A 114583-nucleotide genomic window follows, 5' to 3' on the forward strand; every position below is an offset into this window, starting at 1 on the left:
GTCGGCACGGGCGGTGACGCTGGCCCGGCGGGCGGCCTCCTTGGTGTCGTAGCTGCCGACGTGCCGGAGCTTGCCCAACGCGTCCTTGACCTGCACCTCGTACTTCACGACCTGGCGGCCGTCCGGGTAGGTGCGGGTCGCCTTGCGCACGCCGGATATCTCGGTGCCGGTCTTCGTCACGGTTCCCCGTGCCATGTCATCCCTCCTTCCTGGCTGAGCGCGATCGGCCGCCCGAACGCGATTGGCTGGCTTCGAGCGCGGCTGCGGTGGCCAGGTCGATGGCGTAGCTGTTCAGCAGGCGTCGGACGGTGCTGTGCCGCCACGGACCACCGCCCACGGTCGGCACAGCGCGCTTAGACAGCTCGGCCGCTGCCCGGCGGTGGCTTAGCCCCTCTACGCCCACCAGATCGGCCACCAGGGCCACCACGTCGGCCGGGTACTGCCGGGGCCGCCCCAGCCGTACGCCGTTGGCCTTGGCTGCGGCCAGGGCCTCGCGGGTGCGTTGGGCGATGATCTCCCGTTCCCACTCCGCGATCTGGGCCATCAGGCCGGCGACGAGCTTGCCGTTGGGCGTGCTGGTGTCCACGCCTAGGTCGAGCAGCACCACCGACCAGCCCTGCTTCTTGGCGGTCGCCAGAGTGTCCGCGAAGTCCACGACGCTGCGGCTCAGCCGGTCGAGCTTGGCCACCGCTAGCCCGGCGTGGGTGTGGGCGGCGAGCAGGGCCAGGGCCTCCCGCAGTGCGGGCCGGTCGAGGGAGGCCGCGGAGTACCCGTCGTCCACCATCCAGGTCAGCGACCAGCCGTGCCGGTCGCCGTGGTCCTGTATGCGGTTGCGCTGTGCGTCGAGGCCAAGGCCGCTGTCCGCCTGGCGGTCGGTGCTCACCCGCAGGTAGCCGATCATGGGGATCATCGGCCCTCCTCCACCCGGCGGTACACGGGCGGGTCCTCCATGTACAGCGGGGCCACCTCCCACAGCGGCTCATTCAGGTCGGCCTTGGCCACCTCGATCCGCACCAGTCCGGCGGGGCCGTGGTCGGCGTCGTACTGCGGGCGGATGAGCACCACCCGCACGCCCTCGGCCGTCTGATAGCGCTTGTGCAGTTCAAGCGCCTCGCCGTCCACCGTCACAGTGCTGCCCACCGGGTAGTCGGCCAGGTCGTTAGTGCTCACCGTCGGCATCAGGCGTCCCCGTCCTCGTCCGACTCGGCGCCGAACACGATCTCGGCCACGTCCTCCGCGTACAGGTCGTCGTGCAGGCCGTCCGTGATCTCGTCCATGAGGGCCAGGGTGTTCAGCGCCCGGCGCACGGTGGCCTTGCTGGTCTCGCAGGCCTCGGCCACCTGCCGCACGGTCGCGCCCTGGTCGACGCACAGCCGGTACCACTCGGCCGTCTCCAGGGCCTCGCCGGCGAGCCACGACAGCCGCCGCATCGTGCCGGTGCCGCGCAGGCGGAACAGACGCACGGTGCCAGCGGCGCAGGCAGCGGCGAGCGGGCTCGGCTGCTCCTCGTACCAGGCGTCGATGGCCTCGGCCATCTCATCGGCCGTGGGCAGCGGCAGCGCTCGGCCTTCCTCCTCCGGGGCCGTCACGTTTAGGTCGACGTGCCCGAACGCCTCAGCGGGCGCAGGGGCCTCGGTGGGCTGCTGCTCGGCCGCCAGGGCTACCGGGGCCGGTTCGGGCGTCTGGGTCGGGATGGGGTCGGTTGCCTCGGTAACCGGGGCGGTGGTGGTGTCGGTGCTGGTGGTCATGGTGGGCTCCTTGGCCTCCGTGGCGCTTGGTCAGCGCCGTGCATGACCAGTCAATAGACGATCCTCGATGTAAACCAGGAGAACGCGAGGAAATCTCAGCGGTTCTCCGGGCAATCTCCGCAAGCGCCGACCACGGGGAGCACTAGGTGGCAGGACGAACAGACCTGGCGGGTCGGCCTCCGGCTGCGCTCACGCTTCGGCTTGCGGGCTGGGATCGCCTTCGGCTTGGCCGGGGCGGGGGCGGTGGGCTTCGGCTTGGCCGCTTGGCACTGCGTGACGTAGCGGTAGTCGGAGCAGGTGTGGCACCACACCCGCTCTCCGCCGCGTGGTGGCACCTCGGCGCGGAAGAGGTGGCCGCACATGAGCGGCGTAGCCCTGAGCCCCATGCATCTCCTCCTGACTACGCTGCGTGTGCGCCTGGCCGAACGCGATACGTCCGTCTCGTGGGCGCGGGGTGGTGGGGCGGGCCAGGGATCCACTCGTAACCCGCCCCCTTCCGCAGCGTATGGAGGCCAGCCCTACTCGTAATCGTCATCCTCGTCGGGCTGCGCATAGCGGTTGAGCTCGTGCGGTGCGGCGTTGCCGTCCTCGTCGACGATTACCGTATGGAACACGTCCTTCCACTTCGGCGTCTCAACCTCGATCTTGGAGCTAGGCCCGAGGCCAGCGCGGTCGAGGATGGCCGTGGCAGCCCGCACGCGGTCACTGTCCTTCGGGGCGTCCTTGACCACCTCTGAGAGCGCGGTGATGGCGGGGTCGGCCAACTCCAGCAGTCGGAGCGCGGCTGCCTTCCTCGCCTGCGGCGCACTGCCCCCGTGCATCCGGCACACCTCCTGACCCATCATCGGCGGGTTGGCGCACTGGTCGCCGGTCGTCCTGGCGTTCGCCTTGCACCGCTTGCTAGGGGTGTCGCCGTGCACGGGGTCGTCCACAGTGGCCGGTGGATTCTGGGGCACGGCAGCCAGGCGGGGCGTACGCCGTTTCCTCTGCTCTGTCATCGGTCTTCCCTTCCTTGCATCGCTGCTCGCCTATTTCCCCTGCTAGAGGCCCGAAAGTGTCAGTTCCCCGGTAGGTACTACCTGGCAACTGTCACTTTCGGCCTTCTACCTGCGGAAACTACGGTTCGTGTGTGGGCCATTACTGCGCCCTACCGGAGAACTGACACATTCGGCCTTCTACCAGGGGATTCAGAAGTTGATCTCCACCCTCCCTCCGGCCCTGGCAACGCTCCCGCTCTGCCGGCGATGGCCGAACACCTGCTCCAGCCGCTTGACCAGCCGGTCGGCGTCGGCGGTGGCCTGCGTCTTGGTGGTGTCCACACCGGCCTCCTGGACCATCTCCTCCAGTTCGCGCACGCTGCGGCCGTGGCCCCGGAACAGCAGTGAGCGCTCCTCGTCCTTCTTCTTGCGGGGCTCTTCCGACAGCCGCCAAGCCTTGGACCACTGGTGGCGCACCGGCTCCAACTGCAAGAGCCGTCCGGGCAGCGCGACCATGAAGTCCGCCCACACATGCCGGGTCGTCTCCCATCCCCACCCGCTCAGCTCCTCGGCGGCAACGAGGTACGTGCGCTTCCCGGTCAGCGCCACGTTGAGATACGCCACCTTCCGGCGCTGCGCCGCCGTCCGCACCGCCCGCGAGTACCGCTCGGGCACCAGCAGGTCGAACAGCGGGGCCTCGGGCATGGTCATGGACATGAGGTGGTCCGACATCTTCTCCACCTTCTGCGTAGCGCATTTCTCGCACCTCCAAGTCAGGCAAGGGGCCAACAGGAACTCGTGCCGCAGGTCCGCCCACAGGTGGAAGACGGGTTGGGGGCACCGGGGCGGGCGAGGGGAGGCCATCGCCGGTCACGCCAGGATCGTCAGGTGCTTGGCCGCGCGGGTGATCCCGGTGTAGAGCCAGCGGTAGTACTCCTGCGTCGGTGGCTTCGGCTTGGTGCTCCACTCCCGGTCGCGGTAGTCGTCGATCAAGACCACTTCGTCGGCCTGGCTGCCCTGCGCCTTGTGCACCGTGATGCAGTACGCGTAGTCCCACAGGTCCACGCCCTTGACGTCGTCCAGCGGCCCCGTCCGGCCGAACTGCGCGGACGAGATCTTGCCGGTGTACGTGGTGCCAGCCTCCGGCAGCCAGATGGTGGCGAGGTATCGCTTGCTGTCCATCCGGCGGATCTCCCGGATGATGCCGACCATGCCGTTGAAGACCTCGGCCTTGTGGTTGTTCTTCAGGCAGATCACCTTGTCGCCGGGCTCCGGTTCCGGCCCACACCCGAGCGCCTTGCGTGCCTGCTGGTTCATCGCCACACGCACGACGTTCTTGAAGCAGAGCACCATCAGGTCGGGCTTGCTGGCCCAGTCAATCCGGTGATTGCGCCGAAGCGCCTTGACCACGTCGTCACCGTGCTGGCCGAGGCGGATCGGCTTGCCCCGCCGCGCCATGCTGGCCACCGTGAGGATGGCCGACCCCTCGCGCTGTCGCCAGGACGTCTCCATGAAAACGTCCGGCTTGGCCATCAGGTCGAGTTCTCCCTTGACCGGCGGCAACTGGCCGTGGTCGCCAACGAAGAGCACGCGGTAGCTCGTCTTAGTAGCGATCCGCTCGAACATCTCGTCGTCCACCATGGACGCCTCGTCCACCACGAGGAGCTTCCACGGCGGCAAGCCGTGCTTGTCCTCCCACCCGAGCGGGGCGCAACCGCAGCGGCCGACACCGTGGCACGGGGTCGCCTCCCTGAGGACGCTGGGGCACGACGAGCAGTGCGGGCGAACCGGCTTCACGAGCAAGGAGTGCAGCGTGCTGACAGCACCGCCTACGCCTGCCCCGAGCAACCTGCCAGCCAGGTTCCACGCAGCCTTGCCGGTGGGAGCCGCGTAGCCGACCTCCATGACGGTAAGTCCCAGGCGCTCCGCCACGCTGGCCACCCGCTCCGTCTTGCCGGTGCCAGCCGACCCGGACAGCTTGAAGAACCGGCCCGGCCCGCGCCACCACTGCTCGATCTGGTGCATGGCGAGCTCCTGCTCCACCTTGCCCTTGTGCACGCCCGGCCCGACGTTCCATCCGGCATGCCGCAGCTCTGCGACCACCTTGGCGCGCGGGTCCGGGAAGGCTTCATCGGGGCGCACGGCCAGGGCGAGGGCGTCATCGGGGCTGTGCCCGGCGGCGAAGTAGTCGTCTAGCCCAACCTTGCTGCCGTCGCTGCCTTCGGGCAGGAAGACCCATCGAACATCGGCGCCGCGGCTGATCAAGAAATCGGTCAGCTCTTCCAGTGCACGGCGCACCTTCGGGTTGGTCATCACGTCGCTGTCGAAGGCCACGAACACGGCGCGGCCGTCGAGCGGTACATGCTGCCAGTCGGGGAGCGGGTCTCCGTCCTTCTGCCAGCACCACACCCCGGTCAGCGCGATGCAGGCAAGCCCCAGGGTGGCGGCCGAGTCCGCCTTCTTGACGCCCTCGGTGATCCACAGGGGCCAGGCCGGATCCTTGATCCGGCGCAGCACCCGTGGCGCGAAGTCGATGCGCAGTCGCGAGCCCAACGGCGTCTCGTACTTGATGAGCCTGCCGTCCCGACCCTTGCGCGGGCTGTCGGGCTTCACCTGCCACAGCACCGGCTGCCCCTGCGGCCCGTACAGCGGCACCAGCAGGCCAGCACGGGCCTGAAACCGCCGGAAGCCACGCCCACGCAGGGCAGCGGCATCTACGGTGGCGTAGCCCCGAGCGGCAATCGCGCCCGGACCGATCCGACTGGCCCGAAGCTCCGCCCTGTGTTTTGGACCCAGGAGGGGCGCTGCCGCCGGGCTACTATTGGCCCTAGTCATCTTCACTTCTTTCTGTCAGGGTCGGTCCGCCACAGACCGGCCCTGACGATTTACTTGTCGCGGGTAGGTGAGCCCTCTCGCTTAGCCCGAGCCCGACGCCGGGCGTCCGCCAATGCCACGCCCACCGCCTTTCGCTGCTCCGGGGTCGCCTTGTCCCAGCGCTTACGCACGAGGTAGCGTCCGACGTCGCTCGGGTTGAATTGCTGGTCCATCGCTTCTCCTCAATGGCTGAAGCTCGTTGCTTTATGTACGGTACAGCGCCCGCAGCGCTCTTCCATTGTCGATTCTTCTGACCTTCGTGGCCCGAGTCCATTTCCCCAGGTGGGAGGCCGAATGTGCTAGTTCCCCGGTAGCAGTTACCTAGGAACTGACACATTCGGCTGTCTAGCAGGGCATTCGCTCCACCGCGAGCCCTATACGCGGGCTTCGCATTCTGATGGCCATTCGGGTTCACCACCCGGTTACGCTGCACCTGCACGGCAACCGCCCTCCTTAAGTGCTCTCCTGCCGTCGGGTCAGGGCGCGGTTTGCTCACAAGGCATTCCGCGCCCTGACGACGATTCAGCCGCAGGTGGTGCACCTATCGAGCGGCACCAGGACCAGGCCGCTACGCGGGTTGTTCAGGACGTCGCAGAGGAACTGGTCCACCACGTCCCAGCGCGGGTCGTTGTGGCGAGGCAGTTCGTCGAACGTGCGCCAGGCGACCCTCAGGCGCAGGCAGTGGAAGGTCATCACGAGGCCGTGGCCACGGCTGCGCTGGTCGTTGATCCAGCGCTGGATGACGCGGCCTTGCCGGCAGGTGCGGTCGGCCTTGACGTTCACCGCCACGCCCCATTCGTGCTGCTCAATGCGGAGCCGTTCTGGAAGCCACTTGGACGGGGGAGGAGCCGTGCTCAGGGCTACAATGGACATTGGTACTCCTTTGGGTGGAAGCCGTGCCGAATAGGCGGGGAGAGTCGGGTGAGCCAATCCCGGCCCTCTCCGCCTTTCTGATGATCAGAAGCTTTCGAAGACCGCCTTGCGCGGCAGCTTCCTGAACGCCTGGTGCGTGGTGTCCATGTACCGATGCGGATGCGCGAGCTTCAGCTCGCTGAGTCGGGTGGCGGCGGCCAGTTCCGCGCGCCGCTGCCGCAGCCGCGCGGCCTGCTGCTGGATGGCGTCGAGCTTGCTCAGCGCCTGCGCGGTGGTGAGGTTGCGCGCCTTGATCTCCCCGGCCAGGCTGTCCAGCTCCCGGAGCATGGCGTGGGTGCCCTCGCGCAGCGTGTCGGCGGTGGCGCAGTGCTCCTCCGACTCGCGGGTCACGGCCTCGGTGACCTGCTGCTTCTCCCAGGCGTTGTACTTGTCGCGCTCCTGCTCCAGCCACTTGACCGTCGCGGGCGGGTGCATGTACTGCATCTGCCGGTCGAACTCCCGATCCGCGTGGCTGCGGTAGCTCTCAGCCTCCGCCTCCACCCGGTCAACCGGCACGCCGAGGAAGACCTTGGCGCTCTGGTCCAGGTCGACTGCGGGGTTGATGTCCCTCGTACCGTTCGCTTCCGCCGGAGCGGTTCCCTTGGTGAACATGCCTTGTCCTCTCAGATCGCTCGGCGGCCGTAGCGCGACAGCAGCTTGGCCTCGTCGGTGTCGGGCCTGGCCCGCAGTGCGCCGAGCTCCCGCTCCCGCTGGTGCAGTGCGATCAGCTCGTCCTCAACCTTCTTGGCCCGCTCTTCCAGCGCGGCCAGGTTGCTGTCGATGGCGTCGATGTTCGGCTTCTTCATTCGCGTGATCCCTCCGTTGTATGCGTCGGCATTCCTGCCGACCGCGTCCCTGCCCCACGGGTCCCGGCCCTGCTCGACGGACCGGCGGATCTGCTCGGACCAGACCGGGTCATAGCCATGTATGGCCATCAGCCCTCCCGCTGCGCGGCGTCGCGGGCCGCGAACTCCTCGAAGGCGAGCTTGGTGGCCTGGTCGAAGTGCTCGATGGACTTCTGGATGGCCCCGCGCGCCACGTCCTGCGGCTTGACGCCGAAGAACTCGGCCATCCGCGTCAGGAACTCGTGCGAGTCGTCGTCCAGCGACAGGCTGATCTGATGCGGAAACTGCTTCCGTGGCCCTGGTCGCGCCATTGCCTGCCTCCCTTCTAATCGCGTATTTGGTTGCTTGCCAACTGCGTACGTGAATAGCTTGCAGAAGTTGGCGGGCTCTGGCGCATCTTTCTTTCCAGGCCGGAATTGGGCGTGCGTCATCGTCGCCCCACGGCCAATTAGCGACCGTGGGGACGGCGATATAGGGAATGGGCTACACGGCGGTTCTACGGCGCAGAACGGCCAGCACCAAGGCCAGGGGCAGCGCGCCTATCTAGCCCGGTGGCCGAGCCCTCAGGCTGCCTGCTGGGGCCGACGTGCGCGCCCCGGGGTGTCGGCCATGTACGCCTCAAGGTCGGCCTCGGCGACGCGCAGTTGCCCGCGCACGAACCCGGCGGGCAGCTCTCCGTCACGGATGAGCCGGCGGACTGTCGATTCGGATACGCCGAGCCGTTCGGCCACTGACCGGCCGTCCGGGTTCTTCTTCCTGGGGCCGAGCCGCAGCATGTTCCTCACGGGACCTCTCCTTCCGGCAGGGAGAAGCCCAGAGACGACGAAAGCACCGACCAAAGACTCCTCCCGCCACGCATGGTGACGACAGTTGTCCCGTCGGTGCCCTCCGCACTCAGTCCCGGTGCGGCTCTACCGAGTGGGCTCTGACCAGCCGGGCGGCACCTTCGCGGAAGATCCGGGCCGACATGCGGCCGGTGGACACTTGTGGCGGGTGCCTCATGTTGCAGAGCCTCGGGGTGTTGCTGTGCGGGCTGCTACCCGCGCCACCGAGGTTACCGCTGACCACGGGTGCGCGGCAACACGGCTCGACACTTTGGACCCACCCGGTCTCAGGTACAACCGGGGTACAACCCGTGTCATTGATGGTCATGAACGCCAGGCTTGGCCAACGGCGTCATTCGAGCAGGTCAGATGGCAGACGTGAGCACGGCTGACTACGCTTGACGCCCGTGCCAGAGGGACACACCATCCACCGCCTCGCGACCCGGCACGCCGAGCTGTTCGCCGGCGACAAGGTGCAGGCCACCAGCCCGCAGGGCCGCTTCGCCGAGGGCGCGGCCCGGCTCAGCGGCACCGTGCTGGAGGGCACCGAGGCGTACGGCAAGCACCTGCTGCACCACCACGCCGGGGAGCTGACCCTGCACGTGCACCTCGGGCTGTACGGCAAGGTCACCGACGGGCCCGGCGAGCCGCCGCCCCCGGTCGGCCAGATCCGGCTGCGCCTGTCCAGCGACGCGCACTGGCTGGACCTGCGTGGCCCCACCGCCTGCGAGGTGCTCACCCCGCCCGAGGTGGCCGCGCTGCGCGCCCGGCTCGGCCCCGACCCGCTGCGCGCCGACGCCGACCCCGAACGGACGTACGCCCGGATCCGGCGCAGCGCGACGCCGCTGGCCGCCCTGCTGCTCGACCAGTCGGTGGTGGCCGGCACCGGCCTGATCTTCGTCACCGAGGCGCTGTTCCGGGCCGGGCTGCCGCCGCTGCTGCCCGGCCGGGAGCTCACCCCGGCCGGTTGGGCGGAACTCTGGGCCGACCTGGTCGAGCTGATGACCCTGGCGGTACGGCGCGGCCGGATCGACACGGTCCGGGACGCGCACCTGCCGGCGGCGATGGGACGCCCGGCCCGGGTGGACCGGCACGGCGGCGAGGTGTACGTCTACCGCCGCCCCGGCGTACCCTGCCACGTCTGCGGCACGGGGGTCAGCCGGGGCGAGCTGGCCGGCCGCAACCTCTACTGGTGCGCCACCTGCCAGGCCGGGTGACCGGGGCGGCCCGACCACGGCGACCGGCCGCCGGTCGGGTCCCCGGCGGACCGCTCACTCCTCGCCGAGCAGCCAGCGGACCACCTCGACCTGGTTCGGGAAGACCTGCCCCGCGCCGATGCTCCACGCGGTGCAGTGCACGATCGTCCAGCCCCGGACCCGCTCCCGGTCGAGGCCCAGCTCGGCGCTGAGCCGGTCCAGCCGGTACCGCACGGCCTGCGGGGAATGCCCCAGCTCCACCCCGCGTACCAGCGGCACCGGGGCGAACTCCCGCTCGCCGACCAGCGGCTTCGGGTCGATCGCCAGCCAGGGCTCCCGGGCCGCCCGCAGGATGTTGCCGGCGTGCAGGTCCTGGTTGACCAGCACCGGCTCGCCCTGGCTGCCCACCAGGTCGGCGAGCAGGCCGGCGGCGACGTCCAGCAGCCGCCGCTCGTACGGCCGGCCGGCCTGCTCCCAAGCGGCCGGCACCCGTTCCGCCCAGCCCGCCGCCTCCTCGGCCAGCGGGGTGAACGGTGGGCCGGCCGGTACGCCGAGCCGGGGCAGCAACTCGACCGCCGCCGCCAGCGCCGCGTCGGGGGACAGCTCGTACAGCGGGGTGCCGGGCAGGCACCGCTCCACCAGCAGCGCCCGGCGGTCCGGGTCGTGCGCGAGCAGCCGGATCGCGCCCCGGCCGGCCCAGTGCGCCAGGGCCGCCGCCTCCTGCACGCTGTCGTCGTCCGGGTACTGGAGCTTCAACACCGCCGGCGTGCCGTCCGGCAGTTCCGCCGGCACCGCCAGCGACGCGAAGGCCCCGCCGTACGGCCGGCCCACCCGCAGCTCCCACCGCTGGACGCACTCCGCCAGCAGGCCCGGCAGCGCCGTGCGCCACGCCCGGCCGGCCGGGATCCGTTCGGTCCACCGCAGGCTCTCCGGGATCTCCACCCGACCATCCTGGCGTGCCGACGGTGGTGCCCGTTGACCGGTCCTCAGCGCAGCCGGCGGATGTCGCCGTACGCCCGGTAGAAGCCGCCGCGGCCGGCCTCCCGGACCTCGGTGACCAGGTAACGCGCCCCGGGTTCCCGGATGCCCTTCGGGAACTGCACCGACCAGTCCCGGTCGTACCCGTCGGAGAGCACCCGGACCCGCAGCCGGCCGCCCTCGTCGACGCACTGCACGACCACGCCGCCCCGGGCGTCGGTGGTCACCTCCACCGAGGCCCAGGCGGCCGGCTCGGGCAGCCGGGCCGGCGCCTTGACGTCCACCACCTCCGGCACGCTGCCCGCCTCGGCCGCCCGGATCGCCGGCTCGCTGGCGTCGATGCAGGCCAGGTGGCCGCTGGTGGTGACCACGTAGAGCCGATCCTCGTGGTACTGCATCGAGTACGCCGAGCCGCAGCCGGTGCCGAGCTTCCACAACCGGTGGCCGGCCTCGTCGAAGCAGTAGATCGAGGAGGCGCTGTCGCCGGCGAAGACGTACCGGCCGCCCTCGGCCGTGGCGCAGGAGAAGACCGCGGCGTCGCAGCGGTACGTCCGCTCGGCCCGCCCGTCCTTGCGCAGCCGCACCACCTCGCGGGTGCCGGTGCCGGCGAACACGGCGCCGCGCTCCTGCCAGCCGAAGAGCACCGACCCGGTACGGGTGTGCCACAGCTCCCGGCCGGTCCGCCAGTCGTAGCCGGTGACCCCCTGCGAGTGGCCGTGGTACAGCGCGTCGGCGTCGCAGCGCACCATCCACGCCGACCGGCCTCGCCCCGCCCGCCGCCAGAGGAACTCGTCCTCGTGGTCGATCGCGGCGATGCCGCCGTCGCGGTCGGAGACGCCCAGCACGCCGTCGTGGATGTCCAGCCAGTAGATGTCGATGTCCGGCGCGATCGCGTACGCCGCCCGGGGCACCTTGCCGGAGAGGTCGTAGACGTTGCCGTCGTCGCAGCCGGCGTAGATCCAGGCATCGTCGGCGACGATGCACTTGACCCCGTCGGGGAGCCGCACCTGGTTGAGCACCCGGGCGTCGTGGTCGAGCGTGGTGATCACCCCGTGCTCGTTGCCGACCAGGCAGCTCCGCCCGTCGACGAAGATGCCGAACGCGGGCGCGCCCGAGGCGTACCGCCAGAGGACGGGGGCGGTGCGGGCGGTGGAGCGGGTGCTGACGATCTGCCGGCGGGAGACCGTCCGCTTCTGGCGTACGCCAGGCACCGCCGGGGCGTACCCCTTGCGGACCTTTTCCCCGATCTTCTTCGCGGCGGCGGCCCGGGCACGGGCGTTGTCCGGGAAGCTGGTGGTCTTGACCTGGCCCTGGTCGCCGATCCGCCCGTAGCGCACGGTCATCGCGGTGTCCGCCACCACCACCTCGTAGAACTTGTGCGCCCCACCGTCCACTTCGGACAGTTCGAGGTAGGTCGTCTCCTGCGACATGGGCATGCCTCCGAGGGGAAGTGCCGGAACCCGGCGATGCGACAGCGCCCACACGCTAACCGCGCCCCCCGACAGAATCGGGGCGGATGTCAAGCTGGGCCCCCGCCTGTACAGAAGGCGTTGAGAAGGGGCCCTTCCTACCCGGCGAGGGCGTCGACGGCCTTGCGGGCGGCGATCAGCACCGGATCCCACACCGGCGCGTACGGCGGGGCGTAGCCGAGGTCGAGCGCGGTCATCTCATCCACGGTCATGCCGTTCCACAGCGCCACCGCGAGGGCGTCGATCCGCTTGGCCGCCTCCGACCGGCCGACGATCTGCGCGCCGAGCAGCCGGCCGCTGGGCCGCTCCGCGATGAGCTTGACGTGCATGGTCCGCGCGCCCGGGAAGTAGCCCGCCCGGCTGGTCGACTCGGCCACCACCGAGACGAACTCGAACCCGGCCGCGGCGGCGTCCCGCTCCCGCAGCCCGGTCCGCCCCACCTCCAGCTCACAGACCTTGGTCACGGCGGTGCCGATGACGCCGGGGAAGGTGGCGTACCCGCCGCCGATGTTGATCCCCGCGACCCGGCCCTGCTTGTTGGCGTGCGTGCCCAGCGGGACGTGCACGGGCAGGCCGCTGACCCGGTGCAGGCTTTCCACGCAGTCCCCGGCCGCCCAGACGCCGGGCACCCCGGGCACCCGCATCCGCCGGTCCACCCGGATCGCGCCGCTGGGGCCGAGGGGAAGCCCGGCCGACTCGGCGAGCCCGACGTTGGGGCGTACGCCGAGACCGAGGACCACCACGTCGGCCGGCACCGGCCCCTCCGCGGTCTGCACCGCGGCGATCCGCCCGTCCCGCTCGGCGAGGCCGGTGACCGGGAGGCCGGTCCGGATCTGGATGCCGACGCCCCGCATCGCCTCGGCGACCAGCTCTCCCATCTCCGGGTCCACCGTGGACACCGGCTGGTCGGCCTGCTCCAGCAGGGTGACCGACAGGCCGCGCTGAATCAGCGACTCGGCCATCTCGACCCCGATGTAACCGCCGCCGACCACCACCGCCCGGCGGGGGCGGGGCTCGCCGTCCAGCCAGGCCCGCAAGGCTGCCCCGTCGTCGAGGGTCTGCACCCCGAAGACACCGGCGATCGTGCCGCGCGCCCAGTCCGGCTTGATCGGGACCGCGCCGGCGGCGTACATCAGGGTGTCGAACCCCTCGCGGACCTCGCGGCCACCGTCGAGATCCCGGGCGACGACCTCGCGGCGGTCCAGGTCGATGCCGGTGACCTCGTGCCGCAGCCGGACCTCGATGTCGAACGACTCGCGGAACGTCGTCGGGTCCCGGGCGACCAGCTGGTCCCGCTCCGGCACCACCCCGCTGATCCAGTACGGGATGCCGCAGGCCGAGTACGAGGTGAAGTGCCCCCGCTCGAAGGCCACGATCTCCAGGTCGGCGCGGGCGCGGCGGCGCCGGGCCTGGGACGCCGCCGCCATTCCGGCCGCGTCCCCGCCGATCACGATCAGCCGTTCCGCCACGCCGCCCATCCTGTCACGCGGCCGATCATCGCGGGGGCGCTTGGATCCTGCGTCAGAGCCCCGGGCCGCGGGTCTGCCGGGCGACGTCGGCGACCACGTCGACGATCCGGCCGGTCCGCTCGAAGACCGCCCGCTGCCGGGCCGCCCCGCTGCCGTGCCGGCGCAACCCGCCGAGCAGGTCGGTCACCGTGGCCAGGTCGCCGTGCCGCTCCAGCTCGGGCCGGAGCCGGTCGACCAGCCGGTCCAGCAACTCCCAGGTCGGCCGCAACTCGCCGTCGGTGACGTCCACGCCGTCGCCCTCCAGGCCGTCGTGGGCGGCCCGCCAGTGCGCGGCGACCAGCAGGTGGTGGTCGGTGTTGATCGGCGGCCGGCCCGCCTCGAGGTCCGTCATCGCGGTCGCCACCAGGGCGCGCACCAGGGCCGCCACCAGCACGGTGTCGTCCAGCGAGGGGCAGACGTCGCCGATCCGGATCTCCACGGTGGGGTACTTCGCGGACAGCCGGGCGTACCAGTAGAGCATCCCCTCGTCGAGCATCACCCCGGTGGCGATGAGCTGCCGGATCAGCCGTTCATAGTGCTCGTGGGAGGTCAGGAACGGGGTCGGCGCGACCGAGGGCCAGCGTTCCCACTCCACCGACCGCCAGCTGGCGTAGCCGGTGTCCGCGCCCTTGGCGAACGGCGAGTTGGCGGTCACCGCCGCCAGGATCGGCAGCCACGGGCGGACGTGGTTGAGCACCCGCACCCCGGTCTCCGGGTCGGGCACGCCGACGTGCACGTGCATGCCGTTGTTGCCCGGTCCGGGCACCAGCAGCCGGAACCGCTCGATCATCCGGTCGAAGCGAGGCTTGTCGACCACCGGCGGCACCGGGCCGTCCACCGGGCCGGTGCCGACCGCCAGCAGCCGTACGCCGGCCCGCTCGGCCGCGTCGGCGAGCGCGCCGCGCAGCACCCCCAGCGAGTGCCGGATCGAGGACAGCTCCAGGCCGGGCGGGCTGCCGATCTCGATCTGGCTGGTCTGGAACTCCCGCTCCACCTGCCCGCGCAGCTCGGCCGGCACCTGCTCCATCACCAGGTCGACGGCGGGCACGGCCGTCCCGGTGTGCGGGTCGACGAGCAGGAACTCCTCCTCCACGCCCACGGTGAGCAGGTCGCTCCGGACCGGCGTCGCCACCTGATCCCGCTCCGCCACCCCGCCCGCCATGGCCACCACCGTCCGTTCTGCCGGTCGCGGCGCACCGCCGCGGTGTCGACGGCACCATTACCCAGGGTGTCGATCGGGGGAAACGTTCCGGTTCGGAACCGGCTGCCCGGATGCTTACGATGGGCCGGTCGATCCGGTGCGGCGCGGCCCGTCACCGGGGAACCGGCAGCCCGAGGGAGGTCCGGGTGACCGCTGACGACTCCTCGCGCAGGGTGACCGCCGGGCGGGACTGGCGGCGGCAGGTGCCCCGGGCCTTCGCCACCCTGCTCTGGCTCCTCGCCACGGTCTGCGCCCTGGCCGCGTTGAGCAGCGCGTTCCGCGCGGATGTCCAGCCGGTCCGGATGTTCATCGACACCCTGCTGCTGCCCGCGCCGGCCAACCTGGCGTACGCGGTCTTCCTCGGCACGCTCGCCGCGGCGGTGCTGCGCCGCAAGCGCCTGGCGTACCGGGTGCTGGTCGGCTACTTCTCGCTCAGCCTGGTGGGCGGGCTGCTGGCCGGTGCGCTGCTGGCCGTCGTCGGGGCGGACCGGCTCACCGACGACACCGGGCGGCGGATCTTCAACCTGATCGAGACGGTCGGCGTGTGGGTCGGCGTCGGGTTCGCCGCGCTGGCCCTGGCCCTGCTGCTGGCCGCCCGGCGGGAGTTCTACGCCCGGGTGCGCCGCGGCAGCGCCTGGCGTGCGCTCGGCGTCTTCCTCGGGCTGGCGGTCGTGGCGGTCGGCCTCGGCTACCTGCTGCTCCTGTTCGAGCCGGGCAGCCTACGCACCTGGCCGGGCCGGCTCGGGTACGCCGTCGAGAAGGTGTTCGGCGGCGCGGTCACCCTGGACGTCACCCGGCTGGGGCAGGCGCCGGGCTGGGTGAACCTGCTGCTCGGCGCGTTCGGCGCGGTCGCCTTCGTGGCCGGGTTGTTCACCCTGCTGCGGTCCCAGCGGGCCGCGGCGGTGCTGCATCCGGACGAGGAGGAGCGGATCCGCGCCCTGCTCGCCCGGCACGGCGGGCGCGACTCGCTGGGCTACTTCGCCACCCGGCGGGACAAGGCGGCGATCTTCTCGCCCAGCGGCAAGGCGGCCGTCACCTACCGGGTGGTCAACGGGGTCAGCCTGGCCAGCGGCGACCCGATCGGGGACCCGGAGGCGTGGGGGCCGGTCATCGCGGCGTGGCTGGAGCAGGCCCGCGAGTATGCCTGGACCCCGGCGGTGATGGGCACCAGCGAGGCCGGGGCCCGGGCCTACCACCGGTACGGGCTCAAGGTGCTGCACCTGGGCGACGAGGCGATCCTGGTGACCCGCGAGTTCGACCTGGACGGGCGGGACATGCGCCCGGTGCGGCAGGCGGTGCACCGGGTCGAGCGGGCCGGTTACACGGCCCGGGTCCGCCGGCACGCCGAGATTCCGCCGGGGGAGCTGGCCGAGGCGGCCCGGCTCGCCACCGGATGGCGGGACACCGAGAACGAGCGGGGTTTCTCGATGGCGCTGGGCCGCCTCGGCGACCCCGCCGACGGCGACTGCGTACTGGTCGAGGCGGCCGGCCGGGACGGGCGGGTCCGGGCGCTGCTGTCGCTGAGCCCGTGGGGCACGGACGGGCTGTCGCTGGACCTGATGCGCCGGGACCGGGCCGCCGAGAACGGGATCGTGGAGTTCATGGTGGCGGCGCTGCTCGCCGCCGCCCCCCGGCTCGGCGTCGAGCGGGTGTCGTTGAACTTCGCGGCGTTCCGCGCGGTCTTCGAGCAGGGCGCCCGGATCGGCGCCGGCCCGGTCATCCGGCTCTGGCGGGGGCTGCTGCTGTTCTTCTCCCGCTGGTGGCAGCTGGAGTCGCTGTACCTGTCCAACGCCAAGTACCAGCCGCACTGGGTTCCCCGCTACCTGTGCTTCGGCGAGCGCCGGGAGCTGGCTCGGGTGGGCCTGGCCGCGGTGGCCGCGGAGGGCTTCCTCGCCCTGCCCGGCGGCCGCCCCACCCCGCTGCGCGGGGTGCCACCGGCCGGCGGCGGCGTGCACTACGTCCCGCCGTCGGCCGCGACCGTCCACCCGGTCGCGCCGGAGTCGGCCCCGGAGCACCGCCCGGAACAGGTGCGGGTGCGGGCGGCGAAGCTGGACCGGCTGCGCGCCGAGGGCGTCGACCCGTACCCGGTGGGTTACCCGCGTACCGCGTCGTGCGCCTCGGTGCGGGAGCGGCACGCGGGCCTGGCGCCGGACACCGGCACCGGCGAGACCGTCGCGGTGGCCGGCCGGGTGCTGCTGGTCCGCGACCACGGCGGGATCTGCTTCGGCACGATCCGGGACGGCAGCGGCGACCTGCAACTGGTGCTGGAGCACGACCTGGACCGGTGGCGGGCCACCGTCGACATCGGCGACCACGTCGGTGCCACCGGCGAGGTGTACGCGACCCGGCACGGCGAGGTCTCGGTCCGGGTCGCCGACTGGCAGTTGACCGCCAAGTGCCTGCGCCCGTTGCCGGACAAGCACCGAGGGCTGGCCGATCCGGAGGCCCGGGTCCGCCGCCGCTACCTCGACCTGGCGATCAACCCGGAGGCCCGGGACCTGCTGCGGGCCCGGGGCGCCGTGCTGCACAGCCTGCGCGGCACGCTGGCCGGGCGGGACTTCCTGGAGGTGGAGACGCCGATCCTGCAACGGGTGCACGGCGGCGCGAACGCCCGGCCGTTCGTCACCCACAGCAACGCGTACGACCTGCGGTTGAGCCTGCGCATCGCGCCCGAGCTGTTCCTCAAGCGGCTTGCCGTGGGCGGGGTGGAGCGGGTTTACGAGCTGGGTCGGGCGTTCCGCAACGAGGGGGTCGACCACAGTCACAACCCGGAGTTCACCGTGCTGGAGGCGTACCAGGCGTACGCCGACTACCACGCCATGCGGGAGCTGGCCCGGGAGTTGATCGTGGCCGCGGCGGTGGCGGTGCACGGCGCGCCGGTGGTCCGCCGGCCCGGCACCGACGAGCTGGTGGAGGTGGGCGGCGAGTGGCCGGTGCGCACGGTCGACGAGGCGATCTCCGCGGCGCTGGGTGAGGAGGTCACCCCGGACACCGGGCTGGCCGTGCTGCGCAAGCTCGCCGACCGCGCCCGGGTGTCGTACGACCCGCGCTGGGGCCGGGGCGAGGTGCTGCTGGAGCTGTACGAGCGGCTGGTCGAGGCGCGTACCGGGGTGCCCACGTTCTATCTGGACTTCCCGACCGACACCTCGCCGCTGACCCGTCGGCACCGGGCCGACCCGCGGCTGGCCGAGCGGTGGGACCTGGTGGCGTTCGGGATGGAGCTGGGCACCGCGTACTCGGAGCTGATCGACCCGGTCGAGCAGCGGCGGCGGCTGACCGAGCAGTCGCTGCGGGCGGCCGGCGGCGACCCGGAGGCGATGGAGCTGGACGAGGACTTCCTCACCGCGCTGGAGTACGCCATGCCGCCCACCGGCGGCCTCGGCCTGGGCGTGGACCGGCTGGTGATGCTGCTGACCGGCCGGTCGATCCGGGAGACGCTGCCGTTCCCGCTGGTCCGGGAGTCCTCGTGAGCCGGGCCCGGTCCGCGCCGGCGGTGGCGGTGGCGCTGGTGGTGGCGGCGGTGCTCTACTCCTCCTGGCTGCTCGGGCCGCTGCTCAACCCGGCGCTCGGGCTGACCCACGGGTACGCCAGCGAGCTGGCCGCCCGGGACCAGCCGTACCACCTGGTGTTCGGGCTGGGGGACGCGCTGACCGGGCTGCTGGCCGCCGCCACCGGCGTGGCGCTGGCCCTGCGGGCCCGGGGCGTCACCCGGACGGCCTGGCTGGGCCTGGCCGTGTTCGGGGTGGCCACCGCGCTGGACGGCGGGCTGACGTCGATGGACTGCGCGCCGACGACCGACGCGCGCTGCGCCCGGCTGGAGCGGTTGGGGTCCCTCTCCTGGCGGCACGAGGCGCACACCATCAGTTCGGCGCTGGCGGTGGCCGGCGGGCTGGTCTCGCTGGTCGCCATCCTGGCCGTGCTGCGGGCGCCGGCCTGGCGACGGTGGGGGATCGCGGTGGCGGTGGTGCTGCTGGTCGGGACGGTCACCACGCTGCTGGAGTCGGCGTACCCGGACGGCGGGCTGGGCGGCTGGCAGCGGGTGCAGTTGGTGGGTCTTGCCGGCTGGCTGCTGCTGGCCGCCGCGGTCGCCGCCCGCCCGGACCTGCTGGCCGTCGGGCGGGACGGCAGACCCTAGGCAGGTCCCCGTGGTGTATGCCGCATGTCGCGCTTCCGGATCTTCTTGACCGCCCAGCTGACGAGCATGACGCCGAAGACCGCGAAGATCGCGTAGTTGAACCAGCTGCTGTACCGGTCCACGTCCTCCCAGCGGGAACCCAGCACGTAGCCCAGACCGACGATCAGGCTGTTCCACCCGCCGCTGCCCAGCGTGGTGAACACGACGAACTCCGACATCCGCATCCGGTTGGCTCCCGCCGGCACGGAGACCAGGCTCCGCACCACCGGCACCAGCCGGCCGATCAGCACCGCCCACCGGCCGTGCCGCTCGAACCAGCGGTCGGCCTTCTCCAGGTCCGACCGGTCCACCAGCGGGATGTGGTCCAGCCAGCGCTTCAGCCGTTCCTCGCCGAGGGCGGCGCCGAGCCAGTACAGCACCAACGCGCCGACCAGCGAGCCGACGGTGGCGGCGAGCACGATCAGCACCACGTTGAACCGGCCCTCGTGGGCCAGGTAGCCGGCCATGGCCAGCACGATCTCGCTGGGGATCGGCGGGATGATGCTCTCCAGCGCGACCAGGAAGGCCACGCCCACCGCGCCGAGCGAGTCGAGGACGCTCGCCACCCACCCGGTCAGCCCGCTGAACTGGGACGGGTCGACATTCTGGGCGAGGGCCATGGCCAACCCCTTCCACGGTCTTTCCGGATCGGGGGAAGGTACCCGCGCGCCCGGCCCGCACACCTACCGGTGATCCACCCCACCAACGGCCGGGGCCGCCCTCACGGGTGCAGGGCGGCGTCGGCCGGGCCGGTGCGCCAGCCGGTGAACCGCACCGCCAGGCCGCCGCGGCTGGGCGAGCAGCAGTACGGCCCGGCCGAGGCGGCGGCGTCCGGGGGCAGCGGCGCGAGCCGGACCAGCCGCCACGGCTCGCCGGCCACCCGGGCCCGTACGGTCAGCGCGTCCCCCGCCCGGCTGGCCCGGACGGTGACCGCCCGGCCGGTCCACTCCGGCACCGGCGCGACCGACCAGTCGGAGAACTCCCGGGTCACCACCGCGCCGAGCTGCGGCCGGCCGTCGCTGACCTCGACGCCGGCCTTGACCCAGTGCCGCTCGTCCACCCGGACGAGCACCCCGGCCTGGTCGAACTGCTCGCGGTAGTCCAGCTGAAAGGTCACCTCGACCGCGCGGCCGGTGGGCAGCGGGGCGAGCAGCGCCGAGACGTCGTCGTGCACGAACCCGTAGCTGGTGTGCCGCCACAGGTCGCTGCCCGCGGCCGGCTCGACCAGGAGTTCGCCGGCGTCCGTGCGGTCGGCGCGTACCGGGGGGTTGAGCCAGGTGCCGTCGGCCCAGCCGACCGGCCGGGTGGTCGATGCCTCGTCCATGTCGGGGATCCTGCCACCACCGCGTCGTCCGGCGGGTGCCCGAGTGGACGGACGGTCACGTTTGCCGGGCCGGCGGATCGGAGAAGGTATTCGGGCATGGCTGACAGGTGGTACTCGGAGGCTGTCGTCTACTGCCTCGACATCGACACGTACGTGGACTCCGACGGCGACGGCATCGGTGACATTCCGGGCCTCATCGGTCGCCTCGACTACCTGGCCCGGCTCGGGGTGACCTGCCTCTGGCTCAGCCCGATCCACCCGTCCCCCAACCAGGACGACGGGTATGACGCCACCGACTTCTACAACGTGGACCCGCGGCTGGGCACGCTCGGCGACTTCGCCGAACTGCTGCACCAGGCGCGCAACCGGGGCATCCGGGTGATCATCGATCTGGTGGTCAACCACACCTCGGACCAGCACCCCTGGTTCCAGTCGGCCCGCTCGTCGCCCGACTCCCCCTACCGGGACTGGTACGTCTGGGCCGACGAGGAGCCGTCCTCCCGCTACCAGGGCATGGTCTTCCCGGGCGAGCAGCACGAGACGTGGAGCTACGACCGGACGGCGAAGGCCTGGTACTACCACCGGTTCTACAAGTTCCAGCCGGACCTGAACATCAGCAACCCGAACGTTCGCGAGGAGATCAAGAAGATCACCTCGTTCTGGCTCCAGCTCGGCGTCTCCGGCTTCCGGATGGACGCGGTGCCGTTCATCATCGAGCAGACCGAGCCGGGCAACCTCGACTCGCCGAAGGACTTCGACTTCCTCACCGAGCTGCGCCAGCACGTGCAGTGGCGGCGCGGTGACGCCGTCCTGCTGGCCGAGGCGAACGTCGAGCCGGACCAGCTGCCGACCTACTTCGGTGACGACAGCGGCTCGGGCAACCGGATCCACATGCTCTTCGACTTCATGCTCAACGGCCGGCTGATGCTCGCCCTGGCCCGGGAGGACCCGGAGACGATCATCGAGGCGCTGCGGGACACCCCGAAATTGCCGGTCGGCGGGCAGTGGGCCACCTTCCTGCGCAACCACGACGAGATCGACCTGTCCCGGCTCACCACCGACCAGCGCAACGACGTGCTGGCGAAGTTCGGCCCGGACGAGCACATGCAGCTCTACGGCCGGGGCATCCGGCGCCGGCTCGCGCCGATGCTCGGTAACGACCGGCGGCACATCGAGCTGGCGTATGCGCTCCAGTTCTCGCTGCGCGGCACGCCGGTGCTGCGCTACGGCGAGGAGATCGGCATGGGCGAGGACCTCTCGCTGCCGGGGCGCAAGGCGATCCGTACCCCGATGCAGTGGTCGTACGAGCCCAACGGGGGGTTCTCGCGGGCCGAACCGGAGAAGCTGGTCCGGCCGGTGATCGACAAGGGTGAGTTCAGCTACGAGAAGGTCAACGTCACCGCCCAGCGCAAGGACCCGCGATCCCTGCTCGGCTGGTTCGAGCGGATGATCCGTACGCTGCGCGAGGCGCCGGAAATCGGCTCGGGCTCGACCACCCACATTGACGTGCCGATGCCGCGCGACGTGCTCGCGCACCGGGCCGACGGGCCGACCGGCACGATGGTCTTCCTGCACAATCTCGGCACCGAGGACGTCGAGGTGGACCTGAGCACGTTGCAGCCGGAGGCCGACATGCCGATCGACGTGCTCTCCGACCGGGGCTACCCCGAGGTGGGCAAGCTGGACCGGCTCCAGCTCACCGGTCACGGCTACCGCTGGATCCGGCTCTGCCGCAGCTGGTAGGCCCGCCGCACGCCGTCGCCCACCGCCCCGCCGCCGGTCCTCGGCGGCGGGCCGGCGCGGGTACGCCTGGGTTAAGCTCCTTCGATCGAGCCACAAGTTACCGGGAGGTAATCATGTCGGAGGAGCAGCGGGTCGCCATCGTCACCGGCGCCGCGCGCGGCATCGGTGCGGCCACCGCCCGCCGGCTGGCCGCCGACGGGCTGGCCGTCGCCGTGGTCGACGTCGAGGAGTCGGCCACCAAGGAGACGGTGGAGGCGATCACCGCGGCCGGCGGCCGGGCCCTCGGGGTCGGCGCGGACGTCTCCGACCGGGGCCAGGTGGAGTCCGCCGTGGAGCGGGTGGCCGCCCAGCTCGGCGCCCCCACCGTGCTGGTCAACAACGCCGGCGTGCTCCGCGACAACCTGCTGTTCAAGATGACCGACGCCGACTGGGACACCGTGCTGGCCGTGCACCTGCGCGGCTCGTTCCTGTTCAGCCAGGCGGCGCAGCGGCACATGGTCGAGCAGAAGTGGGGCCGGATCGTCAACCTGTCCAGCACCTCGGCCCTGGGCAACCGCGGCCAGGCCAACTACTCCGCGGCCAAGGCCGGCCTCCAGGGCTTCACCAAGACCCTCGCCATCGAGCTGGGCCCGTACGGGGTGACCGTCAACGCCGTCGCGCCGGGCTTCATCGTCACCGACATGACCGCGGCCACCGCCGCCCGGATGAAGGTCAGCTTCGAGGATCTGCAGCAGCACGCCGCCGCCGAGATCCCGGTCCGCCGCACCGGCCGCCCGGAGGACGTCGCGCACACCGTGTCGTTCCTCGCCAGCGAGGGCGCGTCCTTCGTCTCCGGCCAGGTCATCTACGTGGCCGGCGGCCCCAAGGACTGACCACGTCGCGCCCGCCGCCGCCCCGGCCGGGTGGCGGCGGGGCTCCGCTTCAGCGGTCGGCGTCGCGGGTGCGCCAGAGCCAGAGCAGGCCGAGGATCGGCAGCACCAGCGGCACATAGCCGTACCCGCTGCCGAACTGCGACCAGACCGTCTCGTCTGGGAAGAGCTGCCGGTCGGCCACGCTGAGCACGCCCACCCCGAGCACCCCGACCAGCTCCACAGAGCAGCAGAGCAGGGCGGTACGCCGGCCGGCGTGCCCGGCCCGGGCCAGCCCGACCGCCGCCACGATGTAGATCAGCGCCGCCGCCGCGGAGAGCAGGTACGCCACCGGGGCCCGGTCGAACTTCGTGGCGATCTGCAACCCGGCCCGGGAGGTGGCGGCGATGGCGAAGAGGATGTAGATCGCGATCAACAGCCGGCCCGGCCCCCGATTGGTCGCCTGCGGCTCAGCCACCGACGACCTCCCAGGTCTGCTGGAGGCGGACCACGACCACCGGGGTGACCAGGCAGATGGCGCAGACGATCGCGGAACCCCAGCGGGTCGGCTCCATCCGCGCCAGCACCCAGGCCAGTGGCGGCAGGCAGACCACGGTCACCAGGTAGCCGAAGAAGGCGCCCGGCTCGCCGGGCCGCTCACCGCCGCCGAGCGCCACCAGCGCCACCACGGCGAGGCCGAGCAGCGCCAGCTCCAGCAGTGCCAGGCCGGCGAACTGGGCCCGGTCCGGGGCGCGGTGGCGCAGCGTCGCCACCAGCGCCCAGCCCGCCAGTACGAGCGACAGCACGATGCCGGCCGTCGCGAGGATCCCGTGCACCGGCGAGCCGGCCGCTGCGGCGCTGGTCATCGGCGCCATCCCGGCGCGGTACGGTTCACCGGGACAGCCTACTAACCCGCGTAGTAGCCATCGTCGGCCGGCTCTCCCGCCGGCCGGGTGTCCTATCGCTTCGCCGCGCCGTCAGCGCCGGTCCGGCCAGGGGACCCCGCGCAGGTGCCAACTCAGGGCGAGGGTCAGGAGGGCCATGGCGGTGGTGACCCAGTAGTTGGTGTGCCAGGCGCGGCCAGTGGCGAACTCCTCGGTGAGAGCCGAGTTCGGCGCCGCGTGCTGGGCAACCACGAAGCCCGCGAAGAGCGCTGGCGTGATCACGGCGGAGGCCAGCGGGCCGAGCACCAGGCACAGAATGGCACCGATGCACGAGAAGACGGCCACGTTGCCGATCAGCCCGTGCAGGGGCGGGAACTGTTCGTCGGGGTGACTCGAAGTGATGATCCAGTACCAGGTCGGCAGGACGGCCAGGGGTGCGGCGAGCGCGGCCACGGAGTAGGTCAGGTGCCCGAGTCGGGCCGACGGCCGGGCGGTGAGTTCGCGGCCATCAAACCGGGGGACGGTGAGGGCGGGGAGGACGCTGGCCAAGGCGACCGCGACGATTTCCGGGGTGCCCACGCCTCGGGGTGGTAGGTCGAACACGACGCTCACCGAGAGGCTCAGCTCGGGAAACAATGCGGTGAGCAGCAAGGCGGCAGCGGTGACGGTTACCGCGAGTGGGCCACCACGGACGTGCCACAGCCCCGCAGCGCGGCTTCGCATCACCCGAGAGCGGCGGACAGCCGGCACGAGCTGATCATCTCCTGGTTGTGCTGGACGAATGCGCCGAGTTGCGCGGCGTTCATGGCGGTCAGTTTCCGCGCTGCCGCTGGTGGTGCGTCGGGTCCGAAGGCGCCTGCCAGGTCTTCGAACCCGGCCAATTGAAGAATTCGCGCGTAAAGGACGGTGGCCGTGTCGTAGCTCTCGGTGGTCTGGCCGGGCTGGAGGCAGTTGCCGAGCGTGATGGCTTCGCTCACCTGGAGGGCAACCTGCTCGGGGATGGTGGCGGCGAGGAACCTTCGGTCCAGAGGGCTCGGGTCCAGGCTGATGAGGGCCTCTTTGGCGCGTGGGGTGTCGTGATCGGACACGGCGACATCCGTCACCCGAGACAGCATCGGGGCGAGCCCGGCGGCGCGCAGCCGCGCGACGACGGCGACGGTGCGGTCCATGGCCGGCCGGTTCGCCGCGTGCAGGCACACCTCCGTGCCATCGACCTGCTGGCAGACGCGTGGGACGGGACGATCGACCACAGTGAGCGCCGGGCGCCACGCGAAGGCGATTGCGGCCAGGGCCCCCACCACGGCCAGCCACGTGAGAAGGGGACGGCCCCGTCGGCGGACCGACCCGCGGGAGGCAGCCCACGAGGCGAGAGAGGCGGCAAGCAGGCAGATACCGATGGAAGCGATCACGGCGAAGACGGCGGTCGCGGAGTTCGTCTCGAACCTGGGCGAGCTGGGCGTCCATTGGCGCACCGGCAGCAAGAGTCCGATCGGCATGAACAGCGGCTCGTTTGGCAAACCCATCACCGCGAAGGCCAGCACCGCGACCGCGGGAGCGATCACCCAGTGCCGCACGGCAGCACCGACGCAGAGTCCGATCACCGCCAACGTGGTCACCCCGGCCACACCGACGACCACGTCCTGGATGGCTAGCGCACCGGTGGTCGCTTGTCGCGCCGCGGCGAGGTGAATCGGGGCCAGTCCGAGAGCATGTCCCAGGCAGAGCCACACCGCCAGGGCAAGCCCATGGACGAGGAACAGGCCGGCATCCACCCTCGGCCGCAGCGCCGCGGCCACCGGAGACGCCTTGGGGAAGTACGTTGCTCCGAGCGCGGCGGCTGCACCGGCGACCACCGATCCGGGGATCCAGAGCGACTCGTGCCAGGCGGTGGCGACAGCCGACCACGTGACGTAGTCGGACCCGACTATGTCCCTGGTTGCCAGAAGCGAAGCGGTCGCCATGAGCGTGCCTGCGGCCGGGAACACCCACCGTGGTCCGGGCCAGCCGAAAAACAGGCGCAGGCGATTCATTCGGAACCGCCGAGGGACACGATCAGATCGTCGTAGGCACGCTCGAACGGCGACCCAGGGCGGCCGTCACCGGACGCCTCGGGGATGGTCAGTTGCGATATGGGGCCCTGGTACTGGATCTTTCCGTCGACCAGGACACCAACCGTGTCCGCGAGGTGCTCGACATCCTCGGTCAGGTGGGTCGACAGCACCACCGGCCGCTCGGCGCCGAACTGCTGGATCACCTGTCGTACCCTGAGCCGCTGCCCCGGATCGAGACCGACGGTGGGCTCGTCCAGGATGAGAATGCGCGGATCGTGCACAATGCCGGTGGCCAGTGCGACCCGTTGACGCTGCCCACCGCTGAGGGTGCGGATCCTCCGGGAGGCCAGGTCCAAAGCCTGCATCTTGCCCAGGGCGGCCTCGACCGCTACGTCTGCCCGCGCCGTGTCCATCCCGCTCAGCCAGGCCGCGTAGGCGACGAGGTCGCGCACCTTCGCCAAGCCTGGAAGCGACGGATTCTGCGGTACGTACCCAAGCAATTTCTGAGCTGCCTTACCGTCGCTGACGTCCCGGCCGTCGATGATCACTTGGCCGTGGCTGGGCCGTGCCAGACCCACCATGCACTTGATCAACGTGGTCTTCCCCGCCCCGTTCGGACCGAGCAGAGCGGTCACCCCCGGACCGATCGTCCAGGAGGCGCCGGTCAGGGCCCGACGCCTCCCGTACGAGAATGACAGGTTTCGAACCTCAACGATCCCGGTCACTCAAACCTCTTGCCCTGGTAGTAGTGAGACGCGAAGTGAAGTTAGCAGCGCGTGGCGCGCGACGAAGCCACCGACGCCCCGGTGCTCGACTTGAAGTCAGAGGAGTAGCTACCGCGGCCCTTGCCGCAGGACCCGTTGACCGTCTTGGTGCCGGCTGGACAATTCAGCCGGCAGGTCGAGCCTTAACACCCCGCGATAAGCTTGGTGTCACCCTTCGACATTCAAGCACGTCAGTCGGTGCTGTCTGCCGAGTTCGGCGCAGTTTCGTCGATGACTCCGCTGGTATGCCGGCCGCACGAGTATCGCCGGCACAAGATTTGTCATGACTGTTCTCTAGAGTGAAGGGGCCAGCGAAAAGTCGACTTTCCACGTGACCCGGATGAAGAGAGCATGCGGGACGAGTGCCGCGAATCCGAGGTCGGGCTGGTCGAGTCCAACGGCGAGAAGAACCACCATCTGCTCGTCGACTGCCCGCCCAAATCGCCATCGCCGAGCTGGTCAAGAACCTCAACGGCGTCTCGTCCCCCGGCGGATGCGGCGGACCTGCTCAATCCACGCCGGCACTACTACCGCTGAGGGCGGAGCAACCGCAGGCCGATAGCCGTCGCCCGGCTCTCCGCCGGGTCGCCGCCCGCCGACCGGGCCGGCCGGTTAGCGTGGGATCACGGTCACCGGCGCAGGCCGGGGGGCGGATGACGACGGCAGGGGGATTCGTGCTGCGGTTCGGCTTGTTCGGCACCGGCCACTGGGCGGCGGAGACACACGCCGCGGCCATCGACGCCCACCCCCGCGCCACCCTGGCCGGGGTCTGGGGCCGGAACCCGGAGCGGGCGGGCGCGCTGGCCGCGCGGCACGGCGTACCGGTGTTCCCGGACGTGGACGCGCTGATCGACGCGTGTGACGCCATCGCGGTGGCGCTGCCGCCGGACGTGCAGGCCGACATCGCCTTCCGGGCCGCCACTGCGGGGCGCCACCTGCTGTTGGACAAGCCGCTGGCGCTCAGCCTCGCCGACGCCGACCGGGTGGTCGCCGCGGCGCAGCAGAGCGGCGTCGCCTCGGTGGTCTTCTTCACCCAGCGGTTCCACCCGAACATCACCGGCTTCCTGGCCGCCACCGCCGCGGCGGGCGGCTGGCAGCACGCCCGAGGCACCCAGTTCGCCTCCATCTTCCAGCCCGGCAACCCGTACGGCGGCTCCCGCTGGCGGCACGAGAAGGGCGCGCTGTGGGACATCGGCCCGCACGCCCTGTCGCTGGTCCTGCCGGTGCTCGGGCGGGTCACCCGGGTCGCCGCCATGGACGGGCCGAGCGGCCTGGTCCACCTGCTGCTCACCCACGACGGCGGCGCCACCAGCACGCTGTCGCTCACCCTGGACGCGCCGCCCGCGGCGGTCACCCGCGACTTCGTCTTCTTCGGGGAGAACGGCGTCGAGGTGGTGCCGCCCGGTGACGGCAGCGCGCTGACCGCCTACGGCACCGCGATCGACCAGTTGTTGGAGGAGATCGACTCGGGCACCCGGGACCACCGCTGCGACGTACGGTTCGGCCGGGAGGTGGCGGCGGTGCTCACCGCCGCCGAGGTCGCCCGCGCCCAGCACCGCACCGTCGACGTGTAAGGCGGGGCCCCGCTCAACACCTAGCGCGTCGGGGCACCCGGGCGGAAATCCGTCGCGGAGCGGGGTATGGGCGGTTAGCCTGGCCGACATGTTCACGCATGCCCTGATCGACGTGGCCGCCGCGCCGGCCACGCGGGGCCTCCTCCTGGTCGCCCGTCCGTGGAACCGGCGCCCGGCCCTGGCCGGCCGGGACGCCCGTCGCGCCTGACCTGACCTGATCGGCCGCCGCCGCCCCGTGACCGGGTGCGGCGGCCGCCCTCGCGCGCGCCGACGCGTACCGCCGACCGCCCAGGGTCGTCCGAGTCCCGATCCGCTCGGACAGGCCCCGCTCCGCGCTGCCTGTCCGTACCGCCGCCGCCCGGCGGCAGACAGGACGATCTCCGTGGCGCCCCGCCGAACCCGCACCACCGCACGCGACCGGACCCGTCGCGTACTGTCTCAGAACTTCCTCGCCGACCCGGCCGCCGTCGCCCGCTTGGTGCGCGCGGCCCGTCCCGGCCCCGACGACCTGATCGTCGAGGTCGGCGCCGGGCGCGGCCAGCTCACCCGGCCGCTCGCCGCGAGCTGCGGCCGGCTGATCGCGTACGAGGTGGATCCCGCCGTCGTCGACGAGCTGGCCGGCGTCCGCCGCGACCATCCGGGGGTGACCGTGCGGCACGCGGACTTCCTCGCCGCCGCCGCGCCGGACGAGCCGTTCGCCGTGGTCGGCAACATCCCCTGGTCGCTGACCGCGGCGGTGGTCCGGTGGTGCCTCGCCGCGCCGGGGCTGCGCTCGGCGACCCTGCTCACCCAGCTCGAGTACGCGCGCAAGCGCACCGGCGAGCGCGGCCGGTGGAGCCGGCTGACCGTGTCGACCTGGCCCGAGTACCACTGGCGGCTGGCCGGGCGGGTGCCGCGGGCCGCGTTCCGCCCGGTGCCCGGCGCCGACGGGGGGATCCTGCGGCTCGACCGCCGGCCCGAGCCGTTGCTGTCCCCGGGGGCGCTGCCCGCGTACCGACGGATGGTGGAGCTGGGCTTCGGCGGGGCCGGCGGTTCCCTCGCGGCCTCGCTGCGGACCGCTCACCCGCGGGCCCGGGTGGACGGCGCGCTGCGGGCGGCCCGGCTGGACCCGGCCACCCCGGTCGGGCTGGTCTGGCCCGAGCAGTGGCTGGTGCTGTTCCGCCTGCTCCACACCCGCCACTGAGGTGCCAGGAGGGGGCCCCGGTCAACGCATTCTGGTAGTAGCGGGGCCACCGCTCAACACCTGCGGCGGGACTCCCGGGCGGGCTCAGGCGAGCGTGGCGAGTGTCCGGTTCAGCTCGGCGGGGTCGTCGAACTGTTCCACGGGCAGCGCCATCAGCACCTGCAACAGCTCGGTGCTGGCGCCGTTCTCCTGGGCCCAGCGGAGCAGGTCCTCCCGGGAGACCGGGTAGTCGAGCCCGGCCAGGTACTCCTGCAGCTGCACCCCGCTGACGGTCATGCCCACCGGCTACCCGTTCCGCTGGCACGCACACCGGGGGTGGCGCCCGCGTACCACCGGTTTGCCCGGCGGCGCGCCGGGTAGGCCGCGACATGCAGGTTCAGCGGCTCGGCGCACCGAGCGACTTCGATCCGTTGCTGGAGCGGGTGCGGGACGCCCGGATCGTGATGATCGGTGAGGCGACGCACGGCAGCTACGACTACTACCGGTTGCGCGAGCAGTTGACCCGGCGACTCATCGCCGAACAGGGCTTCGACTTCGTCGCGGTCGAGGGGGACTGGCCGGACTGCGACCGGGTGCACCGGTCGGTGGTGGCCGCGCCGGGTGGCCTGGCCGACCCGCTGACCGCTCTGGAGCGCTTCGAGCGCTGGCCGACCTGGATGTGGGCCAACGCCGAGGTTGCCCGGTTCTGCCGCTGGCTGCGGGCGTGGAACGTCGAGCGGCCCGAGGGGGAGCGGGCCGGCTTCCACGGGCTGGACGTCTACAGCCTGTGGGACTCGATGCAGGCGATCTTCGACTATCTGGGCGAGGAGGACCCCGGCTCGCTGGAGGCCGCGCAGGACGCGTACCGGTGCTTCGAGCCGTACGGCAAGCGGGTCGAGGAGTACGGGGCGGCGAGCCGGTTCGTCTCCGCGCGGTGCGAGGAGGAGGTGGTACGGCTGCTGGCGCGTACCCGGGAACAGGCCGCGGCGGACGGCCCGGACCGCTTCTCGGCCTGGCAGAACGCGGAAGTGATCGCCGGCGCGGAGCGGTACTACCGGGCCATGGTGCACGGCGGCCCGGAGTCGTGGAACGTGCGGGACATCCACATGGCCGACACGCTGGACCGCCTCCTCGACCGGTACGGCCCGGACGCCCGAGGCGTCGTCTGGGCGCACAACACGCATGTGGGGGACGCCCGGGCGACCGACATGGCGGCCGACGGGATGGTGAACATCGGCCAGTTGGCCCGGGAGCGGCACGGTGACGCCGCGGTGGTGCTGGTCGGGCTCGGCAGCTACCGGGGCACGGTCGTGGCGGCGCCCCGCTGGGGTTCGCCGGCCGAGGTGATGATCGTCCCGCCGGCCCGCGAGGGTTCGGTCGAGCGGCGGCTGCACGAGTTGCTGCCGGAGCGGGCGGTGCTGGTCTTCGGCGGCCCGGACCAGCCGGAGTGGGTCACCGGCGAGGCCGACCACCGGGCCATCGGGGTCGTGTACGACCCGAGCTTCGAGTCGTGGGGCAACTACGTGCCGACCCGGCTGGGGGAGCGCTACGACGCGTTCATCTGGTGCGACGAGACGACGGCACTGCACCCGCTGCCCGCGCTGTCCTCGTTCGGCGAGATGGAGACGTACCCGGCGGGCGTGTGAGCTCAGGTGTTGAGCGCGGCCCCCGGCTATGCAGAACGCGTAACCGGGGGCCCCGCCTTTCACACGTTCGCGGGTTCGCGGTCGGCGAGGTGGGCGCGTAGGCCCTCGCCTTCCACGTCCACGTTGGGCAGCAGCTTGTTCAGCCAGCGGGGCAGCCACCAGGCGGCGTTGTTCAACAGCGACATCACCGCCGGCACGATGGTCATCCGGACCACGAAGGCGTCGATGGCGACGCCGACGGCCAGCGCGAAGCCCATCGACTTGATGATCGGGTCCTCGAGGAAGACGAAACCGCCGAAGACCGAGATCATGATCAGCGCGGCGGCGGTGACCACCCGGGCGCCGTGCCCCATCCCGTTGATGGTGGCCTGCTGGGCGGTGTCGCCGTGCACGAAGTCCTCCCGCATCCGGGAGACCAGGAAGACCTCGTAGTCCATGGCCAGGCCGAACAGGATGCCGATCAGCAGGATGGGCAGGAAGCTGACCAGCGGGGCGGGGGTGTCCAACCCGACCAGGTCGGCCAGGTGCCCCTGCTGGAACACCGCGACCGTGATGCCGAAGGTGGCCGCGACGGTGAGCAGGAAGCCGAGCGCCGCCTTCACCGGCACCAGGATCGAGCGGAATACCAGCATCAGTAGCAGCACCGACAGGCCGACCACGAGCAGCAGGTAGATCGGCAGCGCGGCGGAGAGCTTCTCCGACACGTCGATGCCGATCGCGGTCACGCCGGTCAGCAGGACGTCGGCGTTCTGGATGCCGCTCACCTGGTCCCGGATGTCGTGCACCAGCGTCTCGGTGGCCGCGTCGGTCGGGCCGGTCTTCGGGATGACGCCGAGCAGCGCGGTGCGCCCGCTCGGGTCGAGCTGCGGCGGCGCGACCGCCAGCACCCCGTCCGTCTTCTGGATCAGCGCGGTGACCTGCGGCACGGCGGCCTGGGTGGCCTGCGGGGAATCGGCGGTCACCACCACCGCGAGCCGGCCGGTGAAGCCGGGGCCGAAGCCCTCACGGACCAGGTCGTTGCCGACCCGGGCCGGGGTGCCCTCGGCGGCGGCGGAGGCGTCCGGCAGGGCCAGCCGCATGTCCTGCGCGGGCAGCGCCAGCAGGCCGAGGCCGAGCAGGCCGACCAGGATGACCGGGATGCGCAGCCGGGTGACCCAGCCGGCCCAGCGGAAACCGAAGCCGGAGCGGTCCTCGGCGGCCGGGGCGGCTCCGGCCGGCGCGACGCCGCGCAGCCGGCGGGGGAGCACCTTGCGCCCGGCGAAGCCGAGCAGCGCCGGGGCCAGGGTGATCGCGACCAGCACCGCCACCGAGACCGTGCCGGCGGCGGCCAGACCCATCACGGTGAGGAACGGGATGTTCACCACCGCCAGGCCGGCGAGCGCGATGACCACGGTCGCGCCGGCGAAGACGACGGCGGAGCCGGCGGTGCCCACCGCCCGGCCGACCGCCTCGTCCGGTTCGAGGCCGTCGAGCAGGTTCTGCCGGTGCCGGGAGGTGATGAAGAGCGAGTAGTCGATGCCGACGGCGAGGCCGAGCATCAGGGCCAGGATGGGTGCGGTGCTGGTCAGCTCGACCGCGCCGCTGAGCGCGAACAGGCCGGCCATGCCGACGGCCACGCCGATCAGCGCGTTGAGCATGGTCATCCCGGCCGCCACCAGGGAGCCGAAGGTGATGATCAGGACGATCGCGGCGACCAGTACGCCGAGCGCCTCGGTGGAGCCGACCTCCGGCTCGCCGTTGAGCACCTCGCCGCCGGGCCCGATCTGCCAGCCCTGCTGCTCGGCCTGCGCGCCGACCTCCTCGTACGCGGACCGCTGCGCGTCGGTCACCTCGTCCGCCCGGCCGGCGAACTGCACCTGGATCAGCGCGTACCGGCCGTCGGGGCTGAGCGCCTTGACCTGGTACGGGTCGACCGCGCCGACCACGCCGGGCAGGGTGGCCGCCTCCTGGGTGACCTGCTTGACCACCGCCTGCCCCTCGGGGCTGAGGAGTTGGCCCTCCTGCGGCGCCTTGACCGCGATGGTGCCGGTGGCGCCGCTGGCTGCCGGGAACCGGTCGGCGAGCAGGTCGAGCGCGCGCTGCGACTCGGTGCCGGGCATGGTGAAGTTGCTCGCCGTCGGGCCGCGCAGCGTGGCCGCGGCGAGGCCGAGGCCGACGAGTACGACGAGCCAGACGGCGACGACGAGTCGCCGGCGGCGCAACGAGGCCCGGCCGAGCCGGTACAGCAGGGTCGCCATGGGACTTCCTTTGTCCTCGGGGTCAGGTGGTTTCCAGTGCGCGGTGCGCCACGGCCAGCAGCGCGGGTCGTAGTTCCCCGTCGGGGATGTCGATGAACTCGGGGCAGGTCTCGGCGATCCCGGCGAGCAGGACCAGTGCGGCGATCCGGGCGGCCGGGCGGTCGCTGGGGCCGGCCAGCGCCGCGATGAGCCGTTCGGACATCTGCTGCACGTACGCGAAGGCGGGCTGCTGGAGCAGGTCGGGAAACTCGCCGCGGAGCAGGGCGATCTCCCGGCGGAAGCGCACCGCCAGGTCGACGAAGCCCTCGGCGGCGACCTGCTGGGCGGCGGTGCCGAGGTGTGCGGCGATCCGCGCGTCGAGCGCCTCCAGGGCGGCGATGGCGGGTGCCATCAGCTCGGAGAGCAGCGCCTCCTTGTTGGCGAAGTGGTAGAGCACGGTGGCCTTGGAACAGCCCACCTCGCGGGCGATGTCCTGCAACGAGGTGCCCTTGTAGCCGGTGACGGCGAACCGCCGCGAGGCGGCGGCCAGGATCTCGTCGTGGGTTTCGGGCAGCGCTCGGGCCATGGCGTCCAGCATGCCTGACCGATCGGTCAGAGTCTGACCGATCGGTCAGCGGAGTCGGGTGGCCTTCGCCACAACGCGGCTCAGTCGGCCCGCCCGCCGGTCCAGTCCGCCAGCCACTCGCCGGACCAGGTCAGCGCGCCGGACCGCAGGTCGGCGGCCAGCCGCCGGACCCAGTCCAGCTCGGTACGCAGCAGCGCGAGCCGGTATTCGTCCTCGACCAGGAAGAGCCGGGGCAGGTCCACCGCGGCCAGCACGGCCTCGCGTTCGCGCAGCCGGGCCGCCAGCGTCTCGACCCGCCGGTCGAGCTGCCGCGCCGCCTCGTCGGGCGGGAGAATCGGCAGGAACGACAGCGCGGCGGGGAACTCCGGGAACTCCCGGGCCGGGGTGGCGAGGGCGTCGGTGAGCCAGCCGTCCAGGGTGCGCCGACCGGCCGCGGTGAGCGCGTAGACCGTGCGCTCGGGGCGGCCCTCCTCGCGCGCCGTCCGGGCGACCCGGATCAGCTCGTCCCGGCGCAGCCGCTCGATGGTCTGGTAGATGCTGTTGCGCTGCGCGACGTTGACCACGTCCTGCTTGTCGCGCTCCCGGATCACCTGCTGCATCCGGTACGCGTGCATCGGCTCCTCGACCAGGAGTGCCAGCACCATCATCGCCAGCGGCGAGCGGCGAGCCGTCATGGCATCACCTTAGGTGACGGGCTCCCGCGTAATAGCCATTCTATGTATAGTCATCTTATGACTAAGGCTCTCATCATCGGCGGCGGGCTCGCGGGCCCGGTCGCCGCCATGGCGCTGCGCCGCGCCGGCATCGACGCCGTGGTGTACGAGGCGTACCCGTCGGACGCGGTCGGGGTCGGCGCCTTCCTCACCCTCTCGGTCAACGGCGTCGACGCCCTGCGGGCCGTCGGGCTCGACGGGCTGGTCACCGGCCTGGGGCACCCGACGCCCCGGATGGCGCTGCACAACCACCGGGGTCGCCGGCTTGCCGAGTTCGGCACCAGCGGCAGCCGGACCCGCGGCCTGGGCAGCAGCACAGTCGGTCGCTCCGACCTCTACCGGGCGCTGCGCGAGGAGGCGGGCCGGCGGGGCGTCGAGTTCGTGCACGGTGCCCGGCTGGCCGACGCCCGGGCGGGCGCCGCGGGGGTGCTCGCCCGGTTCGCCGACGGCCGGACCGCCGAGGGTGACCTGCTGGTCGGGGCGGACGGGCTGCGCTCGCGGACCCGGACGATCATCGACCCGGGCGCGCCCGCGCCACGCTACGTCCCGCTGCTCAACGCCGGCGGCTTCGCCCGCGGGCTGCGCCTGCCCGACGAGCGCGGGGTGATGCACATGCTCTTCGGCCGGCGCTGCTTCTTCTGCTGGATGGTCGTCGCCGAGGACGAGGTCTGGTGGTTCGCCAACCCGCCGCAGCCCACCGAGCTGTCCCGGGAGGAACTCGCCGCGACCGGGCCCGACGAGGCCCGCGCCCGACTGCGGGCGCTGCTCGCCGACGACGCCGGACCGGCCCTCGCGGTGCTCGGCGCGACCGGGCGGATCGAGTACGGCTGGCCGACGTACGACCTGCCCTCGGTGCCGGTCTGGCACCGGGACCGGATGGTCCTGATCGGCGACGCGGCGCACACGGCGGCGCCCTCCTCCGGTCAGGGCGCGGCGATGGCGTTCGAGGACGCCGTGCAACTCGCCCGGTGCCTGCGCGACCTGCCGGACGTCCCGGCGGCGTTCGCGGCGTACGAGCGGCTGCGCCGGGCGCGGGTGGAGAAGGTGGTGGCCCAGGGGAAGCGGACCAGTGGCACCAAGGTCGCCGGCCCGGTCGGCCGGTTCGCCCGCGACCTGGCCCTGCCGCTCTTCGCCCGGCTCGCCGCCCGGGGCGACGGCGCGGCGCTGGCCTGGCTCTACGACCACCACATCGACTGGGACGCCCCCGTCAAGCCGTGACCGGGGCGGCGTGCTCCCGGTCGTACGCGGCCCGGGCCTCGGTGATCGCGGCCCGGTGCCGCTCCGCCCAGGCGGTGAGCGCGACCAGCGAGTCGTAGAGCTCCAGCGCCATCGGGGTGGCGGCGTACTCCACCTTGGGCGGAACGGTCGGGTGGACCGTGCGGTGCAGCAGGCCGTCCCGCTCCAGGTTGCGCAGGGTCAGCGTGAGCATCCGCCGGCTGATCCCCTCCACCTGCCGCTCCAGCTCGGTGAAGCGGATCGGCCCCTGGGCGGCGGCCACCAGGATGCCGATGCTCCACTTGCCGGCGACCCGGTCCAGCGCCTCCCGCACGGTGCAGGCCCGCGCCTGGTGGCCGACCACGGTCTCACAGCTGTTCCTCTGGGACATGAAAGTGCCTCCTTATGCGCGAGCTCATGGTCACAGATGATGGCCTCGGTAACAAATCGTGCACCAAGGAGGGGCTCGTGCCCGACAAGCATCGCCAAACCGCCCTGCTCGTGCTCTGCGCGGGCAGCTTGATGGTCATCCTGGACGGCAGCGTGGTGGCCGTCGCCCTGCCGGCGATCCAGCGCGACCTCGGCTTCACCGCCGCCGGGGCGGCCTGGGTCGTCAACGCGTACCTGGTCGCCTTCGGGGGGTTGCTGCTGCTCGCCGGCCGGCTCGGCGACCTGCTCGGCCGGCGCCGGGTCTTCCTGGCCGGGGTCGTCCTGTTCACCGTCGCCTCGCTGGCCTGCGTCCTGGCCGCCGACCCGCTGGCGCTGGTGGCCGCCCGGTTCGCGCAGGGTGCCGGCGGCGCGCTCAGCACCGCGGTCAGCCTCGGCATGATCGTCCGGCTCTTTCCCGAGCCGGCCGAGCGGGCCCGGGCCATCGCCGTGTTCAGCTTCACCGGCGCGGCCGGCGCCTCGCTCGGCCTGCTGGTCGGCGGGCTGCTCACCGGCCTGGTCGGCTGGCGGGCGATCTTCGCCGTCAACCTGCCGATCGGCGCGCTGATCCTCGCCGCCGCGGTCCGCCGGATCGCCCCCGAGCGGGGCATCGGCCTGCGCGCCGGCCTGGACCTGCCCGGCGCGGCACTGGCCACCGCCGGGCTGATGGCGGCCGTACTGGCCATCGTGGGCACCGCCGAGCACGGCTGGACCTCGGCCCGTACGCTCGGCGCCGCCGCCCTCGCCGCGCTGCTGCTCGCCGGGTTCGCGGCCCGGCAGCGGGCCGCCGGCACCCCGCTGCTGCCCGCCCGGGTGCTGCGGGCGCCCGGCCTGGTCGCCGCCAACGCCGTGCAGTTCCTGATGGTGGCCGCCTACTTCGGCTTCCAGTTTCTGCTCGCCTTCCGGCTGCAACTGGTCGGCGGGCTCGACCCGGCGGCCACCGGCTTCGCCTTTCTGCCCACCCCGCTGGTCATCGCCGCCGTGTCGCTCGGGCTGGCCGGCCGGCTGATCGCCCGGTTCGGCGCGCGGCACGTGCTGCACACCGGCCTGGTCCTCGCGGTGGCCGGCTTCCTGCTGCTGGCCCGGCTGCCGGTCGACGCCGGCTACCCGACCGACGTGCTCCCGGCCATGCTGGTCTTCGGGGTGGCCGGCGGGCTGACCCTGCCCGCGGTGACCACCCTCGCCATGGCCGGCGCCGACCCGGCCGACGCCGGCCTGGCCTCCGGGCTGGCCAACACCACCCAGCAGGTCGGCGGGGCGCTCGGGCTGGCCGCGCTGGCCACCCTGGCCGCCGGCCGTACCGCCGGGCTGCGGGCCACCGGGACGGACGAGGTGAGCGCCCTCGCCGCCGGCTACCGATCGGCCTTCGTGGTGGCCGCGCTGCTGGTCACCGCCGCCCTGCTGGTCGGCCTGGCCACCCCCGGCCGCCGATCGGCCCGTTCCAGCGGGCGGAAATTGGCCCTGGGCCGGCGGTAGCCCGGCGGCCGACAATCGGGCCATGACGCCGACCGACCGCGCCGCCGCGCTGCGCGCCCTGCACCGCCCGGGTGAGCCACTGCTCCTGCCCAACGCCTGGGACGCCGGGTCCGCCCGGGCCGTCGCCCGCGCCGGCTTCCCGGCCGTCGCCACCAGCAGCGGCGCGGTCGCCGAGTCGCTCGGCCACGCCGACGGCGAGGCCACCCCGGTCGCCGCGATGCTCGACGCGGTCGCCCGGGTGGCGGCCGCCGTCGAGGTGCCGGTCACCGCGGACATCGAGCGGGGGTACGGGCTGGGCCCGGCCGAACTGGCCGAGCGGCTGCTCGCCACCGGTGCGGTCGGCTGCAACATCGAGGACTCCGACCCGCGTACGGGCGAACTGGTCGACGTCGCCGAGCAGGCGGCGCTGATCGCCGCGCTCCGGTCGGCGGCCGGCCCGGACCTGGTGATCAACGCCCGGGTGGACGTCTTCCTGCGCGCCACCGGCGACCCCGGCGCGGGGTTCGACGAGGCGGTGCACCGGGCCCGGCGCTACCGGTCGGCCGGCGCGGACTGCGTCTATCCGATCGTCCTGGCCCGCCCGACGCTGATCCGGCAGTTCGTCGAGGCGGTGGACGCGCCGGTGAACGTGCTGGCCCGTCCCGGGGTGCCGGTGCCGGCCGAGCTGGCGCGCCTCGGGGTGGCCCGGGTCAGCTACGGCTCCGGTGTCTACGAGGTCGCCCGGGCGGCGGCCGACCGGCTGCTCGCCGCGGTCCGCGACGGGCACGACCCGTTCGCCGCGCACGGCTGACGGCGCCGTCCGGCCCGGCGATCCGGCACGGGCTCCCGGGGGGCCCGGAGCCGAATCGAGCCGCCGCGTCGGGTTGACCGGGGCCGCCGGGCCCGCAAGGGTGGGCGGATGAGCGGTGCCGACGAGACCCGGGACGGGGTCGCGCTGACCAGCCTCGACCAGCCGCTGTCCGATGTGACCGAGGCGAGCAAGCGGGACCTGGTGGACTACCTGGACGCGGTGCGCGACCGGATCCTGCCCGGGCTGCGGGGCCGCCCGCTGTCGGTGATCCGGGTCCGCCCGGGCCAGCCGCCGTTCATGCAGAAGAACCTGCCGAAGTACACCCCGGACTGGGTGCGCCGGACGGCGGTCTGGGCGGAGGCGTCGCGCCGGGAGATCTCGTACGGCCTCTGCGACGACCGGCGGACGCTGCTCTGGTTCGCCAACCAGCGCGCGGTGGAATACCACCCGACCCTGGCCACCGTGGACGACCTGCACCGCCCCACCCACCTGGTGCTGGACCTGGACCCGCCGGAGGGGGATTCGTTCGGCGCGGCGGTGGCCGTCGCCCACCTGGTGCGGCGGGCGCTGGCCGACGCCGGGCTGGCCGGGGCGGTGAAGACCAGCGGAGCGAAGGGCCTGCACATCGTCGTGCCGGTCGACGGGGCCACCGCGGAGGAGATGGCGGCGGCGACCCGGGCGATCGCCGTACGCGCGGAGCGGCTCGACCCCGCGCTGGCCACCACCGCGTTCATCAAGGAGGACCGCGGCGGCCGGGTCTTCGTCGACTCCACCCGGGCGTACGGCGCCACCGTGGTGGCCGTCTACAGCCCGCGGCTGCGGCCCGGCCTGCCGGTGTCCTTCCCGGTGCCCTGGGCGGACCTGGCCGGGGTGGCCCCGGGTGACTTCACGGTCCGTACCGTGCCGCCGCTGGTGGCCGACCGGGACCCGTGGGCGGAGCTGCTGCCGGCCCCACAGCGGCTGCCGGAGGAGTTGGTGGCGCACGGCCGGACCATCCCGGTGGCCCGGGTGCAGGCGATGCACGAGGGAAAGCGGCGGGCCCGCGCCCGCCGCGCCGCCGGCTGACCGGCCGGGCGGTCAGCCGGCCGGGCAGCAGCGCGGCGGTGGCGACGATGATGCCGGCCGGACGCATGAGGTGGGCACAATCCCTGGCACTCAGCCCTGACGCGTCGGAAATCATTGACATGTCGGCAACCTCCGACATATCTTGGGTCGGTGCCTGAAGACGACGTGTTCCTCGCGCTGGCGAACCCGATCCGCCGCAGACTGCTGCAGCTCCTCGCCGAGGGACCGCGAACGGCTGGCGACCTGGCCAATCAGTTCGACCTGAGCCGACCCGCAGTCGCCGAGCATCTACAGATCCTGCGGCGTGCCGCGCTCGTACACGACGAACCCCGGGGCCGGCAACGGCGCTACCACCTGACCGCGGAGCCGCTCGCCCAGGTCGGCGACTGGCTCCACCCGTTCGAACGATTCTGGCGTGAGCGGCTGCGCATGCTCGCCGATGTCGCCGAGGAGGACCGATGACCGCGACCAGCACCAACACCATCGCTATCGACCAGTTCATCGCAGCCCCACCGAACAAGGTCTGGCGCACGCTCACCGAACCCGAACTGCACGCCGGCTGGTGGGTTCCCGGGGACATCGCCGCCGTCGTCGGTCACCGCTTCCACCTCCAAATGCCGGGCTGGGGAGCGGTGGCCTGTGAGGTCGTCGAGGTCATCCCGGAACAGAAGCTCGTCTACACCTTCAACCAGACCTGGACGCTGACCTGGCGCCTGGTCGCTGAAGGCCACGGCACCCGCCTGTTCCTCCAGCACAGCGGGTTCGACCTCACCCAGAAGTCCGAACGGGATGCCCTCAACCGCATGGCACCCGGATGGCGCGACCAGATGCTGCCGCGGCTGGCGCAGACCGCAACCCAGCTCGTCGACTGATGTGCGGGCCCGGCGGTGTCGGCCCGCCGGCAGCCCGAACACGGTCCTGAGCGCCGGCAGAACCGGTCGTGAGCGCCGGCATGGGCCGCAGACATCCGGCCGCAGCCACGCCACAACGAGATCACGCCCGGTGCTTCCTGACGCTGCCCTGACCGAGTCCGTTGCCGGCACCCACGAACGAACCGCAGAGGGGCCTGCCGCGTTTCGCGGCAGGCCCTTTACACGGCAGGGCCCCACGCTCGTCCAGCCGCGATCCGGGCGTGTCCGGCACCGCGCATCGAGATAAACGCGAAGGTGCCCCGACCACCCGGCCGGGGCACCTTCGATCGTCTACTCGACCGCGAAACTGGCTTTCACAATTAGGTGGTCAGCCGATCGCGTTTCCGCTCTTGCGGTTCTCTGAAGTGCCCCCGGCAGGATTCGAACCTGCGCCCCCGCCTCCGGAGGGCGGTGCTCTATCCCCTGAGCTACGGGGGCTCAGCGACCCGAGAAGAGTAGCAAACCCCCTCCCGGATCACCCAATCGGTATCGCCCCGCCCGGTCAGGCGGCGATCAGGGTGCGACCGCAACTGGGCAGGGGATGCAGGACGATGCGGCGGGGCAGCCGCCGGGGCCACTCGCTCTTGGGCCAGGAGCCGTCCACGATGAGGTGCGCGGTGTGCTCCTCGGGTCCGCTGAGCCGCAGCACGAAGTCGCGGGGCAGCGGCGGGTCGACCGACGGCGTGGTGATCATGAACCGGACCCGGCCCCGGGACGACACCGCCGAGATCACGTCCGCCGCCGGCATGGTGCCGCGCAGGCGTACCCGGCCGATCCAGTAGACCTCGGCCAGGTGCTCCTGGGCGGCCCGGGTGATCGCCGGGTACTCGCTGCGGACCCAGCGCTCGACCGCGGCCACACAGAGGCCGCAGGCCCGCTCGCGCGGCTCGCGCGGACCCAACCCCCAGGCCCGCAGGTACGCCCCGACCTCGCCGACGTCCATCCCGGTGGCGAACCGGCGCTGGATCAGCGTGGTGAGGCTCTGCCGCGTCCACAGCTCCTCGTCCAGGCCGAACTCGTCGGGGTACCCGCCCCGCAGGGTGTCGATCAGTTCCAGTTCCTGTTCGCGGCTGAGCGTTCCCGGCTCGCCCTGCCGATGTCCGCGACGGACGGCTGCCACCGCCCCGTCACCGCCGATGGTGTGCCGCCGGCACCAACTGGTCACCGACCGCCGTGCGTCTCTGAGTGCAACCCCCACGTCCTGCGCAACGAGCCCGAATCCGAACTGGTCACGATATGTGCGGAGAAAAGTCTCCAAGTGCTGCAATGGGTGGTAAGCCGTCCAAGTATGCGAAACAGCACGAATGCGGTCAGGATGGTCGTTCTGGACGGGAGGCGGGACGGCTCATGCGGGAGGCCCGCGTCCGCCGGAGCGGGAACGCGGGCCTCCTGGGTCGAGCGGGGCGTGCGGTTCGGGCTGGTGGAGCGCGTCGGGCGCCCCGGTCAGCCGCCCAGTCTGGTGAGGGCGGCCTGGAGGTTGGCCAGGTCGGTCTGCTGGGTGTTCTTCATGGTCTGCGCGACCCGGGTCACCTCCGGGTCGTCGCTGGCGTCGAGGACGCCGTCGATCATGTGCACCCCGCCCAGGTGGTGCCGGATCATCATGTTCAGGAACATGACGTCGAACGCGCGCCCCTGGGCGGACTCCAGCGCCGACATCTCCTGCGGGGTGGCCATCCCGGGCATCAGCCCGTTCTTCACCAGCTTGGCGCCGTCCGGCATCCAGGCCATCACCGGCTCCGAACCGGCCGGGTCCAGCCCCCACGAGCGCAGCCAGGTCTGCATGATGCCGATCTCGCCCTGCTGGCCGGTGGCGATGTCGACGCCGATCTGGCGTACCTCCGGGTCGGTGCCCTGCTGGAAGGCGAGCAGGCCCATGCCGACCGCCTGCGAGTGGTGGCTGGTCATGTCGCGGGCGAAGCCGGCCTCGGCCGAGCTGTCCCCGGGCCGGGTGAGCTGCGGGGTCAGCAGGCCGCCGGCGTACCCGAGGAGGAGCCCGACCACGACGGCGGCGGCCAGCGCGAGGACGCCGAAGCGGCGCACGGCCCGGCCGGTGCCGTCGTCGGCGACCGCCGTCTCGTCCGGCGCGTCAGCCGTCGTGGTGGGAGCCGTCATGAGGTCCTCATCCCTGGGTCTGGTCGCCCATCTGGTTGCCCATGTCCCGCGGCGTGGTGCCGGTGGCGGTGACGCCCCGGTCGCACAGCGCGGTCGGGCCCTCGATCGAGGCGTTCACCCGCAGCGTCTTGATGAACTCGTCGATCCGCTTGTCGTCGGCCTTGTCGACCTTGAGCTGGTAGCCCCAGGCCTGCAGCGCGATCGGCTTGTCCAGGCCCTCGTACGGGCTCATGAACAGCTTCTCCTTGCCCTCGACCTTGGCCTTGAGCGTGGCCACCTGGTCGGCCGGCAGGTCGGGGCGGTAGGTGATCCAGACCGCGCCGTGCTCCAGGCTGTGCACCGCGTGCTCGTTGGCGATCGGGGCGTCGTAGACGTCACCCATGCAGTTCTGCCAGGCCGGGTTGTGCGCGCCGGCCACCGGCGGGGTGATCGTGTACTTGACGGTGCCCTGCTGGTGCTGGCTGCCCTTGACCAGCTCCGGGTCCTTCTCGCGGTAGTCGGTGACGCCGCTGATGTCGGCCGCGCGCTTCTCCCACGGCTTCGAGCCCTGGAATGCCGAGAACGCGGCGAAACCGATGATCGCGACGGTCAGCACGCCGACGGCGGCGAAGAGCGCGATCGGCCCCCAGGAGCGTCCCTGGCTGACCTTGACCGGCGTGATCGGCTTGCGACCCTTGCCGCCCGAGGACTGCCGGGGTGCGCCCTTGCCGGCCCCGGCCTTGCCGCCGGCCGTCTTGTCGGCAGCGGCTGGCCGGCCACCCGCCGGCTTCTTACCGGTGCTGACCACGGTCGGACGGCGCTGCGGGCCGCCCGGGGTGCTGATGCTCATGGTGCCTCGTCAGGTCGGTCGGTCAGGGGGACGGCGGTCGGTGTGACGCGCAGGGTCGCCGCCGAGTGCCCGAGTCTACCCCCGATACCATGGGTCGGTGACTCCCGCAGAACTCGCCGACGTCGTCCTCTCCGCTGCCCACGCCGTGTTCACGGAGCGCGGGCTGGACCGTTCCGTGCTGCCGGAGGGGACCACGGTCGAGCGTCCCCGCAACCCGGAGCACGGCGACTACGCCTCGACGCTGGCGCTGCAGCTCAGCAAGAAGGTCGGGGTGCCGCCCCGGGAGCTGGCCACCGCGCTCGCCGAGCAGCTCGGGCGGGCGCCGGGGGTCAAGTCGGTGGAGATCGCCGGGCCGGGCTTCCTCAACATCCGGCTGGACGCCGCCGCCGCCGGCCAGCTCGCCCGGTCGATCGTCGAGGCCGGCACCGAGTACGGCCGCAGCGACCGGCTCGTCGGCGAGCGGATCAACCTCGAGTTCGTCTCGGCCAACCCGACCGGCCCGGTGCACATCGGCGGGGTGCGCTGGGCGGCCGTCGGCGACGCGCTGAGCCGGCTGCTGCGGGCCACCGGCGCGGACGTCGGCACGGAATACTATTTCAACGACGCCGGCTCCCAGATCGACCGGTTCGCCCGGTCGCTGCTGGCCGCCGCCAAGGGCGAGCCGGCCCCCGAGGACGGGTACGGCGGGGCGTACCTCGCGGAGATCGCCGAGGCGGTCCGCAAGATCCGCCCGGACGTGCTGGAGCTGGACGACGCCGCCGCCCAGGAGGTCTTCCGGGTCGAGGGCGTGGCGCTGATGTTCGCCGAGATCAAGTCCTCGCTGGCCGCCTTCGGGGTGGAGTTCGACACCTATTTCAACGAGAAGGACCTGCACGACCGGGGTGAGCTGGAGCTGGCCCTGAACCGGCTGCGGGAGCAGGGGCACGTCTTCGAGGCCGAGGGGGCGACCTGGCTGCGCACCACCGACTTCGGCGACGACAAGGACCGGGTGCTGCGCAAGTCCAACGGCGAGTGGACCTACTTCGCGGCCGACTGCGCCTACTACCTCGACAAGCGCGAGCGCGGCTTCGAGCGGGTCGTGATCATGCTGGGCGCCGACCACCACGGCTACCTCGGCCGGATGAAGGCGATGGCCGCCTGCTTCGGCGACGACCCGGCCCGCCATCTGGAGATCCTCATCGGCCAGCTGGTCAACCTGGTCCGCGACGGCGTGCCGGTGCGGATGAGCAAGCGGGCCGGCACCGTGGTCACCCTGGAGGACCTGGTCGACGCGATCGGCGTGGACGCGTCCCGGTACGCGCTGGCCCGCTACTCCAGCGACTCGCCGATCGACATCGACGTCGAGCTGTGGACCCGGGCCTCCCGCGACAACCCGGTCTACTACGTGCAGTACGTCGCGGCCCGCACCGCCAGCGTGGCCCGGCAGGCCGCCGAGGTCGGGCTGACCCGGGGCGAGGGCGCCGCGTTTCACCCCGAGTTGCTCTCCGACGACAAGGAGAACGAGCTGCTCAAGGCGCTGGCCCAGTTCCCCGCGGTGGTCGCCTCCGCCGCCGAGCTGCGGGAGCCGCACCGGGTGGCGCGCTACCTCGAGGAGAGCGTGGCGCAGGCGTACCACCGGTTCTACGACGAGCCGGCCTGCCGGATCCTGCCCCGCGGCGACGAGCCGGTCACCGACGCCAACCGGGCCCGGCTCTGGCTCAACGACGCGACCCGGGTGGTCGTCGCCAACGGCCTGCGGCTGCTCGGCGTCTCCGCCCCCGAGAGGATGTAGACGGCTGATGCGCGCGCACGAGGCCGGTGCCCTGCACGGCGACATCGGCAGCCGGGGTCCCGCCTGGCTGCGTACCCCGATCAACGTCAACGCCCTGGTGCCGGCGCTCTGGCCGGGCAACGTCCGGCGCGGCGCCGACGGCGCGCTGACCGTCGCCGGGCTCGACGTCCGCGACCTGACCGCCGAGTACGGCACCCCGGCGTACGTGCTGGACGAGGACGACCTGCGCGGCCGGGCCCGGGAGTTCCTGGCCGCCTTCGCCGACGCGGACGTCTACTACGCCGGCAAGGCGTTCCTCTGCCGGGCGGTGGTCCGGATGATCGCCGAGGAGGGGCTGCACCTCGACGTCTGCACCGGCGGCGAGCTGGCCACCGCGCTGTCGGCCGGGATGCCGCCGGAGCGGATCGGCTTCCACGGCAACAACAAGTCGGTGACCGAGCTGACCCGGGCGCTGGACGCCGGGGTGGGCCGGATCATCCTCGACTCGTTCACCGAGATCGACCGGCTCACCGCGCTCGCCCGCGAGCGGGGGGTACGCCCCGGCGTGCTGATCCGGGTCACCGTCGGCGTGGAGGCGCACACCCACGAGTTCATCGCCACCGCCCACGAGGACCAGAAGTTCGGCTTCTCGCTGGCCGGCGGGGCGGCCCTGGCGGCGGCGCTGCGGGTGCTCGACGACGGCGTGCTGGACCTGCGCGGGCTGCACTCGCACATCGGCTCGCAGATCTTCGACGCCAGCGGCTTCGAGGTCTCCGCCCGGCGGGTGCTCGGCCTGCAGGCGCAGATCCGCGACGCGCGCGGGGTGGAGCTGCCCGAGCTGGACCTGGGCGGCGGGTTCGGCATCGCGTACACCACCCAGGACGACCCGGCCGGCCCGCACGAGCTGGCCAAGCGGATCCGCAAGATCGTCGACGGGGAGTGCGCGGCGGAGCGGCTGGCCGTCCCGCGGCTGTCCATCGAGCCGGGGCGGGCCATCGTCGGCCCGGCCGTCTTCACCCTGTACGAGGTCGGCACGGTGAAGGACCTGGACGGGTTGCGGACGTACGTGAGCGTGGACGGGGGGATGAGCGACAACATCCGCACCGCGCTCTACGACGCGTCGTACTCGGCGACGGTGGCGAACCGGGCGTCGACCACGGAGCCGCTGCTCGCCCGCGTGGTGGGAAAGCATTGTGAGTCCGGGGACATCGTGGTGAAGGATGAATTCCTGCCCGCCGACGTGCAGCCCGGAGATCTTGTCGCGGTGCCCGGCACCGGGGCGTACTGCCGGAGCATGGCCAGCAACTACAACCATGTCCCGCGGCCCCCGGTGGTCGCCGTCCGTGACGGTCGGGCCCGGCTGATCGTTCGCCGGGAAACCGAAGAGGACCTGCTGGCTTTGGATGTGGGATGACGTCACCTGTGCGTTTGGCGCTGCTCGGTTGCGGGACCGTCGGCAGTGAGGTGGTCCGGCTGCTGCACGAGCAGTCGACCGACCTCGCCGCCCGGATCGGGGCGCCGCTGGAGATCGCCGGCATCGCCGTACGCCGGGTCGGCCGGGACCGCGGCGGCCTGCCGGTCGACCCGGCGCTGTTCACCACCGACCCGCTCGGGCTGGTCAAGCGCGACGACGTCGACGTGGTGGTCGAGGTGGTCGGCGGCATCGAGCCGGCCCGGAGCTGGCTGGTCGAGGCGCTGCGCGCCGGCAAGAGCGTGGTCACCGCCAACAAGGCGCTGCTCGCCGAGGACGGCGCGACGCTGCACGACGCCGCCGCCGAGGGCGGCGCCGACCTCTACTACGAGGCCAGCGTGGCCGGCGCGATCCCGCTGCTGCGCCCGCTGCGCGAGTCGCTGCACGGGGACCGGATCAACCGGGTCACCGGCATCGTCAACGGCACCACCAACTTCATCCTCTCCGCGATGGACGCCACCGGCGCCGGCTTCGCCGAGGCCCTGGAGGAGGCCACCGAGCTGGGGTACGCCGAGGCGGACCCGACCGCCGACGTGGAGGGCTTCGACGCCGCCGCGAAGGCGGCCATCCTCGCCTCGCTCGCCTTCCACACCCGGGTCACCGCCGCCGACGTGCACCGCGAGGGCATCACCGAGGTGACCGCGGCCGACGTGGCCAGCGCCCAGGTGATGGGCTGCACGATCAAGCTGCTCTGCATCGCGGCCCGGGGCGCCGACGCCGCCGGGCGGGAGACGGTCAGCGTCCGGGTGCACCCGGCGATGATCCCGCTGAGCCACCCGCTGGCCGGCGTGGGCGACGCGTTCAACGCGGTCTTCGTCGAGGCCGAGGCGGCCGGGCAGCTGATGTTCTACGGCCGGGGCGCCGGTGGTGCGCCGACCGCCAGCGCGGTCCTCGGCGACGTGGTGGCGGTGGCCCGCAACCGGCTCGCCGGGGCCCGGGCGTCCAGCGAGTCCGCGTACGCCGACCTGTCGGTGCGGCCGATGGGGGAGGCGCTGACCCGCTACCACATCAGCCTCGACGTGGCCGACCGTCCGGGCGTGCTGGAGGCGGTCGCCGGGGTCTTCGCCCGGCACGAGGTCTCCATCGCCACCGTGCGGCAGGGTCCGGCGGGCGGCGGGCCGGCCGGCCGGGGCTCCGACGCCGAGCTGGTGATCGTCACCCACGTCGCCCCGGACGCCGCGCTGGCCGCGACCGTACGCGAGCTGCGCGGGTTGGAGATCGTCCGCTCGGTGGCCAGCGTGCTGCGGGTCGAGGGCGGCGTCTGAGCCGACGCAGTCCCGCCAAGTGGATGACCATGGGTGTGCGGCCGGTCCGCGCGACGGCGTGCGCCACCCTGACGGGGGCCGACGATAGGAGCGACGACATGTGGCGAGGTCTGATCGACGCGTACCGGGAGCGGCTGCCGGTCACCGACGCGACGCCCGTCGTCACCCTGCACGAGGGGAACACCCCGCTGCTGCCGGCCCCGGCGCTCTCCGCCCGGCTCAACTGCGACGTGTACCTCAAGGTCGAGGGTGCCAACCCCACCGGCTCCTTCAAGGACCGCGGCATGACCCTCGCCGTGTCGAAGGCGGTCGAGGCCGGCGACAAGGCGATCATCTGCGCCTCCACCGGCAACACCAGCGCCTCCGCCGCGGCGTACGCGGCCCGCGCCGGGATCACCTGCGCGGTGCTGGTGCCGCAGGGCAAGATCGCGTTGGGCAAGCTGGCCCAGGCGCTGGTGCACGGCGCCCGGCTGCTCCAGGTCAGCGGCAACTTCGACGACTGCCTGGCGCTGGCCGGCAAGCTCGCCCAGGACTACCCGGTGGCCCTGGTCAACTCGGTAAACATCGACCGGCTGCACGGCCAGAAGACCGCGGCCTTCGAGATCGTCGAGGCGCTCGGCGACGCACCGGACATCCACTGCCTCCCGGTCGGCAACGCCGGCAACATCTCCGCCTACTGGCTCGGCTATTCGGAGGACCTGCACCAGGGCAACGCGACCCGGGCCCCGAGGATGTACGGCTTCCAGGCCGCCGGGGCGGCCCCGCTGGTCAGCGGCAAGGTGGTCGCCGAGCCGTCCACCATCGCCACCGCGATCCGGATCGGCAACCCGGCCAGCTGGACCAGGGCGATCGACGCCCGGGACGCCTCGGACGGGCTGATCGCCGCGGTCACCGACCGGGAGATCCTGTCGGCGTACCGGCTGCTCGCCCGCGAGGTGGGCGTCTTCGTCGAGCTGGGCAGCGCGGCCAGCGTCGCCGGGCTGCTCCAGCAGGGGGCGGCCGGCCGGGTTCCGGCCGGGTCCACGGTGGTCTGCACGGTCACCGGGCACGGTCTCAAGGACCCGGAGTGGGCGATCTCGACCGCTCCCGCGCCGCTGACCATCGCCAACGATCCGCTGGTCGCGGCCCGCTCGCTCGACCTGGTCTGAGTCGCCCCGCGCCTCGTCCGATCGGTGGCGGGGACTGCCGGTTCGTCCGGTGGGGGCGGGCGGGGTGCCGAAGATCCCTTCCGGCACACTTTCCTCCCGAGCCGTCCCTTCCCCTCAGGAGTGAGCCAGACCGATGTCGCTGCTCGCCAGATTCAGCCTCGCCAACCGGGGGCTGGTGGCCCTCATCGCGGTGGTGACCGCGGCGTTCGGCGCGTTCGCCGTACCGTCGTTGAAGCAGCAGCTCCTGCCGTCGCTGGAGCTGCCGGCCGCGTTCATCGTGGCGGTCCAACCCGGCGCCGCGCCGGAAATCGTCGAGGCCCAGGTCACCGAGCCGATCGAGAACAGCCTGCGGGGCGTCCCCGGGCTGGAGAAGATCACCTCCACCTCCCGGGAGGGCTCGGCCACCGTCGTCGTCCAGTACACGTACGGCATCGACGTGGACGACATGGTCAACAAGATGCAGGCCGCGCTGGGCCGGATCGACGGCCAACTGCCCGACGGGGTGGAACCGCGGGTGCTCGTCGGTTCGACGGACGACCTGCCCGCGGTGGTGCTGGCCGCTTCGGCCGCCGACGGGGACGAGCAGGCGCTCGTCGGGCGGCTGCGCGACTCGGTCGTACCGGAGCTGGAGGGGATCGAGGGGGTCCGCTCGGTGGCGCTGACCGGCGCCCGCGACTCGGTCGTGGTGATCGCCCCCGACGCGCGGAAGCTGGCCGCGCACCGGCTGGCGCCGACCGCCATCGCCGAGGCGCTCAAGGGCAACGGGGTGGCCGTGCCGGCCGGCACCGTGACCGACGGGTCGCGTTCGCTGCCGGTGCAGGTGGGCGGCCCGATCGGCAGCATCGAGCAGCTGCGCGAGATCGTGCTGGCGGCCCCGAGGGGGCGGCCGGTGACGCTGGGCGCGGTGGCGTCGGTGACCGAGAAACTGGCACCGGCCACCGCGATCACCCGTACCAACGGCCGGCCGAGCCTCGGCCTGGCCGTCACCGCGGCCCCGGACGGCAACGCGGTGCGGATCTCGCACGAGGTGCGGGACCGGCTGGCCGCGCTGAGCGGCGCCGCCGGTGCCGAGTTGACCGTGGTCCTCGACCAGGCCCCGTACGTCGAGCGGTCCATCGAGAGCCTGACCACCGAGGGCCTGCTCGGCCTCGTGATGGCCGTCGTGGTGATCCTGGTGTTCCTGCTGTCGGTCCGCTCCACCCTGGTCACCGCGGTCTCCATCCCGCTGTCGGTGCTGGTCGCGTTGATCGCGCTCTGGGTCGCCGACTACTCGCTGAACCTGCTCACCCTGGGCGCGCTGACCATCGCCGTGGGCCGGGTGGTCGACGACTCCATCGTGGTGCTGGAGAACATCAAGCGACACCTCGGGTACGGCGAGCCGAAGCGGGACGCGATCCTCGGCGCGGTCCGCGAGGTGGCCGGCGCGGTGACCGCGTCAACGCTGACCACGGTCGCCGTCTTCGCCCCGATCGCCCTGGTCGGCGGCCTCGTCGGGGAGCTGTTCGCGCCGTTCGCGATCACCGTCACGGTCGCCCTGCTCGCCTCGCTGCTGGTCTCGCTGACCGTCGTGCCGGTGCTGGCGTACTGGTTCCTCGGCTCGCGCCGGGGTGACGCCGAGGACCCCGCGGTGCGCCGGGCCGCCGAGGAGCGGGAGCTGCGCAGCCCGTTGCAGCGGGCGTACCTGCCGGTGGTGCGGTTCGCGGCCGGCAGCCGGAAGAACCGCTGGGCCACCGTGGCGCTCGGCCTGGTGGTGCTGCTGGGCACCTTCGGCCTCGCCCGCCAACTGGAGACCAACTTCCTCGACGACTCCGGCCAGGACACGCTGGCCATCACCCAGCGGATGCCGGCGGGCGCCGGGCTGGCCGGCACGGGCGCGGCGGCCGAGGCGGTCGAGGCGGTGCTGGCCCGGACCGAGGGCGTCGAAACGTACCAGGTGACCGTCGGCAACGCGGACCGCCCGTGGGAGGGCGGCGGCGGCAACGACACCGCCCGCTGGTCGGTCGGCCTGGGCGAGGAGACGGACGCCGCGACGGTGCGGCGGGAGCTGCGCCGGGAGTTCGACGGTCTCGGCGCGAAGGTCGGCGAGCTGACCTTCGGCCGGGGACAGGGCGGTGCGTCCGGCAACGAGCTGGAGGTGGTGGTCCAGGCCGGTGACGCCGAGGCGTTGACCCGGGCCACCGAGGCGGCCCGGTCGGCGCTGGCCGGCATCCCGGGCGTCGAGGACGTCACCAGCGGCCTGGCCGAGCGGGTGCCGCGGCTGGAGGTCACGGTGAACCCCACGTTCGCCGCCCGGTTCGGGTTGGACGAGGCGACGGTCGGGCAGCTGGTCGCGCAGGCGTACCGGGGCGTCCCGCTGGGCCGGGTGACCTTCGACGACATGCCCCGCCAGGTGGTGCTGCGGACGACCGCCGCCCCGCCCACCACGGTGGCGGAGCTGAAGGCGCTGCCGCTCGGCCCGGTGAAGCTGGGCGCGGTCGCCACCGTGGACGAGGTCGACGGCCCGCAGCAGGTGACTCGGATCGACGGCACGCGCAGCGTCTCGGTGACCGGCACGGCCACCGGCTCCGACCTCGGCACCACCACCAGGGAGCTGCGGGAGCGGCTGGCCGCGCTGGACGTGCCGGGGGCGACCTTCACCGTCGGTGGGGCCAGCGCCCAGCAGGAGGACGCCTTCGGTGACCTGTGGCTGGCGGTGCTCGCGGCGATCGCCATCGTCTTCCTGATCATGGTGGCGACCTTCCGCAGCATCAGCCAGGCGCTGATCCTGCTGGTCTCGGTGCCGTTCGCGGCCACCGGCGCGATCGCCCTGCTGCTGGTCACCGGCACGCCGCTCGGGGTGCCGGCGCTGATCGGCGTGCTGATGCTGGTGGGGGTCGTCGTCACCAACGCGATCGTGCTGCTCGACCTGGTGAACCAGTACCGGGCGCGGGGCATGGGTGTGCGGGAGGCGGTCGTCGAGGGCGGCCGGCGCCGGCTGCGGCCGATCCTGATGACCGCGGTGGCCACCGTGTTCGCCCTGCTGCCGATGGCCTTCGGGCTCACCGGTGAGGGCGGCTTCATCTCCAAGCCGCTGGCGATCGTGGTGATCGGCGGCCTGCTCAGCTCGACGCTGCTCACCCTGGTGCTGGTGCCGGCCCTGTACGCGATGGTCGAGTACACCAAGGAGTCGCTGCGCCGGCGCTGGGGGCGCGACACCGGCCGGCCGGCCGGGGGGCCCGCCCCGGTGGGCCCGGCGGGCGCGACCGGGCCGGCGCCCGGGGACGCTCTCGACGGCGGCGTCGGTTCTGGTTCTGGTTCTCGTTCTCGTTCCGGTTCCGGCGACGGCTCGGCCCGGCCGGCCGGTCAGGTTCCGGTGACCGTGCCGGCGCAGCGCTCCGCCCCCTCCGCCGCGTTGCTGGACGGGACCGACCAGTTCGAGGTGCTCCGCCTGCCGAAGAGCCGCCGTTCCCCGCTGCCGCCGGCCGACTGACCCCCGGACTTTCCGGCCGTCCTCACCGGGCGGGGCGACCCGCCGAAACCCTCGGGTGGGCGATGACGCGAACGAGCGTGATACCTCTCAGGTATATCGATGCCTCTGAGGTATCACGCTCGCAAGCGTGCCCCGGCGGCGGCCACCCCCGGCGCCGGCCACCCCCCGGCGCCGGCCACCTCCCGGCGGGGGCCACCTCCCGGCGCCGGCCACCCCCCCGCGGGCGGCCAGCCGAGGTGACGGCCACGAGGTGATCGGCCACCCGGGGGTGACCGGCCCTCGGTGGGATGAGCGTGCCCCGATTCGTCCCATCCGTCGCCCCGGATCGGATATCCGACCGCTCGCGGTTGGTTATCGGTTGCATACTGAGGGTGCCGACTCGCTCCGGCGGCCGGTCGTCCGCTCGGGCCGTCCGCTCCGGCGGCTGCCGCTGGGCGGCCCCGGATCCGGCGCTCCGGCGGGTGCCAGGGGCTCGGCGACGGACGCCCGGCCACCGGCGGTCGGCCGGCCCGGGTCGGGCAGTCGACGGGTCGGGCAGCCGACGGGTTGCCGGCCCCCGGGGCTTCACCAGCGGGAGCGGGGGATGGCGGACGACGGGGGGCGGCTCGGCCGGCGGACCGTGCTGCGGCGTACCGCGCTGCTGGCCGGTGGGGCGGCCGTCGGGGCGGTCGCGATGTCGGAGAGCACGTGGATCGCCGACCGGCGGTTGCCGCTGGCCGGTGGACCGGCGAGCGGCACCCTGGGCAACCACTTCCAGCAGGTCGGCGCCGGAGAGGTCGCGGTGACCTGGGGGGTACGTACGAACGACCCGCTGGTCGCGCTCACCTTCGACGACGGCCCGCGCCCACAGTGGACGACCCGGGTGCTGGACACCCTGGACCGGTACGCCGTGCCGGCGACCTTCTTCCTGGTCGGCGAGCGGGCCCGACGGTACGCGGGCGTGGTGCGCGGCCGGCTGGGCCGGCACGAGGTGGGCAACCACAGCTGGGCGCACCGGGACCTGGCCCGGATGGACGCCACCGCCGTCCACGACGACCTGCGCCGCAGCCACGACGCCATCACCGAGGCGACCGGGGTGGCGCCCCGGCTGGTCCGACCGCCGTACGGTCACCTGGGCGGGGCGGTGCTGCACGCCGCCGCCCGGCTGGACTACCGGCTGGTGCTCTGGACCCTCCAGATGGTGGAGAGCGAGTTCCCCGACGATCCGGCGGGGCACGCCCGGCGGATCGTCGAGAACGTACGTCCCGGCACCATCCTGTTGGCCCACGACGTGGGTACCCGCCGCCGGCTCGTGGCGCTGGACGGCCTGCCCGACATGATCGCCGGCCTGCGCGGACGCGGCTACCGCTTCGTGACGGTTTCCCAACTCCTGCATGCCGGCACCGGGGTCTGAGCCGTTAAGGTGCCCGGGTGTCACCCACCGTCTCGGTCCTCGTCCGCAACCGTGATTTCCGCAATCTCTTCCTGGCGGAGCTGGTGGTCTTCGGGGCCGACTGGTTCGTGATGGTGCCGTTGCTGGTGCTGCTGCCGAAGCTGACCGGAAGCGGAGTCTGGGGTGCCCTGGTGCTCGCCGTGGACACCGGCGTGCTGGCCCTGCTGCTGCCCTGGACCGGCACGATCGCCGATCGGTTCGACCGCAAGAAGATCATGATGGCCGCGAACGGGGCCGCCCTGGCCGGTGTGCTGCTGCTGCTCGGCGTGCGCGGCGCCGGCGCCGCCTGGCTGGCGATGCTGGCGATCGCCGTGGTGGCGGTCGCCAAGGCGCTCTACTCGCCGGCCGCCCAGGCCGCCCTGCCCAACGTGCTCGACCCGGAGGAACTGGCCGCCGGCAACGCGATCGCCGGGTCGGCGTGGGGCACGATGACGGTGGTCGGGGCCTCCCTGGGCGGGGTGCTCAGCGCGGTCACCGGACCGTACGTCTCCTTCGCGGTGGCGGCGGTCGGCCTGGCCCTGGCCGCGGGTCTGGCGGCGCTGATCCGCCGGCCGTTGCAGGCGCCCCGGGACGCGACCGTTCCCGTCCAGCGCACCTGGCCGGCGATCCGGGAGGCGCTCGGCCACATCGCCCACCACCCGCGGGTGCTGGCGCTGGTCACGGTGAAGTCCGCGGTCGGGCTGGGCAACGGGGTGCTGACCGTCTTCCCGCTGCTGGCCGGGGTGTTCGGGGTCGGGGCGGTGGGCACCGGCCTGCTGTTCGCGTTCCGCGGGGCCGGGGCCCTGGTCGGGCCGATCCTGATGCGTCGGGTGCTGACCGCCCGCTCCTGGCTGCTGCCCGGCCTCGCCCTGTCCATGTCGCTGTACGGGCTGGCCTACCTGGGCGCCGCGGTGGCCGGCTGGTTCCCGCTGGTGCTGGTCCTGGTCTTCCTGGCCCATCTGGGCGGCGGCAGCAACTGGGTGCTGTCCAACTTCGCGTTGCAGGGCGAGGTGCCGGACCGGTTGCGGGGCCGGATCTTCGCCACCGACATGATGCTGGCGACGCTGGCCATCTCGGTCAGCCAACTGGTGGTGGCCGGCGTGGTGGATCTGGTGGACGAGCGGGTGGTGCTGGCCGGATGCGGCCTGGTCACCCTGGTCTACGCGCTGGGCTGGCGGCTGGCCACCCGTCGGCTGTCGCTCACCGAGCCGGCCGCGGTACCGCAGCCCACGGCGGCGCCCTGACCGGCCCGCACCGCCGGGTCGGCGACGTCCCACCGTCCGGGCGGAGCCGCCCGATGTCGGTGCCGGGACCTACCATGAGCCGGTGCCGTTGACTTTCGCCGCCGGCCCGGTCCGCGTCCGGGTCCCCGCCACCAGCGCGAACCTGGGACCGGGCTTCGACGCGCTGGGCCTCGCGCTGGGTCTGCACGACGACGTCGCCGCCGAGATCACCACCGCACCCGGGGTGCGGGTGTCGGTGACCGGGGAGGGTGCCGGCGAGCTGCCCGAGGACGACCGGCACCTGGTGGCCGCCGCCATGCGCCGCACCTTCGACGCACTGGGCGGCCAGCCCGCCGGCCTGTCGCTGGAGTGCGTCAACCGGATCCCGCAGGCGCGCGGCCTGGGCTCCTCGTCGGCGGCGATCGTGGCCGGGGTGCTGCTGGCCCGGGCGCTGGTGGCCGACGGCGGCGAGCGCCTGGACGACGCGGCGGTGCTGCGGCTGGCCGCCGAGATCGAGGGCCACCCGGACAATGTGGCGCCCTGCCTGCTGGGCGGTTTCACGATCGCCTGGATGGAGCCGTCCGGGGCCCGGGCCGTGTCCCTGCCGGTCGCCGACGCCGTGCGGCCCACCCTGTTCGTGCCGGCCGACCGGGGCCTCACCGCAACCGCCCGGGCCGCTCTGCCGCCGGCCGTGCCACACGGCGACGCGGCCCGGAACGCCGGCCGCGCCGCCCTGCTGGTGCACGCGCTGACCACGGCACCGGAGCTGCTGCTGCCGGCCACCTTCGACCGCCTGCACCAGGACTACCGGGCCGCGGGAATGCCCGGCACGGCGGCGCTGGTGGGGGCGCTGCGTGCGGCCGATGTGGCGGCTGTGGTCAGTGGGGCGGGTCCGACCGTGCTGGCGCTGACCGGGCCGCCCGAGGGCTTCGAGCCGGGAATGGGCTGGCAGATCTGGCGGTTGCCCGTAGAGGTGCGCGGGGCGTGGGTCGAACGGGGTAGACTGGGACACGCCGAGCGGGACCCTGTTGCCGCAGGTCGGAAGAGTTGATTACGCTCTAGGCCTAGCACAGCCGCGAAGCATGCGATCTCCCTGCGGGTCGGCGCACCCCCGAAGCTCTCGGCGGTCAGCCCGTCACCCCTGCCTAGGCCACGCCGCACCGCAGTTTCCACAGGTCGCCGCAGCCGGCGAGACCTGCTCACCGATGTTGGTGAGTCGGGAAACCGACCTGCTGCTGTGTCACAGACTCCCGCGACGCGTTCCTGCGAGGCGGGTGCACCGAGGCCGCCCGGCCACCTCGTACATCGACTCCGGGCAGTCCCGGCCTATCGAGGGAAGGAATCCATTGAGCGACACCACCGACGTGACGTCGGATGTTTCCAACGTCGCTGGCGAAGCCACCGCCGCCCCTACCCGCCGGCGGCGCAGCGGTACCGGCCTGTCCGCGATGCTGCTGCCGGAGCTCCAGAGCCTGGCCGCGTCGCTCGGCATCTCCGGCACCGCCCGCATGCGCAAGGGTGAGCTGATCAGCGCCATCTCCGAGCGGCAGGGCGCCGCCGCCGGTACCCCTCGACCGCGGGCCGAGGTGCCGGCCGCAGCGGCTCCAACCCGGGATGAGGTGCACGCCGAGGTACGAACCGGCGAGCGTCCCGAGACGGAACGCCGGGCCGCCGAGCCGGCCGCCGAGCAGGCTCCGGTCCAGACCGAGGGTCGTACCCGGACCCGGCGCGGCCGGGCCGCGGCGACGGAGGCCCCGGCCGCCGAGCCGCGGGCCGAGGAGAGCGCCGACCGGGCCGAGACCCGTGGCGGTCGCGACCGGGCCGAGCGGGCTGAGCGTGGCGAGCGGGCTGAGCGTGGCGAGCGGGCTGAGCGTGGCGGCGAGCGGGCCGAGCGGGTTGAGCGTGGCGGCGAGCGGGCCGACCGGGCTGAGCGTGGCGGCGAGCGGGCCGAGCGGGTTGAGCGTGGCGGCGAGCGGGCCGACCGGGCTGAGCGCGGCGGCGAGCGGGCCGATCGCAACGACCGCGGCGACCGTAACGAGCGCGCCGACCGTAACGAGCGCGGCGACCGGGGCGAGCGCAACGACCGCGGCGAGCGGGCCGAGGGCGGCGAGCGGGCCGAGCGCAACGACCGGGGCGACCGGGGCGAGCGCAACGACCGGAACGACCGCGGTGACCGCAACGACCGGGGTGACCGCAACGACCGCGGCCAGCGCGCCGAGCGGGACAACGACGGTGACGACGACGGCGAGGGCGGCGGCCGGCGCGGCCGGCGCAGCCGGTTCCGGGACCGCCGGCGTGGCCGCGGCGACCGCCCCGAGTCCGGCAACGACGGCGGCCGCGAGCCGCAGGTCGGCGAGGACGAGGTGCTGGTCCCGGTGGCCGGCATCGTGGACGTGCTGGACAACTACGCGTTCGTGCGGACCACCGGCTACCTGGCCGGCCCGAACGACGTGTACGTCTCGATGTCGCAGATCAAGAAGTACGGCCTGCGCCGCGGCGACGCCATCACCGGCGCCGTGCGGGCCGGCCGCGAGGGCGGCGGTGGCGGCGACCAGCGGCGGGACAAGTACAACCCGCTGGTGCGGCTCGACACGGTCAACGGGATGGAGCCGGAGGAGGCCCGGCGCCGGCCGGAGTTCTACAAGCTCACCCCGCTGTACCCGCAGGAGCGGCTGCGGCTGGAGACCGAGCCGCACATCCTCACCACCCGGGTGATCGACCTGGTCATGCCGCTCGGCAAGGGGCAGCGGGCGCTGATCGTGTCCCCGCCCAAGGCCGGCAAGACCATGGTGCTGCAGGCGATCGCCAACGCGATCACGCACAACAACCCGGAGTGCCACCTGATGGTGGTGCTGGTGGACGAGCGCCCGGAAGAGGTCACCGACATGCAGCGGTCGGTGAAGGGCGAGGTCATCGCGGCCACGTTCGACCGTCCGCCGCAGGACCACACCACCGTCGCCGAGCTGGCGATCGAGCGGGCCAAGCGCCTGGTCGAGCTGGGGCACGACGTGGTCGTGCTGCTCGACTCGGTGACCCGGCTCGGCCGGTCGTACAACCTGGCGGCGCCGGCCAGCGGCCGGATCATGTCGGGTGGTATCGACTCCACCGCGCTCTACCCGCCCAAGCGCTTCCTCGGCGCGGCCCGCAACATCGAGAACGGCGGGTCGCTGACGATCCTCGCCACGGCGCTGGTGGAGACCGGTTCCATGGCGGACACGGTCATCTTCGAGGAGTTCAAGGGCACCGGTAACGCGGAGCTGAAGCTGGACCGGAAGATCGCCGACAAGCGGACCTTCCCGGCCATCGACATCCACCCGTCCGGCACGCGCAAGGAGGAGATCCTGCTCGCGCCGGAGGAGCTGGCCATCATCCACAAGCTGCGCAAGGTGCTGCACTCGCTGGACTCGCAGGCGGCGCTGGACCTGCTGCTGGACCGGCTCAAGCAGTCCCGCACCAACATCGAGTTCCTGATGCAGATCGCGAAGTCGACGCCGGGGGAGTGATCTCGCCCCGGTAGGACCGACAAAGAAGGGCACGGCCGTCGCGGCCGTGCCCTTCTTTCGCGTACGCCGATCCTCCGGCGCGCCGCGACCCGCAGTTGTTGACCGGGGTCCCTTCCTTGCACCTCAGAAGTCGCCGTCGGCTACCTGGAAGACGGTGAGGTTGAGGGAACGCCACATCTGGACCACCTGCTGCCGGTCGTCGAAGACCCCGACCACCCGGTACCGGTCCCGGATCTCCCGCTCGTAGATCTCCTGCTTGACCACGGCGTCCTTGCGGTGGTCGCCGACCGCCCGCAGGTGCAGCGCCAGGTAGGGCACCCGGACGTGCCGGTCCAGCCAGGCGACGGTGTCGGCGCGGGCGGAGGCGTCCCGGCCGGAGCAGAAGACCACCGCGTGACCGGCCGCGTGCATCGCCCGCACCGCCGCCACGACCGCCTCGTTCGGCTCGTCCTCGCCGACCCGGGTCATGTCGTACGGACTGCGGGAGACGTTCAGCGCCACCGTGCCGTCGATGTCGACCAGGACGATCGCCGGTCGCTCGTCGGTCGGGGCGGCCACCCGCGCCGGTCCGCCCGTCCGGGCGGCGGGCACCGGCAGCGGCAGCGGGCGGTTCGCCAGGAACCGCTCGTGCAGCCGGCGGATCGCCGCCTCGCCGACCCGGTCGACCTCGGGGCGGGCGGCGTCCCGGCGCAGGCACTCCGCCAGCGGCACGTCGGTGAAGTCGTGCACCTCGAACGCGGCGCCGTACCGCTGGGCCACCTCCGCCCAGTCGCGCAGGGTGCGGGCGCGCAGGTTGGTGTCGTCGACGCAGACGCTCACCCGGCCGGCCAGCAGCGCCTCCACCTGGGCCCGCTGGGCGCGGGTGACCTGCCCCTCGGCCCACTGCGTGAAGAGCCGCTCGCCGTGCATCATCCGGCGCAGGTCGTCCCGGTTCACCCGGACCACGCCGGGCTGGAGCCGGCGGGCGAAGGTGGTCTTGCCGGAGGCGGGCAGGCCCCGGGTGGCGATCAGACGGAACATGCCCTCTCCTCACGTTCGTCCCGTTGCGGCCCGGCCGTCCCGCTCCGGCCGTCCCACGGTACGGCCGCGCAGGAATGCCGGCGCCGGTGGCCGGGAATGCGTACCGGAAGGTGAGCGTTGAGCCAGCCGGACCTGGTGTGCTCACCCGCCTGCCGGGTGGGCGCGAGCCCATGGCACACTGGTCAATCGGCCACCGGTTCCGGTTCACGCCACGATCCGCCGCGACGGCGGCGGAGGCGACCCGGCGACCACCCACGAAAGGACCGAGGCGACATGAAGCCCAACATCCACCCGGAGTACGTGAGCACCGAGGTCACCTGCTCCTGCGGTAACACCTTCACGACCCGCAGCACCGCCAAGGGCGGCTCGATCCACGTCGAGACCTGCAGCGCCTGCCACCCGTTCTACACCGGCAAGCAGCGCGTCCTGGACACCGCCGGCCGGGTCGCGAAGTTCCAGCAGAAGTACGCCAAGGTTCAGCCGAAGAAGGCCAAGTAACTCTTCCGACGACGCCCGTGTCCGGCCTCCGTGCCGGGCGCGGGCGTTCGTCCGTTCCACCCTCGGTAACCCCGTCCGGTGTCGTCGTCGAAGGAGCATCCCCCGCATGAGCAGTGAGCGCCTGGCCGCCCTCCTCGACGAGTACGCCGAGCTGGAGAAGCGGCTGGCCGATCCGGCGATCCACGCCGACCAGGGCGTCGCCCGCCGGGTCGGCCGCCGGTACGCCGAACTGGTCCCGCTGCACAAGGCCGCCGGTGAGCTGGAGCAGGCCCGGGCCGACCTGGCCGCCGCCCGGGAACTCGCCGCCGAGGACTCTTCCTTCGCCGGCGAGGCGGAGTCGATCGCCGCGACCCTGCCCGGGCTGGAGGAGCGCCTCGCCGAGCTGCTCATCCCGCGCGACCCGCACGACGCCAAGGACGTGATCGTCGAGATCAAGGCCGGCGAGGGCGGGGAGGAGTCGGCGCTGTTCGCCGGCGACCTGCTGCGGATGTACACCCGGTACGCCGAGCGGCACGGCTGGCTCACCGAGGTGATCGACGCGCAGGACTCCGACCTCGGCGGGGTCAAGGACGTCTCGCTGGCGATCAAGACCAAGGGGGTGCCGGAGGGCGGCAACGGCGTCTGGTCCCGGCTCAAGTGGGAGGGCGGCGTGCACCGGGTGCAGCGGGTGCCGGTCACCGAGTCGCAGGGCCGGATCCACACCAGCGCGGCCGGCGTGCTGGTGCTGCCCGAGGCGGAGGACGTGGACGTCACCATCGACCCGAACGAGCTGCGGATCGACGTGTTCCGCTCGTCGGGGCCGGGCGGCCAGTCGGTGAACACCACCGACTCGGCGGTGCGGATCACCCACGTGCCGACCGGGATCGTGGTCTCCTGCCAGAACGAGAAGTCCCAGCTGCAGAACCGGGAGCAGGCGATGCGCATCCTGCGCGCCCGGCTGCTCGCCGCCGCCCAGGAGCAGGCCGACGCCGCCGCCTCGGACGCCCGCAAGGCGCAGGTGCGCACCGTGGACCGCTCGGAGCGGATCCGCACCTACAACTTCCCGCAGAACCGGATCACCGACCACCGGATCGGCTACACCGCGTACAACCTGGACCTGGCGCTGGCCGGCGACCTCGACGGCGTGCTGGACGCGCTGACCGAGGCCGACCGCGCCGCCCGCCTCGCCGGCGACCCGGAGCTCAGCCGCCGCTGACCCGGCCGGCGCCGGGCCGGCCAGCCGGCGGGGTCGGGCGCGCTGCGGTCAGGAGGCGCGCGGGCGGGTCTTGGCGCGCAGCATCTCCCGGTCGGCGGCCTCGAACGCGGCGCCCAGGGCGTCCCGCAGCGTCGGCCCGGCCCCGTCGCCCACCTCGGCGAAGCCGATGCTGATCCCCACCGGGGTCTCCGGCACCAGCGACTCCCAGTCCTCGGTGCGTACCGCGGCCTCGATCCGCCGGGCCACCTCGGCGGCCTCCGACATGACCGCGCCGGGCAGCACCACCACGAACTCGTCCCCGCCGTAGCGGGCCACGAAGTCGCCCCGACGCATCACCCGGTTGATCACGCCGGCGATGCGTTGCAGCACCAGGTCACCGGAGTGGTGCCCGTGCCGCGTGTTCACCGCCTTGAAGCCGTCCAGGTCGCAGACGCCGATCACCACCCGCTCGCCGCGCGCCACCACCGCGCCGATGTAGCGCTCCAGCCGGCGGCGGTTGGGCAGCCCGGTCAGCGGGTCGGTCAGCGCCTCGCCCTCGTACCGGGCGGCCTCGCGGCGCATCTCCTCGTGGTCGATGCGGGCGGCGATGCCGTCGATGTAGACGTCGCGGAGCCGGTCGTTGCGCTGCGCGGCAAGCCGGAAGGCCAGTCGGTCGGCCCGGTGCGCGGCGGCGTGGTCGCCGGCCTGGGAGAGCGCGAGGCTGCGCAGCCGGGCCGGCTCGGCCGCGCCCAGGGTCTCGTCGCCGACCCGGGTCCGGTCCAGCCAGGTGACCGCCTCGATCGGGCGGCCGTCGGCCACCGCCAGGCAGACCTGGCCCAGCCGGGCCATGTCGCGGGCCCGGGCGCTGTCCCCGCCGTGTTCGAGCAACCGGGCCGGGTCGGCGTCGGTGCCCCGGTCCACCCGGTCGCCCAGCGCGGCCCGGCGGGCGGCGGCGTAGCCGTACGCGGCGAGGCTGCTCGGCCGCAGCCGGTCGGCCTGCCCGGCGCGTCGGAAGCGGGCGAAGTCGCCGGCGACGTCCCGCAGCACCCGCAGGCAGCCGTCGCTGTCCCCGTTGTGGTCCAGGGCGACCGCGTTGCGCAGCCGGATGCCCGGCGCGGCGAAGGTCTCCGCCGGGATGCCGGCGGCCGTGCCGAGCTGCCGGGCCCGCTCGATGGCGCCCAGCGCGTAGCCGTGGAAGCTGAGGTAGGAGTACGCCATCGCCAGGTCGTGCCAGCCCCAGGCGGTGTGCGCGTCGGGATCCTCCACCGCGCCCAGCGCCCGGGCCGCCTTGACCAGGTGGGTGACGCACCGGTCGAGCGCGCCCTGGTGGTGCGCGGCGAGGGCGGCCAGCGCGTTGAGATGCCCGTGCAGGTACGGCTCGGCCAGGTCCCGGACGGTGGCGGACGCCTCCTCGATGGCCCGGGTGAACTCGGCCGTGCGCCCCAGGTTGATCAGCGCGGAGAGGCGCTGCACCAGGGCCTCGGCCCGGGCGTACGGGTCGGTCGTGGTGCGGATGACCCGGTCCAGGACCACGCACGCCTCGGCCGAACGGCTCGACTCCTGCAGGCGCTGGGCGTGCTTCAGGGCGTCAACCTGGTCGGTGACCCGGTCGAACCAGCCCACCCGCGACCTCCTGTCGGTGTGCGTGTGCCGCACCGGCTCGTGGCGCGCCCGGCCGACGACTCATGATTATTACGTGACCCACGATGCCCGACACCCGTCCGAAGGGACAAAACCGGTCCGGCCGTCCCACGCGGTGGTCCGGGCCGCCCGCCGGCTGGCCGACGCCGGCGTCGAGGCGCCCCGGGCCGAGGCGGAGCAGCTCGCCGCGTACGTGCTGGGGGTGCCCCGGGGCCGGCTGGCACTGGTCAACGGGTTCGACCCGGCCCAGCTTGGCCGGTTCGACGCGCTGGTCGCCCGGCGGGCCGACCGGGAGCCGTTGCAGCACCTGACCGGGGTGGCCGGGTTCCGGCACCTGGAGCTGGCGGTCGGGCCGGGGGTGTTCGTGCCCCGGCCGGAGACCGAACTGCTGGCCGGCTGGGGGGTGGCCCGGGGCGGGCGGGTGCCGGCGCCGCTCGTGGTGGACCTGTGCAGCGGCTCCGGCGCGATCGCCCTGGCCGTCGCCCAGGAGCTGCCGGCGGCCTGGGTAATGGCGGTGGAACGCTCGCCGGAGGCACTGCGCTGGCTGCGCCGCAACGCGGCGGACCGGGCCGCGGCGGGGGACCGGCCGATCGAGGTGGTGGCGGCCGACGTCACCGACCCGGAGTTGCTGGCCGACCTCACCGGCCGGGTGGACGTGCTGCTCTGCAATCCGCCGTACGTGCCGCGGTCGGTGGTCGTACCGCCGGAGGTGGCCGGTCACGACCCGGACGAGGCGGTCTTCGGTGGGGCGGACGGGTTGGCGGTGATCCGCCCGGTGGTCCGGCGGGCGGCGGAACTGCTGCGGCCCGGTGGGGTGCTCGGCATCGAGCACGACGACACGCACGGGTCGGCCGTGCCGGAGCTGCTCGCCGCCGACGGCCGGTTCGAGGCCGTCGAGGAGCACCGGGACCTGACCGGACGCCCTCGATTCGCCACCGCGTCCCGCCGGTCGGACGGCGCGCGCCCCGACCCGGGCCCGGCGTGGCAGACTGGCTCCTCGTGATGCTCTACGACTGCCGGTCGCCCGCCGACCGGGACCGCGGCATCGCTGCGGCCATCGAGGCGGTCAAGAACGGCGAACTCGTCGTCCTGCCCACCGACACGGTCTACGGGATCGGCGCGGACGCGTTCACCCCGTACGCGGTCAAGGCGCTGCTGGACGCGAAGGGCCGGGGCCGGCAGATGCCGCCGCCGGTGCTGATCGGCTCCCGGCACACCCTCGACGGCCTGGTCTTCTCGCTGCCCCGCGCGGCCCGGGACCTGGTCGAGGCGTTCTGGCCGGGCGCGCTGACCATCGTGGTCGAGCACTCGCCCACGCTGAACTGGGACCTGGGCGACAAGACCGGCACGGTGGCGGTGCGGATGCCGCTGCATCCGGTGGCGCTGGAGGTGCTGCGCGAGACCGGCCCGATGGCCGTCTCCTCGGCGAACAAGACCGGCCAGCCGGCGGCGGTCACCGCGGAGGAGGCCCGGGACCAGCTCGGCTACTCGGTGCGCGCCTACCTGGAGGCGGGGCCGTGCCCGGACCCGGTGCCGAGCACGATCGTGGACCTGACCGGCGACGTGCCGCAGGTGCTGCGCCGGGGGGCCATCCCGATGGAGAAGCTGCTCGACGTGGTCCCGGACATCGTCGACGTCCGGGAGGCGTGAGTGCCGCCGTTCACCGTCCTGCACGTGTGCATGGGCAACATCTGCCGCTCACCGATGGCCGAACGACTGCTGGTGCTCGCCGTGCGGGAGCGGCTGGGCCGGCACGGCGTCGACCCGGCCCGGGTGGACGAGCTGCTGCACAGCCACAGCGCGGGCACGGGCGGCTGGCACGCGGGGGAGGAGATGAACCCGCCGGCGGCCCGCCAGGTGCTCTCCCGGGGCGGTGCGGTCGAGGGCTTCGCCGCCCGCAAGCTGCGCTCGGACCACATCGACGCCGCCGACCTGGTGCTCACCGCCACCGCCGACCAGCAGGAGTACGTGCAGGCGCTGCGCCCCGACGCCGCCGCCCGCACCTTCGTGCTGGGCGAGTTCGGCCGGCTGCTCGGTGTGGTGGACACCGCGGGGCTGCCGCCGGCCGGGGCCACCCCGGAGGCGGTATACGAACGCGGAGTCGCCCTGGTGGCCGCCGCGCACGAGGCCCGGGCGGGCGCACCCGCGCTGAGCACCGACGACCTGGACGACCCGTGGGGCCGCGGCGACCAGTGCTTCAGTCGGGTGGCGGACGAGATCGAGGAGGTCGTCCACCCCCTCGCCAGCAGCCTGCTGCCCTGAGCCGCCCGCCCGCCCGCTCCGGCGCCCGTACGCCGGTCGTGTGGAGTTCTCGTGAGTTTTCTGCGGGTTTGCTCGTGAACGGGGGCGAAAAGGGCATTCTGGACGGGTCCTAGCGTGACCGGCTCCTGCGGGGAGAGCTGATGTTCCGGGCCTATCTCAACAAGGGCTTCACCGTTCTGGTCGCCGGCGTGCTGGCCGGCCTGGCGCTGGCCGTGGCGGCCCTGCCGGCCGCGCTGGTCTACGGCATCAGCTTCGGCGGGCTGGCCGTCCCCTGGGCCGAGCTGCCCGCCTCGCTGCGGACGCCGCCGAGCGTGCAGCGGTCGAACCTGTACGCCGGTGACGGCGTCACCCTGATCACCTCGTTCTACGAGGAGGACCGGGTGGACGTGCCGCTGTCCGGGGTGGCGCCGGTGATGCGACAGGCGATCGTGGCCGCCGAGGACGCCCGGTTCTACCAGCACCGCGGGGTGGACGCGCGCGGCGTGGCGCGGGCGTTCACGGCCAACCAGCGCGGCGGCGGGGCCCGCCAGGGCGCCTCCACGCTGACCATGCAGTACGTGCGCAACGCCCTGGCCGGTGACCCGCGGCGCACCGCCGAGGAGCGGGCCCGGGCCACCGAGATCACCGCCGGCCGCAAGGTGCGGGAGATGCGGTACGCGCTGGCCCTGGAGCGGGGGCTGAGCAAGGAGCAGATCCTCGGCCGCTACCTCAACATCGCCTACTTCGGCGCCGGGGCGTACGGCATCTCCGCCGCCAGCAAGCGGTACTTCTCCAAGTCTCCGGCGGACCTCACGCTGGCCCAGGCCGCCCTGCTCGCCGGGTTGGTCCGCTCGCCGGCCACCGACGACCCGATCAACGGGGACGCCGGGGCCGCCCTGACGCGCCGGTCGTACGTGCTGGAGCGGCTGGTGGAGACCGGCCAGGTCCCGCCCGCCGACGCCGAGCGAGCCCGGGTCGAGCCGCTGGACCTGCGCCCCAGCGCCACGCCCAACGACTGCACCGGCGTGGCCGAGGGGCACAGCGACTGGGCGTTCTTCTGCGACTGGTTCACCCGGTGGTGGGACACCCAGCCGGCCTTCGGCGCCTCGGTGGACGAGCGGCGGCACCTGCTCCGCCGGGGCGGGTACCGGATCGTCGCCTCGCTGGACCCGGCGATCCAGGCCGCCCTGCAGGCGGAGGTGCTGGAGGTGTACGGCACTGACGAGCCGCGGGTGGCGCCCACCGTGGTGGTGCAGCCGGGCACCGGGCGGGTGCTGGCCATGGCGGTGAACCGCAGCTACGGCGTGGCGGCCAACCCGGCCGGGCAGCGCAACTACCCGAACACGGTCAACCAGCTGGTGGCGGGCGGCGGATCGATCGCCGGCTACCAGGCCGGCTCTACCTTCAAGCTCTTCACCATGCTCGCCGCGCTGGAGTCCGGGCTGCCCCTGGACACCGGCTACGACGCCCCGGCCCGGCTGGTGACCAGGTTCCCGGCCTCCGGCGGGCCGGCCGACTGCGGCGGGCGGTGGTGCCCGGAGAACGCCGACGCGGCGATGGACGGCTACCGCACCATGTGGACCGCCTTCGGCCGCTCGGTGAACACCTACTTCGCCTGGCTGGAGCAGCGGGTCGGGGCGGACCGCGCGGTCGAGATGGCCGAGCGGCTCGGGATCGTGTTCCGCGCCCCGGACGACGCCACGCTGGCCCGGCAGAGCGCCCGGGACTGGGGGGCCTTCACCCTCGGCGTCTCCGCCACCACCCCGCTGGACCTGGCCAACGCGTACGCCACGCTGGCCGCCGAGGGGACCTGGTGCGCGCCGCGGCCGGTCCGCTCGATCACCGACCCGGCCGGCCGGACCGTGGCCGCCGGTCGCCCCGACTGCCGGCAGGTGCTCGACACCGAGGTGGCCCGGGCGGCCACCGACGCGGCCCGCTGCCCGGTGGGCGACCAGTCGATGTACCGGCGCTGCAACGGCGGCACGGCGGAGGACCTGCGGTCCCGGCTGGGCCGGCCGGTGGCCGGCAAGACCGGCAGCTCGGAGCGGTACGAGACGGAGAGCGTGGTGGCCTTCACCCCGCAGCTCGCGGTCGCCTCGATCGCCGCCAACCCGGACGACCCGCGCGACGCGGTGGGCAAGGCGGTGCAGCAGCGGATGGTGGACGCGGTCGGCCGGGTGCTCGCGTACGCCCTGCGTGGCGAGCCGGCCCGCGACTTCGTACCGCCGAGCGAGTCGATCGCGTACCGGACCACCGGTGCGCGCGACGGCAACTGACCGGCGCCGGCTGTTAGGAGGGGGCCCCGCTTAACAGCCGGGTGTCAAGCGGGGCCCCCGCCTTGCACCTCGGCGCCGCGGGCGATGTTGCGGGCCATGCCGCCGAAGACGATCGCGTGGAACGGGTAGACCGACCCCCAGTACGCGTGCCCGACCAGCCCGTGCGGCAGGAAGACCGCCCGTTGCAGGTACCGGCTGCCGCCGCCCTCGGCCGGCTCGGCGCGCATCTCCAGCCAGGCCCGGCCGGGCAGCCGCATCTCGGCCCGCAGCCGCAGCAGCTCACCCGGCACGATCTCCTCGACCCGCCAGAAGTCCAGCGCCTCGCCGACCCGGAGCCGGTGCGGGTCGCGCCGCCCCCGGCGCAGGCCCACCCCGCCGACCAGCCGGTCCAGCCAGCCCCGCAACGACCAGGCCAGCGGGAAGGAGTACCAGCCGTGCTCGCCGCCGACCCCCTCGATCACCCGCCACAGCGCGGCCGGCGACGCGTGCACCACCCGCTCCCGGACGTCGGTGTAGACGGTGCCGCCGGACCACTTCGGGTCGCTGGGCAGCGGCTCGGCCGGGGCGTCCGGCCCGCTCGCCGTGGACCAGCGGGTCTCCACCTCGGCGTCGCGGATCTTCGCCAGGGCCAGCGCGACCGAGTGGTCGAAGCCGGTCAACCCGCCGGGCGGGTCGGGCACGTACCGGGCGATGTCGTGCTCGTGCGCCACCGCCTCGTGCACCAGGCTCTCCACCAGCGGACGGGCGATGCCGCTCGGGACCGGGGTGATCAGGCCGACCCAGAGCGAGGAGAGCGACGGGGTGAGCGCCCGCACCGGCAGGATGACCCGGTGGGGCAGGTCGGCCACCCGGGCGTACCGCTGCATCATCTCGGTGAAGGTGAGGATGTCCGGGCCGCCGATGTCGAAGGCCCGGTTCACCTCCGGCGGCAGCGTGGCGCAGCCGGCCAGGTAGCGCAGCACGTCCCGGACCGCGATCGGCTGGATCCGGTTGCGTACCCAGCGGGGGGTGACCATGGCCGGCAGCCGTTCGGTGAGGTAGCGCAGCATCTCGAAGGAGGCCGAGCCCGACCCGATGATCACCGCCGCCCGGAGCACCGCCGTCGGCACCCCGCCGGCCAGCAGGATCCGCGCCACCTCGGCCCGGGACCGCAGGTGCGGCGAGGGGGTCCCGCCCTTCGGGTCCGGGCCGCCGAGGTAGACGATCCGGCGTACGCCCGCGGCGCGCGCCGCCGCGACGAAGTTGGTCGCCGCGTCCCGGTCGGCCGCCTCGAAGCCGGCCTGACCCAGCGAGTGCACCAGGTAGTACGCGACGTCGACGCCCTCGAACGCGGCCGGCAGCGTCTCCGGCCGGCGCAGGTCACCCTCGGCGATCTCCGCCTGGGCGGCCCACGGCACGTCCCGCAGCCGACCGGCCCGGCGGGCCAGGCAGCGGACCTGGTGTCCCTCCGCCAGCAGCCGGGGCGTCAGTCGTCCGCCGATGTAACCCGTCGCTCCGGTGACCAGGCATCTCACGGCCTCCAGTCTGCGGCTCCGTAGACTCCTTCGCTGTGAAGAACGCGAGAGACACCTTCTGGGGGCCGGACTTCCAGCAGCTCACCGCCGTCGACCCGGAGATCGCCGGGGTGGTGCTGGGCGAGTTGGACCGGCTGCGCGGCGGCCTGCAGCTGATCGCCAGCGAGAATCTGACCTCCCCGGCGGTGCTCGCCGCGCTCGGCTCGACGCTGACCAACAAGTACGCCGAGGGCTACCCGGGCCGGCGCTACTACGGTGGCTGCGCCGAGGTGGACCGGGCCGAGGAGATCGGGATCGCCCGGGCGAAGGAGCTGTTCGGCGCCGAGCACGCGAACCTCCAGCCGCACTCCGGAGCGAGCGCCAACCTGGCCGCGTACGCGGCGCTGGTGCAGCCGGGGGACACCGTCCTCGCCATGGACCTGCCGCACGGTGGCCACCTCACCCACGGCAGCCGGGTGAACTTCTCCGGCAAGTGGTTCCACGCGGTCGGCTACACCGTCCGGCGGGACACCGAGCTGATCGACTACGACGAGGTGCGGGACCTGGCCCTCGCGCATCGCCCCAAAATGATCATCTGCGGGGCCACGGCCTATCCCCGGCTGATCGACTTCCGGGCGTTCCGGGAGATCGCCGACGAGGTCGGGGCGTACCTGATGGTGGACGCGGCGCACTTCATCGGGCTGGTCGCCGGCGCCGCCATCCCCTCCCCGGTGCCGTACGCCGACGTCGTCTGCGCCACCACCCACAAGGTGCTGCGCGGCCCGCGCGGCGGCATGATCCTCTGCCGGGAGTCCCTCGCCGCCCGGATCGACAAGGCGGTCTTCCCGTTCACCCAGGGCGGGCCGCTGATGCACGCCGTCGCGGCCAAGGCGGTCGCGCTGCGCGAGGCCGCCCAGCCCGACTTCCGGACGTACGCCGCCCAGGTGGTCGGCAACGCCCGGGCGCTGGCCGCCGGGCTGGCCGAGGAGGGGATGCGGCCGGTTTCCGGCGGCACCGACACCCACCTCGCCCTGCTCGACCTGCGGCAGGTGGGGGTGACCGGGGCCGAGGCCGAGGCGCGCTGCGACGCCGCCGGCATCACGCTGAACAAGAACGCCGTCCCGTACGACCCGCAGAAGCCGATGGTCGCCTCCGGCATCCGGGTGGGCAGCCCCAGCGTCACCACCCAGGGCATGCGCGAGGAGGAGATGCGCCGGATCGCCGCGCTGATCGCCCGGGCGGTACGGACCGACCCGGGGGCGCCCGGGGGCGCCGACGAGCTGACCCGGATCGCCGCCGACGTGACCGGCCTGGTCGCCGCCTTCCCGGCGTACCCCCGTGGCTGAGCGCGGGGTGGACGGCGCGGAGGCGGCGGCGGACCGGGGCTGGCGGCTGCGCCACCTGCCGGTGCTGCTGAGCGCGACGGCCGTGCTGGCCGCGCTCGCCGCGGTGGCCGGCGGGATGCTCCGGGGCGCGGACGGCGCGCTCGGCGCGGCGGCCGGAGTGGCCGTGACCGCGGTCAGCTACTCGCTGACCACGGTGGTGCTGGCCTGGGCGGACGCCCGCGACCCGCAGCTGATCCTGCCGTTCGGGTTGGGTCTCTACATCGCCAAGATGACCCTGCTCGGCGGCGTGATGGTGCTGGTCGCGTCGACCGGGTGGCCGGGCCTGATCCCGTTCTGCCTCGGCATCGCCGCGGGCGTGGTGGTCTGGACCGGGGTGCACATCTGGTGGCTCGCCACCCGGCACGCCCGCCGGGTCCACAACTGACCGTCCCACCGTTCGGACGGCACGCCGACGTGTCCGCGATCGGTCATTCTCTCAGTCGCCGAGGAGGAGTAGCGTGCCTCAAGACGACGTCGCCCACCCGTGTCCCACACAACCAGGTTGTGCGGGGGGTGAGGCACAGCCTCGTCTCCTCGACTGATATCGTTCGCCCCGTCATGGCCGGTGACCAGAAACCCCCCAACGCTGGCGGCTCGGGCGACGTTCCGTCCGGTGCCGGTCAGGGTTGGACCGCGCTCAGCTACCTCATCGGGGGAATGCTGGTGTGGGGTTTCATCGGCTGGCTGGTCGACCAGTGGCTCGACACCGGCGGCATCGCCACCGGGATCGGCGTCGTGCTCGGCATGGCCGGGGGGATCATCCTGGTCGTCCGCCGGCTCGGCACGCCTACTTAGGAAGGGACGCGGTGTTCGGACAGGCGAACGTCCTGGCAGCGGGCCAGGCGGCATTCCCACCGAGCGTGGAGGACTTCTACCTGCCCAGCATCCTGCCCTGGGGTGCGCACGACTCGTACTGGTTCACCAAGATCACCGCCATGGTCTGGATCGCCGTCGGCGTTCTGATCATCTTCTTCCTCGCCACCTACCGGAACCCGCAGCTGGTCCCGACGAAGAAGCAGTGGTTCGCCGAGTCGATCTACGGTTTCGTCCGCAACAACATCGCGGTCGACATGATCGGGCACCGCGGGGCACGGTTCGCGCCGTACTTCACCACGCTCTTCTGCTTCATCCTGCTGACGAACTTCTTCGCGATCGTGCCGTTCTTCCAGATCTCGCCGAACTCGCACATCGCCTTCCCGGCCTTCCTCGCCGTGATCAGCTACGTGATGTTCATCTATGTCGGCATTCGGCACCACGGCTTCGTGAAGTACGTCAAGAACTCTCTGATCCCGCCGGCGCCCTGGTACATCCTGCCGATCCTGATCCCGATCGAGTTCTTCTCGACCTTCCTGGTCCGGCCGTTCTCGCTGGCCGTGCGTCTCTTCGCCAACATGTTCGCCGGCCACATGCTCCTGCTGGTCTTCACGCTCGGCGGCTTCGCCATGCTCAGCGCCAACACCTGGCTGGCGCCGGTCTCGGTGCTGTCCTGGGTGATGACGATCGCGCTGACCTTCCTCGAGTTCCTGGTGATCTGTCTGCAGGCGTACGTCTTCACGGTGCTGACCGCCAGCTACGTGCAGGGCGCGCTCGCCGACGAGCACTGATCATTCTTCGTACCAACCGTTGTCGTCCCGCGTGACCGTCACGCGTGATAACCAGGAGGAACCACAATGAGCATCCTTGCCGAGGTAACGGGCAGCACCGCTGCCATCGGTTACGGCCTGGCCGCCATCGGCCCGGGCATCGGCGTGGGCCTGGTCTTCTCGGCCTACATCCAGTCGACCGCCCGCCAGCCGGAGTCCTCGCGGATGACCCTGCCGTACGTCTGGATCGGCTTCGCCGTCATCGAGGCCCTCGCGCTGCTGGGTATCGCGTTCGGCTTCATCTGGGCCGGCACCGCCTGATCCAGCCCCTCTGACCGGGAGGTTTTCCCATGTACTTCCTCGCCGCTGAGGGTGGTGAGGCGACCCACAACCCGATCATCCCCATCTGGCAGGAGATCGTGGTCGGCGGGATCGCCTTCATCGTGCTCTGCTTCGTGCTGATGAAGTTCGTCTTCCCGCGCATGGAGCAGACGTTCCAGGCCCGGGTCGACGCGATCGAGGGTGGCATCAAGCGCGCCGAGGCCGCCCAGGCCGAGGCGAACCAGCTGCTCGAGCAGTACCGTGCGCAGCTCGCCGAGGCGCGTACCGACGCCGCCAAGATCCGGGACGACGCCCGGGCCGACGCCGAGGGCATCCGCCAGGACATCCTCGCCAAGGCGCGGGAGGAGTCCGACCGGGTCATCGCGGCCGGCAAGGAGCAGCTCGCCGCCGAGCGGGCCACCATCGTGCGCGAGCTGCGCACCGAGGTCGGCACCCTGGCGGTGGACCTGGCCAGCCGGATCGTCGGTGAGTCGCTGGCCGACGAGGCGCGTCGCAAGGGCACCGTGGACCGGTTCCTGAGCGGTCTCGAGAGCACGGGGGCCCGCTGATGCAGGCCGCCAGCCGGGAGTCGTACAAGGTCGGGGCCGAGCGCCTCGACGCGTACGTCCGCGGCGCGGAGCCGTCGGCGGTGGCCGCCACCGCCGACGACATCCTCTCCGTCGCCACCCTGCTGCGGCGGGAGCCGCGGCTGCGCCGGGCGCTCTCCGACCCGGCGCGCTCGGGCGGGGACCGCAGCGCGTTGCTCACCGGGATCCTGGGCGGCAAGGTCGGCGCCGACGCGCTCGACCTGGTCACCGCGCTGGTCTCCGGCCGCTGGTCGGCCCCGTCCCAGCTGCTCGACGGCACCGAGCGGCTCGGCGTGGAGGCGCTCCTGGCGAGCGCCGACACCGCCGGCGAGCTGGGCGAGGTCGAGGACGAGCTGTTCCGCTTCGGGCAGGTCGTCTCCGGCTCCACCGAGCTGTCCAACGCGCTTTCCGACCCGATGGCCCCGGCCGAGCTGCGGGCCACCCTGGCCCAGCAGCTGCTCGCCGGCAAGGCCCGGCCGGTCACCGTCCGGCTCGTCGAGGCCGCGCTGGCCGGCTTCGGGGGACGCTCCTTCACCGGTGCGCTCACCCGGCTGGTCGAGCTGGCCGCCGACCGGCGGGACCGGCAGGTCGCGTACGTGACCGTGGCGGCTCCGCTGAGTGACTCCGAGGAGCGACGCCTCGGCGCCCGCCTCTCGGAGATGTACGGTCGAGAGGTTTCCGTCAAGCAGACGGTCGACCCCGAGGTACTCGGTGGGGTGAGCGTGCGGGTCGGCTCCGACCTGTACGACGGCACCGTCCTGCGCCGCCTCAACGAGACCCGCAACGCGCTCGCCAAGCGCTGAGCAGCCCTGATACGTCGCCACCGGACCGGTCGGTACTAGGTATCCCGGGCCCTGAGATACTTAAGGAAGCAGAGGATGGCCGAGCTGACCATCTCGACGGAGGAGATCCGCGGCGCCCTGGAGCGCTACGTCTCCTCCTACTCGTCCGACGTCTCCCGCGAGGAGGTCGGCACCGTCGCCGACGCCGGCGACGGCATCGCCCACGTCGAGGGCCTGCCCTCGACCATGACCAACGAGCTCCTGGAGTTCGAGGACGGCACGCTCGGCGTGGCGTTGAACCTCGACGTCCGGGAGATCGGTGTCGTCGTCCTCGGTGACTTCGCCGGGATCGAAGAGGGTCAGCGCGTCAAGCGCACCGAGCGGGTGCTCTCCGTCCCGGTCGGCGACGCCTTCCTCGGCCGCGTGGTCGACGCGCTCGGCAAGCCGATCGACGGCCTTGGCGACATCGCCGACGAGGGCTACCGGGAGCTGGAGCTCCAGGCCCCGAACGTGATGTCCCGCCAGTCCGTCTTCGAGCCGATGCAGACCGGCCTCAAGGCCGTCGACGCGATGACCCCGATCGGCCGCGGCCAGCGCCAGCTGATCATCGGTGACCGGAAGACCGGCAAGACCACGGTCGCCCTGGACACCATCCTCAACCAGCGGGAAAACTGGCGCTCCGGCGACCCGACGAAGCAGGTCCGCTGCATCTACGTCGCCATCGGCCAGAAGGCATCCACCATCGCCTCCATCAAGGGGACGCTGGAGGCGGCGGGCGCGATGGAATACACCACCATCGTCGCCTCCCCGGCCTCCGACCCGGCCGGCTTCAAGTACCTCGCCCCCTACACCGGCTCGTCCATCGGGCAGCACTGGATGTACGGCGGCAAGCACGTCCTGATCGTCTTCGACGACCTGAGCAAGCAGGCCGAGGCGTACCGGGCCGTGTCGCTGCTGCTGCGCCGCCCGCCGGGCCGTGAGGCGTACCCGGGTGACGTCTTCTACCTGCACTCGCGGCTGCTGGAGCGCTGCGCCAAGCTCTCCGACGAGCTGGGTGGCGGCTCGATGACCGGCCTGCCGATCATCGAGACCAAGGCGAACGACATCTCGGCGTTCATCCCGACCAACGTCATCTCCATCACCGACGGCCAGATCTTCCTGGAGACCGACCTGTTCAACCAGGGCGTCCGGCCGGCCATCAACGTCGGCACCTCGGTCTCCCGGGTCGGTGGCGCCGCGCAGGTGAAGCCGATGAGGAAGGTCGCCGGCTCGCTGCGGCTGAACCTGGCCCAGTTCCGTGAGCTGGAGGCGTTCGCCGCCTTCGCCTCCGACCTGGACAAGGCCTCCCAGGCGCAGCTGAACCGCGGCAGCCGCCTGGTCGAGCTGCTGAAGCAGCCGAACTACTCGCCGTACCCGGTGCAGGAGCAGGTCGTCTCGGTCTGGGCCGGCACCGAGGGCAAGCTGGACGACGTCCCGGTCGGCGAGGTCCGCCGCTTCGAGTCCGAGTTCCTCCAGTACCTGCGGCACAAGCACGAGGGCGTGCTGGCCGCGATCAGGGACAACAAGTGGGACGACGACATCGTCGGTTCGCTGGACTCCGCGATCAGCGAGTTCAAGAAGGTCTTCCTGGGCAAGGAGGACGAGGTGCGGGTCAACGAGGCCCCGGCGCAGCCGCTGGAGGGCGAGCAGAACCGCGAGACGGTGACCCGCTTCCGCGACAGCGCCGCCGACCGCCCGGCCGAGAGCTGATCCATGGCCGCCCAGGTACGCGTTCTCCGGCAGCGGATCCGGTCCGCCAAGGGGATGAAGAAGATCACCAAGGCGATGGAGCTCGTCGCGACGAGCCGCATCGCCAAGGCTCAGGCCAAGGTGGCGGCGTCGCTGCCGTACGCCCAGGCGATCACCGGCGTGCTGACGGCGCTGGCCTCCAACGCCCGGATCGACCACCCGCTGCTCACCCCGCGCGAGCGGGTGCGGCGGGCGGGCGTCCTGCTGGTCACCTCCGACCGCGGTCTGGCCGGTGGGTACAGCTCCAACGCGATCCGCACCGCCGAGTCGCTGATCGCCCGGCTGCGGGCCGACGGCAAGGAGCCGGTGCTCTACGTCATCGGCCGCAAGGGCGTGGCGTTCTACCGGTTCCGTAACCGGGAGATCACCGAGAGCTGGACGGGCTTCTCCGAGCAGCCGACCTTCGACGACGCCCGCGCGGTCGGCGAGACGCTGATCAAGGCGTTCACCGCCGGCGCGGACGACACGGACGGCGACGCCGGGGCGGACGGGATCCTCGGGGTCGACGAGCTGCACATCGTCTACACCGAGTTCAAGTCCCTGATGACCCAGAACCCGGTGTCGCGGATCATCGGCCCGATGCAGGTCGAGGATCGGCCGCGGTCGGAGGCCCCGGGCGGGCTGCTGCCGGCGTACGAGTTCGAGCCGGAGCCGGAGTCGCTGCTCGACGCGCTGCTGCCGAAGTACATCAACACGCGGATCTACGCGGCGTTGCTGGAGTCGGCGGCCAGCGAGTCGGCCGCCCGTCGGCGGGCGATGAAGAGCGCCACCGACAACGCCGAAGAGATGATCGAGAAGTACACGCGTGAGATGAACTCGGCCCGTCAGGCCGGCATCACCCAGGAGATCAGTGAGATCGTCGGCGGCGCGAACGCGCTGGCCGCGTCGGGAAGTGAAGTGTGATGACTGTATCCGCAGTTGAGACCAAGACGGCCACGGGTCGCGTGGTCCGGGTCATCGGCCCGGTCGTCGACGCCGAGTTCCCGCGCGACGCGATGCCGGAGCTGTTCAACGCCCTGCACGTCAACGTGAATCTGTCCGGCGGTGAGAAGACGCTGACCCTGGAGGTCGCCCAGCACCTGGGCGACAACCTGATCCGCGCCATCTCGATGCAGCCGACCGACGGCCTGGTCCGCGGCACCGAGGTACGCGACACCGGCGCGCCGATCAGCGTGCCGGTGGGCGACGCGGTCAAGGGCCACGTGTTCAACGCGATCGGCGAGTGCCTCAACCTCACCGAGGGCGAGACCATCAACGCGGACGACCACTGGGGCATCCACCGCAAGGCCCCGGCCTTCGCGGACCTGGAGCCGAAGACCGAGATGCTGGAGACCGGCATCAAGGTCATCGACCTGCTCGCCCCGTACGTCAAGGGCGGCAAGATCGGCCTGTTCGGCGGCGCGGGCGTGGGCAAGACGGTGCTCATCCAGGAGATGATCACCCGGGTGGCCCGGAACTTCGGTGGTACCTCGGTCTTCGCCGGCGTGGGTGAGCGCACCCGCGAGGGCAACGACCTCATCGCCGAGATGACCGAGTCGGGCGTCATCGACAAGACCGCGCTGGTCTACGGCCAGATGGACGAGCCGCCGGGCACCCGGCTGCGGGTCGCGCTCTCCGCGCTGACCATGGCGGAGTACTTCCGGGACGTGAAGAAGCAGGAGGTGCTGCTCTTCATCGACAACATCTTCCGCTTCACCCAGGCCGGCTCCGAGGTCTCCACGCTGCTCGGCCGGATGCCGAGCGCCGTGGGTTACCAGCCGACCCTGGCCGACGAGATGGGCGAGCTCCAGGAGCGGATCACCTCCGTCCGGGGTCAGGCCATCACCTCGATGCAGGCGATCTACGTGCCCGCCGACGACTACACCGACCCGGCGCCGGCCACCACGTTCGCCCACCTCGACGCGACCACCAACCTGGAGCGGTCGATCTCCGACAAGGGCATCTACCCGGCCGTGGACCCGCTGGCGTCCTCGTCCCGGATCCTCGCCCCGGATTTCGTCGGCGAGGAGCACTTCGCTGTCGCCACCGAGGTGAAGCGGATCCTGCAGCGCTACAAGGACCTGCAGGACATCATCGCCATCCTGGGTATCGAGGAGCTTTCCGAGGAGGACAAGCTCACCGTCGGCCGGGCCCGCCGGATCGAGCGCTTCCTCTCGCAGAACACCTACGCCGCCGAGCAGTTCACCGGCGTGCCGGGCTCGACGGTGCCGATCACGGAGACCATCGACGCGTTCCGGCGGATCGCCGAGGGCGAGTTCGACCACTTCCCGGAGCAGGCGTTCTTCATGTGCGGCGGCATCGAGGACCTCGAGGCCAAGGCCAAGGAGCTGATGGCGCAGGGCTGAGAATTTCGCCACAGCCGAAAAGGGCCACCCCGGACGTTTCCGGGGTGGCCCTTTGTCGTACTGGGATCGTTCGCGCTGGATGTCGCTTTGCGCGGGTCGCTTGACCGCCTGAGCAGGGGGGTACGGTTCGAGCCACGCTCGCGTACTGGGTGGAATGTGCAACCCACGCAGGGTCACGGGCGTGAAACCTGCAACGGAACGACTCTGTGCGCCCGTCTTCAGAGGCGAGGGCGTGACGAGGGGAGCTGCTCGTGGGTGAGGCCGGCAAGAACCGCCGAGGGCGGTCGCGCTGGTCCGGCGTACCGCGCTGGGCCCGGCTGTGCACCATCTTCGGCACTGTGCTGATGCTGCTCAGCGGCGCGGTGCTGGTCGGTTACGAGGCCCTGGTGGCCCGCTACGAGGGCTCGGTCGGCAAGGCCGACCTCTTCGGCGACCAGGCGGCCGGAGCCAAGGAGCGGAAGAGCGACATCAAGGGCCCACTCAACATCCTGCTGGTCGGCATCGACCCGCGTAACCCGAAGCAGCGGCCGCTCGCCGACTCGATCATGGTCCTGCACGTGCCCGCCGGGCTGGACCGGGCGTACCTGTTCTCGGTGCCGCGCGACCTGTACGTGGACATCCCCGAGTTCTCCAAGGCCGGGTACGCCGGCGGCAAGGGCAAGCTCAACGGCGCGATGTCGCACGGCAGCGTGGTGCCCGGCGGCGGCGACCCGGACGCCGCGCGGGGCTTCGAGCTGCTGGCCAAGACCGTGCAGCAGGTCACCGGCATCAAGCGCTTCGACGCCGGGGCGATCATCAACTTCAACGGCTTCACGAAGATCGTCGACGCGATGGGCGGCGTCGACATGTACATCGAGCGGGACGTCCGCTCCGAGCACCGCAAGCCGGACGGCACCCTGCGCGAGGGCAACCCCAACGGCGAGGGCTACATCGGGCCGCAGGCCGAGTACCAGAAGGGCAACGCCCACCTCAAGGGGTGGCAGGCGCTGGACTACGTCCGGCAGCGCTACCCGCGCAACGGCGTGCCGGACGCCGACTACGGCCGGCAGCGGCACCAGCAGCAGTTCATCAAGGCGATGGCGGACCAGGCGTTCAGCGCCGACGTGGTGACCAACCCGGTCAAGCTCGACCGGGTGGTACGGGCCGCCGGTGAGTCGTTGATCTTCAACGGCCGGGGCAGCAGCATCGTCGACTACGCCATCGCGCTGAAAAACCTGCGGTCCAGCTCGATCGAGACGATCAAGTTGCCGGGCGGGGCGGTGAACAGCGGCTCCCGCTACCTTGGTGAGCGGTTCGAACCCGGGGTGGAGGACTTCTTCACCGCGCTGCACAACGAGCAATTGGATGCGTTCCTGCTGGAACATCCCGATTTCCGGCAGGTAACCAAGTAGCGTCGGCGCCAGGGGGCGGGGTCCGGGGTCGTACCTCGCGGAACTCGTGGTGCAACTCTCGGCACCCGCGTTGGGTGGCGCCGGGCGACGCGACTAGAATTTCCCGCAATCCGCCCGCCGCAGCAAGGAGACAGCGTGGCAAAGCAGCTTCACGTCGAGCTCGTAGCCGTCGAGGAGAAGGTCTGGACGGGTGAGGCCGAGATGGTCGTCGCCCGGACGACCGAGGGTGAGCTGGGTGTGCTGCCGGGGCACGCGCCTCTGCTCGGCCAGCTCGCCGAACCGAGCCAGGTGCGCATCAAGCAGGCCGGCGGCGAGCAGCTCGCGTACGACGTCGCCGGTGGCTTCCTGTCGGTGACCGGTGAGGGCGTGACGGTCCTCGCCGAGAGCGCCAGCCCGGCCACTCCGGCGCGCTGAGCCGACCCGCCGATGGAGATCGTGGAAGGGATCGGTATCGGCGTCGCGGTCGTCCTCGCCGCGCTTCTGATCCTCTTCCTCCGGCGTGCCCTGGTGACCGGTAGCGGGGGCATCATCCGGCTCAGTGTCCGGGTCACCACCATGCTCGACGGCCGAGGCTGGTCGCCCGGTTTCGGCCGGTTCGCCGGCGACGAACTCCGCTGGTACCGGATGTTCAGTTTTGCCATCCGGCCCAAGCGGGTGCTGTCCCGCAAGGAACTGGTGGTGGAACGACGGCGCCTTCCGGAAGGGCAGGAGCGACTCTCCATGCCCGCCGACTGGGTGATCCTCCGCTGTACCAGTCGACACGCCCCGGTGGAGATCGCCATGGCCCGGTCCACGGTCACCGGATTCCTCTCCTGGCTCGAGGCCGCCCCGCCCGGGGCGGCCTCGCCGCGTCTGGCCTCGCAGGACTGGCCGGCCGCCTGACCCGCGGCCCGACCGGCCTCCTTCCATGCCCGCTCGCCGCCCGTCGCCGGGCTCCTCAAGCCCGCCGCCCGGCGCCGGGCTGCCTCAAGCCCGCGGCCCGTCGCCGGGCTGCCTCAAGCCCGCGGCCCGTCGCCGAGGTGCGCCGGAAGCCCCGCCGCGACGATGGCAGACACCTTCCGGCACGCTACGAACTTGACGTCATAAACGAATCACCCCGCACCGAGCCCGGCAGACGGGCTGCCCCGGCCCTGGCTCCGCCCCTGGTGGGGCTGGGTGCCGTGGCGGCGAAGTTGTGCGGGGTGGGCGTGGTCGATCGACGGCGATTCGTTTGTGACGTCAAGTTGGTAGGCAGAAAGCGGCACCTGGCCGGGGCGAGGGCGGGGACGCCACCGGCGATGCCCGGCACCTCACCCCGCCGGGTCGGCGACCAGTTCCACCTCGTAGCCCTGCCCGTCGGTCAGGTAGGCCGCGTAGGTCTGTGGCCCGCCGGCGTGCGGGTGCCGGTCCGGGAAGAGCAGGCTCCAGCCGTACGCCGGGGCGGCGGCGACCAGCCGGTCCACCTCGGCGGGCGGGCCGGCGTGGAACGCCAGGTGGTTCAGCCCGGGGGCGAGCCGGTTGTGCGTCCGCCCGGACAGCGCGGGTGACTGCTCCAGCACCAGGTACGTGGGGCCGAGCCGCCAGGACCGGCCGGCCGGCCAGTCCTGGAACGGCGTCCACCCGAGCTCGGCGAGGAGCCAGCCCCAACTGTGCTTCGCCGCGTCCAGATCGGGTACCCACACCTCGACGTGGTGCAGCGACCCGACGGTCAGCGGTTCCCGCCCGGTACCCATAGCACATCACCGTCCGGGTTTGCCGTCCTTGACAGGATGAACAGCAGGTCGGAGAGCCGGTTGAGATACTTTGCCGGGAGGAAGCTGGTGCGATCCGGATCGTGAGCGACCAGGGCCCAGGCCGCCCGTTCGGCGCGCCTGGCGGTCGTTCGTGCCACGTGCAGCAGCGCCGCGCCAGCGGTGCCGCCGGGAAGGACGAAGGAGTCGAGCTTGCCCAGCCGCCCGTTGTACTCGTCGCACCAGCCCTCGAGGCGCTCCACGTACTCCTCGGTGACCCGCAGCGGCGGGTACTGCGGGTCCGGCTCCACCGGGGTGGCCAGGTCGGCGCCCACGTCGAACAGGTCGTTCTGGATCGACCCCAGCACCGCGCGCAGGTCGTCGGTGAGCTGCCCCAGGGCGAGGGCCACGCCGATCGCGGCGTTGCACTCGTCGACGTCCGCGTACGCGGCGATGCGCGGATCGGTCTTCGGCACCTGCTCGTTGTTGCTCAGCCTGGTCATGCCGGCGTCGCCGGCCTTGGTGTAGATGCGCGTGAGGTGGACGGCCATGACGCACAGCCTACGGATACCGGACCTGACGATCCCGGCGCGGCCCGACCAGGGGACCGCCCGGCCGGCCGGGGTGGGGCCGGGTGACGCCGGCGACGCCGCGATCAACGACATCGACGTCATCCGGGTCTCCGGGGACGCCCGGCTGGCGGGCACGGTGCACGTGGTGGGTGCGAAGAACTCGGCGTTGAAGCTGATGGCGGCGGCGCTGCTCGCCCCGGGCCGCAACGTGATCACCAACGTTCCCCGGATCACCGACATCGCGATCATGGGGGAGGTGCTGCGCCGGCTCGGCTGCGACGTACGGTTCGAGGCGGACGACCCGCCCGACCCGATGATCGCCCGGGACGGCTCGCCCCGCTCCCGCCAGGTGGTCATCGACGTGCCGGAGGAGCCGGGCGCCGAGGCCGACTACGACCTGGTCCGGCGGCTGCGTGCCTCGATCTGCGTGCTCGGTCCGCTGTTGGCCCGCCGCGGGTACGTGCGGGTCGCCCACCCCGGCGGTGACGCGATCGGCTCGCGTGGCCTGGACATGCACATCGCCGGGCTGGCCCGGATGGGCGCGGTGATCTCCGGCGAGCACGGCTTCGTGATCGCCGAGGCGCCGGACGGGTTGCACGGCGCGGAGATCGTGCTGGACTTCCCGAGCGTGGGGGCAACCGAGAACCTGGTGATGGCGGCGGTGCTGGCCCGCGGGGCCACCGTGATCGACAACGCCGCCCGGGAGCCGGAGATCGTGGACATCTGCGCGATGCTCAGCGGGATGGGCGCCCGGATCGAGGGGGCCGGCACCTCGACGCTGCGCATCGTCGGCGTACCGGAGCTGCGGCCGGTGCGGCACGCCACGGTGGGGGACCGGATCGTCGCCGGCACCTGGGCGTTCGCGGCGGCGATGACCCACGGCGACGTCACGGTGACCGGCGTGCCGCCGGCCTTCCTGGAGGTCGCGCTGGACAAGCTGGTCTCGGCCGGCGGCCTGGTGGAGACCCGCGGGGACTCCTTCCGGGTACGCATGGACGACCGGCCGAAGGCCGTCGACGTGGTCACCCTGCCGTTCCCGGGCTTCGCCACCGACCTGCTGCCGATGGCGATCGGGCTGGCCGCGGTCAGCGACGGGGCGTCGTTGATCACCGAGAACATCTTCGACGGCCGGTTCATGTTCGCCAACGAGATGATGCGGCTCGGCGCGGACATCAAGACCGACGGCCACCACGCCCTGGTGTGTGGCCACGACCGGCTCTCCGGTGCGCCGGTACGCGCCACCGACATCCGGGCCGGCGCCGGGCTGATCATCGCCGGGCTCTGCGCCGACGGGGTCACCGAGGTCTCCCACGTGCACCACGTCGACCGGGGCTACCCCGACTTCGTGGCCGACCTGCGGGCGCTGGGGATCGAGGTGGAGCGGGGCACCGTACCCGAGGAACCCGCCCTGGAGATCTGACCCCTTAGCCCTCGTTCAGGCCGGCCGACTAGGGTTCTCCCAGACACTCAACAGGCGAGGGAGAAGCAGATGGCGGGTCGACTCGCGGTCATCGGTGCCGGGCTGATGGGCTCGGGCATCGCCCAGGTGGCGGCGCAGGCGGGCTGGCAGGTGACGCTGCGCGACATCGACGACGCGGCCACCGGGCGGGGTGTGGACGGCATCCGGAAGTCGCTGACGAAGTTCGCCGAGAAGGGCAAGATCGAGGCGTCCGAGGTCGAGGCGACCCTGGCCCGGATCACCCCGACCACCGACCTGGAGGCCGCGGCCGACGCGGACATCGTGGTCGAGGCGGTCTTCGAGAAGATCGAGATCAAGCACGAGGTGTTCCGCGCGCTGGACAAGATCTGCAAGGCGGACGCGGTGCTGGCCACCAACACCTCGGCCATCCCGGTCACCCAGATCGCCACCGCCACCGAACGCCCCGAGTCGGTGGTCGGCACCCACTTCTTCTCGCCGGTGCCGATGATGAAGCTCTGCGAGCTGGTACGCGGCTACAAGACCAGCGACGAGACCCTGACCACCGCGAAGGCGTTCGCCGAGGAGATCGGCAAGACCGTGGTGGTGGTCAACCGGGACATCGCCGGTTTCGTCACCACCCGGCTGATCTGCGCCCTGGCGATGGAGGCGGTCAAGCTGGTCGAGTCCGGCGTGATCTCCGCCGAGGATCTGGACACCGCCTGCAAGCTGGGCTTCGGCCACGCCATGGGCCCGCTCGCCACGGTCGACCTGACCGGCGTGGACGTGCTGCTCAACGCCACGAAGAACATCTACACCGACACGGCGGACGAGAAGTTCTTCCCGCCGGAGCTGCTCCAGCGGATGGCCACGGCCGGCGACCTGGGCCGCAAGACCGGCCAGGGCTTCTACGCGTACTGAGCTGGGTGGGTGTAAGGAGGGGCCCCTCCTTACACCTCAGCCGTCGCGTTTGGTGGTCCAGCGGAAGGTGGTCAGGCAGAGGGCCAGGCCGATCACGCACCACAGGGCCAGCACCAGGGCGACCCGGCCCAGCTCGAACGAGCCGCCCGGTTCCTGGGCGCCGAAGCTGTCCGGCAGGAAGACCGAGCGCAGCCCCTGGCACATCCACTTGAGTGGGAAGAGCGCCGCCACCTGCTGCATCCAGCTCGGCAGGCTGGTGAAGACGAAGAACACCCCGGAGATGAACTGGAGGACCAGCGCCACCGGGGTGACCACCGCCGAGCCGCTGCGGGCCGTACGGGCCAGTGAGGAGATCGCGATGCCGCAGAGCGTGCAGGCGGTGACGCCAAGGACGGCGACCCAGCCGAAGGTGGCCCACCTGGCGGCGGTATCGGGCAGCTTCAGGTCGAACAGCGCGACGGAGACGGCGAGCAGCAGGACGGTCTCGGCGATCCCGATCGCCACCACCATGAGCACCTTGCCGGCGAACCACACCCACTTCGGCATCGGTGTGCCCCGGTAGCGCTTGAGCACGCCCCGGTCCCGCTCGATCGGGATCCAGATGCCCAGGTTCTGGAAGCTCACGGTCATCAGCCCGGTCGCGATCATGCCGGTGATGAAGTACTGCGTGTAGCTGACCCCCGGGGCGATCTCGTCGTTGAAGATGGCGGCGAAGATCAGGATCATGATGATCGGGAAGCCCATCGTGAAGACGACGGACTCCCGGCTGCGCAGGAACTGGGTGATCTCCAGCCGGCCCTGACGCAGCGCCAGGCTGCCCGCGCCCGGCTTCCGCGCTCCGGTGGCGGCGATCGGGGCCGCCGGCTTCGTGGTGGTCATCGGTGTCCGATCATCGTGAGGTAGACGTCCTCCAGGGTCGGCCGGGTCACCGTGAGGCCGGGGACCTCGCCGCCGTACCGCGCGGCCAGTTCGGCCACCAGCGCCGTCGGCGTCGCGCTCTGCGCCGACTCCGGCGCCCCGGCAGGGGTACGCCAGGAGACGGTGGCCAGCGCCTCCTGCCGGTTGCCCAGCCGGTCGGGCGGGGCCACCTCGATCACCCGGCCGGCGGCGATCACGCCGACCCGGTCGGCGAGCGACTCCGCCTCGTCCAGGTAGTGGGTGGTGAGCACGATGGTGGTGCCGGCGGCGGCGAGGTCGCGGATCAGCTCCCAGAACTCCCGCCGGGCCTCCGGGTCGAATCCGGTGGTCGGCTCGTCGAGGAAGAGCAGCTCCGGCCGGCCGATGATGCCCAGCGCCACGTCGAGCCGGCGCTTCTGGCCACCGGAGAGGGTGTGCGTGCGGGCCTTCGCCTTGGCCCCCAGCCCGACCCGCTCGATCACCTTGTCCGGGTCGTCGGCGTCGGGGTAGAAGCCGGAGAAGTGCCGGACCACCTCGCCGACGGTCAGCTCGTCGAACTCGCCGGTGCCCTGGAGCACGATGCCCACCCGGGACCGCCAGTCGGCGGCCGGCGAACCCGGGGAGCGCGAGGAGTGAGCTTGCGCGCCCCGCAGTCGCGACCGAAAGGCCGGATCCGGGTCGCTTCCCAGCACCGTCACCTCGCCGGCGTCGCGCCGCCGGTAGCCCTCCAGGATCTCCACGGTGGTGGTCTTGCCGGCGCCGTTCGGGCCGAGCAGGGCGAACACCTCGCCCCGGTGCACGTCGAGGTCGACCCCCGCCACCGCGACGTTGTCGCCGTACGCCTTGCGCAGTCCCCGTACGGAGATCGCGAGCTCGTCTTCCATGACGTCCAGTGTGCGACGGCCCGGCGCCCGGGGGCGGCCCGGGGTGTGGTGGTGTCGGCCATGTCGCGCCCCGGCCACCCGGTCGTCCCCGCCATGGACCTGTGTGGTTTTCCACAGCCCGTTTTACTGAACGGTAACTTAGACTCCCGCCATGGACGAGAAGGCCATGGATGAGCAGGTTCTCCCGGGCCGGCTGCCGGAGCGCGACCGCCCCTGGGTGATGCGCACGTACGCCGGGCACTCCTCCGCCGCGGCCACCAACGCGCTCTTCCGGCGCAACCTGGCCAAGGGGCAGACCGGCCTGTCGGTCGCCTTCGACCTGCCCACCCAGACCGGGTACGACCCGGACCACGAGCTGGCCGCGGGCGAGGTGGGCCGGGTCGGGGTGCCGGTGGCGCACCTGGGGGACATGCGGGCCCTCTTCGACGGCCTCCCGCTCGGCGAGATGAACACGTCCATGACGATCAACGCGCCGGCGATGTGGCTGCTCGCCCTCTACGGCACGGTCGCCGCCGAGCAGGGCTGGGCCGCCGAGCAGCTCTCCGGCACCACCCAGAACGACATCATCAAGGAGTACCTGTCCCGAGGGACGTACATCTTCCCGCCGGCGGCCTCGCTGCGGCTCACCGCGGACGTCGTCGCCCACACGCTGACTACGATGCCGAAGTGGAACCCGGTCAACATCTGCTCGTACCACCTGCAGGAGGCGGGCGCGACGCCGGTGCAGGAGGTCGGCTTCGCGCTGGCCACCGCGGTCGCGGTGCTCGACGCCGTCCGCGACTCCGGTCAGGTGCCCGCCGAGCGGTTGGGCGACGTGGTCCAGCGGATCTCGTTCTTCGTCAACGCCGGGGTGCGCTTCGTCGAGGAGATCGCCAAGATGCGCGCGTTCGGCGCGCTCTGGGACGAGATCACCCGGGACCGCTACGGCGTGGCGAACCCGAAGCAGCGCCGCTTCCGGTACGGCGTGCAGGTCAACTCGCTCGGCCTGACCGAGGCGCAGGCCGAGAACAACATCCAGCGGATCGTGCTGGAGATGCTCGGCGTCACGCTGTCCCGCGACGCCCGGGCCCGCGCGGTGCAGCTGCCCGCCTGGAACGAGGCGCTCGGCCTGCCCCGGCCGTGGGACCAGCAGTGGTCGCTGCGGATGCAGCAGGTGCTGGCGTACGAGTCGGACCTGCTGGAGTATCCGGACCTGTTCGACGGCTCGCACGTGATGACCGCCCTGGTGGAGGGGATCGTGGCAGGGGCCCGGGCCGAGCTGGACAAGGTGCTGGAGCTGGGTGGCGTGGTGGCCGCCGTGGAGACCGGCTACCTCAAGAGCGCCCTGGTGGCCTCGCTGGCCGAGCGCCGGCGCCGGATGGAGGTCGGCGCCGACGTGGTGGTGGGCGTCAACCGGTTCACCGAGACCGAGCCGTCCCCGCTGACGGCGGCCGGCGCCGAGGCGATCGAGCAGGTGGACCCGGCGGTCGAGGCGGCCGCCACGGCTGGCGTACGCCAGTGGCGGGCCGGCCGGGACGCGGCGGCCGTCGACGCCGCGCTGGACCGGCTGCGCGCGGACGCCGCGACCACGACGAACCTGATGCCGGCGACGCTGGCCTGCGTAGCCGCCGGGGTGACCACGGGGGAGTGGGCCGGCGCGCTGCGCCAGGTCCTCGGCGAGTACCGAGCCCCGACCGGGCTGGCCGGCGCGGCCGGCGCGGGCGGCGACCCCGGCCTGGCCGCGGTCCGCGAACGGGTCGCCGCCACCGCCGGGGAGCTGGGCAGCGGCCGGCTGCGGTTGCTGGTCGGCAAGCCCGGCCTGGACGGGCACTCCAACGGCGCCGAGCAGATCGCGGTACGCGCCCGCGACGCCGGCTTCGAGGTGGTCTACCAGGGCATCCGGCTGACCGCCGGGCAGATCGTGGCCGCCGCCGTGGAGGAGGACGTCGACCTGGTCGGCCTCTCGGTGCTCTCCGGCTCGCACCTGGCCGCCGTGCCGGCGGTGCTGGCCGGGCTGCGCGCCGCCGGCCGCCCCGACCTGCCGGTGGTCGTCGGCGGGATCATCCCCGCCCCGGACGCCGAGACCCTCCGCGCCGCCGGCGTGGCCCGGGTCTTCACCCCCCGCGACTTCGCCCTGACCGGCATCATCGACGACCTGGTCACCGTCATCCGTGAGGCCAACGACCTGGCCTGACCGCCGTCGGGCGCGGCGGGGTGGGACCGGCGGGTCAGGTCGCGGGTCGGTCGGGTCAGCGGGCCCGGTACGTCATGCAGTCGGCGCTGTCGTTGTCCGGGCCGACCCGGATCGACGGCGCGTGGCACTCCAACTCGGCGTTGTGCCGGCAGTCCGACCGCTGGCAGGCGCCGACCTGGGCGACCAGGGTCTCGATGCCACCGCGCACCGGCAGGTCGACGAAGGTGTGGCAGTGCGCGTGGTCGCTGCTGCCGATGGTGATGGCGAAGGCGTGGCAGGCGTTGGTCTGGTTGTAGGCGCACGAGGTGGCCACGCACTCCTGCACCCGGGGCATCTCCATCGCTGCGGTCACGACGACCTCCCTCTCCGCTTCTGCCCCAATGCTAGGCATTTCGGACGTCCCTCCGTCGCCCTTTGGCCGCCCCTCACCCTCACCCGAGGCCGCGCCGGCCGCGCCGCGCGCCCAGCCCTCGGGTCATACGCGGAAGCCGGCCGCCCGGGCCGCCGCCCGCTCCCGGCGGCGGTCCTTGCGCCGGCGCAGGAACCAGAAGAGGAAGCCGACCAGGCCGACCAGGAAGACCAGCACCAGCACCGGCAGGAGGAGTGCCACCACCGACATCACCGCGCTGGTGGCGTCCTCGGCGGTGCTCGCCACCGGCGCGCCGATGCCGGCCGTGGTGGCGTTGATGACCGGCCGGGCGGCCGACTTGAGCAGGTGCACGCCGAGCGCGATCAGCACGCCGACCACCACCGGGACCCACTGGTGCGAGGAGAAGAAGGTGTCCGGGTCGCTGACCGTGACGGTCTCCGAGCTCGACCCCGCGCCGAAGGCCAGGCCGCCGGCGGTCGGCCGGACCACGGTCTGCACCACGTCGTTGACGTGGTCGACGACCGGCACCTTGTCGGCGACCATCTCGATGGCCAGCAGCACGGCGAGGATCAGGATCACCCATCCGTTGCCGAGCCACTGCCAGCCCTTCGGCAGGTCCACCAGATCGGTGAAGCGGGCCAGCAGGCCCATCAGGAGCAGGGGGATGTAGGCGTTCAACCCGGCCGAGGCGGCCAGGCCGGAGCCGGTGAGGACTTCGAGCACGATCTCAGGATCGCACCGGCGCGCCAGTGCCGCTCGTCGGCGCGGGTCGGCCCCTCCGCTACCCTCGTCGGGTGCGGTTGGTGATTGCGAAGTGCTCGGTGGACTACGTCGGACGGCTCTCGGCCCACCTGCCGCCGGCCACCCGGCTGCTGATGGTGAAGGCGGACGGGTCGGTGTCGATCCACGCCGACGACCGGGCGTACAAGCCGTTGAACTGGATGAGCCCGCCGTGCCGGCTGGAGGAGGCTCCGGGCGTCTGGCGGGTGGTGAACAAGGCCGGCGAGGAGCTGCGGATCACCCTGGAGGAGGTCTTCCAGGACACCTCGTACGAGCTGGGCGTCGACCCGGGGCTGCGCAAGGACGGCGTCGAGGCGCACCTGCAGGAGCTGCTGGCCGCCAACCCGGGCGTGCTCGGCGCGGGCTACACGCTGGTCCGCCGGGAGTACATGACGGCCATCGGCCCGGTCGACCTGCTCTGCCGGGACGCGAACTCCGGCGCGGTCGCCGTGGAGGTGAAGCGGCGCGGCGAGATCGACGGCGTCGAGCAGCTCACCCGCTACCTGGAGCTGATGAACCGCGACCCGCTGCTCGCCCCGGTCACCGGGGTGTTCGCGGCGCAGGAGATCAAGCCGCAGGCCCGGGTGCTCGCCACCGACCGGGGCATCCGCTGCGTCGTGGTCGACTACGACAAGCTGCGCGGCATCGAGCGCGACGAGCTGACCCTGTTCTGAGCGGGTCAGCGCCGGCCGTACATCAGCTTGACGGCCTTGACCAGGCGGGCCACGTCGCCCGGGGTCCGCTCGAAGGTCATCGACGGCAGCAGCGAGCGGGCCCGGCGGCGGGTGATCGCCTTGGGTCGGCCGAACTCCCGCAGCCCGTCCTCGCCGTGGATCCGGCCGAAGCCGGACTCCCCCACCCCGCCGAACGGCAGCGTGGACATTCCGGCGAAGGTGAGCGCCGAGTTCACCGACGCCATGCCCGAGCGCAGCCGCCGGGCGATCGCCACCGCCCGCTCGCGCCCGAAGACCGAACCCCCCAGGCCGTACGGGAGGGCGTTGGCCCGGCGTACGGCCTCGTCGGCGTCGCGGACCCGGTTGACGGTCAGCGTCGGCCCGAAGGTCTCCTCGCGGACCGCCGCCGAGTCCTCGGGCACGTCGACCAGCACGGTCGGGTGCACGTACGGCGGCTGCACCGCGTCCGCCCCGCCGAGCACGGCACGACCGCCCCGGGTGAGCGCGTCGTCGATGTGGCGGCGGATCACGTCGAGCTGACCCGGCATCGTGATCGGCCCGATGTCGGCGTCGTCGGCGCCTACCGTCAGCCGGCCGGCCCGCTCGACCACCTTGTCGACGAACGCGTCGAAGACCGGTTCGACCGCGTACACCCGCTCGATGCCGATGCAGGTCTGCCCGGCGTTGGTCAGCGCGCCCCAGACACACGCCTCGGCCGCGGCGTCCAGGTCGGCGTCGGAGTCGACGATCATCGCGTCCTTGCCGCCGGCCTCCAGCAGCACCGGGGTCAACGACTCGGCGCAGGCGGCCATCACCTTCTTGGCGGTGGCCGTCGAGCCGGTGAACGCCAGCTTGTCCACGCCGGAGCGGCACAGCGCCGCCCCGACGTCGCCCAGCCCGTGCACGGCGGTGAACACCGGATGCTCCGGCACCGCCTCGGCGAAGCTGTCCACCAGCCACTGGCCCACCACCGGGGTGTACTCGCTGGGCTTGAAGACCACCGCGTTGCCGGCGGCCAGCGCGTACGCGGCCGAGCCGACCGGCGTGAAGACCGGGTAGTTCCACGGGCCGATCACCCCGACCACCCCGTACGGCTGGTATTCGAGGTGGCCGGAGAACTCGGCGAGGATCAGCCGGGAGCGGACCCGGCGGGGGCCGAGCACCCGTCCGGCGTTGCGGGCCGCCCAGTCGATGTGCTCGACGGCGGTGACGATCTCGACGACGGCGTCGGCGACCGGCTTGCCGCCCTCGTCGTGGACCAGCGCGGCGAGCTGCTCGATCCGCCGGGCCAGCAGGGACCGCCAGCGCAGCAGCCGCTCCCGCCGCCCGGCGAAGCCGAGCCCGGCCCACCAGGCGCCGGCCGCCCGGGCCCGCTCGACCGCGGCGGCGACCTCGGCCGGGTCGGTGACCGGCACCCGGCCGGCCTCGACGCCGGTGGCCGGACTGGTCGACACGAGCTGACCGTCCTCGATGGCCGGGGTCCCGGGGACATGAACAGCCGTCATGGCCGCAGTCTAGACCCGGGCATTACCGGTCGGTAGGGGTTGGTGCGGCCGGGCGGCAGGGTCGCCCGAGGGGCGCCGACCAACCGGATCGGTGACCAGAAGCTGACCGCTGGTAGTCCGGGGGGTGACCGGCAGGTGGAGCATCCGACTACGGTGAGGTGGCAGGCTGACCGCGGGCGACGGTGAGTGGGGAGCTGGCTGTCCATGCAGGATCATCCGGAACTGATGCCGACCTTACGAGTGGCCGACGGACCGATGCGCGGGACGAGTTTCCGGCTCGGCTCGCTCCGGCAGGTGATCGGCCGGGCGGCGGCGATCGCCGACATCGTGCTGCAGGATCCGCACCTGAGCCGGCGGCACGCCGCCGTGCAGGTGACCGACGAGGGCGTGTCCCTGGTCGACCTGGGCTCGACCAACGGCACCTGGCTCAACGACCGGCGGATCACCGGAGTGGAGTGCCTCGCCGACGGGGACGTGGTCCGGATGGGCCGCAGCGAGCTGCGCTTCTCCGACCCGGGGGTGGCGCGTACCGACCCGGTCGGGATCCGCTTCGACGCCGGGCAGCAGGGCCAGCGGATGACGGTGCCACTGCCCGTGCCACCGGCGCCACGCTGGCCGCTGGACGACGAGCCGACCCGGTCGACGCCCGCCCCCGCGGACGCCCGTTCCTGAGCGCCACCCGGGGCCGCCGCCCGCCCCCGTGAAATATCCCACGGCGTCTCGACAACAAAGCGTCACGTGGCAGACTCCGGCGCATAACCTTAGCGGCCGTTCATGTCGGCAGCGGCGGAGTCGAGCAGGGGAGGCCGGTCGTGGCGCGCGAGTTCACCAGCGTGGGTGTGGTGGGGCTGGGCACCATGGGTGCCGGCATCGTCGAGGTCTTCGCCCGCAACGGCATCGACGTGGTGGCGGTGGAGATCTCCGACGCCGCCCTGGAGCGCGGCCGGGCCACCCTCAAGGGCTCGACCGACCGGGCGGTGGCCAAGGGCAAGCTCGCCGAGGCCGACCGGGACGCCCTGCACGCCCGGGTCGACTTCCAGGTGGGGCTGGACGCGCTGCGCTCGGTCGACCTGGTGATCGAGGCGGTCCCCGAGCACCTGGACCTCAAGCAGCGGATCTTCGCCGAGCTGGACCGGGTCTGCAAGCCCGAGGCCATCCTGGCCACCAACACTTCGTCACTGAGCGTCACCGAGATCTCGGTCGCCACCGCCCGGCCGAACCAGGTCATCGGCATCCACTTCTTCAACCCGGCCCCGGTGATGAAGCTGGTCGAGGTGGTCCGCACGGTGGTCACCTCCGCCGACGTGGTGGCCGACGTGGAGGCGCTCTGCGCCCGCCTCGGCAAGGTCGACGTCACCATCAGCGACCGGGCCGGCTTCATCGCCAACGCGCTGCTCTTCGGCTACCTCAACCACGCCGTCGGGATGTTCGAGGCGAAGTACGCCAGCCGCGAGGACATCGACGCCGCGATGAAGCTCGGCTGCGGGCTGCCGATGGGCCCGCTCGCCCTGATGGACCTGATCGGCCTGGACACCGCGTACGAGATCCTGGACACCATGTACCGGCGGGGCGGCCGGGACCGCCGGCACGCCCCGGCCCCGCTGATCAAGCAGATGGTCACCGCCGGGCTGCTCGGCCGGAAGTCCGGCCGCGGCTTCTACACCTACGAGCGGCCGGGTTCGCCGAGGGTCGTACCCGACGAATGGACGCCGGCCGCAGCGGAGCCGGCGCTCGCCGACGGCGCTCGGGCGATCACCCAGGTGGGTGCCGGCCACGCGAGGAGTGAGCTTGCGAGCCCCGCAGTCGTGGCCAAGGTCGGCGTTGCCGGTTCGGGGACCATGGCCACCGGCATCATCGAGGTCTTCGCCAAGGCCGGGTACGAGGTGATCTCGGTGACCCGGGGGGCGGAGAAGTCCGCCAAGGTCTGCGAGGCGGTCAAGACCTCGCTCAACAAGGGCGTGGTGCGGGGCAAGCTCAGCGAGGCCGACCGGGACGCCGCGCTGGGCCGGATCACCTGGTCGGCGACGCTGGAGCACCTGGCCGACGTCGACCTGGTGGTCGAGGCGGTGATCGAGGAGCTGAGCGTCAAGAAGGCCCTGTTCGCCAGCCTCGACGAGATCTGCAAGCCGGGCGTCGTGCTGGCCACCACCACCTCGTCGCTGCCGGTGATCGACGTCGCGATGGCCACCCAGCGCCCCGCCGACGTGATCGGGCTGCACTTCTTCAACCCGGCCCCGGTGATGCCGCTGGTCGAGGTGGTGCGGACGATCCGCACCTCGGCCGAGACCACCGCCACCGCCCGGGCGGTCTGCGCCTCGCTGGGCAAGACCGGCGTGGTCTGCGGCGACCGGTCCGGCTTCATCGTCAACGCGCTGCTCTTCCCGTACCTGAACGACGCGGTGAAGATGCTGGAGGCGAGCTACTCCACCGCCGACGACATCGATCACGCGATGAAGCTCGGCTGCGGCTACCCGATGGGGCCGTTCGAGCTGCTCGACGTGGTCGGCCTGGACGTCTCGCTGGCCATCCAGCGCGAGCTCTACCTGGAGCTGCGGGAGCCCGGCTTCGCCCCGGCGCCGCTGCTGGAGCACCTGGTCACCGCCGGCTACCTGGGCCGCAAGAGCGGGCGCGGGTTCCGCGACCACACCAACCGCTGACCGGGTCAACGCCGCACGCCGGTGACGGCGTCTGAGGGATGTGACCTTCGAGGAGTACGTCGGCAGCCGCGGGCCGGCCCTGATCCGGCTGGCCCGGCTGCTGACCGGCGACGAGCACCGGGCGGAGGACCTCACCCAGGAGGTGCTGGCCCGCGCGTACCTGCGGTGGCGGAAGATCGCGGGTCTGGACCGGCCCGACGTGTACGTGCGCCGGATGCTGGTCAACGCCAACGCCTCCTGGTGGCGGCGCCGGTCCAACCAGGAGTTGGCCACCGACACCTTCGCCGACCGGCCCCTGCCGGGCCGGCTCGACGAGGCCGCGGTCGAGCGGGACGAGTTGTGGCGGCTGATCCTGGGCCTGCCCGACCGCCAGCGCGCGGTGCTGGTGCTGCGCTACTACGAGGATCTCGACGACAGCACCATCGCGCAGATCCTGGACTGCTCCCCGGTCACCGTCCGCACCCACGCGATGCGGGCCCTCGCCCACCTCCGGGAGCGCGTCGGCGCCCCGATGACCCACGGGAGCCGACCGTGACCGACCTGGACCAGCGGATCAACGACATTCTGCGGGAGCGCGCCGAGGGGCCGGTGGACACCGGCGGGCTCACCGTCCGGGCAGTGGCCGTCGGGCGGCGCCGCCGGCGTCGCCGGCGGGCGGTGCTGGGCAGCGGGCTCGCCGTGCTGGCGCTGCTCGGCGGCGCCGCCGTCGGGCCGGGCCTGCCCGGGGTGGGCCGGCCGTTCACCGCGGCCGGGCCGTCCGGGTCGGCCGGGGCGGTTCCGGCGCTGGTGCGCGCCGCGCCCGGGGCCGCCACCGCGCCCGAGACGATCGGCATCGATCCCGGGGTGCTGCACTTCGGCGTGGACCCCGCCAAGGTCCGCTACCTGGGCTGGGGAGTGGCGGGCGGGGTGGAGACCGTGCAGCTCGACGTCGGTGACGGCCGGACGGTCACGGTGGACCTGGCCAACTCCTCGGCGGCGCTGCGGGAGCACGGCGTGGACCTGCTGCCGGTCTCGGTGGGCGAACTGGCCACCGAGGCGGCCTTCGACGGCCGGACCACCCAGCTCTCCGCCGACGGCCGGCCGATCCAGGTCCGGCACTGGCGGCCCGCGCCCGGCGTGTACGCCCGGGCCGTCGTCCCGGCCGCCACCGACACCGGGCTGACCGTGGCGGCGCAGGCGCTGCGGCTGGACGAGGCTAGGCGCTGCGGCGGCCCGGTCCGGATCACCCGCCTGCCGGACGGCGCCGGGCTCGCCGGCTGCCGGGTCGACGTGAGCCGCTTCCCGAAGCTGGTCACCGTCCGGTTCAACGTCACCCGCCCCGGCGACAAGTGGATGTCCCTCTCCTACCAGTACGCGGTCGAGGCCGGCGGGCCACCCCGGCAGGGGAACACGGAGATCGACGGCAAGCCCGCCCACCACTACCAACTGGGCGACCTCGACCGGCTGGAGCTGCTGGGCTTCCCGAAGGCGCACCTGGTCGCCGAGTGGGGCTGGCCGACCGAGGGCTTCGACCAGATGGACGCGGCGGTGCTGCTGGGCGGGGCCCGGGTCGCCGACCCGACCCGCCCGGAGAGCTGGGACTGACCGGTACGGGCCGGCCCGGGGCGCGCGCCCGCCCCGGGCCGGCCCGGTCGTCGCGCCGTACGCTGGAGGGCGTGAGCCCTCGTCGCAACCGTCCCCGCCGGGACGAGCAGGCCCAGCTGGACTCCGACCGGGTGCGCCAGGGCGTCGCCTCCGTCCAGCAGTGGCGCGACGGCGACTGGCAGGTACGCGGCATCGGCGGCGGGGCGTCGGTCAAGACGTACCGCTGCCCCGGCTGTGAACAGGAGATCCGCCCCGGGGTTGCGCACCTGGTGGCGTGGCCGGCGGACGGCTCGGGGGACCTCAGCGACCGGCGGCACTGGCACAGCGGCTGCTGGCGGGCCCGGGACCGGCGCGGGCCGTCGATCCAGCGCGGTCGCGGCGCCCCCCGGTACGGCTGACCCCGGGTCCGCAGCCGCCATGGCGCGATCTGGATCACAACCGTTCCCGCCCCGACCGGCGGCGGACGCCGCGAGGGGCGAGACTTGACCGGTGAGCACACCGATCCGAGCGTCCTCGATCCTGCCCGGGCACCGCGAAGACATCGAGCTGCACACCGCCGACGGCCTGCGCCTGGTCGGTGAGCTCGCCCGCCCGGCCGACCGGGACCCGGTGGCCACCCTGGTCTGCCTCCACCCGCTGCCCACCCACGGCGGGATGATGGACAGCCACGTGCTGCGCAAGGCGGCGTGGCGGCTGCCCGCCCTGGCCGACCTGGCGGTGCTCCGGTTCAACACCCGGGGCACCAGCAGCGTCCGGGGGACCAGCGAGGGGGCCTTCGACACCGCCGTCGGCGAGCGCTTCGACGTGGCCGCCGCGATCGAGTACGCCGAGTTCCACGAGCTGCCGAACGTCTGGCTGCTCGGCTGGTCCTTCGGCACCGACCTGGCCCTGAAGTACGGTTGCGACCCGGCGGTGGCCGGGGCGATCCTGCTCTCCCCGCCGCTACGCTTCTCCCAGCCCGAGGACCTGACCGTCTGGGCGGAGTCCGGCAAGCCGCTCACCGCGCTGGTGCCCGAGTTCGACGACTACCTGCGGCCGGATGAGGCGCGGCAGCGGTTCGCGGCCATCCCGCAGGCCGAGGTGATCGGCGTGCCCGGTGCGAAGCACCTCTGGGTCGGTGACGCCGAGACCGTCCTGGACGAGATCGTCCGGCGGGTCAACCCGGCCGTACCGGTGCCGCTGCCCACCACCTGGGACGGCCCGATGGAGACCGGCGACGTCAGCGCGTACGCCGACCGGACGGTGGCCTCCTTCGCCGACACCCCGGTCCCCGGCCCGCCTCCCGGCCAGGCCGGCTGAGCGCGTCGGGTTGCCGTTACCGCTGAGGCCCGGCTGACCGCGGTGGCCGAGGAACGCTTACGGCCGCCCCGGGCGACCGCGCTGGACCGGCGGGTCTCGACCTCGGAGCCGGCCGTGCCGCAGCCGGCCGGGCTCGGGCCCGGGCTCCGGCGGGCGGCTCGGGCCGGGCGGTCCGGGGCCGGGCGGCTCGGGGCCGGGCGGTTCCTCCCCGGGCCGGCCGGTTGCGGGGCGCGCTGGCCTGGGGAGTCACCCGGCCTGCGGGCGCATTGGGCCCGGAGCCGGCCGTACCTCATCCGCGCCCTACCAACTTGACCTCACAAACGAATCACCGACCCCGATCATTGCCGCAAACGGGCGCGACCGAGCCACCGAATGATTCGTTTACGACATCAAGTTGGTAGGGCGCGCACCCCGCACAGTCCGGGCGATGGCACGCCCCGCCCGCTGCGACAAACCCGTCCAACAGCCAAGGCGGGGGCGGTTCGGGGCGGGGCGCTTCGGGGGCGGCCGCTTCAGGGCCGCGCGGTCCGGGCCCGGTGCGGGGCCGGCCCGGTCACTCCGACTCGACGGTGACCTTGCTGGGCTTGGCGCTGCGCTCGTCGGTGGTCGGCTTGGTGGGCCGCTTGCCGTTCTCGCCGGTGCTGGTGATCTTCGTCGGGGTGACACCCCGGCCGCCCCCGTCCGGCATGGCCGCGACCGTCGGCTCGCCGTCCACTCCGGCGCTGGCCGGCCCGTCGTCCATGGTCGTCACCGGCTCCGCCACCGGCCGGGCCACCGTCTCCCCGGCGGCGGAGCGGGACTCCTCGGCCGGGCCCTCCTTGTCGGCGGGCTCGGCCTTCTTGTCGGCGGGCTCGGCCTTCTTGCCTGCCCCAGTGCCGACGGCGGTCGGCACGGCCGCGGTTCCCTTGGCCCCGACCAGCTTGCCGTCGGCCGTCGCACCAAGCCCAGGCTTGCCGTCGATCGTGGTCGGCTTGCCGTCGGCCGCGGCACCACGCCCCGGCTTGCCGTCGGCGCCGGTCGGGCCGGCGACCGCCGGCGGTCCGTCGGAGGCCACCGGCGTCGCCGTCACGTCCACCCCGCCGGCGACCGCCCGCAGCCGCAGCTCGGTCAGCTGCCGCTGGAGGTCGTCGGACTCCTGGCGGGACTTCCACGTCTCCTGCCGCAGGTCGGCGAGCTGCTGCTGGGCCTGCGCGATCTCCAGCATCACCTGGGCGAGCTGCTGCCGGCCGGCGGCCGCCTCCTGCTGAGTGGCGGCGAGGTGCTGCTGGGTCGTCGCCAGGTGCTGCTGGGTGGTGGCCGCGTACTCCTCGAACTGGCGCCGGGAGGCCGCGACGTGTTCGTCGGCCTTGCGGCGCATGTCGGCGGCGTCCTCCTCGGCCCGGCGGAGCAGCTCGGTCGCCTCCTCCTCGGCGCGCCGGCGCATGGTCAGCGCGTCCTGCTCGGCGGCCTGCCGGATGCCGGCGGCACCCTGCTCGATCTCGTCGCGCCGGGCGGCGTACGCCTGCTCCAGCTCGTCGTGCCGGGCCTTGTGCTGCCCCGCCAGCTCGGCCTGGCGGGCCTGGTACTGCTTCTCGGTCTCGTCGCGCCGCTTGGCGAACTCCTGCTCCGCGGCGGCCCGGCGCTGGGCCAGCTCGCGGTCGGCCTTCTCCCGCCGGGAGTTGACCTCCTGCTCCACCCCGGCCCGCCAGGCGCCCAGCTCCTGCTGCGTCTGGGCCCGGGCGTGCTGCACGTACGCCTCGGTCTCGGAACGCATCCGCTGCACGTACGCCTCGGTCTCGGTGCGGTGCCGCTTGGTCGCCTCGCCCGCCTCGGCGGTGAGCCGGTTGGCCTCCTGCCGGGCCCGGCCCCGGGTCGCCTTCGCGGCCTCCTCGGCGTCGTCGACGATCTGCTTGGCTTCCTGGAGGGCCTTCGCGTGGGTGGCCCGCCCGGCCTCGGTCGCCTGCTCGGTGAGCCGCTTGGCCTCCTGCTGGGCCTTGGCGTGCACCTCCTTGGCGGCGTCGCGGAGCTCGGTCGCCTCCTGCTTGGCCTTCTCGAGGGCCTCCCGCGCGCTGGTGCGCAGCGTGGTCGCCTCCTGCTGGGCCCGGTGGTGGATCTCCTTGGCGGTGTCCCGGAGCTGGGTCGCCTCCTGCTGGGCCTTGGCGAGGGCGTCCTGCGCATTCTTGCGCAGCGTGGTGACCTCGTCCTGAGTGGTCCGGCGCAGCGTGGTGACCTCGTCGTGGGCCGTCTTGCGCAGGGTCGCGGCCTCGTCCCGGGCCTTCTTGAGGGTGGCCTCCGCCTCGGCCTTGCGGGCCGCGGTGTGCCGCTCCTCCTCGGCCCGGCGGGCGGCCAGCGCGATCTCGAAGTCCTTCAGGGCCTGCGCGGCCTGACCGCGCGCCTCCTCGATGATGTGCTCGGCGGCGGTCCGGCGCGCCTCGATCTCCTGGTTGGCGGCGGCGAGGATGTCGTCCGCCTGCTCCTCGGCCATGGCGAGGATCTGCTCGACCCGGGGGCCCAGATGCCGGAACGAGGCCCGGTCCACCACGCCCACCTGCTTGCGCACCTGCGCGAGATCCCGCTGGAGGTGCTCGACCTGGCCGGCCAGCTTGTGGATCTGGGTGTACGCCTGCTCCCGCTCGGCCGCCAGCGTCGCGATCTCGTGCTCGGCGCGAGCGACGTACCGGTCGACCTGTCGTTTCTCGTACCCCCGCAGAGCGGACTCGAAGCTGGGCTCCGTGGTCACGTCCCCGCCGAGGGCGAACAGTTCCTCGCCGTGCGACATGCCCCCATCCTCACACGCATCGGGCCCGGCTGGGGCGATACGGACGGCCCGGTTGGGACGCACTTCACTGGGCCGGCGGGCCCGCGACCAGTGGGTGGGAAAGGCATACGGCGCGGGGTTCCACCGGTCACCCGGTGTCACCCCGCGCCGTGTGAAACATGCCCCGCGCGAGCGGTCGGTCAGCTGGCCGTCTCGGCGCTCGCCTTCGTCTCGGCAGCCGCCGGCTTGGCGGCCTCCTGCTTGGGTGCGGCACCGCCCGGCACGCCCGGGACGATGCCGGCGAGGCCGGAGAGCATCTGCCCGAGCTGGGTGGTGACGGCGTCCTTCTGCCGGGTGAGGTCCTCGACCTCGCGGCGGGCCGCCTGGGTGGTCAGCTCGGCCTCGGTGCGGGCCTCGTCGAGCAGCCGCTTCGCCTCGGCCTTCGCCTCGGCAAGCGTCTTCTCCGACAGCGACTTGGCCTTCTCCACCGTCTCGTGGGCGGTGCGCTCGGACTCGACCCGGCGCGCCTCGGCGCGCTGCTCGATCTCCTTGGCCCGCTCCTGGGCGGTCCGGGCCCGCTGCTCGGCCTCGTTGACCAGCTTCTGGGTCTGCGCCACCTGGGCGGCGTGCCGCTCGGACTCCTCGCGCTCGGCCTTCTCCCGGCGCTCGGCGATCTGCAGCTCCAGGGCCTGGAGGTCCTTGTCGCGCTTGTCCCGTGCGTCGGTGAGCAGCTTGGTCGCCTCGGCCCGCTTCTCCTCGGCGTCGCGCGCCGCCTTGGCCCGCTGCTGGGTGATCTCCCGCTCGGCGGTGGCGCGCAGGGTGGCGACCTCGCGCTCGACGGTGGACTTGAGCTCGGCGACCTCGTGCGCGGTGACGGTGCGCAGCTGCTTGGTCTCCCGATCGGCGTCGGACCGCAGAGTGTCCGCCTCGCGCCGGGCCTGCACCCGGACCTCGGCCGCCTCCCGCTCGGCGGCGGTGCGGAGGCTGCCCGCCTCGCGCTCGGCGGTGGCCTTCATCGCCGCTGCCTCGGCGCGCGCCTTGTCGGTGATCTCCCGGGCCTCCAGGCGGGCCGCGGAGAGGATGCCCTCGGACTCGCGCTTCGCCTCGTTGCGGTGGTCGTTGGCCTGCTCCTCGGCCAGCCGCAGGATCTGCTCGACGCGGGTGCCCAGGCCGGAGAGGGTCGGCCGGCTGTTCTCCTCGAGCTGCTTGTTGGTGTCGGTGAGCTTCTGCTCGAGCGCGGCCTGGCGCTGCTCGGCCTGGCGCAGCCGGCGCTGCGCGTCGTTCATCCGCTGCTCGGCCTCGGCGCGGGCCTGCTCGGACTGCGTCAGGGCGGCGGACAGCCGGCCGATGAAGTCGTCGACCTGACCGACGTTGTAGCCGCGCAGGCCAACGGTGAAATCGGGCTGCGAGTTCGCGTTATCGAAGAACGCGAGAGGGGACTGCTGCTGGGGCATTGGGACATACTGGCAGACGCCCCAGGGGCCTTCGCAAGAGCGGTGGGCGCTTTCCCGTCCTGTTTACATGGTCAACTTCACCCGCGTCGGGACACCGGACCAAACGGCGATCTTGGCAGCTCCCGGGCGCGTCGGGCGGCACCGGTGGGAACGCGAAAAGGGCCGCGGGCAGGTGCCCGCGGCCCCTTTGTCGAGCCGTACCGCTATGGCGGGAAGAGGGTCTTCCCGCGCCGGATGACGGTGATCCGGTATGGCGTACCGATGGTTGCCGAAAGGCAAAGGCTGCCCGCCGCAATGGATGGTCCCGCATCGTCCGTCGGGGCGGCCGCCGGCCACCGCCCGGTCAGTGGCCCCGGAACCGGTTGATCGCGGTCTCGTGCCGGGCCCGCAGGTCAGGGTCCCGGACGCCCAGGCCGTCCTCCGGGGCCAGGCAGCGCACCCCGACCTTGCCCTGGTGCGCGTTGCGGTGCACCTCGTACGCGGCCTGGCCGGTCTGCTCCAGCGGATAGGTCCGGGAGACGGTGGGGTGGATCTGGCCGAGCGCGACCAGCCGGTTGGCCTGCCACGCCTCGTGGTAGTTGGCGAAGTGGCTGCCGACGATCCGCTTCAGGTGCATCCAGAGGTAGCGGTTGTCGTACTGGTGCTGGTAGCCGCTGGTGGAGGCGCAGGTGACGATGGTGCCGCCCCGCTTGGCGACGTAGACGCTGGCGCCGAACGTCTCCCGGCCCGGGTGCTCGAAGACGATGTCCGGGTCCTCGCCGCCGGTCAGCTCGCGGATCCGCTCGCCGAACCGGCGCCACTCGTCCTGGTCCTGGGTCTGTTCGTCCTGCCAGAACCGGAAGCCCTCCGCGGCCCGGTCGATGACCAGCTCGGCGCCCATCTTTCGGCACAGCTCGGCCTTCTCCGGTGAGGAGACCACGCAGACCGGGATGGCCCCACCGTTGAGCGCCATCTGGGTGGCGTAGCCGCCGAGGCCGCCGGACGCGCCCCAGATCAGCACCACGTCGCCCTGCTTCATGTTGGCCCCGTGGTGTGACACCAACTGCCGGTACGCGGTCGAGTTGACCAGCCCGGGGCTGGCCGCCTCCTCCCAGCTCAGGTGGCGGGGCTTCGGCATCAGCTGGTTGGCCTTGACCACGGCCAGCTCGGCCAGGCCGCCGAAGTTCGTCTCGAAGCCCCAGATCCGCTGCTGCGGGTCGAGCATGGTGTCGTCGTGGCCGGCCGCGTCCTCCAGCTCCACCGACAGGCAGTGCGCGACCACCTCGTCGCCGGCCTGCCACCGGGTCACCCCGGGGCCGGTCCGCAGCACCACGCCGGCCGCGTCCGACCCCACCACGTGGTACGGCAGGTCGTGCCGGTGGGTCAGCTCGGAGAGCCGCCCGTAGCGCTGGAGGAACTTGAAGGTGGGCAGCGGCTCGAAGATGCTGGTCCAGACCGTGTTGTAGTTGATCGCGCTGGCCATCACGGCGACCAGCGCCTCGCCCGGGCCCAACTCGGGAGTGGGCACCTCCTGGACGTGCAGCGCCTTGCGCGGGTCCTTGTCCCGGGTGGCCATCCCGTCGAACATCCGGGTGTCCTCGGCGCGGACCACCACACCCCGGTAGCTCTCCGGCACCGGCAGGCCGGCCAGGCCGGCGAGTTCCCGCTCGGGCCGGACCGAGCCCTCCGCCGCCATGATCGCTTCACGGATGTCCTGCACGGTGACCTCCCGTTCGTCGCACCCGCACACCAGGGCGGGGGTGCTGCCATCGTCGGCACCGGTACGACCGATCGCCATGTCGGCGGACGACATATCCGCCACCGGTCGCGCTCCTGTGGAGCCGGACGTTACTGAACGGTAGCTAGGGTCGGAAGTCCTGTGTGAAAAACTGCATCGGCCGATGCGTGGAGCTGTCCGTGGGAGCGCCCAAGCGCGCACCGCCGCACGGCTTCACGGGTGGGAATGGCGCGAGTTGCGGCATGGCGGGGCGTCATGAGGTGAGGACTGGCCGACTTGCGGCATGGCGGGGCGGGGGAGTGCCCCGGGGGTGGGGGAGCCGGGCCGCCCGGGCGCGACCCGGCTTCCCGCTGCGGTCAGTGGCCGGCGGCCGGCTCGACCAGTTCGATCAGGACGCCGCCGGCGTCCTTGGGGTGGACGAAGTTGATCCGGGAGTCGGCCGTGCCCCGCTTCGGGTGCTCGTAGAGCAGCCGGACCCCGCGCTCGCGCAGCGCCGCGCAGGCCGCGTCGATGTCCGCCACCGTGTACGCCACCTGCTGCACGCCCGGCCCGTTGCGGTCGAGGAACTTCGCGATCGTCGACTCGGGGGTCAGCGGGGCGAGCAGCTGCACGCAGCCGCCCTCGGTGGTCGGCCCGACGGCCAGCATCGCCTCGCGTACGCCCTGCTCGGTGTTGGTCTCGACGTGCACGCAGCGCATGCCGAAGGTCCGCTGGTAGAAGTCGATCGCGGCGTCCAGGTCGGCCACCGCGACCCCGACGTGGTCGATCCGGCGCAGGCCGATGTCTGTGACATAGTCGGCAGCGGGCTCGACGGGGGAGTTCTCAGCCATGGCGCTAGTCTGACCGAACAATCGTTAAGGCGTACAGGTCGGCACCCCTCGGAGGCAGGCATGGCTTCGGTGATCGTCAGCGGCGCGCGTACCCCGATGGGACGGCTGCTGGGCAACCTCAAGGACCTCCCGGCCACCAAACTCGGTGGCATCGCGATCAAGGCGGCGCTGGAGCGCGCCGGCGTCGCCCCCGACCAGGTGCAGTACGTGATCATGGGCCAGGTGCTCCAGGCCGGCGCCGGCCAGATCCCGGCCCGCCAGGCGGCGGTCGAGGCGGGCATCCCGATGTCCACCCCGGCGCTGACCATCAACAAGGTCTGCCTCTCCGGCCTGGACGCGATCGCGCTGGCCGACCAGCTCATCCGGGCCGGCGAGTTCGACGTCGTGGTGGCCGGCGGCATGGAGTCGATGACCAACGCCCCGCACCTGCTGCTCGGGCAGCGCTCCGGCTACAAGTACGGCGACGTCACGATCAAGGACCACATGGCCCTGGACGGCCTCACCGACGCCTGGGACTGCTGCTCGATGGGCGAGTCCACCGAGCGGCACGGGGCGAAGCACGGCGTCAGCCGCGAGGAGCAGGACGCCTTCGCCGCCGCCAGCCACCAGCGCGCCGCCGCCGCGCAGAAGAACGGCCACTTCGCCGACGAGATCACCCCGGTGATCATCCCGCAGCGCAAGGGCGACCCGCTGGTGATCAGCGAGGACGAGGGCATCCGCCCGGACACCACCGCCGAGTCGCTGGCCAAGCTGCGCCCGGCCTTCACCAAGGACGGCACGATCACCGCCGGCAGCTCCTCGCCGATCTCCGACGGCGCCGCCGCGGTGGTGGTGATGAGCAAGGCCAAGGCCAAGGAGCTGGGGCTGACCTGGTTGGCCGAGGTTGGCGCGCACGGCAACGTGGCCGGCCCGGACAACTCCCTGCACTCGCAGCCGTCGAACGCGATCAACCACGCCCTGAAGAAGGGCGGGCTGAGCATCGCCGACCTCGACCTGATCGAGATCAACGAGGCGTTCGCGCAGGTGGGCGTCCAGTCGGCGCGCGATCTGGGGGTCGGCCTCGACAAGATCAACGTCAACGGCGGCGCGATCGCGCTCGGCCACCCGATCGGCATGTCCGGCGCCCGGCTGGTGCTCACCCTGGCGCTGGAACTCAAGCGGCGCGGCGGCGGCACCGGCGCGGCCGCGCTCTGCGGCGGCGGTGGCCAGGGCGACGCCCTGATCATCCACGTGCCGGCGGGCGCCGAAGCTCAGCAGTGAGCGCGGACCGCGATCGGGTCCGCGAGTGAACAGGGGACATGACCAGTGAGTGAGACCGTCGAGAACGTTCCGGCCGCGGCCATCGCATCGGTGCGCCGCAGCCGGGACGTACCGATGCTGGTGGACCGGGCCCGCGCGGGTGACCCCCGCGCGGTGGCCCGGCTGATCACCCTGGTGGAGTCCGGCGACGAGGTGCTGCCGCAGGTCGCGGCGGCCCTCGCGCCGTACGCCGGGCAGGCCCAGGTCGTCGGCCTGACCGGGTCGCCCGGGGTGGGCAAGTCGACCACCACCAACGAGCTGGTCCGGGCGCTACGGGCGCGCGGGCACCGGGTCGGGGTGCTGGCCGTCGACCCGTCCAGCCCGTTCACCGGCGGGGCGATCCTCGGCGACCGGGTGCGGATGCAGGACCACGCCACCGACCCGGGCGTCTACATCCGGTCGATGTCCAGTCGGGGCCACCTCGGCGGCCTCTCCGCCGCCACCCCGCAGGCGGTCCGGGTGCTGGAGGGCGCCGGCTGCGACGTGGTGCTGGTGGAGACCGTCGGCGTCGGGCAGGCCGAGGTGGAGGTGGCCTCGCTGGCCGACACCACCCTGGTGCTGCTCGCCCCGGGAATGGGCGACGCGATCCAGGCGGTCAAGGCCGGCATCCTGGAGATCGCCGACGTCTTCGTGGTCAACAAGGCCGACCGGGACGGCGCCGACGCCACGGTCCGGGACATCCAGGGCATGATCGCCCTCGGCGAGCGCGGCCCGGGCGAGTGGCGGCCCCAGGTGGTCCGCTCGATCGCCGCCCGCGGCGAGGGGATCGACGACATCGCCGCCGCGATCGACAAGCATCGTGGCTGGCTGGTCGAGCACGGCGGGCTGCGCCGCCGCCGGGAGGCGCGGGCCGCCGCCGAGGTCGAGGCGATCGCGCTCGGCACCCTCCGCGCCCGGATCGGCTCGCTGCGCGACGGTACGCAGCTGCCGACGCTCGCGGCCAAGGTGGCCGAGGGCGCGATCGACCCGTACGCCGCGGCGGACGAGTTGCTGGCGCAACTGGCCAGCTGACCCGTCCACCCTGGACCCCGATCTCCTAGTACGCTCGCTGCGCCCCGCGGATCCGTGGGGCGGGGCGACGGTGTGGGGAGCAGATGGACCACGAGGCGACGCAGGAGCTGTCGATGCGGCCGGACGCGACCGCGGGCGGGACGACGCACGTCTCCGCCGAGGTGGTGGAGAAGATCGCGGTGGCCGCCGCGAAGTCGGTGCCCGGGGTGGCCGAGCTCGGCGGTGACGTGGCCCGGTTCTTCAACTCGGTGCTGGACCGGATCGGGCTGGACGAGTTGGGGGACGCCCGGCGCGGCTGCTCGGCGCACGTGACGAACGGTGCCGCGGTGATCAACCTGGTCATCGTGATCGACGGTGGCCGGCCGGTGCCCGAGGTGACCGACGCGGTCCGCGCGGCGGTGACCTCGGCGGTCGAGACGTACGGGCTGCGGGCCGACGAGATCAACATCAAGGTCGACGACGTGGCGCTGGGCGGGCCGGCGGTGCCGTCCGCCTGAGTCGGGTTACCGGCCGGTACCCGGTTGGCTTAGCGATCGTTCAGGCGGGCGTTCTACACTCGGTCTTCAGTCGAGGACTCGAGGAGGAGCCCCGCATGAACGCCGACGAGATCGCCGCCGGACGGGCCCGCTGGCAGGCCCGGTACGACTCCGCGCGTAAGCGGGACGCGGACTTCACCACGCTCTCGGGGATGCCCGTCGAGCCGGTCTACGGGCCGCCGGAGGGTGCCGCCTACCCGGGCTTCGAGCGGATCGGCTGGCCGGGCGAGTTCCCGTACACCCGGGGTCTGCATCCGACCGGCTACCGCGGGCGGACCTGGACCATCCGGCAGTTCGCCGGCTTCGGCAACGCGCGGCAGACCAACGAGCGCTACAAGATGATCCTCGGCGCCGGTGGCGGCGGGCTCTCGGTCGCGTTCGACATGCCGACCCTGATGGGCCGCGACTCCGACGACCCGCAGGCGCTCGGCGAGGTCGGGCACTGCGGCGTCGCCATCGACACCGCCACCGACATGCAGGCGCTCTTCGACGGCATCGACCTGGCCGCGGTCACCACGTCGATGACCATCTCCGGGCCGGCCGTGCCGGTGTTCTGCATGTACCTGGTCGCCGCCGAGCGGCAGGGCGCCGACCTGTCCAAACTGGACGGCACCCTGCAGACCGACATCTTCAAGGAGTACATCGCGCAGAAGGAGTGGCTCTTCGACCCGGAGCCGCACCTGCGCCTGATCGGCGACCTGATGGAATACTGCGCTGCCGAGATCCCGCGCTACAAGCCGCTGTCGGTCTCCGGCTACCACATCCGCGAGGCCGGCTCGACCGCCGCGCAGGAGCTGGCGTACACCCTGGCCGACGGCTTCGGGTACGTCGAGCTGGGGCTGAGCCGCGGGCTGGACGTCAACGTCTTCGCCCCCGGCCTGAGCTTCTTCTTCGACTCGCACGTGGACTTCTTCGAGGAGATCGCCAAGTTCCGGGCCGCCCGCCGGATCTGGGCCCGCTGGCTCCGCGACGTGTACGGCGCCACCAGCGAGAAGGCGCTCTGGCTGAGGTTCCACACGCAGACCGCCGGGGTGTCGCTGACCGCCCAGCAGCCGGTCAACAACGTGGTCCGTACCGCGGTGGAGGCGCTGGCCGCCGTGCTCGGCGGCACCAACTCGCTGCACACCAACGCCCTGGACGAGACTCTCGCGCTGCCCACCGACGAGTCCGCCGAGATCGCCCTGCGTACCCAGCAGGTGCTGATGGAGGAGACCGGCGTGGTCAACGTGGCCGACCCGCTCGGCGGCTCCTGGTACGTCGAGGCGCTCACCGACTCCATCGAGGCCGAGGCGGAGGAGATCTTCGCCCGGATCAGGCAGCTCGGTGGGGAGGGCCCGCACCAGATCGGCCCGATGACCTCCGGCATCCTGCGCGGCATCGAGGACGGCTGGTTCACCGGGCACATCGCCGAGTCGGCCTTCGTCTACCAGCAGGCGCTGGAGAAGGGCGACAAGAAGATCGTCGGGGTCAACTGCCACACCGGCACGGTGGCCAAGGAGCTGGAGATCCTGCGCATCTCGCACGAGGTGGAGCTGGAGCAGCGCCGGGTGCTCGCCGAGCGCAAGTCCGGCCGGGACGACGCCGCGGTCCAGGCCGCCGTGCAGCGCATGGTCGAGGTGAGCCGTACCGGCGACAACATGATCCCGGCGATGCTCGACGCGGTCCGCGCCGAGGCCACCCTCGGTGAGATCTGCGACGCCCTGCGCGGTGAGTGGGGCGTGTACCGGGAGCCGGCGCGGTTCTGAGGTGTTGGGCGGGGCCCCTCCTTAACAGACGTCTGTCAAGAAGGGGCCCCGCCCTGCATCCCGACCAGGCGTGACAGTTGCAACTGTCGGCGTCGCGGTTGATCTGAGTTCCGCCTCGCGCGTGCGAGACTAGGTAACCATGAGCGACCCACGGATCACCTCGTCGATCTTCACCCGCGGCGCGGTCGACCTCAGCGCGCTGCGCACCGCCGCACCGTCCCCTGCCCGTCCCGCCACACCGGCCCAGTCCGGCCCGCCCACCGGCCTGCCGGGTGCCCCCGGCGGCGGAGCCGCCGTGATCGACGTGACCGAGGCGACCTTCCAGACGGAGGTGCTCGAACGGTCGCTCGAGACCCCGGTGATCGTGGACTTCTGGGCCGAGTGGTGCGAGCCGTGCAAGCAGCTCTCCCCGGTGCTGGAGCGGCTGGCCGCCGAGGGCGGCGGGGCCTGGATGCTCGCAAAGGTCGACGTGGACGCCAACCCGCGCATCGCGCAGATGTTCCGGGTCCAGGGCATCCCGATGGTGTACGCGGTGGTCGGCGGCCAGCCGATCGACGCCTTCTCCGGGGTGGTCCCCGAGGCCCAGCTCCGCCAGTGGATCTCCGCCGTGCTCAAGGCCGGTGGCGTCGCCGTGGCCCAGCCGGAGGACCCCCGGCTGGACGAGGCCGACGACGCGCTGATGACCGGCGACCTGGACGCCGCCGAGGCGGCGTACCGGAAGATCCTGGCCGAGTCGCCCGCCGACGCCGCGGCGGAGGCGGGCCTGGCCCAGGTCGGTCTCGCCCGCCGGGTGGGTGGCACCGACCCGCGGGCCGCGCTCGCCGCGGCCGACGACGCCCCCGACGACGTCGACGCCCAGCTGCTCGCCGCGGACGTCGAGGTGCTCAGCGGCCTGGCCGAGCAGGCGTACACGCGGCTGGTCGGTCTGGTCCGCCGCACCGCCGGCGACGAGCGGGAGCGGGTACGCCAGCACCTGGTCTCGCTGTTCACCGTCGCCGGCCCGGACGACCCGGCGGTCGCCTCCGCCCGCCGGGCGCTGGCCAGCGCCCTGTTCTGAGTTCGTCACACGCCAGCGCGGGCCGGCGTTCCGGCCGGCCCGCCCGACCACCGAGGACGGGAGCCCATGATGCGCCGGATCGCCGTCCTCGACGCGCCGACCAACCTGGGGCTGCGCCCACCCACGCCCAGCTCGGTGCCGGGCTGCGCCAAGGCCCCGGGTGCGCTGCGCGACCACGGCCTGCTCGCCCGGCTGCGGGCCCGCGACGCCGGCTGCCTCACCCCACCCCGGTACGACCCGGGGGACTGGCGCCCGGGCGACGGCGTCTGCCACGCGCCGGAGATCTCCGGGTACTCCACCCTGCTGGCCGACCGGATCGGCGAGATCATCGACCGGGGCGAGTTCCCGCTGGTGCTCGGCGGGGACTGCTCGGTGCTGCTCGGCTCGGCGCTGGCCATGCACCGGCTCGGCGAGGCGGTCGGCGGCCGGATCGGCCTGGTCTTCGTCGACGGCCACTCCGACTTCCGGCACCCGGGCAACGCCTCGTATGTGGGCGCGGCGGCGGGGGAGGATCTCGCCCTGGTGACCGGGCGGGGGCAGGCCGACCTGGCCGCCATCGAGGGGCGCCGGCCCTACTTCCGGGACATCGACGTGGTGGTCCTCGGCATCCGGGCGCAGGACGAGTACCGGCTCGACCTGCAGGCCGCCGGCATCACCACCCGGCCGGTGCCGGCGCTGCGCGCCGAGGGGGCGGCCCGGACCGCCCAGTGGGCGCACGAGCAGCTCGCGGACTGCGCCGGCTACTGGGTGCACATCGACGTGGACGTGCTCGACCCGGCGGTGATGCCCGCGGTCGACGCGCCGGACCCGGGCGGGATCGCCTTCGCCGAGTTGGAGATCCTGCTCGCCGGGCTGGTGGACACCCCGCACTGCCTCGGCGTCGAGCTGACCGTCTTCGACCCCGACTACGACCCCGACGGGTCGTACGCCGCCGAGATCGTCAACACCGTGGCGGCCGGGCTGGCCCCGGTCGGCGCGCCGGAGGCGGTGCCGCCCCGGCTGCTGCCGTCGGCCCCGCCACCGCAGCGCGGCCGGCCCTCGGCAGCGTCCGAAACCCGGCCTGGCACCGGACCAGCGGTCCTAAACGCGTCACCCAGCGAGGGCGCCTCGCCGAACGGCGGTACCGGGCCAGGAGAGGGGCTCGTGGAGGCGCCTGCTCCGGCGGCGGCGATCGAGCCTGTCGGGCCGCCCGTCTCCGCCGGACCCGGCCTGCTTCGTCGGATAGGCCCCCAGGAGGAGGGCGGGCTGCGGTCGACAGGTGAGGAGCCGCCCGCCTCCGCTGGCCTCGCCTGACTTCTTCCTGATAGCGGGCGGGTCCTAGCGCATCCGACGAGGAGGGCCCCAAGGCGCTACCGCCTTGCGGACCGCCGAAAGATGAAGCGGGAGGCCCCCTGCTGAAGTGTGACTACCTCGGACGTGCTCAGGCCGAGTACGTCGGCCGCGACAGCCAACTCCTGCGGGATGGTTGATCCGCTCTCGATCGGGATGTCGGTGTTGAAGCTGAGCGGCACCCCGGCTTCGAGGAAGATCCGGGCCGGGTGAAGACTCGCGCTGGCTGCTGCGCCGAGGGCCAGGTTCGACGAGATCGAGAGCTCCACCAGGATCGAGTCGTCCCGGAGCCGTTTCAGCAGTGACCGGTTGCCCGCGGCGGCCAGCGCGTGCCCCAGCCGTTGTGCCCCCAACTCGTCGATCGCCCGCCACACCCCGTCCAGGTTTCCAAATTCGCCGGCGTGCACCGTGACCCCCAGGCCGGATTCTCGGGCGGTGGCGAACAGATTCCGGAACCTGGAGCTGTCCGGATATCTGCTCTCGTCCCCGGCAAGATCGATACCAACAAACGTCGGCGGCAGGCCGGGAAGCAGCCGGCGACAGTCTTCCGTGAATTTCTCGCTGCTGTCCCGGTTGACCAGCAGCACGCCGCGCAGTGTCGGGTTCTCAAGCGCGCGCATGCTGTGGTGCGCGATGCGCAGGAACTCGGCGAAGGGAAGGCCGTCCACGACGAACCGGCGGGGTGAGAGTCGCAGTTCGACATGGGCCACTCCCTCATGCCGTTGCTCTGCGTGCACCTGGTGGATGAAGCACTCCAGGTCCTTCCCCGACATAGCCGGTCGCGCCGCGTTGCGTATGTCGTGTGCTGCGAAGAAGGCTGCCGAGTCTCGGGCGACGTCGAGCCGTATACCCAGCTGGGCCCGCTTGCGTTGTTCGGGTTCCAGATGCAGGTGGAGATGGGGTAGCACGGTCACAAGGACTTTCTGACCACAGCCTTGGCCCATCGCTGCAGGGTCTTGCCCGAGCTGTCCTCTTCCTCCACCCAAGCCTTCACGACCTCAAAGCCGGCGCTCTCCGCCATCGCCGTCAGTTCCTGCAACTCGTACAGGAAGAAGTGCCGGACAGCCGTCGTGCCAATGAGTGCTTCGGTGCGGATGCCCCTACCCTCCTTGACTGAGACCTGCATGAGCCCGTCCGGATCCAGGACCCGCCGGAGTTCTCGCAGCGCCTGGGCGGCACCGGTGGGATCGAGGTGCAGCAGCACCGCGGAGCACCAGATGGCACCGACGGACGAATCGGCAAGCGGAATGGAGCGGATGTCCGCCACCAGCCGGGAGAAGTCGCGTGCCCAGGTCAGCTCGGTCAACAGAGCGGCCGAGGCGTCCATGGCGATGGCCAGCCTGCCCGCCGCCGCCACATAGTCGGAATCCCGCCCCCCTCCCGCGCCGGCATCCAGGACGACGCCCCTGGTGGCCGCGAGGAGTTCGTCGAGCTGCGCGGGTAGGGTCGAGTTGCCTGCGAACTCCTCGGTAGCTGCCGCATAGCGGGAGGCGTTGCTGGCGTATGCAGCGAGCGTCTCGTCGAGGATCTCGGCACTCAATCGCTCCCTCATGTGCGCCTCGTCCCGTCGGAGTTCCTTGATGGTCAGGTGGCAGTTCTCAATATAGGGAAAAGCTGCCCAATCCCATGTGTCCGGCATGCCCAAGATTTCGGCCCAGATTCGCCGGGCGTACTGGGACACGAGTTCGCTCCCGACCGCCAGGTAGCCGCCGTCGGACAGCGATGAGCGGTAGTAGTAGTTCTGGCGGCGGGCCGCCGCTTCGGCGAGCAGGTTGAGGCCTGCGACGGGGTGGGCATCCGGCGGAACCATGACCAGCGGATCCGTGTCCCACGGCACCGGAAAGAGGTGCAGGTGGCAGTGCGTGATGCAGCCACCGCCGGCCTGGCCTGCTGCCTTCCCGGACGACCCATGCTCGACGATGAGTACCCGGTGCTGGAAGACCCGCTCGATGAGGTAGGCGGTCGCGCGGGCCGTGGCATGCAGCAGGGACCGCTCTGGGGTGCTGAGATCCCCGCTGCTCGGTACGTGACGGTGGGGAAGGACGAGCACGTATCCGGGTTCGAGGGAACCGAGCCCGGCCATGACATCCACCCCCGCGACCCGAAAGACCAACCGGGATGAATCTTCTACCGTGGCTGGGCGGGACGGCGAATGGTCGCCACGCTGCACCTCCAGGCACAGCTCACAGCTGAGGATCGAGTCGCGGTTCACGAGTCGGAACCATCGCGGCGTTTGACTCTCGCGCCCCAGACCAACTGGAAGACCAGTAGCACTGCTGGGAGGATGAGTCCGATCAGGAACTCTGTCCGGTCGACCGCACCGGTCAGGTAGAGCACCAAGGCCCCAATCGAGTAGCTCACCCCGATGATCCACAGTGCGAGCGCGATCTTGTGCCTTGCGACCCAGCTCAAAAGGAAATTGCGCATCAGCAGCGCGGTCGTCAGCTTCCGGGCACTGGTGTGGGTCTGTACCAGGGCGCAGCCGGGGTACAGGAGTTGAGCCTCGCCAGCGGCCACCGGAAAGACTGCCTCGCGCATCCGGGCCAGCGCCGATACGAACGGCCAGATTGCCCAGATCGACTCTCGGAGTGGACTCCGTGGCAACTCCCAGGTCCCGGTCTTCTGCTGGTCCCGCAAGATTTGCGAGACCGCGGTGAACAGCTTCGGCTGCAGGGGATCCACACCTGCTGCGAGGAGGGCGGTCACTGCGATCGGACCGGCGAAGTGCGGAAGGATGTTCTGAAAGACGAAGGGATGATCGCCGGGAACCGGGACGTCGAACTCCTCGACCGTTGAGGAACGTTCGGCATGGGTCCCCGGAGTCAACCGTTCCAGGATCCAGTCGGCCGTCTTCTTGACGGTGTTAACCGAGAGCGCGCCATCCAGCCCAGTCAACGCCAGCAGCGCCATGCTTGTGTGCAACAAGGTTGGTGCGGTGCCAGGCAGTGCCCCCCAAGCAGGCGCGTCCGGGCTCTGCGCGCTGAGCAGCCACTTCTTGGCGTTGTCGATCACGACGGCGGGGCCGCCGCACTCCTGCAGCGCCAACATACACAGCGCGGTGTGGAAGACCCTTGACGGCTGACCTGCGTAGGACGCCCAGCCAAAGTCGGTGTTCTGGTTATTCACCAGGAAGTTCGCCCCGGACTGCAGCGCCTTTACAGCCTCCAGCCGGCCAAGGCCCGGGGTGCTCAACGCCCGTACGACCCAGGCGGTGGCTTCGATGATCGGAAATCCATTGGTGGTACGAACTGCCCATCCGCCGCCCGCGCCCGAGGGACCGTCGACCTGCTGGCTGACCAGGTATCTGATGATCTCGTCGGACCGCTCGAACTCCTGTCCGGCGAGTCGGAAGGTGAAGAGGCCGACTGCGGAGGCGGTGATTCCAGGTGTCGGGTCGTCCAGGAAGTGGTACCAACCCGCCTCGTTGTTTCCGGAGCGAAAATTGACCCGAAGGCAGTCAAGGGCGCGGTCGATGGCGTCCGAGATCGACTTGCCCGACAAAACAGCTACTGGATGTGGCAACTCACCTCCAGGCGAGATGTGCGGGACCGCCGACCACGGGGAGTGGCCGCAAACCCGTGAGGGCATCTTCCAGGCCCGGTTTGGGCACACTATCGGGCCGACTGGGCGGTCCACCAGACTGAACCAAGTGAATGGCTGCCGGGTTTCAGTCCCGGCTCATCCCTGGGCGACTCGAAATGGTGAAATCCACGAACCTATTGATGCCTAATGCCCCGCTTTTTGACTCTGTCAACAGCAGTACGCGCGATAAGCAAGGGTCTGCCGGAAACCCGACACAGGGGTCGCCAGCGCCCCCGTTGAAGAATCGTTCGGTGGGAGCGGGGGTCAGCGGGCGGTGGCGAGGGCGCGTAGGAAGCGCTCGGCGGCTGGTACCGCGCTGGCCGCGCTCGAACCGCCCTGCTCGACGAAGACGGCGAACGCGACGTCGCCCTGCCAGCCGACGAACCAGGAGTGCAGGTGCTTCGGGTCGTTGTCGTACTCGGCGGTGCCGGTCTTGCCGTGCACCGGGCCGCCGGGGACGTCCGCGAGCGCCTTGGCGGTGCCCACGGTGACGACCTCGCGCATCATGGTGCGCAGCGGGCCGAGCGAGGACGCCGTGAGCTCCGGGCCCGGCTCGGCGGTCTCCGCCGGGGCCGGCTCCAGCACCACCTTCGGCTGCTCCCAGTGGCCGCGCGCCACGGCGGCGGTGGCCCCGGCCATGGCCAGCGGACTCACCACCGTGGTGCCCTGGCCGAACGCCGCGGCGGCCCGCTCGGCGGCCGAACCGCCGGTGGAGACCTTGCCGGTGAAGGCGTCGATGCCGAGGTCCCAGTCGCCCTCCAGGCCCAGCTGGCGGCCGGTGGTGGCGAGCCCGTCGGCGCCGAGCTTCGGGGCCAGGAAGGCGAACGCGGTGTTGCAGGACTTGGCGAAGTCGGTGCGGAACGGCACCGAGCCGAGTTCGAAGTTGTCCGAGTTCTTGAACGAACGCCCCTCGACGGAGTAGGTCTTCGGGCAGTTCACCTTGCCGTCCAGGGTCACCGCGCCGCGGTCGAGCAGGCCGAGCGCGCTGACCATCTTGAACGTGGACCCGGGCGGCACCTGGGCGGTGAAGGCGAGGTT

General features: G+C 72.4%; 106 protein-coding genes, 1 tRNA gene and 1 pseudogene (2 of these 108 running past the window's edge). 58 read left to right on the forward strand and 50 right to left on the reverse strand.

From position 1 onward, the window contains the following. The 12 genes from AB0H57_RS05470 to AB0H57_RS05525 all read right to left on the reverse strand — a co-directional run. On the reverse strand, window positions 1–195 hold the 5' portion of the coding sequence (locus AB0H57_RS05470; RefSeq protein ID WP_357502957.1) for a tyrosine-type recombinase/integrase. It extends 1056 nt beyond the left edge of the window; only the first 195 of its 1251 coding nucleotides appear in the window; it begins with the start codon at window positions 193–195; its stop codon lies off the left edge, out of view. A 1-nt stretch (window position 196) separates the two neighbouring features. Beyond that, a complete protein-coding gene (locus AB0H57_RS05475; protein ID WP_357502959.1) occupies window positions 197–910 on the reverse strand; it encodes a recombinase family protein in 714 nt (237 codons plus the stop codon). Then, the gene (locus AB0H57_RS05480) at window positions 907–1170 is read right to left on the reverse strand and encodes a hypothetical protein (protein ID WP_357502961.1); all 264 of its coding nucleotides are present in this window, start codon (window positions 1168–1170) and stop codon (window positions 907–909) included. The genes AB0H57_RS05475 and AB0H57_RS05480 overlap by 4 nt, the downstream gene beginning before the upstream one ends. An 8-nt stretch (window positions 1171–1178) precedes the next feature. Continuing rightward, window positions 1179–1748 carry a hypothetical protein gene (locus AB0H57_RS05485; RefSeq protein WP_357502963.1) on the reverse strand — a complete coding sequence of 190 codons (570 nt, stop codon included), beginning with the start codon at window positions 1746–1748 and terminating at the stop codon, window positions 1179–1181. A gap of 518 nt (window positions 1749–2266) precedes the next feature. Continuing rightward, window positions 2267–2746 carry a hypothetical protein gene (locus tag AB0H57_RS05490; protein ID WP_357502965.1) on the reverse strand — a complete coding sequence of 160 codons (480 nt, stop codon included), beginning with the start codon at window positions 2744–2746 and terminating at the stop codon, window positions 2267–2269. Between the two features lie 189 nt (window positions 2747–2935). After that, a complete protein-coding gene (locus AB0H57_RS05495; protein WP_357502967.1) occupies window positions 2936–3457 on the reverse strand; it encodes a hypothetical protein in 522 nt (173 codons plus the stop codon). 138 nt (window positions 3458–3595) lie between these two features. Then, entirely contained in the window at window positions 3596–5350 is a 1755-nt protein-coding gene (locus AB0H57_RS05500) for an AAA family ATPase (RefSeq protein WP_357502969.1), read from the reverse strand. 771 nt (window positions 5351–6121) lie between these two features. Beyond that, window positions 6122–6472, reverse strand: coding sequence for a hypothetical protein (locus AB0H57_RS05505; RefSeq protein ID WP_357502971.1), 351 nt, complete (start codon window positions 6470–6472; stop codon window positions 6122–6124). Window positions 6473–6556: 84 nt separating this feature from the next. Then, window positions 6557–7123 (reverse strand): hypothetical protein, encoded by a 567-nt coding sequence (locus AB0H57_RS05510; RefSeq protein WP_357502973.1) that lies wholly within the window; start codon window positions 7121–7123, stop codon window positions 6557–6559. Between the two features lie 11 nt (window positions 7124–7134). Further along, window positions 7135–7446 (reverse strand): hypothetical protein, encoded by a 312-nt coding sequence (locus tag AB0H57_RS05515; protein ID WP_357502975.1) that lies wholly within the window; start codon window positions 7444–7446, stop codon window positions 7135–7137. Next, a complete protein-coding gene (locus AB0H57_RS05520) occupies window positions 7446–7667 on the reverse strand; it encodes a hypothetical protein (protein WP_357502977.1) in 222 nt (73 codons plus the stop codon). Before AB0H57_RS05520 ends, AB0H57_RS05515 begins: the two co-directional genes overlap by 1 nt. 252 nt (window positions 7668–7919) lie before the next feature. Next, entirely contained in the window at window positions 7920–8132 is a 213-nt protein-coding gene (locus tag AB0H57_RS05525; RefSeq protein ID WP_357503306.1) for a helix-turn-helix domain-containing protein, read from the reverse strand. A 455-nt stretch (window positions 8133–8587) separates the two neighbouring features. Here AB0H57_RS05525 and AB0H57_RS05530 point away from each other — a divergent pair, with 455 nt between their 5' ends. Continuing rightward, entirely contained in the window at window positions 8588–9397 is an 810-nt protein-coding gene (locus tag AB0H57_RS05530; protein ID WP_357502979.1) for a DNA-formamidopyrimidine glycosylase family protein, read from the forward strand. A 54-nt stretch (window positions 9398–9451) separates the two neighbouring features. Here the strand turns inward: AB0H57_RS05530 and AB0H57_RS05535 are convergent, their stop codons facing one another. The 4 genes from AB0H57_RS05535 to AB0H57_RS05550 all read right to left on the reverse strand — a co-directional run bounded on the left by AB0H57_RS05535 (window position 9452) and on the right by AB0H57_RS05550 (window position 14502). After that, on the reverse strand, window positions 9452–10318 hold the full coding sequence (locus tag AB0H57_RS05535; protein WP_357502981.1) for an aminoglycoside phosphotransferase family protein: 867 nt from the start codon (window positions 10316–10318) through the stop codon (window positions 9452–9454). Window positions 10319–10362: 44 nt separating this feature from the next. Beyond that, window positions 10363–11784: a WGR domain-containing protein gene (locus AB0H57_RS05540; RefSeq protein ID WP_357503308.1), complete on the reverse strand. Its 1422-nt coding sequence runs from the start codon at window positions 11782–11784 to the stop codon at window positions 10363–10365. A 137-nt stretch (window positions 11785–11921) separates the two neighbouring features. Then, the gene (locus AB0H57_RS05545) at window positions 11922–13292 is read right to left on the reverse strand and encodes an FAD-dependent oxidoreductase (RefSeq protein ID WP_357502983.1); all 1371 of its coding nucleotides are present in this window, start codon (window positions 13290–13292) and stop codon (window positions 11922–11924) included. Window positions 13293–13344: 52 nt separating this feature from the next. After that, the gene (locus AB0H57_RS05550; protein ID WP_357502985.1) at window positions 13345–14502 is read right to left on the reverse strand and encodes a glutamate--cysteine ligase; all 1158 of its coding nucleotides are present in this window, start codon (window positions 14500–14502) and stop codon (window positions 13345–13347) included. A 176-nt stretch (window positions 14503–14678) separates the two neighbouring features. On the opposite strand from AB0H57_RS05550, the gene lysX reads away from it, so the two are divergent. Beyond that, window positions 14679–18002: a bifunctional lysylphosphatidylglycerol synthetase/lysine--tRNA ligase LysX gene (gene lysX, locus AB0H57_RS05555; protein WP_357502987.1), complete on the forward strand. Its 3324-nt coding sequence runs from the start codon at window positions 14679–14681 to the stop codon at window positions 18000–18002. Then, a complete protein-coding gene (locus AB0H57_RS05560) occupies window positions 17999–18667 on the forward strand; it encodes a DUF998 domain-containing protein (protein WP_357502989.1) in 669 nt (222 codons plus the stop codon). The genes lysX and AB0H57_RS05560 overlap by 4 nt, the downstream gene beginning before the upstream one ends. Here AB0H57_RS05560 and AB0H57_RS05565 read toward each other — a convergent pair. After that, complete coding sequence (locus tag AB0H57_RS05565) at window positions 18664–19326, reverse strand: DedA family protein (protein WP_357502991.1); 663 nt, start codon at window positions 19324–19326, stop codon at window positions 18664–18666. The genes AB0H57_RS05560 and AB0H57_RS05565 overlap by 4 nt on opposite strands. A 101-nt stretch (window positions 19327–19427) precedes the next feature. Then, entirely contained in the window at window positions 19428–20030 is a 603-nt protein-coding gene (locus AB0H57_RS05570) for a DUF1349 domain-containing protein (protein WP_357502993.1), read from the reverse strand. 96 nt (window positions 20031–20126) lie between these two features. On the opposite strand from AB0H57_RS05570, the gene AB0H57_RS05575 reads away from it, so the two are divergent. Together AB0H57_RS05575 and fabG are read left to right on the forward strand one after the other, a co-directional pair. Further along, window positions 20127–21773, forward strand: coding sequence for an alpha-amylase family protein (locus AB0H57_RS05575; protein ID WP_357502995.1), 1647 nt, complete (start codon window positions 20127–20129; stop codon window positions 21771–21773). Window positions 21774–21886: 113 nt separating this feature from the next. Next, window positions 21887–22645, forward strand: coding sequence for a 3-oxoacyl-ACP reductase FabG (gene fabG / locus AB0H57_RS05580; RefSeq protein ID WP_357502997.1), 759 nt, complete (start codon window positions 21887–21889; stop codon window positions 22643–22645). A 49-nt stretch (window positions 22646–22694) separates the two neighbouring features. Here the strand turns inward: fabG and AB0H57_RS05585 are convergent, their stop codons facing one another. From AB0H57_RS05585 to AB0H57_RS05605, 5 genes are all read right to left on the reverse strand, one after another. Continuing rightward, the gene (locus AB0H57_RS05585) at window positions 22695–23099 is read right to left on the reverse strand and encodes a hypothetical protein (protein WP_357502999.1); all 405 of its coding nucleotides are present in this window, start codon (window positions 23097–23099) and stop codon (window positions 22695–22697) included. Next, window positions 23092–23487, reverse strand: coding sequence for a hypothetical protein (locus tag AB0H57_RS05590; protein ID WP_357503001.1), 396 nt, complete (start codon window positions 23485–23487; stop codon window positions 23092–23094). Before AB0H57_RS05590 ends, AB0H57_RS05585 begins: the two co-directional genes overlap by 8 nt. Before the next feature lie 111 nt (window positions 23488–23598). Next, window positions 23599–24084 carry a hypothetical protein gene (locus AB0H57_RS05595; protein ID WP_357503003.1) on the reverse strand — a complete coding sequence of 162 codons (486 nt, stop codon included), beginning with the start codon at window positions 24082–24084 and terminating at the stop codon, window positions 23599–23601. Window positions 24085–24227: 143 nt separating this feature from the next. Next, window positions 24228–25535, reverse strand: coding sequence for a hypothetical protein (locus AB0H57_RS05600; RefSeq protein ID WP_357503005.1), 1308 nt, complete (start codon window positions 25533–25535; stop codon window positions 24228–24230). Then, window positions 25532–26281, reverse strand: a complete 750-nt coding sequence (locus tag AB0H57_RS05605) for an ATP-binding cassette domain-containing protein (protein WP_357503007.1) — start codon at window positions 26279–26281, stop codon at window positions 25532–25534. Before AB0H57_RS05605 ends, AB0H57_RS05600 begins: the two co-directional genes overlap by 4 nt. Before the next feature lie 692 nt (window positions 26282–26973). On the opposite strand from AB0H57_RS05605, the gene AB0H57_RS05610 reads away from it, so the two are divergent. Continuing rightward, on the forward strand, window positions 26974–27894 hold the full coding sequence (locus AB0H57_RS05610; RefSeq protein ID WP_357503009.1) for a Gfo/Idh/MocA family oxidoreductase: 921 nt from the start codon (window positions 26974–26976) through the stop codon (window positions 27892–27894). Between the two features lie 382 nt (window positions 27895–28276). After that, the gene (gene erm / locus AB0H57_RS05615) at window positions 28277–29077 is read left to right on the forward strand and encodes an ErmE/ErmH/ErmO/ErmR family 23S rRNA (adenine(2058)-N(6))-methyltransferase (protein ID WP_357503011.1); all 801 of its coding nucleotides are present in this window, start codon (window positions 28277–28279) and stop codon (window positions 29075–29077) included. An 84-nt stretch (window positions 29078–29161) separates the two neighbouring features. Here the strand turns inward: erm and AB0H57_RS05620 are convergent, their stop codons facing one another. After that, window positions 29162–29353 (reverse strand): DUF2795 domain-containing protein, encoded by a 192-nt coding sequence (locus AB0H57_RS05620; RefSeq protein ID WP_357503013.1) that lies wholly within the window; start codon window positions 29351–29353, stop codon window positions 29162–29164. A gap of 92 nt (window positions 29354–29445) precedes the next feature. Here AB0H57_RS05620 and AB0H57_RS05625 point away from each other — a divergent pair, with 92 nt between their 5' ends. Next, window positions 29446–30702, forward strand: a complete 1257-nt coding sequence (locus AB0H57_RS05625; protein ID WP_357503015.1) for an erythromycin esterase family protein — start codon at window positions 29446–29448, stop codon at window positions 30700–30702. Window positions 30703–30761: 59 nt separating this feature from the next. On the opposite strand, the gene AB0H57_RS05630 is transcribed toward AB0H57_RS05625, so the two are convergent. The 3 genes from AB0H57_RS05630 to AB0H57_RS05640 all read right to left on the reverse strand — a co-directional run bounded on the left by AB0H57_RS05630 (window position 30762) and on the right by AB0H57_RS05640 (window position 34178). Continuing rightward, window positions 30762–32939: an MMPL family transporter gene (locus AB0H57_RS05630; RefSeq protein ID WP_357503017.1), complete on the reverse strand. Its 2178-nt coding sequence runs from the start codon at window positions 32937–32939 to the stop codon at window positions 30762–30764. Window positions 32940–32961: 22 nt separating this feature from the next. Next, window positions 32962–33504, reverse strand: a complete 543-nt coding sequence (locus AB0H57_RS05635) for a helix-turn-helix domain-containing protein (protein ID WP_357503019.1) — start codon at window positions 33502–33504, stop codon at window positions 32962–32964. Between the two features lie 80 nt (window positions 33505–33584). Then, window positions 33585–34178: a PadR family transcriptional regulator gene (locus tag AB0H57_RS05640; RefSeq protein ID WP_357503021.1), complete on the reverse strand. Its 594-nt coding sequence runs from the start codon at window positions 34176–34178 to the stop codon at window positions 33585–33587. 57 nt (window positions 34179–34235) lie between these two features. Here AB0H57_RS05640 and AB0H57_RS05645 point away from each other — a divergent pair, with 57 nt between their 5' ends. Further along, window positions 34236–35435, forward strand: a complete 1200-nt coding sequence (locus tag AB0H57_RS05645; RefSeq protein WP_357503023.1) for an NAD(P)/FAD-dependent oxidoreductase — start codon at window positions 34236–34238, stop codon at window positions 35433–35435. Here AB0H57_RS05645 and AB0H57_RS05650 read toward each other — a convergent pair. After that, window positions 35425–35823, reverse strand: a complete 399-nt coding sequence (locus tag AB0H57_RS05650; RefSeq protein ID WP_357503025.1) for a helix-turn-helix domain-containing protein — start codon at window positions 35821–35823, stop codon at window positions 35425–35427. The two genes, AB0H57_RS05645 and AB0H57_RS05650, sit on opposite strands and share 11 nt — an antisense overlap. A 77-nt stretch (window positions 35824–35900) precedes the next feature. Between AB0H57_RS05650 and AB0H57_RS05655 the strand changes: the two genes are divergently transcribed. From AB0H57_RS05655 to AB0H57_RS05675, 5 genes are all read left to right on the forward strand, one after another. Beyond that, window positions 35901–37334: an MFS transporter gene (locus AB0H57_RS05655; protein WP_357503027.1), complete on the forward strand. Its 1434-nt coding sequence runs from the start codon at window positions 35901–35903 to the stop codon at window positions 37332–37334. A 22-nt stretch (window positions 37335–37356) separates the two neighbouring features. Next, the gene (locus AB0H57_RS05660; protein WP_357503029.1) at window positions 37357–38124 is read left to right on the forward strand and encodes an isocitrate lyase/phosphoenolpyruvate mutase family protein; all 768 of its coding nucleotides are present in this window, start codon (window positions 37357–37359) and stop codon (window positions 38122–38124) included. Between the two features lie 108 nt (window positions 38125–38232). After that, window positions 38233–39189, forward strand: a complete 957-nt coding sequence (locus AB0H57_RS05665) for an ATP-dependent DNA ligase (protein ID WP_357503031.1) — start codon at window positions 38233–38235, stop codon at window positions 39187–39189. 150 nt (window positions 39190–39339) lie between these two features. Continuing rightward, window positions 39340–39651 (forward strand): metalloregulator ArsR/SmtB family transcription factor, encoded by a 312-nt coding sequence (locus AB0H57_RS05670; RefSeq protein ID WP_357503033.1) that lies wholly within the window; start codon window positions 39340–39342, stop codon window positions 39649–39651. Further along, on the forward strand, window positions 39648–40061 hold the full coding sequence (locus tag AB0H57_RS05675) for an SRPBCC domain-containing protein (RefSeq protein ID WP_357503035.1): 414 nt from the start codon (window positions 39648–39650) through the stop codon (window positions 40059–40061). Before AB0H57_RS05670 ends, AB0H57_RS05675 begins: the two co-directional genes overlap by 4 nt. A gap of 405 nt (window positions 40062–40466) precedes the next feature. Here the strand turns inward: AB0H57_RS05675 and AB0H57_RS05680 are convergent. The 4 genes from AB0H57_RS05680 to AB0H57_RS05695 all read right to left on the reverse strand — a co-directional run bounded on the left by AB0H57_RS05680 (window position 40467) and on the right by AB0H57_RS05695 (window position 43041). Next, window positions 40467–40538: transfer RNA gene (locus AB0H57_RS05680), tRNA-Arg, on the reverse strand. Between the two features lie 64 nt (window positions 40539–40602). Next, complete coding sequence (locus AB0H57_RS05685; protein WP_357503037.1) at window positions 40603–41298, reverse strand: winged helix-turn-helix domain-containing protein; 696 nt, start codon at window positions 41296–41298, stop codon at window positions 40603–40605. A 245-nt stretch (window positions 41299–41543) separates the two neighbouring features. After that, on the reverse strand, window positions 41544–42212 hold the full coding sequence (locus tag AB0H57_RS05690) for a DUF305 domain-containing protein (RefSeq protein ID WP_357503039.1): 669 nt from the start codon (window positions 42210–42212) through the stop codon (window positions 41544–41546). Window positions 42213–42219: 7 nt separating this feature from the next. After that, window positions 42220–43041 (reverse strand): DUF3105 domain-containing protein, encoded by an 822-nt coding sequence (locus AB0H57_RS05695; RefSeq protein ID WP_357503041.1) that lies wholly within the window; start codon window positions 43039–43041, stop codon window positions 42220–42222. A 97-nt stretch (window positions 43042–43138) separates the two neighbouring features. On the opposite strand from AB0H57_RS05695, the gene argS reads away from it, so the two are divergent. The 9 genes from argS (at window position 43139) to rho (ending at window position 58281) form a co-directional block, all read left to right on the forward strand. Further along, window positions 43139–44812, forward strand: coding sequence for an arginine--tRNA ligase (argS, locus tag AB0H57_RS05700; protein ID WP_357503043.1), 1674 nt, complete (start codon window positions 43139–43141; stop codon window positions 44810–44812). 7 nt (window positions 44813–44819) lie between these two features. Beyond that, window positions 44820–46205, forward strand: a complete 1386-nt coding sequence (gene lysA, locus AB0H57_RS05705; protein WP_357503045.1) for a diaminopimelate decarboxylase — start codon at window positions 44820–44822, stop codon at window positions 46203–46205. Window positions 46206–46213: 8 nt separating this feature from the next. Beyond that, window positions 46214–47527, forward strand: coding sequence for a homoserine dehydrogenase (locus AB0H57_RS05710; RefSeq protein WP_357503310.1), 1314 nt, complete (start codon window positions 46214–46216; stop codon window positions 47525–47527). A gap of 98 nt (window positions 47528–47625) precedes the next feature. Further along, window positions 47626–48675, forward strand: a complete 1050-nt coding sequence (gene thrC, locus AB0H57_RS05715) for a threonine synthase (RefSeq protein WP_357503047.1) — start codon at window positions 47626–47628, stop codon at window positions 48673–48675. Between the two features lie 133 nt (window positions 48676–48808). After that, window positions 48809–52144, forward strand: coding sequence for an efflux RND transporter permease subunit (locus AB0H57_RS05720; RefSeq protein ID WP_357503049.1), 3336 nt, complete (start codon window positions 48809–48811; stop codon window positions 52142–52144). Window positions 52145–52727: 583 nt separating this feature from the next. Further along, entirely contained in the window at window positions 52728–53537 is an 810-nt protein-coding gene (locus tag AB0H57_RS05725) for a polysaccharide deacetylase family protein (RefSeq protein WP_357503051.1), read from the forward strand. 17 nt (window positions 53538–53554) lie between these two features. Then, window positions 53555–54799 carry an MFS transporter gene (locus AB0H57_RS05730; protein ID WP_357503053.1) on the forward strand — a complete coding sequence of 415 codons (1245 nt, stop codon included), beginning with the start codon at window positions 53555–53557 and terminating at the stop codon, window positions 54797–54799. A gap of 82 nt (window positions 54800–54881) precedes the next feature. Further along, window positions 54882–55829 (forward strand): homoserine kinase, encoded by a 948-nt coding sequence (gene thrB, locus AB0H57_RS05735; RefSeq protein WP_357503055.1) that lies wholly within the window; start codon window positions 54882–54884, stop codon window positions 55827–55829. Window positions 55830–56124: 295 nt separating this feature from the next. After that, on the forward strand, window positions 56125–58281 hold the full coding sequence (rho, locus tag AB0H57_RS05740; RefSeq protein WP_357503057.1) for a transcription termination factor Rho: 2157 nt from the start codon (window positions 56125–56127) through the stop codon (window positions 58279–58281). Window positions 58282–58404: 123 nt separating this feature from the next. Here rho and AB0H57_RS05745 read toward each other — a convergent pair whose 3' ends face one another. Then, window positions 58405–59301: an AAA family ATPase gene (locus tag AB0H57_RS05745; protein WP_357503059.1), complete on the reverse strand. Its 897-nt coding sequence runs from the start codon at window positions 59299–59301 to the stop codon at window positions 58405–58407. A 273-nt stretch (window positions 59302–59574) separates the two neighbouring features. On the opposite strand from AB0H57_RS05745, the gene rpmE reads away from it, so the two are divergent. Continuing rightward, window positions 59575–59799, forward strand: a complete 225-nt coding sequence (rpmE, locus tag AB0H57_RS05750; RefSeq protein ID WP_357503061.1) for a 50S ribosomal protein L31 — start codon at window positions 59575–59577, stop codon at window positions 59797–59799. 106 nt (window positions 59800–59905) lie between these two features. Further along, window positions 59906–60994 (forward strand): peptide chain release factor 1, encoded by a 1089-nt coding sequence (gene prfA, locus AB0H57_RS05755; RefSeq protein WP_357503063.1) that lies wholly within the window; start codon window positions 59906–59908, stop codon window positions 60992–60994. A gap of 48 nt (window positions 60995–61042) precedes the next feature. On the opposite strand, the gene AB0H57_RS05760 is transcribed toward prfA, so the two are convergent. After that, complete coding sequence (locus tag AB0H57_RS05760) at window positions 61043–62596, reverse strand: GGDEF domain-containing protein (RefSeq protein ID WP_357503065.1); 1554 nt, start codon at window positions 62594–62596, stop codon at window positions 61043–61045. 73 nt (window positions 62597–62669) lie between these two features. On the opposite strand from AB0H57_RS05760, the gene prmC reads away from it, so the two are divergent. From prmC to AB0H57_RS05780, 4 genes are all read left to right on the forward strand, one after another. Further along, window positions 62670–63617 (forward strand): peptide chain release factor N(5)-glutamine methyltransferase, encoded by a 948-nt coding sequence (gene prmC, locus AB0H57_RS05765; RefSeq protein ID WP_357503067.1) that lies wholly within the window; start codon window positions 62670–62672, stop codon window positions 63615–63617. Further along, complete coding sequence (locus tag AB0H57_RS05770) at window positions 63617–64264, forward strand: L-threonylcarbamoyladenylate synthase (RefSeq protein WP_357503312.1); 648 nt, start codon at window positions 63617–63619, stop codon at window positions 64262–64264. Before prmC ends, AB0H57_RS05770 begins: the two co-directional genes overlap by 1 nt. Then, window positions 64265–64876, forward strand: a complete 612-nt coding sequence (locus AB0H57_RS05775) for a phosphotyrosine protein phosphatase (RefSeq protein ID WP_357503069.1) — start codon at window positions 64265–64267, stop codon at window positions 64874–64876. Between the two features lie 140 nt (window positions 64877–65016). Further along, window positions 65017–67131: a transglycosylase domain-containing protein gene (locus AB0H57_RS05780; protein WP_357503071.1), complete on the forward strand. Its 2115-nt coding sequence runs from the start codon at window positions 65017–65019 to the stop codon at window positions 67129–67131. A 44-nt stretch (window positions 67132–67175) separates the two neighbouring features. Here AB0H57_RS05780 and AB0H57_RS05785 read toward each other — a convergent pair whose 3' ends face one another. Then, a complete protein-coding gene (locus tag AB0H57_RS05785) occupies window positions 67176–68645 on the reverse strand; it encodes an SDR family oxidoreductase (protein WP_357503073.1) in 1470 nt (489 codons plus the stop codon). Window positions 68646–68680: 35 nt separating this feature from the next. Here AB0H57_RS05785 and glyA point away from each other — a divergent pair, with 35 nt between their 5' ends. From glyA to AB0H57_RS05850, 13 genes are all read left to right on the forward strand, one after another. Then, window positions 68681–69970: a serine hydroxymethyltransferase gene (gene glyA, locus AB0H57_RS05790; RefSeq protein ID WP_357503075.1), complete on the forward strand. Its 1290-nt coding sequence runs from the start codon at window positions 68681–68683 to the stop codon at window positions 69968–69970. Continuing rightward, window positions 69963–70394: a hypothetical protein gene (locus AB0H57_RS05795; protein ID WP_357503077.1), complete on the forward strand. Its 432-nt coding sequence runs from the start codon at window positions 69963–69965 to the stop codon at window positions 70392–70394. The genes glyA and AB0H57_RS05795 overlap by 8 nt, the downstream gene beginning before the upstream one ends. A 173-nt stretch (window positions 70395–70567) precedes the next feature. Then, window positions 70568–70804, forward strand: a complete 237-nt coding sequence (locus AB0H57_RS05800) for a hypothetical protein (protein ID WP_357503079.1) — start codon at window positions 70568–70570, stop codon at window positions 70802–70804. 11 nt (window positions 70805–70815) lie between these two features. Continuing rightward, window positions 70816–71613, forward strand: coding sequence for a F0F1 ATP synthase subunit A (atpB, locus tag AB0H57_RS05805; RefSeq protein WP_357503081.1), 798 nt, complete (start codon window positions 70816–70818; stop codon window positions 71611–71613). Window positions 71614–71679: 66 nt separating this feature from the next. After that, a complete protein-coding gene (locus AB0H57_RS05810; protein ID WP_046563803.1) occupies window positions 71680–71913 on the forward strand; it encodes an ATP synthase subunit C in 234 nt (77 codons plus the stop codon). A gap of 29 nt (window positions 71914–71942) precedes the next feature. Continuing rightward, window positions 71943–72482: a F0F1 ATP synthase subunit B gene (locus AB0H57_RS05815; protein WP_357503083.1), complete on the forward strand. Its 540-nt coding sequence runs from the start codon at window positions 71943–71945 to the stop codon at window positions 72480–72482. Continuing rightward, on the forward strand, window positions 72482–73303 hold the full coding sequence (locus AB0H57_RS05820; protein ID WP_357503085.1) for a F0F1 ATP synthase subunit delta: 822 nt from the start codon (window positions 72482–72484) through the stop codon (window positions 73301–73303). Before AB0H57_RS05815 ends, AB0H57_RS05820 begins: the two co-directional genes overlap by 1 nt. A 75-nt stretch (window positions 73304–73378) precedes the next feature. Further along, complete coding sequence (gene atpA / locus AB0H57_RS05825; RefSeq protein ID WP_357503087.1) at window positions 73379–75031, forward strand: F0F1 ATP synthase subunit alpha; 1653 nt, start codon at window positions 73379–73381, stop codon at window positions 75029–75031. A 3-nt stretch (window positions 75032–75034) separates the two neighbouring features. Further along, on the forward strand, window positions 75035–75973 hold the full coding sequence (locus tag AB0H57_RS05830; RefSeq protein WP_357503089.1) for a F0F1 ATP synthase subunit gamma: 939 nt from the start codon (window positions 75035–75037) through the stop codon (window positions 75971–75973). After that, window positions 75973–77415: a F0F1 ATP synthase subunit beta gene (atpD, locus tag AB0H57_RS05835; RefSeq protein WP_357503091.1), complete on the forward strand. Its 1443-nt coding sequence runs from the start codon at window positions 75973–75975 to the stop codon at window positions 77413–77415. The genes AB0H57_RS05830 and atpD overlap by 1 nt, the downstream gene beginning before the upstream one ends. Window positions 77416–77660: 245 nt before the next feature. After that, a complete protein-coding gene (locus tag AB0H57_RS05840) occupies window positions 77661–78806 on the forward strand; it encodes an LCP family protein (protein ID WP_357503314.1) in 1146 nt (381 codons plus the stop codon). 135 nt (window positions 78807–78941) lie between these two features. Next, window positions 78942–79220: a F0F1 ATP synthase subunit epsilon gene (locus AB0H57_RS05845; protein WP_357503093.1), complete on the forward strand. Its 279-nt coding sequence runs from the start codon at window positions 78942–78944 to the stop codon at window positions 79218–79220. Window positions 79221–79232: 12 nt separating this feature from the next. Beyond that, on the forward strand, window positions 79233–79688 hold the full coding sequence (locus AB0H57_RS05850) for a DUF2550 domain-containing protein (RefSeq protein ID WP_357503095.1): 456 nt from the start codon (window positions 79233–79235) through the stop codon (window positions 79686–79688). Window positions 79689–80095: 407 nt separating this feature from the next. On the opposite strand, the gene AB0H57_RS05855 is transcribed toward AB0H57_RS05850, so the two are convergent. Together AB0H57_RS05855 and AB0H57_RS05860 are read right to left on the reverse strand one after the other, a co-directional pair. Further along, the gene (locus tag AB0H57_RS05855) at window positions 80096–80518 is read right to left on the reverse strand and encodes a VOC family protein (RefSeq protein WP_357503097.1); all 423 of its coding nucleotides are present in this window, start codon (window positions 80516–80518) and stop codon (window positions 80096–80098) included. Continuing rightward, entirely contained in the window at window positions 80494–81066 is a 573-nt protein-coding gene (locus AB0H57_RS05860) for a cob(I)yrinic acid a,c-diamide adenosyltransferase (protein ID WP_357503098.1), read from the reverse strand. The genes AB0H57_RS05855 and AB0H57_RS05860 overlap by 25 nt, the downstream gene beginning before the upstream one ends. Here AB0H57_RS05860 and murA point away from each other — a divergent pair. After that, complete coding sequence (gene murA, locus AB0H57_RS05865) at window positions 81065–82507, forward strand: UDP-N-acetylglucosamine 1-carboxyvinyltransferase (protein WP_357503100.1); 1443 nt, start codon at window positions 81065–81067, stop codon at window positions 82505–82507. The two genes, AB0H57_RS05860 and murA, sit on opposite strands and share 2 nt — an antisense overlap. Window positions 82508–82546: 39 nt before the next feature. Beyond that, window positions 82547–83425, forward strand: a pseudogene (locus AB0H57_RS05870) (3-hydroxyacyl-CoA dehydrogenase family protein); the annotation flags it as partial. 36 nt (window positions 83426–83461) lie between these two features. Here AB0H57_RS05870 and AB0H57_RS05875 read toward each other — a convergent pair. Both AB0H57_RS05875 and AB0H57_RS05880 read right to left on the reverse strand, forming a co-directional pair. Next, a complete protein-coding gene (locus tag AB0H57_RS05875) occupies window positions 83462–84304 on the reverse strand; it encodes an ABC transporter permease (RefSeq protein WP_357503102.1) in 843 nt (280 codons plus the stop codon). Beyond that, entirely contained in the window at window positions 84301–85206 is a 906-nt protein-coding gene (locus tag AB0H57_RS05880) for an ABC transporter ATP-binding protein (RefSeq protein ID WP_357503104.1), read from the reverse strand. Before AB0H57_RS05880 ends, AB0H57_RS05875 begins: the two co-directional genes overlap by 4 nt. 166 nt (window positions 85207–85372) lie before the next feature. On the opposite strand from AB0H57_RS05880, the gene AB0H57_RS05885 reads away from it, so the two are divergent. Then, the gene (locus AB0H57_RS05885) at window positions 85373–87379 is read left to right on the forward strand and encodes a protein meaA (protein ID WP_357503316.1); all 2007 of its coding nucleotides are present in this window, start codon (window positions 85373–85375) and stop codon (window positions 87377–87379) included. Window positions 87380–87434: 55 nt separating this feature from the next. Here AB0H57_RS05885 and AB0H57_RS05890 read toward each other — a convergent pair whose 3' ends face one another. Next, window positions 87435–87731: a DUF1540 domain-containing protein gene (locus AB0H57_RS05890; protein ID WP_357503106.1), complete on the reverse strand. Its 297-nt coding sequence runs from the start codon at window positions 87729–87731 to the stop codon at window positions 87435–87437. Between the two features lie 123 nt (window positions 87732–87854). Then, entirely contained in the window at window positions 87855–88472 is a 618-nt protein-coding gene (locus AB0H57_RS05895; protein ID WP_357503108.1) for a DUF4126 domain-containing protein, read from the reverse strand. A 71-nt stretch (window positions 88473–88543) separates the two neighbouring features. Here AB0H57_RS05895 and nucS point away from each other — a divergent pair, with 71 nt between their 5' ends. After that, window positions 88544–89203, forward strand: a complete 660-nt coding sequence (gene nucS / locus AB0H57_RS05900) for an endonuclease NucS (RefSeq protein WP_357503110.1) — start codon at window positions 88544–88546, stop codon at window positions 89201–89203. A 5-nt stretch (window positions 89204–89208) separates the two neighbouring features. Here nucS and AB0H57_RS05905 read toward each other — a convergent pair whose 3' ends face one another. Further along, complete coding sequence (locus AB0H57_RS05905; protein WP_357503112.1) at window positions 89209–90708, reverse strand: aldehyde dehydrogenase family protein; 1500 nt, start codon at window positions 90706–90708, stop codon at window positions 89209–89211. A gap of 225 nt (window positions 90709–90933) precedes the next feature. Here AB0H57_RS05905 and AB0H57_RS05910 point away from each other — a divergent pair, with 225 nt between their 5' ends. The 6 genes from AB0H57_RS05910 (at window position 90934) to AB0H57_RS05935 (ending at window position 96248) form a co-directional block, all read left to right on the forward strand. Then, window positions 90934–91380 carry an FHA domain-containing protein gene (locus AB0H57_RS05910; protein ID WP_357503114.1) on the forward strand — a complete coding sequence of 149 codons (447 nt, stop codon included), beginning with the start codon at window positions 90934–90936 and terminating at the stop codon, window positions 91378–91380. Between the two features lie 140 nt (window positions 91381–91520). Then, window positions 91521–93365, forward strand: a complete 1845-nt coding sequence (locus tag AB0H57_RS05915) for a 3-hydroxybutyryl-CoA dehydrogenase (protein WP_357503116.1) — start codon at window positions 91521–91523, stop codon at window positions 93363–93365. Window positions 93366–93405: 40 nt separating this feature from the next. After that, window positions 93406–93900, forward strand: coding sequence for a SigE family RNA polymerase sigma factor (locus AB0H57_RS05920; protein WP_357503118.1), 495 nt, complete (start codon window positions 93406–93408; stop codon window positions 93898–93900). Then, entirely contained in the window at window positions 93897–94949 is a 1053-nt protein-coding gene (locus AB0H57_RS05925; RefSeq protein WP_357503120.1) for a hypothetical protein, read from the forward strand. The genes AB0H57_RS05920 and AB0H57_RS05925 overlap by 4 nt, the downstream gene beginning before the upstream one ends. 71 nt (window positions 94950–95020) lie before the next feature. Then, window positions 95021–95347 (forward strand): hypothetical protein, encoded by a 327-nt coding sequence (locus AB0H57_RS05930; RefSeq protein WP_357503122.1) that lies wholly within the window; start codon window positions 95021–95023, stop codon window positions 95345–95347. A 91-nt stretch (window positions 95348–95438) separates the two neighbouring features. After that, window positions 95439–96248: an alpha/beta hydrolase gene (locus tag AB0H57_RS05935; RefSeq protein WP_357503124.1), complete on the forward strand. Its 810-nt coding sequence runs from the start codon at window positions 95439–95441 to the stop codon at window positions 96246–96248. Window positions 96249–96801: 553 nt separating this feature from the next. Here the strand turns inward: AB0H57_RS05935 and AB0H57_RS05940 are convergent. The 4 genes from AB0H57_RS05940 to mce form a co-directional block, all read right to left on the reverse strand. Then, window positions 96802–99006 (reverse strand): hypothetical protein, encoded by a 2205-nt coding sequence (locus tag AB0H57_RS05940; protein WP_357503126.1) that lies wholly within the window; start codon window positions 99004–99006, stop codon window positions 96802–96804. A gap of 179 nt (window positions 99007–99185) precedes the next feature. After that, window positions 99186–100439 carry a cell division protein DivIVA gene (locus AB0H57_RS05945; protein ID WP_357503128.1) on the reverse strand — a complete coding sequence of 418 codons (1254 nt, stop codon included), beginning with the start codon at window positions 100437–100439 and terminating at the stop codon, window positions 99186–99188. Between the two features lie 343 nt (window positions 100440–100782). Further along, on the reverse strand, window positions 100783–102138 hold the full coding sequence (ccrA, locus tag AB0H57_RS05950) for a crotonyl-CoA carboxylase/reductase (RefSeq protein WP_357503318.1): 1356 nt from the start codon (window positions 102136–102138) through the stop codon (window positions 100783–100785). 374 nt (window positions 102139–102512) lie between these two features. Continuing rightward, window positions 102513–102986: a methylmalonyl-CoA epimerase gene (gene mce, locus AB0H57_RS05955; RefSeq protein WP_357503130.1), complete on the reverse strand. Its 474-nt coding sequence runs from the start codon at window positions 102984–102986 to the stop codon at window positions 102513–102515. 60 nt (window positions 102987–103046) lie between these two features. Here mce and AB0H57_RS05960 point away from each other — a divergent pair, with 60 nt between their 5' ends. The 6 genes from AB0H57_RS05960 to AB0H57_RS05985 all read left to right on the forward strand — a co-directional run bounded on the left by AB0H57_RS05960 (window position 103047) and on the right by AB0H57_RS05985 (window position 109927). Further along, complete coding sequence (locus tag AB0H57_RS05960; RefSeq protein ID WP_357503132.1) at window positions 103047–104246, forward strand: acetyl-CoA C-acetyltransferase; 1200 nt, start codon at window positions 103047–103049, stop codon at window positions 104244–104246. 45 nt (window positions 104247–104291) lie between these two features. After that, on the forward strand, window positions 104292–105296 hold the full coding sequence (meaB, locus tag AB0H57_RS05965) for a methylmalonyl Co-A mutase-associated GTPase MeaB (protein WP_357503134.1): 1005 nt from the start codon (window positions 104292–104294) through the stop codon (window positions 105294–105296). Window positions 105297–105379: 83 nt separating this feature from the next. Next, window positions 105380–105793 carry an Asp23/Gls24 family envelope stress response protein gene (locus AB0H57_RS05970; RefSeq protein ID WP_357503136.1) on the forward strand — a complete coding sequence of 138 codons (414 nt, stop codon included), beginning with the start codon at window positions 105380–105382 and terminating at the stop codon, window positions 105791–105793. Between the two features lie 95 nt (window positions 105794–105888). Then, window positions 105889–107577 carry a methylmalonyl-CoA mutase family protein gene (locus AB0H57_RS05975; protein WP_357503138.1) on the forward strand — a complete coding sequence of 563 codons (1689 nt, stop codon included), beginning with the start codon at window positions 105889–105891 and terminating at the stop codon, window positions 107575–107577. Between the two features lie 139 nt (window positions 107578–107716). Then, window positions 107717–108634 (forward strand): tetratricopeptide repeat protein, encoded by a 918-nt coding sequence (locus AB0H57_RS05980; RefSeq protein ID WP_357503140.1) that lies wholly within the window; start codon window positions 107717–107719, stop codon window positions 108632–108634. 66 nt (window positions 108635–108700) lie between these two features. Continuing rightward, on the forward strand, window positions 108701–109927 hold the full coding sequence (locus AB0H57_RS05985; RefSeq protein WP_357503141.1) for an arginase family protein: 1227 nt from the start codon (window positions 108701–108703) through the stop codon (window positions 109925–109927). 56 nt (window positions 109928–109983) lie between these two features. On the opposite strand, the gene AB0H57_RS05990 is transcribed toward AB0H57_RS05985, so the two are convergent. The 4 genes from AB0H57_RS05990 to AB0H57_RS06005 all read right to left on the reverse strand — a co-directional run. Continuing rightward, complete coding sequence (locus AB0H57_RS05990; protein WP_357503142.1) at window positions 109984–110877, reverse strand: hypothetical protein; 894 nt, start codon at window positions 110875–110877, stop codon at window positions 109984–109986. Further along, on the reverse strand, window positions 110874–112175 hold the full coding sequence (locus tag AB0H57_RS05995; protein ID WP_357503143.1) for a methyltransferase domain-containing protein: 1302 nt from the start codon (window positions 112173–112175) through the stop codon (window positions 110874–110876). Before AB0H57_RS05995 ends, AB0H57_RS05990 begins: the two co-directional genes overlap by 4 nt. Continuing rightward, complete coding sequence (locus AB0H57_RS06000) at window positions 112172–113464, reverse strand: prenyltransferase/squalene oxidase repeat-containing protein (RefSeq protein WP_357503145.1); 1293 nt, start codon at window positions 113462–113464, stop codon at window positions 112172–112174. The genes AB0H57_RS05995 and AB0H57_RS06000 overlap by 4 nt, the downstream gene beginning before the upstream one ends. A gap of 345 nt (window positions 113465–113809) precedes the next feature. After that, window positions 113810–114583, reverse strand: the 3' end of a protein-coding gene (locus AB0H57_RS06005) for a penicillin-binding transpeptidase domain-containing protein (protein ID WP_357503147.1). 1194 nt of this gene lie beyond the right edge of the window; only the last 774 of its 1968 coding nucleotides appear in the window; the start codon falls outside the window, past its right edge; it ends in the stop codon at window positions 113810–113812.

The sequence above is a fragment of the Micromonospora sp. NPDC050686 genome (assembly GCF_040654475.1).
Taxonomy (GTDB): domain Bacteria; phylum Actinomycetota; class Actinomycetes; order Mycobacteriales; family Micromonosporaceae; genus Micromonospora.

Coding starts and splice junctions, on each gene's coding strand:
- AB0H57_RS05475 (WP_357502959.1), bottom strand. CDS start 910: ATGATCCCCATGATCGGCTACCTGCGGGTGAGCACCGACCGCCAGGCG.
- AB0H57_RS05485 (WP_357502963.1), bottom strand. CDS start 1,748: ATGACCACCAGCACCGACACCACCACCGCCCCGGTTACCGAGGCAACC.
- AB0H57_RS05490 (WP_357502965.1), bottom strand. CDS start 2,746: ATGACAGAGCAGAGGAAACGGCGTACGCCCCGCCTGGCTGCCGTGCCC.
- AB0H57_RS05495 (WP_357502967.1), bottom strand. CDS start 3,457: ATGTCGGACCACCTCATGTCCATGACCATGCCCGAGGCCCCGCTGTTC.
- AB0H57_RS05505 (WP_357502971.1), bottom strand. CDS start 6,472: ATGTCCATTGTAGCCCTGAGCACGGCTCCTCCCCCGTCCAAGTGGCTT.
- AB0H57_RS05510 (WP_357502973.1), bottom strand. CDS start 7,123: ATGTTCACCAAGGGAACCGCTCCGGCGGAAGCGAACGGTACGAGGGAC.
- AB0H57_RS05515 (WP_357502975.1), bottom strand. CDS start 7,446: ATGGCCATACATGGCTATGACCCGGTCTGGTCCGAGCAGATCCGCCGG.
- AB0H57_RS05520 (WP_357502977.1), bottom strand. CDS start 7,667: ATGGCGCGACCAGGGCCACGGAAGCAGTTTCCGCATCAGATCAGCCTG.
- AB0H57_RS05525 (WP_357503306.1), bottom strand. CDS start 8,132: ATGCTGCGGCTCGGCCCCAGGAAGAAGAACCCGGACGGCCGGTCAGTG.
- AB0H57_RS05540 (WP_357503308.1), bottom strand. CDS start 11,784: ATGTCGCAGGAGACGACCTACCTCGAACTGTCCGAAGTGGACGGTGGG.
- AB0H57_RS05565 (WP_357502991.1), bottom strand. CDS start 19,326: ATGGCCCTCGCCCAGAATGTCGACCCGTCCCAGTTCAGCGGGCTGACC.
- AB0H57_RS05570 (WP_357502993.1), bottom strand. CDS start 20,030: ATGGACGAGGCATCGACCACCCGGCCGGTCGGCTGGGCCGACGGCACC.
- AB0H57_RS05575 (WP_357502995.1), top strand. CDS start 20,127: ATGGCTGACAGGTGGTACTCGGAGGCTGTCGTCTACTGCCTCGACATC.
- fabG (WP_357502997.1), top strand. CDS start 21,887: ATGTCGGAGGAGCAGCGGGTCGCCATCGTCACCGGCGCCGCGCGCGGC.
- AB0H57_RS05590 (WP_357503001.1), bottom strand. CDS start 23,487: ATGACCAGCGCCGCAGCGGCCGGCTCGCCGGTGCACGGGATCCTCGCG.
- AB0H57_RS05600 (WP_357503005.1), bottom strand. CDS start 25,535: ATGAATCGCCTGCGCCTGTTTTTCGGCTGGCCCGGACCACGGTGGGTG.
- AB0H57_RS05610 (WP_357503009.1), top strand. CDS start 26,974: ATGACGACGGCAGGGGGATTCGTGCTGCGGTTCGGCTTGTTCGGCACC.
- AB0H57_RS05620 (WP_357503013.1), bottom strand. CDS start 29,353: ATGACCGTCAGCGGGGTGCAGCTGCAGGAGTACCTGGCCGGGCTCGAC.
- AB0H57_RS05625 (WP_357503015.1), top strand. CDS start 29,446: ATGCAGGTTCAGCGGCTCGGCGCACCGAGCGACTTCGATCCGTTGCTG.
- AB0H57_RS05630 (WP_357503017.1), bottom strand. CDS start 32,939: ATGGCGACCCTGCTGTACCGGCTCGGCCGGGCCTCGTTGCGCCGCCGG.
- AB0H57_RS05635 (WP_357503019.1), bottom strand. CDS start 33,504: ATGGCCCGAGCGCTGCCCGAAACCCACGACGAGATCCTGGCCGCCGCC.
- AB0H57_RS05640 (WP_357503021.1), bottom strand. CDS start 34,178: ATGACGGCTCGCCGCTCGCCGCTGGCGATGATGGTGCTGGCACTCCTG.
- AB0H57_RS05645 (WP_357503023.1), top strand. CDS start 34,236: ATGACTAAGGCTCTCATCATCGGCGGCGGGCTCGCGGGCCCGGTCGCC.
- AB0H57_RS05650 (WP_357503025.1), bottom strand. CDS start 35,823: ATGTCCCAGAGGAACAGCTGTGAGACCGTGGTCGGCCACCAGGCGCGG.
- AB0H57_RS05660 (WP_357503029.1), top strand. CDS start 37,357: ATGACGCCGACCGACCGCGCCGCCGCGCTGCGCGCCCTGCACCGCCCG.
- AB0H57_RS05665 (WP_357503031.1), top strand. CDS start 38,233: ATGAGCGGTGCCGACGAGACCCGGGACGGGGTCGCGCTGACCAGCCTC.
- AB0H57_RS05675 (WP_357503035.1), top strand. CDS start 39,648: ATGACCGCGACCAGCACCAACACCATCGCTATCGACCAGTTCATCGCA.
- AB0H57_RS05690 (WP_357503039.1), bottom strand. CDS start 42,212: ATGACGGCTCCCACCACGACGGCTGACGCGCCGGACGAGACGGCGGTC.
- AB0H57_RS05695 (WP_357503041.1), bottom strand. CDS start 43,041: ATGAGCATCAGCACCCCGGGCGGCCCGCAGCGCCGTCCGACCGTGGTC.
- lysA (WP_357503045.1), top strand. CDS start 44,820: ATGCGCGCGCACGAGGCCGGTGCCCTGCACGGCGACATCGGCAGCCGG.
- thrC (WP_357503047.1), top strand. CDS start 47,626: ATGTGGCGAGGTCTGATCGACGCGTACCGGGAGCGGCTGCCGGTCACC.
- AB0H57_RS05720 (WP_357503049.1), top strand. CDS start 48,809: ATGTCGCTGCTCGCCAGATTCAGCCTCGCCAACCGGGGGCTGGTGGCC.
- AB0H57_RS05725 (WP_357503051.1), top strand. CDS start 52,728: ATGGCGGACGACGGGGGGCGGCTCGGCCGGCGGACCGTGCTGCGGCGT.
- AB0H57_RS05745 (WP_357503059.1), bottom strand. CDS start 59,301: ATGTTCCGTCTGATCGCCACCCGGGGCCTGCCCGCCTCCGGCAAGACC.
- rpmE (WP_357503061.1), top strand. CDS start 59,575: ATGAAGCCCAACATCCACCCGGAGTACGTGAGCACCGAGGTCACCTGC.
- prfA (WP_357503063.1), top strand. CDS start 59,906: ATGAGCAGTGAGCGCCTGGCCGCCCTCCTCGACGAGTACGCCGAGCTG.
- AB0H57_RS05770 (WP_357503312.1), top strand. CDS start 63,617: ATGCTCTACGACTGCCGGTCGCCCGCCGACCGGGACCGCGGCATCGCT.
- AB0H57_RS05780 (WP_357503071.1), top strand. CDS start 65,017: ATGTTCCGGGCCTATCTCAACAAGGGCTTCACCGTTCTGGTCGCCGGC.
- AB0H57_RS05800 (WP_357503079.1), top strand. CDS start 70,568: ATGGCCGGTGACCAGAAACCCCCCAACGCTGGCGGCTCGGGCGACGTT.
- AB0H57_RS05810 (WP_046563803.1), top strand. CDS start 71,680: ATGAGCATCCTTGCCGAGGTAACGGGCAGCACCGCTGCCATCGGTTAC.
- AB0H57_RS05815 (WP_357503083.1), top strand. CDS start 71,943: ATGTACTTCCTCGCCGCTGAGGGTGGTGAGGCGACCCACAACCCGATC.
- AB0H57_RS05820 (WP_357503085.1), top strand. CDS start 72,482: ATGCAGGCCGCCAGCCGGGAGTCGTACAAGGTCGGGGCCGAGCGCCTC.
- atpA (WP_357503087.1), top strand. CDS start 73,379: ATGGCCGAGCTGACCATCTCGACGGAGGAGATCCGCGGCGCCCTGGAG.
- AB0H57_RS05830 (WP_357503089.1), top strand. CDS start 75,035: ATGGCCGCCCAGGTACGCGTTCTCCGGCAGCGGATCCGGTCCGCCAAG.
- atpD (WP_357503091.1), top strand. CDS start 75,973: ATGACTGTATCCGCAGTTGAGACCAAGACGGCCACGGGTCGCGTGGTC.
- AB0H57_RS05850 (WP_357503095.1), top strand. CDS start 79,233: ATGGAGATCGTGGAAGGGATCGGTATCGGCGTCGCGGTCGTCCTCGCC.
- AB0H57_RS05855 (WP_357503097.1), bottom strand. CDS start 80,518: ATGGGTACCGGGCGGGAACCGCTGACCGTCGGGTCGCTGCACCACGTC.
- murA (WP_357503100.1), top strand. CDS start 81,065: ATGACGCACAGCCTACGGATACCGGACCTGACGATCCCGGCGCGGCCC.
- AB0H57_RS05860 (WP_357503098.1), bottom strand. CDS start 81,066: ATGGCCGTCCACCTCACGCGCATCTACACCAAGGCCGGCGACGCCGGC.
- AB0H57_RS05875 (WP_357503102.1), bottom strand. CDS start 84,304: ATGACCACCACGAAGCCGGCGGCCCCGATCGCCGCCACCGGAGCGCGG.
- AB0H57_RS05880 (WP_357503104.1), bottom strand. CDS start 85,206: ATGGAAGACGAGCTCGCGATCTCCGTACGGGGACTGCGCAAGGCGTAC.
- AB0H57_RS05885 (WP_357503316.1), top strand. CDS start 85,373: ATGGATGAGCAGGTTCTCCCGGGCCGGCTGCCGGAGCGCGACCGCCCC.
- AB0H57_RS05905 (WP_357503112.1), bottom strand. CDS start 90,708: ATGACGGCTGTTCATGTCCCCGGGACCCCGGCCATCGAGGACGGTCAG.
- AB0H57_RS05910 (WP_357503114.1), top strand. CDS start 90,934: ATGCCGACCTTACGAGTGGCCGACGGACCGATGCGCGGGACGAGTTTC.
- AB0H57_RS05940 (WP_357503126.1), bottom strand. CDS start 99,006: ATGTCGCACGGCGAGGAACTGTTCGCCCTCGGCGGGGACGTGACCACG.
- AB0H57_RS05945 (WP_357503128.1), bottom strand. CDS start 100,439: ATGCCCCAGCAGCAGTCCCCTCTCGCGTTCTTCGATAACGCGAACTCG.
- mce (WP_357503130.1), bottom strand. CDS start 102,986: ATGGCTGAGAACTCCCCCGTCGAGCCCGCTGCCGACTATGTCACAGAC.
- AB0H57_RS05960 (WP_357503132.1), top strand. CDS start 103,047: ATGGCTTCGGTGATCGTCAGCGGCGCGCGTACCCCGATGGGACGGCTG.
- AB0H57_RS05970 (WP_357503136.1), top strand. CDS start 105,380: ATGGACCACGAGGCGACGCAGGAGCTGTCGATGCGGCCGGACGCGACC.
- AB0H57_RS05975 (WP_357503138.1), top strand. CDS start 105,889: ATGAACGCCGACGAGATCGCCGCCGGACGGGCCCGCTGGCAGGCCCGG.
- AB0H57_RS05980 (WP_357503140.1), top strand. CDS start 107,717: ATGAGCGACCCACGGATCACCTCGTCGATCTTCACCCGCGGCGCGGTC.
- AB0H57_RS05985 (WP_357503141.1), top strand. CDS start 108,701: ATGATGCGCCGGATCGCCGTCCTCGACGCGCCGACCAACCTGGGGCTG.